This is a genomic window from Pseudomonas sp. GM41(2012) (assembly GCF_000282315.2).
In the GTDB taxonomy this organism is placed as follows: domain Bacteria; phylum Pseudomonadota; class Gammaproteobacteria; order Pseudomonadales; family Pseudomonadaceae; genus Aquipseudomonas.
In genome coordinates this window covers 1-115,343 of sequence record NZ_AKJN02000009.1, presented here as the reverse complement: position 1 = coordinate 115,343, position 115,343 = coordinate 1, and the positions used below count along the sequence as shown (strand labels likewise).

At 60.0% G+C, this 115,343-nt stretch carries 97 protein-coding genes and 1 pseudogene (1 of these 98 running past the window's edge); 62 read left to right on the top strand and 36 right to left on the bottom strand.

Going from position 1 to position 115,343, the window contains the following annotated elements; genetic code table 11:
- The 3 genes from PMI27_RS03355 to PMI27_RS03365 all read left to right on the top strand — a co-directional run.
- A protein-coding gene (locus tag PMI27_RS03355) for a BMP family ABC transporter substrate-binding protein (RefSeq protein ID WP_008156513.1) crosses the window boundary here: on the top strand, nt 1–347 show its 3' end. Its footprint begins 736 nt before the window's first position; only the last 347 of its 1,083 coding nucleotides appear in the window; its start codon lies beyond the left edge, outside the window; it ends in the stop codon at nt 345–347.
- 159 nt (nt 348–506) lie between these two features.
- The gene (locus tag PMI27_RS03360) at nt 507–1,472 is read left to right on the top strand and encodes a 2-oxoglutarate and iron-dependent oxygenase domain-containing protein (RefSeq protein WP_008156515.1); all 966 of its coding nucleotides are present in this window, start codon (nt 507–509) and stop codon (nt 1,470–1,472) included.
- A gap of 82 nt (nt 1,473–1,554) precedes the next feature.
- The gene (locus PMI27_RS03365; protein WP_008156517.1) at nt 1,555–2,508 is read left to right on the top strand and encodes an adenosine deaminase; all 954 of its coding nucleotides are present in this window, start codon (nt 1,555–1,557) and stop codon (nt 2,506–2,508) included.
- Between the two features lie 132 nt (nt 2,509–2,640).
- Here PMI27_RS03365 and PMI27_RS03370 read toward each other — a convergent pair whose 3' ends face one another.
- The 3 genes from PMI27_RS03370 to PMI27_RS03380 all read right to left on the bottom strand — a co-directional run bounded on the left by PMI27_RS03370 (nt 2,641) and on the right by PMI27_RS03380 (nt 6,130).
- Entirely contained in the window at nt 2,641–4,023 is a 1,383-nt protein-coding gene (locus tag PMI27_RS03370) for an MFS transporter (protein ID WP_008156518.1), read from the bottom strand.
- A gap of 127 nt (nt 4,024–4,150) precedes the next feature.
- Entirely contained in the window at nt 4,151–4,885 is a 735-nt protein-coding gene (locus PMI27_RS03375) for an ArsR/SmtB family transcription factor (RefSeq protein ID WP_008156519.1), read from the bottom strand.
- Nucleotides 4,886–5,200: 315 nt separating this feature from the next.
- Nucleotides 5,201–6,130, bottom strand: coding sequence for a LysR family transcriptional regulator (locus PMI27_RS03380; RefSeq protein WP_008156521.1), 930 nt, complete (start codon nt 6,128–6,130; stop codon nt 5,201–5,203).
- Between the two features lie 119 nt (nt 6,131–6,249).
- On the opposite strand from PMI27_RS03380, the gene PMI27_RS03385 reads away from it, so the two are divergent.
- The 3 genes from PMI27_RS03385 to PMI27_RS31915 all read left to right on the top strand — a co-directional run bounded on the left by PMI27_RS03385 (nt 6,250) and on the right by PMI27_RS31915 (nt 7,896).
- Nucleotides 6,250–6,543, top strand: coding sequence for a putative quinol monooxygenase (locus tag PMI27_RS03385; RefSeq protein WP_008156523.1), 294 nt, complete (start codon nt 6,250–6,252; stop codon nt 6,541–6,543).
- Between the two features lie 34 nt (nt 6,544–6,577).
- Nucleotides 6,578–7,591: a zinc-binding alcohol dehydrogenase family protein gene (locus tag PMI27_RS03390; RefSeq protein ID WP_008156525.1), complete on the top strand. Its 1,014-nt coding sequence runs from the start codon at nt 6,578–6,580 to the stop codon at nt 7,589–7,591.
- 134 nt (nt 7,592–7,725) lie between these two features.
- Nucleotides 7,726–7,896, top strand: coding sequence for a hypothetical protein (locus PMI27_RS31915; protein WP_008156527.1), 171 nt, complete (start codon nt 7,726–7,728; stop codon nt 7,894–7,896).
- Nucleotides 7,897–7,904: 8 nt separating this feature from the next.
- Here PMI27_RS31915 and PMI27_RS03395 read toward each other — a convergent pair whose 3' ends face one another.
- Together PMI27_RS03395 and PMI27_RS03400 are read right to left on the bottom strand one after the other, a co-directional pair.
- A complete protein-coding gene (locus PMI27_RS03395) occupies nt 7,905–9,101 on the bottom strand; it encodes a multidrug effflux MFS transporter (RefSeq protein ID WP_008156529.1) in 1,197 nt (398 codons plus the stop codon).
- A gap of 196 nt (nt 9,102–9,297) precedes the next feature.
- Nucleotides 9,298–9,495 (bottom strand): heavy-metal-associated domain-containing protein, encoded by a 198-nt coding sequence (locus tag PMI27_RS03400; RefSeq protein WP_008156532.1) that lies wholly within the window; start codon nt 9,493–9,495, stop codon nt 9,298–9,300.
- A gap of 147 nt (nt 9,496–9,642) precedes the next feature.
- Here PMI27_RS03400 and PMI27_RS03405 point away from each other — a divergent pair, with 147 nt between their 5' ends.
- The 3 genes from PMI27_RS03405 (at nt 9,643) to cueR (ending at nt 13,020) form a co-directional block, all read left to right on the top strand.
- Nucleotides 9,643–10,026: a hypothetical protein gene (locus PMI27_RS03405; protein WP_008156534.1), complete on the top strand. Its 384-nt coding sequence runs from the start codon at nt 9,643–9,645 to the stop codon at nt 10,024–10,026.
- A 190-nt stretch (nt 10,027–10,216) separates the two neighbouring features.
- Nucleotides 10,217–12,610, top strand: a complete 2,394-nt coding sequence (locus tag PMI27_RS03410; RefSeq protein ID WP_008156536.1) for a heavy metal translocating P-type ATPase — start codon at nt 10,217–10,219, stop codon at nt 12,608–12,610.
- Nucleotides 12,607–13,020, top strand: coding sequence for a Cu(I)-responsive transcriptional regulator (gene cueR / locus PMI27_RS03415; protein ID WP_008156539.1), 414 nt, complete (start codon nt 12,607–12,609; stop codon nt 13,018–13,020). Before PMI27_RS03410 ends, cueR begins: the two co-directional genes overlap by 4 nt.
- Here the strand turns inward: cueR and PMI27_RS03420 are convergent.
- Nucleotides 12,974–14,188 carry an MFS transporter gene (locus PMI27_RS03420; RefSeq protein WP_008156541.1) on the bottom strand — a complete coding sequence of 405 codons (1,215 nt, stop codon included), beginning with the start codon at nt 14,186–14,188 and terminating at the stop codon, nt 12,974–12,976. The genes cueR and PMI27_RS03420 overlap by 47 nt on opposite strands.
- Nucleotides 14,189–14,497: 309 nt before the next feature.
- Entirely contained in the window at nt 14,498–15,391 is an 894-nt protein-coding gene (locus PMI27_RS03425) for a PA4780 family RIO1-like protein kinase (protein WP_008156543.1), read from the bottom strand.
- Nucleotides 15,392–15,850: 459 nt separating this feature from the next.
- Between PMI27_RS03425 and PMI27_RS32570 the strand changes: the two are divergent.
- Nucleotides 15,851–16,939 (top strand): annotated as a pseudogene (locus PMI27_RS32570) (cache domain-containing protein); the annotation flags it as partial.
- Nucleotides 16,940–17,029: 90 nt separating this feature from the next.
- On the top strand, nt 17,030–17,797 hold the full coding sequence (locus PMI27_RS32565; RefSeq protein WP_371916927.1) for a methyl-accepting chemotaxis protein: 768 nt from the start codon (nt 17,030–17,032) through the stop codon (nt 17,795–17,797).
- 193 nt (nt 17,798–17,990) lie between these two features.
- Here PMI27_RS32565 and PMI27_RS03435 read toward each other — a convergent pair whose 3' ends face one another.
- Nucleotides 17,991–18,782: an AraC family transcriptional regulator gene (locus PMI27_RS03435; protein WP_008156547.1), complete on the bottom strand. Its 792-nt coding sequence runs from the start codon at nt 18,780–18,782 to the stop codon at nt 17,991–17,993.
- An 84-nt stretch (nt 18,783–18,866) separates the two neighbouring features.
- On the opposite strand from PMI27_RS03435, the gene PMI27_RS03440 reads away from it, so the two are divergent.
- Nucleotides 18,867–19,895, top strand: a complete 1,029-nt coding sequence (locus PMI27_RS03440; protein ID WP_008156549.1) for a bile acid:sodium symporter family protein — start codon at nt 18,867–18,869, stop codon at nt 19,893–19,895.
- Here the strand turns inward: PMI27_RS03440 and PMI27_RS03445 are convergent.
- Entirely contained in the window at nt 19,882–21,159 is a 1,278-nt protein-coding gene (locus PMI27_RS03445; protein ID WP_008156551.1) for an acetyl-CoA C-acetyltransferase, read from the bottom strand. The genes PMI27_RS03440 and PMI27_RS03445 overlap by 14 nt on opposite strands.
- 250 nt (nt 21,160–21,409) lie before the next feature.
- On the opposite strand from PMI27_RS03445, the gene PMI27_RS03450 reads away from it, so the two are divergent.
- On the top strand, nt 21,410–22,762 hold the full coding sequence (locus tag PMI27_RS03450; protein WP_008156553.1) for a 3-oxoacyl-ACP reductase: 1,353 nt from the start codon (nt 21,410–21,412) through the stop codon (nt 22,760–22,762).
- A gap of 2 nt (nt 22,763–22,764) precedes the next feature.
- Entirely contained in the window at nt 22,765–23,619 is an 855-nt protein-coding gene (locus tag PMI27_RS03455; RefSeq protein WP_008156555.1) for a MaoC family dehydratase, read from the top strand.
- Nucleotides 23,620–23,678: 59 nt separating this feature from the next.
- On the opposite strand, the gene PMI27_RS03460 is transcribed toward PMI27_RS03455, so the two are convergent.
- Nucleotides 23,679–24,092: a response regulator gene (locus tag PMI27_RS03460; protein ID WP_008156557.1), complete on the bottom strand. Its 414-nt coding sequence runs from the start codon at nt 24,090–24,092 to the stop codon at nt 23,679–23,681.
- Nucleotides 24,093–24,176: 84 nt separating this feature from the next.
- A complete protein-coding gene (locus PMI27_RS03465; RefSeq protein WP_008156559.1) occupies nt 24,177–24,374 on the bottom strand; it encodes a Flp family type IVb pilin in 198 nt (65 codons plus the stop codon).
- Between the two features lie 324 nt (nt 24,375–24,698).
- Here PMI27_RS03465 and cpaB point away from each other — a divergent pair, with 324 nt between their 5' ends.
- From cpaB to PMI27_RS03490, 5 genes are all read left to right on the top strand, one after another.
- The gene (gene cpaB / locus PMI27_RS03470; protein ID WP_008156563.1) at nt 24,699–25,646 is read left to right on the top strand and encodes a Flp pilus assembly protein CpaB; all 948 of its coding nucleotides are present in this window, start codon (nt 24,699–24,701) and stop codon (nt 25,644–25,646) included.
- A gap of 129 nt (nt 25,647–25,775) precedes the next feature.
- Nucleotides 25,776–26,966: an AAA family ATPase gene (locus PMI27_RS03475; RefSeq protein WP_008156565.1), complete on the top strand. Its 1,191-nt coding sequence runs from the start codon at nt 25,776–25,778 to the stop codon at nt 26,964–26,966.
- A complete protein-coding gene (locus tag PMI27_RS03480; protein WP_008156567.1) occupies nt 26,963–28,243 on the top strand; it encodes a CpaF family protein in 1,281 nt (426 codons plus the stop codon). The genes PMI27_RS03475 and PMI27_RS03480 overlap by 4 nt, the downstream gene beginning before the upstream one ends.
- Before the next feature lie 10 nt (nt 28,244–28,253).
- Nucleotides 28,254–29,138: a type II secretion system F family protein gene (locus PMI27_RS03485; protein ID WP_008156569.1), complete on the top strand. Its 885-nt coding sequence runs from the start codon at nt 28,254–28,256 to the stop codon at nt 29,136–29,138.
- Nucleotides 29,135–30,025 (top strand): type II secretion system F family protein, encoded by an 891-nt coding sequence (locus PMI27_RS03490; protein WP_008156571.1) that lies wholly within the window; start codon nt 29,135–29,137, stop codon nt 30,023–30,025. The genes PMI27_RS03485 and PMI27_RS03490 overlap by 4 nt, the downstream gene beginning before the upstream one ends.
- A 98-nt stretch (nt 30,026–30,123) precedes the next feature.
- Here PMI27_RS03490 and PMI27_RS03495 read toward each other — a convergent pair whose 3' ends face one another.
- Nucleotides 30,124–30,903 (bottom strand): response regulator transcription factor, encoded by a 780-nt coding sequence (locus PMI27_RS03495; protein ID WP_008156573.1) that lies wholly within the window; start codon nt 30,901–30,903, stop codon nt 30,124–30,126.
- 113 nt (nt 30,904–31,016) lie between these two features.
- Nucleotides 31,017–31,487, bottom strand: a complete 471-nt coding sequence (locus tag PMI27_RS03500) for a prepilin peptidase (RefSeq protein WP_008156575.1) — start codon at nt 31,485–31,487, stop codon at nt 31,017–31,019.
- A 75-nt stretch (nt 31,488–31,562) separates the two neighbouring features.
- Here PMI27_RS03500 and PMI27_RS03505 point away from each other — a divergent pair, with 75 nt between their 5' ends.
- Complete coding sequence (locus PMI27_RS03505) at nt 31,563–32,003, top strand: TadE/TadG family type IV pilus assembly protein (RefSeq protein WP_008156577.1); 441 nt, start codon at nt 31,563–31,565, stop codon at nt 32,001–32,003.
- Nucleotides 32,000–34,753: a PAS domain-containing sensor histidine kinase gene (locus tag PMI27_RS03510; RefSeq protein ID WP_008156579.1), complete on the top strand. Its 2,754-nt coding sequence runs from the start codon at nt 32,000–32,002 to the stop codon at nt 34,751–34,753. Before PMI27_RS03505 ends, PMI27_RS03510 begins: the two co-directional genes overlap by 4 nt.
- On the opposite strand, the gene PMI27_RS03515 is transcribed toward PMI27_RS03510, so the two are convergent.
- The 5 genes from PMI27_RS03515 to PMI27_RS03535 form a co-directional block, all read right to left on the bottom strand.
- Nucleotides 34,723–36,705: a pilus assembly protein TadG-related protein gene (locus PMI27_RS03515; protein WP_008156581.1), complete on the bottom strand. Its 1,983-nt coding sequence runs from the start codon at nt 36,703–36,705 to the stop codon at nt 34,723–34,725. The genes PMI27_RS03510 and PMI27_RS03515 overlap by 31 nt on opposite strands.
- Before the next feature lie 706 nt (nt 36,706–37,411).
- Nucleotides 37,412–37,969: a DUF4136 domain-containing protein gene (locus PMI27_RS03520; RefSeq protein ID WP_008153733.1), complete on the bottom strand. Its 558-nt coding sequence runs from the start codon at nt 37,967–37,969 to the stop codon at nt 37,412–37,414.
- A gap of 54 nt (nt 37,970–38,023) precedes the next feature.
- Complete coding sequence (locus tag PMI27_RS03525) at nt 38,024–38,638, bottom strand: DUF4136 domain-containing protein (RefSeq protein ID WP_008153734.1); 615 nt, start codon at nt 38,636–38,638, stop codon at nt 38,024–38,026.
- A 12-nt stretch (nt 38,639–38,650) separates the two neighbouring features.
- Nucleotides 38,651–39,400, bottom strand: a complete 750-nt coding sequence (locus tag PMI27_RS03530; RefSeq protein ID WP_008153735.1) for a methyltransferase — start codon at nt 39,398–39,400, stop codon at nt 38,651–38,653.
- Nucleotides 39,400–39,702 carry a MazG-like family protein gene (locus PMI27_RS03535; RefSeq protein WP_008011269.1) on the bottom strand — a complete coding sequence of 101 codons (303 nt, stop codon included), beginning with the start codon at nt 39,700–39,702 and terminating at the stop codon, nt 39,400–39,402. Before PMI27_RS03535 ends, PMI27_RS03530 begins: the two co-directional genes overlap by 1 nt.
- 195 nt (nt 39,703–39,897) lie before the next feature.
- Between PMI27_RS03535 and PMI27_RS03540 the strand changes: the two genes are divergently transcribed.
- Together PMI27_RS03540 and PMI27_RS03545 are read left to right on the top strand one after the other, a co-directional pair.
- The gene (locus tag PMI27_RS03540) at nt 39,898–40,191 is read left to right on the top strand and encodes a hypothetical protein (protein ID WP_008153736.1); all 294 of its coding nucleotides are present in this window, start codon (nt 39,898–39,900) and stop codon (nt 40,189–40,191) included.
- Between the two features lie 333 nt (nt 40,192–40,524).
- A complete protein-coding gene (locus tag PMI27_RS03545; protein ID WP_008153738.1) occupies nt 40,525–41,874 on the top strand; it encodes an MATE family efflux transporter in 1,350 nt (449 codons plus the stop codon).
- Between the two features lie 60 nt (nt 41,875–41,934).
- Here PMI27_RS03545 and PMI27_RS03550 read toward each other — a convergent pair whose 3' ends face one another.
- From PMI27_RS03550 to PMI27_RS03595, 10 genes are all read right to left on the bottom strand, one after another.
- The gene (locus PMI27_RS03550) at nt 41,935–42,717 is read right to left on the bottom strand and encodes a DUF4123 domain-containing protein (protein WP_008153739.1); all 783 of its coding nucleotides are present in this window, start codon (nt 42,715–42,717) and stop codon (nt 41,935–41,937) included.
- The gene (locus tag PMI27_RS03555) at nt 42,714–44,042 is read right to left on the bottom strand and encodes a type VI secretion system Vgr family protein (protein WP_008153740.1); all 1,329 of its coding nucleotides are present in this window, start codon (nt 44,040–44,042) and stop codon (nt 42,714–42,716) included. Before PMI27_RS03555 ends, PMI27_RS03550 begins: the two co-directional genes overlap by 4 nt.
- A gap of 233 nt (nt 44,043–44,275) precedes the next feature.
- Nucleotides 44,276–46,189 (bottom strand): arginine decarboxylase, encoded by a 1,914-nt coding sequence (gene speA / locus PMI27_RS03560; protein WP_008153741.1) that lies wholly within the window; start codon nt 46,187–46,189, stop codon nt 44,276–44,278.
- Between the two features lie 218 nt (nt 46,190–46,407).
- Nucleotides 46,408–46,779, bottom strand: coding sequence for a translation initiation factor Sui1 (locus PMI27_RS03565; protein WP_007907444.1), 372 nt, complete (start codon nt 46,777–46,779; stop codon nt 46,408–46,410).
- Nucleotides 46,780–47,071: 292 nt separating this feature from the next.
- On the bottom strand, nt 47,072–47,629 hold the full coding sequence (locus tag PMI27_RS03570) for an NUDIX hydrolase (RefSeq protein WP_008153742.1): 558 nt from the start codon (nt 47,627–47,629) through the stop codon (nt 47,072–47,074).
- A gap of 3 nt (nt 47,630–47,632) precedes the next feature.
- The gene (locus PMI27_RS03575) at nt 47,633–48,700 is read right to left on the bottom strand and encodes a DUF2333 family protein (protein ID WP_008153744.1); all 1,068 of its coding nucleotides are present in this window, start codon (nt 48,698–48,700) and stop codon (nt 47,633–47,635) included.
- A 151-nt stretch (nt 48,701–48,851) separates the two neighbouring features.
- A complete protein-coding gene (locus tag PMI27_RS03580; RefSeq protein WP_008153745.1) occupies nt 48,852–49,328 on the bottom strand; it encodes a hypothetical protein in 477 nt (158 codons plus the stop codon).
- Nucleotides 49,325–49,831, bottom strand: coding sequence for an Hcp family type VI secretion system effector (locus PMI27_RS03585; protein ID WP_008153746.1), 507 nt, complete (start codon nt 49,829–49,831; stop codon nt 49,325–49,327). The genes PMI27_RS03580 and PMI27_RS03585 overlap by 4 nt, the downstream gene beginning before the upstream one ends.
- Nucleotides 49,810–50,520: a hypothetical protein gene (locus tag PMI27_RS03590; protein ID WP_008153747.1), complete on the bottom strand. Its 711-nt coding sequence runs from the start codon at nt 50,518–50,520 to the stop codon at nt 49,810–49,812. The genes PMI27_RS03585 and PMI27_RS03590 overlap by 22 nt, the downstream gene beginning before the upstream one ends.
- Nucleotides 50,517–51,668: a DUF2515 family protein gene (locus PMI27_RS03595; RefSeq protein WP_008153748.1), complete on the bottom strand. Its 1,152-nt coding sequence runs from the start codon at nt 51,666–51,668 to the stop codon at nt 50,517–50,519. The genes PMI27_RS03590 and PMI27_RS03595 overlap by 4 nt, the downstream gene beginning before the upstream one ends.
- A gap of 324 nt (nt 51,669–51,992) precedes the next feature.
- Between PMI27_RS03595 and gcbA the strand changes: the two genes are divergently transcribed.
- From gcbA to PMI27_RS03665, 14 genes are all read left to right on the top strand, one after another.
- On the top strand, nt 51,993–53,663 hold the full coding sequence (gene gcbA / locus PMI27_RS03600; RefSeq protein WP_008153749.1) for a diguanylate cyclase GcbA: 1,671 nt from the start codon (nt 51,993–51,995) through the stop codon (nt 53,661–53,663).
- Between the two features lie 52 nt (nt 53,664–53,715).
- The gene (locus PMI27_RS03605; RefSeq protein WP_008153751.1) at nt 53,716–55,662 is read left to right on the top strand and encodes a methyl-accepting chemotaxis protein; all 1,947 of its coding nucleotides are present in this window, start codon (nt 53,716–53,718) and stop codon (nt 55,660–55,662) included.
- Between the two features lie 177 nt (nt 55,663–55,839).
- Nucleotides 55,840–57,579, top strand: a complete 1,740-nt coding sequence (locus PMI27_RS03610; protein WP_008153752.1) for a protein-disulfide reductase DsbD — start codon at nt 55,840–55,842, stop codon at nt 57,577–57,579.
- Between the two features lie 131 nt (nt 57,580–57,710).
- The gene (gene aroQ / locus PMI27_RS03615) at nt 57,711–58,166 is read left to right on the top strand and encodes a type II 3-dehydroquinate dehydratase (RefSeq protein WP_008031265.1); all 456 of its coding nucleotides are present in this window, start codon (nt 57,711–57,713) and stop codon (nt 58,164–58,166) included.
- Nucleotides 58,167–58,190: 24 nt separating this feature from the next.
- Nucleotides 58,191–58,652 (top strand): acetyl-CoA carboxylase biotin carboxyl carrier protein, encoded by a 462-nt coding sequence (gene accB / locus PMI27_RS03620; protein ID WP_008153753.1) that lies wholly within the window; start codon nt 58,191–58,193, stop codon nt 58,650–58,652.
- Between the two features lie 17 nt (nt 58,653–58,669).
- Nucleotides 58,670–60,028, top strand: a complete 1,359-nt coding sequence (accC, locus tag PMI27_RS03625; RefSeq protein WP_008153754.1) for an acetyl-CoA carboxylase biotin carboxylase subunit — start codon at nt 58,670–58,672, stop codon at nt 60,026–60,028.
- A gap of 255 nt (nt 60,029–60,283) precedes the next feature.
- Nucleotides 60,284–61,162: a 50S ribosomal protein L11 methyltransferase gene (gene prmA / locus PMI27_RS03630; RefSeq protein WP_008153755.1), complete on the top strand. Its 879-nt coding sequence runs from the start codon at nt 60,284–60,286 to the stop codon at nt 61,160–61,162.
- 30 nt (nt 61,163–61,192) lie between these two features.
- The gene (locus tag PMI27_RS03635; protein ID WP_008153756.1) at nt 61,193–62,401 is read left to right on the top strand and encodes a DUF3426 domain-containing protein; all 1,209 of its coding nucleotides are present in this window, start codon (nt 61,193–61,195) and stop codon (nt 62,399–62,401) included.
- A gap of 185 nt (nt 62,402–62,586) precedes the next feature.
- Nucleotides 62,587–63,597 (top strand): tRNA dihydrouridine synthase DusB, encoded by a 1,011-nt coding sequence (gene dusB, locus PMI27_RS03640; protein ID WP_008153758.1) that lies wholly within the window; start codon nt 62,587–62,589, stop codon nt 63,595–63,597.
- Entirely contained in the window at nt 63,594–63,914 is a 321-nt protein-coding gene (fis, locus tag PMI27_RS03645; RefSeq protein ID WP_007907419.1) for a DNA-binding transcriptional regulator Fis, read from the top strand. The genes dusB and fis overlap by 4 nt, the downstream gene beginning before the upstream one ends.
- A gap of 81 nt (nt 63,915–63,995) precedes the next feature.
- Complete coding sequence (purH, locus tag PMI27_RS03650; RefSeq protein ID WP_008153759.1) at nt 63,996–65,603, top strand: bifunctional phosphoribosylaminoimidazolecarboxamide formyltransferase/IMP cyclohydrolase; 1,608 nt, start codon at nt 63,996–63,998, stop codon at nt 65,601–65,603.
- Nucleotides 65,604–65,713: 110 nt separating this feature from the next.
- Entirely contained in the window at nt 65,714–67,009 is a 1,296-nt protein-coding gene (gene purD, locus PMI27_RS03655) for a phosphoribosylamine--glycine ligase (RefSeq protein ID WP_008153760.1), read from the top strand.
- 99 nt (nt 67,010–67,108) lie between these two features.
- Nucleotides 67,109–69,886, top strand: a complete 2,778-nt coding sequence (locus PMI27_RS03660; RefSeq protein ID WP_008153761.1) for a hybrid sensor histidine kinase/response regulator — start codon at nt 67,109–67,111, stop codon at nt 69,884–69,886.
- 64 nt (nt 69,887–69,950) lie between these two features.
- Nucleotides 69,951–70,547 carry a MarC family protein gene (locus tag PMI27_RS03665; RefSeq protein WP_008153762.1) on the top strand — a complete coding sequence of 199 codons (597 nt, stop codon included), beginning with the start codon at nt 69,951–69,953 and terminating at the stop codon, nt 70,545–70,547.
- A gap of 59 nt (nt 70,548–70,606) precedes the next feature.
- On the opposite strand, the gene PMI27_RS03670 is transcribed toward PMI27_RS03665, so the two are convergent.
- Complete coding sequence (locus PMI27_RS03670) at nt 70,607–71,428, bottom strand: hypothetical protein (protein ID WP_008153763.1); 822 nt, start codon at nt 71,426–71,428, stop codon at nt 70,607–70,609.
- Between the two features lie 244 nt (nt 71,429–71,672).
- Here PMI27_RS03670 and PMI27_RS03675 point away from each other — a divergent pair, with 244 nt between their 5' ends.
- Nucleotides 71,673–72,323 carry a hypothetical protein gene (locus tag PMI27_RS03675; protein WP_008153764.1) on the top strand — a complete coding sequence of 217 codons (651 nt, stop codon included), beginning with the start codon at nt 71,673–71,675 and terminating at the stop codon, nt 72,321–72,323.
- A gap of 155 nt (nt 72,324–72,478) precedes the next feature.
- Here the strand turns inward: PMI27_RS03675 and PMI27_RS03680 are convergent, their stop codons facing one another.
- From PMI27_RS03680 to cobG, 5 genes are all read right to left on the bottom strand, one after another.
- Nucleotides 72,479–79,567 (bottom strand): TcdA/TcdB pore-forming domain-containing protein, encoded by a 7,089-nt coding sequence (locus PMI27_RS03680; protein ID WP_008153765.1) that lies wholly within the window; start codon nt 79,565–79,567, stop codon nt 72,479–72,481.
- Nucleotides 79,568–80,073: 506 nt separating this feature from the next.
- On the bottom strand, nt 80,074–81,777 hold the full coding sequence (gene cobJ / locus PMI27_RS03685) for a precorrin-3B C(17)-methyltransferase (RefSeq protein WP_008153766.1): 1,704 nt from the start codon (nt 81,775–81,777) through the stop codon (nt 80,074–80,076).
- Nucleotides 81,777–82,508 (bottom strand): precorrin-2 C(20)-methyltransferase, encoded by a 732-nt coding sequence (locus tag PMI27_RS03690; protein ID WP_033053597.1) that lies wholly within the window; start codon nt 82,506–82,508, stop codon nt 81,777–81,779. The genes cobJ and PMI27_RS03690 overlap by 1 nt, the downstream gene beginning before the upstream one ends.
- The gene (locus PMI27_RS03695; RefSeq protein WP_008153772.1) at nt 82,508–83,134 is read right to left on the bottom strand and encodes a precorrin-8X methylmutase; all 627 of its coding nucleotides are present in this window, start codon (nt 83,132–83,134) and stop codon (nt 82,508–82,510) included. The genes PMI27_RS03690 and PMI27_RS03695 overlap by 1 nt, the downstream gene beginning before the upstream one ends.
- Entirely contained in the window at nt 83,127–84,434 is a 1,308-nt protein-coding gene (gene cobG, locus PMI27_RS03700; RefSeq protein WP_033053594.1) for a precorrin-3B synthase, read from the bottom strand. The genes PMI27_RS03695 and cobG overlap by 8 nt, the downstream gene beginning before the upstream one ends.
- A gap of 144 nt (nt 84,435–84,578) precedes the next feature.
- On the opposite strand from cobG, the gene PMI27_RS03705 reads away from it, so the two are divergent.
- The 13 genes from PMI27_RS03705 (at nt 84,579) to PMI27_RS03765 (ending at nt 96,608) form a co-directional block, all read left to right on the top strand.
- On the top strand, nt 84,579–85,790 hold the full coding sequence (locus tag PMI27_RS03705) for a bifunctional cobalt-precorrin-7 (C(5))-methyltransferase/cobalt-precorrin-6B (C(15))-methyltransferase (protein ID WP_008153775.1): 1,212 nt from the start codon (nt 84,579–84,581) through the stop codon (nt 85,788–85,790).
- On the top strand, nt 85,783–86,880 hold the full coding sequence (locus PMI27_RS03710; protein WP_008153776.1) for a cobalt-precorrin-5B (C(1))-methyltransferase: 1,098 nt from the start codon (nt 85,783–85,785) through the stop codon (nt 86,878–86,880). The genes PMI27_RS03705 and PMI27_RS03710 overlap by 8 nt, the downstream gene beginning before the upstream one ends.
- Complete coding sequence (locus PMI27_RS03715; RefSeq protein ID WP_008153777.1) at nt 86,877–87,602, top strand: cobalt-precorrin-6A reductase; 726 nt, start codon at nt 86,877–86,879, stop codon at nt 87,600–87,602. Before PMI27_RS03710 ends, PMI27_RS03715 begins: the two co-directional genes overlap by 4 nt.
- Before the next feature lie 56 nt (nt 87,603–87,658).
- Nucleotides 87,659–87,994 (top strand): type II toxin-antitoxin system RelE/ParE family toxin, encoded by a 336-nt coding sequence (locus PMI27_RS03720; RefSeq protein WP_008153778.1) that lies wholly within the window; start codon nt 87,659–87,661, stop codon nt 87,992–87,994.
- A gap of 4 nt (nt 87,995–87,998) precedes the next feature.
- Complete coding sequence (locus PMI27_RS03725) at nt 87,999–88,322, top strand: helix-turn-helix domain-containing transcriptional regulator (protein WP_008153779.1); 324 nt, start codon at nt 87,999–88,001, stop codon at nt 88,320–88,322.
- A gap of 117 nt (nt 88,323–88,439) precedes the next feature.
- Nucleotides 88,440–88,838, top strand: a complete 399-nt coding sequence (locus PMI27_RS03730) for a DUF2946 domain-containing protein (protein WP_008153780.1) — start codon at nt 88,440–88,442, stop codon at nt 88,836–88,838.
- 48 nt (nt 88,839–88,886) lie between these two features.
- Nucleotides 88,887–89,366: a copper chaperone PCu(A)C gene (locus tag PMI27_RS03735; RefSeq protein WP_008153782.1), complete on the top strand. Its 480-nt coding sequence runs from the start codon at nt 88,887–88,889 to the stop codon at nt 89,364–89,366.
- Nucleotides 89,367–89,386: 20 nt separating this feature from the next.
- Nucleotides 89,387–89,857: a DUF2946 domain-containing protein gene (locus tag PMI27_RS03740; protein ID WP_008153783.1), complete on the top strand. Its 471-nt coding sequence runs from the start codon at nt 89,387–89,389 to the stop codon at nt 89,855–89,857.
- Between the two features lie 187 nt (nt 89,858–90,044).
- On the top strand, nt 90,045–92,162 hold the full coding sequence (locus tag PMI27_RS03745; RefSeq protein WP_008153784.1) for a TonB-dependent copper receptor: 2,118 nt from the start codon (nt 90,045–90,047) through the stop codon (nt 92,160–92,162).
- 129 nt (nt 92,163–92,291) lie between these two features.
- Nucleotides 92,292–93,668, top strand: coding sequence for a PepSY-associated TM helix domain-containing protein (locus PMI27_RS03750; RefSeq protein WP_008153785.1), 1,377 nt, complete (start codon nt 92,292–92,294; stop codon nt 93,666–93,668).
- A 200-nt stretch (nt 93,669–93,868) separates the two neighbouring features.
- Nucleotides 93,869–94,657, top strand: a complete 789-nt coding sequence (locus PMI27_RS03755; protein ID WP_008153786.1) for an ABC transporter ATP-binding protein — start codon at nt 93,869–93,871, stop codon at nt 94,655–94,657.
- Complete coding sequence (locus tag PMI27_RS03760; RefSeq protein ID WP_008153788.1) at nt 94,654–95,601, top strand: ABC transporter substrate-binding protein; 948 nt, start codon at nt 94,654–94,656, stop codon at nt 95,599–95,601. The genes PMI27_RS03755 and PMI27_RS03760 overlap by 4 nt, the downstream gene beginning before the upstream one ends.
- Nucleotides 95,598–96,608, top strand: coding sequence for a FecCD family ABC transporter permease (locus tag PMI27_RS03765; RefSeq protein WP_008153790.1), 1,011 nt, complete (start codon nt 95,598–95,600; stop codon nt 96,606–96,608). Before PMI27_RS03760 ends, PMI27_RS03765 begins: the two co-directional genes overlap by 4 nt.
- A 32-nt stretch (nt 96,609–96,640) precedes the next feature.
- Here PMI27_RS03765 and PMI27_RS03770 read toward each other — a convergent pair whose 3' ends face one another.
- The gene (locus PMI27_RS03770) at nt 96,641–99,991 is read right to left on the bottom strand and encodes a hypothetical protein (RefSeq protein ID WP_008153791.1); all 3,351 of its coding nucleotides are present in this window, start codon (nt 99,989–99,991) and stop codon (nt 96,641–96,643) included.
- A gap of 286 nt (nt 99,992–100,277) precedes the next feature.
- On the opposite strand from PMI27_RS03770, the gene urtA reads away from it, so the two are divergent.
- The 11 genes from urtA to ureC all read left to right on the top strand — a co-directional run bounded on the left by urtA (nt 100,278) and on the right by ureC (nt 110,865).
- Complete coding sequence (gene urtA / locus PMI27_RS03775) at nt 100,278–101,543, top strand: urea ABC transporter substrate-binding protein (protein ID WP_008153792.1); 1,266 nt, start codon at nt 100,278–100,280, stop codon at nt 101,541–101,543.
- A 366-nt stretch (nt 101,544–101,909) separates the two neighbouring features.
- Nucleotides 101,910–103,412: an urea ABC transporter permease subunit UrtB gene (gene urtB / locus PMI27_RS03780; RefSeq protein ID WP_008146475.1), complete on the top strand. Its 1,503-nt coding sequence runs from the start codon at nt 101,910–101,912 to the stop codon at nt 103,410–103,412.
- On the top strand, nt 103,412–104,491 hold the full coding sequence (gene urtC, locus PMI27_RS03785; RefSeq protein WP_008146477.1) for an urea ABC transporter permease subunit UrtC: 1,080 nt from the start codon (nt 103,412–103,414) through the stop codon (nt 104,489–104,491). The genes urtB and urtC overlap by 1 nt, the downstream gene beginning before the upstream one ends.
- Nucleotides 104,488–105,360: an urea ABC transporter ATP-binding protein UrtD gene (urtD, locus tag PMI27_RS03790; protein WP_008146480.1), complete on the top strand. Its 873-nt coding sequence runs from the start codon at nt 104,488–104,490 to the stop codon at nt 105,358–105,360. Before urtC ends, urtD begins: the two co-directional genes overlap by 4 nt.
- Before the next feature lie 176 nt (nt 105,361–105,536).
- Nucleotides 105,537–106,235: an urea ABC transporter ATP-binding subunit UrtE gene (gene urtE / locus PMI27_RS03795; protein WP_008146485.1), complete on the top strand. Its 699-nt coding sequence runs from the start codon at nt 105,537–105,539 to the stop codon at nt 106,233–106,235.
- Between the two features lie 30 nt (nt 106,236–106,265).
- A complete protein-coding gene (locus PMI27_RS03800; protein WP_008146487.1) occupies nt 106,266–107,105 on the top strand; it encodes an urease accessory protein UreD in 840 nt (279 codons plus the stop codon).
- A gap of 229 nt (nt 107,106–107,334) precedes the next feature.
- Nucleotides 107,335–107,637 (top strand): urease subunit gamma, encoded by a 303-nt coding sequence (ureA, locus tag PMI27_RS03805; RefSeq protein ID WP_007907366.1) that lies wholly within the window; start codon nt 107,335–107,337, stop codon nt 107,635–107,637.
- Nucleotides 107,638–107,646: 9 nt separating this feature from the next.
- Nucleotides 107,647–108,180: a GNAT family N-acetyltransferase gene (locus tag PMI27_RS03810; protein WP_008146490.1), complete on the top strand. Its 534-nt coding sequence runs from the start codon at nt 107,647–107,649 to the stop codon at nt 108,178–108,180.
- Between the two features lie 6 nt (nt 108,181–108,186).
- Nucleotides 108,187–108,720 carry a GNAT family N-acetyltransferase gene (locus PMI27_RS03815; RefSeq protein ID WP_008146492.1) on the top strand — a complete coding sequence of 178 codons (534 nt, stop codon included), beginning with the start codon at nt 108,187–108,189 and terminating at the stop codon, nt 108,718–108,720.
- Complete coding sequence (locus PMI27_RS03820; RefSeq protein WP_008146494.1) at nt 108,720–109,025, top strand: urease subunit beta; 306 nt, start codon at nt 108,720–108,722, stop codon at nt 109,023–109,025. The genes PMI27_RS03815 and PMI27_RS03820 overlap by 1 nt, the downstream gene beginning before the upstream one ends.
- Before the next feature lie 139 nt (nt 109,026–109,164).
- A complete protein-coding gene (gene ureC / locus PMI27_RS03825) occupies nt 109,165–110,865 on the top strand; it encodes an urease subunit alpha (protein WP_008146496.1) in 1,701 nt (566 codons plus the stop codon).
- A 128-nt stretch (nt 110,866–110,993) separates the two neighbouring features.
- Here ureC and PMI27_RS03830 read toward each other — a convergent pair whose 3' ends face one another.
- Nucleotides 110,994–115,310, bottom strand: a complete 4,317-nt coding sequence (locus PMI27_RS03830; protein WP_238545919.1) for an NEL-type E3 ubiquitin ligase domain-containing protein — start codon at nt 115,308–115,310, stop codon at nt 110,994–110,996.
- Nucleotides 115,311–115,343: the final 33 nt, after the last annotated feature.

Genomic DNA, 115,343 nt, shown 5'->3' with positions numbered 1-115,343 from the left:
TCGGGCCGAAAGCGGTGCTGACGTCCATCGTCAACGACTGGGGGCCGCACTACATTCAGGCGACCCAAAGCGTGCTCGACCACCTGTGGAAATCGCAGGATTACTGGGGTGGCTTGAAGGAAGGTACGGTTGAGTTGCCGATCAGCGATCTGGTGCCAGCGCCGGTGAAAGCCGAGGCAGAGCAGATCATTGCCGACATCAAAAGCGGTGCTTTCCACCCGTTCACCGGACCGATCAAGGATCAGGCAGGCGTCGAAAAGATTGCGGCGGGCGCGACGGCGAGCAATGCGGAGCTGGCATCGATGAACTACTACGTTGAAGGCATGAAGGCTGACATTCCGAAGTAACTCCCGAGCCAAACACAAAACCCCTTGTGGGAGCGAGCCGGCTCCGGGCGGCGTTCCGACGATAGCGAACTGACATTCAACATTGATGCTGAATGTAATGGCCCCATCGCGAGCAGGCTCGCTCCCACAATGGATTTTCAGCGTTCTTAAGGACTGCGCATGAACCAGCTCCCGATCATCGACATCGCCCCGCTCTACACCGATGACCCATCCGCATGGCAATCAATCGCCACACAAATCGACCACGCCTGCCGCGAGTGGGGCTTCTTCTACATCAAGGGGCACCCGATCAGCGCCTGGCGCATTAACGCCGTGCTCGACAGCGCCCAACGTTTCTTCGCCCTGCCCGCCGCCGAAAAACTCAAGATAGACATCACCCAAACCCGCCACCACCGCGGTTACGGCGCCATCGCCACCGAACAACTCGACCCGAGCAAACCCAGCGACCTGAAAGAAACCTTCGACATGGGCCTGCACCTGCCAGCCGATCACCCTGACGTGCTGGCGGAAAAACCGCTGCGCGGCCCCAACCGTCATCCGTCGATATCCGGCTGGGAGTCGCTGATGGAGCAGCACTACGTCGACATGCAGGCCTTGGCCCTAACCCTGTTACGGGCCATAACCGTGACGTTGGGCATCGAGCGCGACTTTTTCGACACCCGTTTCGTTGAACCGGTCAGCGTGCTGCGGATGATTCATTACCCACCGCGCCACACCGCCAGTTCCGAAGAGCAACAAGGCGCCGGAGCCCACACCGATTACGGCTGCATCACCCTGCTGTATCAGGATGCCGCCGGCGGCTTGCAAGTGCGAAACGTTAAAGGCGAGTGGATCGACGCGCCACCGATCGACGGCACGTTCGTGGTCAACCTCGGCGACATGATGGCGCGCTGGAGCAACGACCGTTACCTGTCGACGCCGCACCGGGTGATCAGCCCGCTGGGCGTGGACCGTTACTCGATGCCGTTCTTCGCCGAGCCGCACCCCGACACGGTCATCGAATGCCTGCCCGGCTGTCAGGATGAGCGGCACCCGACAAAGTATCCGGCCACCACCTGCGCCGAATTCCTGCTCTCGCGCTTCGCCGATACCTACGCCTATCGACGGGAACAGGAAGCGCTGTGATGAACCGGCTGGTCAGGTTTTGCTAATTGTTTCCACGGGCATCTGTAGAATGCTCGCCATCTGCACCTGATGAGAAAAGACTATGTACGACTGGCTGAACGCCCTGCCCAAGGCAGAACTGCACCTGCACCTTGAGGGTTCGCTGGAGCCTGAGTTGCTGTTTGCCCTGGCCGAACGCAACAAGATCGCCCTGCCGTGGAGCGACGTCGAAACCCTGCGCAAGGCCTACGCCTTCAACAACCTGCAAGAGTTTCTCGACCTGTATTACCAGGGCGCCGACGTGTTGCGCACCTCTCAGGATTTCTACGACCTGACCTGGGCTTACCTGTTGCGCTGCAAGGCGCAGAACGTGATTCACACCGAACCGTTCTTCGACCCGCAGACCCACACCGACCGTGGCGTGCCGTTCGAAGTGGTGCTCAATGGCATCGCCGCCGCGTTGAAGGATGGCGAGCAGCAACTGGGCATCACCAGCGGTTTGATCCTGAGTTTCCTGCGCCATTTGAGCGAAGAAGAAGCCGAGAAAACCCTCGACCAGGCGCTGCCGTTCCGTGATGCGTTTGTGGCGGTCGGTCTGGACAGTTCGGAAATGGGTCACCCGCCGAGCAAGTTCCAGCGCGTGTTTGATCGTGCCCGCCACGAAGGCTTCCTGACCGTCGCCCACGCCGGTGAAGAAGGCCCGCCCGAGTACATCTGGGAAGCCCTTGATCTGCTGAAAGTCCAGCGCATCGACCATGGCGTGCGCGCCATCGAAGACGAGCGTTTGATGCAGCGGATCATCGACGAGCAAATCCCGTTGACCGTGTGCCCGTTGTCTAACACCAAGCTCTGCGTGTTCGATCACATGTCTCAGCACAACATTCTCGACATGCTCGAACGTGGCGTGAAAGTGACCGTGAACTCGGATGACCCGGCGTACTTCGGCGGTTATGTCACCGAGAACTTCCATGCGCTGTATACCCATTTGGGCATGACCCAGGATCAGGCCAAGCGTCTGGCGCAGAACAGCCTGGATGCACGGCTGATCAAGCCATAAGCAACACCGCATGACCAATGTGGGAGCGAGCCGGCTCCGGGCGGCGTTCCGACGATGAGGCCATCACATTCAACATCGATGTTGAATGTGATGGCCTCATCGCGAGCAGGCTCACTCCCACAGATTCGGTGATTAATTGACGATCACCGCCTCGCTTAATTCTTCCAGCGTCTTGCCCCGGGTCTCCATCCCGAACACCCAAACCACCCCTGCCGCAATCGCAAAGCACATCGCCCCCAGCGCAAACACCCCGCCCTGACCGGTCATCGGGAACACCAGCCCGGTCACCATTGGCCCGAGCAACGAACCCACGCGACCAATCGCCGACGCAAACCCCGAGCCCGTGGCCCGCGCCGATGTCGGGTACAACTCCGGCGTGTAGGTGTAAAGCACCGCCCACATGCCGAACAGGAAAAACTGCATCAGCAGCCCCGACGTAATCAACAGGCTGACGTTGCCGCCAAACACCGCGCTCTGACCATACAGAAACGCCATCACCCCGCCGCCGAGCAACGTCACCACGCACACCGGTTTACGTCCCCAACGCTCCACCAGCCAGGCGGCCATCAGGAAACCGGGAATCCCGCCGAGGGAAATCAAAACCGTGTAATACACCGACTGAGTCACGGCAAAACCCGACTGCTGCAGCAAGGCACTGAGCCAGGACGTCAGGCCATAGAAACCCAGCAACGCAAAGAACCAGACGCTCCAGATCATCATCGTGCGCTGGCGGTACAGCGGCGACCAGATCTGCCGCAACGCGGAAAAGAAATGGCCCGGCGTACTCGCCACTCTCGGCAGGCGGATCGGCTCAGGCAGCTCCGAACGTCCCAGAGATGTCCGGACCCGATCTTCGATGCGCAGCAAGACCTTGTCTGCCACCTCATGATGTCCGGCCTGTTCCAGCCAGCGCGGTGATTCGGGAATGAAAAAGCGAATCGCCAGGACAAACACCGCCGGCACCGCCAACACCAGGAAGATGTCCCGCCAGCCAATCACCGGCAGCAGGAAGTACGACAGTACGCCGGCGGCGACGAAACCCAGCGGCCAGAAACCGTCCATCAACGCAATGTAGCGCCCACGCCGTTTGGCAGGAATCAGCTCTGAGAGCATCGACTGAGCGATGGGAAACTCCATGCCCATGCCGATCCCCAACAGGATTCTAAACAACGTCAGCGTTTCGACGTTCTGCGCCGTGGAGCACAGATAACTGGCGATCCCCCACAGCACGATGCTCCACTGAAACACCGGTTTGCGCCCGAAACGGTCGGCCAGCATGCCGGACAGTGACGCCCCCACGACCATGCCGAAAAAGCTCGAACTGGCCAGCAACCCGGCCTGCGCCGTGCTCAGGCCAAACTCGGTTTTGATCGAGCCGAGCAGGAAGGTCATCATCGCCAGGTCCATGGAGTCGAAGAAAAACGCCAGGGCAATGATGATGAAAATGATCCGGTGATAACCGCTGATGGGCAGCCGTTCCAGTCGTTCTGCCGCGCTGAAGCCTCGTGTTTCCATGCCACATTCCCCCAATCCGAAAGTCCCCGGACGAGTGTGCGCCATAGCTGCTGGGGGTTACTGCTGGATGCGACCTGTTCGCAGCTCTGAGCGACGCCCGAAGCTTCGGACGTCGATCTCGATGCGTCTACAACGCCATTTCCAGCTCGGTCTCTTTGGCGAACCGATGGATTTCACGCTGCCCCGCGGCGGTGATCTGCAAGGCTCGCGAATCGTTGGGCAGGCTCAGCCAACCTGACTGCATGAACAATTGCAGCAACGCCGCACCCAGTGATCCGCCCATGTGCGGGCGTCTTTCGCTCCAGTCCGGGCAAGCACAGGCGACTCGGCTGTTGCGATGAGCCAGCGCCTGGATGAACACACCCCGCGTCGCCAATTGCGTGGCGCCCTTGTGAGTGATCATGACCCGCTGATCGAACTGTTCGATCCAGCCAGCATCCAGCAGGCGCTGGTAAAGATCGGCGGCAAGGGTGCCGCCCAAATGGTCGTCGCAAAGCCTGGCGCGCAAGAGTGACGAAGGCGCCGCCTGAGGTTTGGCGATGGGTGTCGTGCGCTTGAAAACATCCGGGATTTCCCGAGGAGTGCTGGCCAGGGTGGCGCTGGCCAGTGCCTCTATCGCGGCCCCCACTTCGGGTGCGGCAAGGCGGAAGAACCGCTTGCGGCCGCGGATTTCGACTTTCAACAGACCTCCGCCGGACAAACGCCCCAGATGCGCACTGGCCGAAGACGGTGACAGACCGGCCAACAAGGCCAGCTCTTCGGTTTGCCGCGCCGAGCCGTCCATCAAGGCCCACATCATTGCGCTGCGCTTTGGGTCAGCCAGCAACGTGGCGATCTGGCTGATGCAAGGTGCATGTTCCATGTATTCACTCCCTGTTGAATCGTTTCGTCTACTGCTCAGAGACATCTTGACCAGTAATGTGTCGTCGGCCAAGGCGTGGAAACCGCCATAAACCGGGCAAAGCCGGCCAATCGCACAGGCCATTGCTTGCAGGTTTCGCAAAGCCGCGCGATTGACCATAGGGCCTGGCTGACTCGGATGTGGACTCGCCATTGCGAGATCGACGGTGCGTACATGAGGCGAGCGCTAGTATATGCGGGTTAACCGCCGGTTCCTGCCCTTGGGAAACCGTTGCTGGTGATAGTTCCTGAGTGAAATTTCGCTATTTGCCTGCGACTAATGATCGGCGCCCGATAACGTCGGAAATTGGCTACTCAAGCGGGCGCATCGGCTGGCAAGCATTTCCCGCAAAAGGTTCACAGGCTTACTCAATTGTGCGCGATGGGCGCACAGCAAATTCAGCGGTGCGCGCTCACAGAGCAGTTCTGGCATGAGCACTTTCAACCGACCGGCCAGCACATCCGCCGCGACATCGAGCCAGGATTTGTAGGCAATCCCGGCACCTGCCACGGCCCACAGCCGCACGACATCGGCATCATCGCTGAAACGATCGCCGCTGACGGTCAGGCTGACCTCGCGTTTGCCGTCGTGGAAACTCCAATGGTCGTGGACCCGGCTGCCGAGCATGAACAGCAGGCAGTTGTGCTGAGCCAGTTGCTCCAGTTGCCGCGGCTCGCCATGCCGGGCCAGGTAACTCGGGGCGGCACAGAGCACGCGGCGGTTCTGCGGGGCGATGGGCAGCGCCACCAGGCTTGAGTCTTCCGGCTCGCCGTACCGCAGGGCGATGTCCACCGGTTGGCGGAACAGGTCGGCGATGCGGTCGCCCAACAGCAAACGCACCGTAAGCTTCGGATGCTCTCGCTGAAACTCGTCCAGCCAGGGCAGCAGCAGGTTGCGGCCAAAGTCCGAAGGCGCCGACAGCTGCAAAATCCCGCTGACCTGATCCTGACCGCTGGCCAACAAACGACGGCCCTCATCGAGATTGCTCAAGGCGGCCCGAGCGTATTCGAGAAACCCCTCGCCTTCAGCGGTCAGGCGCAGGCTGCGGGTAGAACGTGCGAGCAACCGGGCGCCGAGCTGCTGTTCGATGCGTTTCAACGCCGCACTGGCTACCGCGGCCGACATGTCCATCCCACGCGCCGCCGCTGACAGACTGCCCAGGTCCGCCGCCCGGACAAACAACTGCAAGTCATCGAAACGCAGCATCGTTCAGCCTCGATTATCAAAAAAATATTGAAAGAGACTGCTCTTTTAGCGGGTTTTATCTTGCAGAGAAATAGCCAATCATCCGTCCCATCGAATTCATCCCGTTCCCGGAGCCGAACATGTCCCAGCCTTTTACCGCCATCGCCACTCTCATCGCCAAAGCCGGTCAGCAGGACGCCCTCGAACAGCATCTGCGTGCGCTGCTGGAACCGACCCGCGCCGAGGCCGGTTGCGGTCAATACGACTTGCACCAGGACCTCGCCAATCCTCACGCCTTCTACATGATCGAAAAATGGAGCAGTGACGAAGCCCTGCAGGCCCATGACGACAGCGCGCATATCCAGAACTTCCGCGCCAAGGCTGGCGACTTTCTCGAACACTTCGACCTCAAGCGCCTGCGCTCAATCGTCTGATTGCGTCCTTCTTTATTACTTTTCAGGAGCCCCTATGAAAGCCATTGCTTACTACGCCTCGTTGCCAATCAGCGACTCAAACGCTCTGCAAGACATCGAACTGCCAGAACCGGTTGCCGGCCCGCGTGACCTGTTGGTGGAAGTCAAAGCTATCTCGGTCAACCCGGTGGACACCAAGGTCCGCCAAAACGTCCAGCCTGAAGCGGGCACGCCGAAAGTGCTGGGCTGGGACGTGGCCGGTGTGGTCAAGGCCGTCGGCAGTGAAGTCACGCTGTTCAAGGCCGGCGACAAAGTCTTCTACGCCGGCTCCATCGCCCGCGCTGGCGGCAACAGCGAACTGCACGTGGTCGATGAGCGGATCGTCGGCCATATGCCGAAAACCCTTGGTTTCGCCGAAGCCGCCGCGCTACCGCTGACCGCTATCACCGCGTGGGAATTGCTCTTCGAACGCCTGCAAGTGCGTGAAGGCAAAACAGATGAAGGCCAGAGCCTATTGATCGTCGGTGCCGCTGGCGGTGTGGGGTCGATCCTCACGCAGCTGGCCAGCCAACTCACCGGGTTGAAAGTCATCGGCACCGCTTCCCGCCCGCAAACCCAGAGCTGGGTTCGTGAGCTGGGTGCCGACCTGGTGATCGATCACAGCCAGCCGTTGAGTGAAGAACTCAAACGCGCGGGCGTCGATCAGGTGACCCACGTCGCCAGCCTGACGCAGACCGATCATCACTTGGATCAATTGGTTGAGGCACTGGCGCCGCAAGGCAAACTGGCCCTGATCGATGATCCGAAGGCGCTGGACGTGACCAAACTCAAGCGCAAGAGCCTGTCGCTGCACTGGGAGTTCATGTACACCCGCTCGCTGTTCGAAACCGCGGACATGATCGAGCAGCACAAATTGCTCAACCGCGTGGCTGAGCTGATCGACGCCGGGACGCTGAAGACCACGGTCGGCGAGCATTTCGGGACCATTAACGCGGCGAACCTGCGTCGCGCCCATGAGCTGCTGGAAAGCGGCAAGTCCAAGGGCAAGATTGTGCTCGAAGGGTTCTGAAACAAACTGACACGGTTGTCGCCCAGATGGGCGACACCGTCAGTCAGAGAGTTGGCCGTTGTCACAATTGCGATCGTATTCGGGTCTACAATCGAAACCTCTGCGGCACAATCTTTTAAGTGAGGAGGTCAGCAATGAAGATCCTGATAAAAGAATTGTCAAAATCCCAGTGGCAAGTCCGTCTCGACCAACACACCGTGACATTCCGCAGCGAAGCCGAAGCCCGCGCCTTCACCCGCACCCTTGAAGCGCGACTACAAGCACCTCATCAAATTATTGACCGCCAGCAGCGAGCCGCTGGCTGAGTCCGTCCTCAGACCTGGGCTTGCGCCAGCGCCCGGGCATTTTGCAAACGCAGGGTGAGCATCGCCACGCTCACCACCAGAATTCCGCACAGGCTGATGACCATGGCCATCGGCATGGCGCTGCCGTCGTGTAAAACACCCACCAATGCTGCGGCCCCGGCGGCGACGCTGAATTGCAGGCAACCGAGCATCGCCGATGCACTGCCGGCCCGCGCGCCCTGCCCGTTCATGGCGCAGGCCGAGGCGTTGGGGAGGATGCAACCGAGGCTGGCGATGCAGATAAACAACGGAATCAGCAACGGCCATAGCTGCGCGGTGTGCAATAAACTGACGGCCAGCAGCGCCAGACCGGCGCCAACGTAGATCCACACGGTGCGCGCCAGCAGAAATGCCGGGCCACGCTTGGCCAGCAATCGCGCGTTGAGCTGCGCGACCAGAATGAAACCCGCCGCGTTGGTACCGAACAGCCAGCCGAAATGCTCGGCTGGCACGCCATACAGTTTGATGAAGACGAACGGTGAACCGGCGATGTAGGCAAACATCCCGGCGATGGCGATACCACCGGTCAGGGCGTGGCCGAGGAACACCCGGTCCGACAACAGTCGACCGTACTGACGCAACGCCCCGGACAATGGTTGACGCGGCACATGGGCCGGCAGACTTTCCGGCAACCCGAGCGCCACGGCCAACCCTGCCAGGGCACTGAAACCGGTCAACACGAGAAAGATCGACTGCCAGCCCGTGGTGTTGACCAACAGCCCGCCCAGCATCGGCGCAAGGATCGGCGCCAGGCCCATCACCAGCATCAGCTGCGAAAACACCTTCGCCGAACCCACTGCATCGCATTTATCGCTGACAATCGCGCGGGAGATCACCATCCCCGCACACCCGCCCAACGCCTGAACGAAACGTGCGCCCATCAACCATTCGAGGTTCGGCGCATAGGCGCAGGCCAGGGAGGCGGCGGTGAATAAGCCGACGCCGGTCAGCAACGGAATGCGGCGCCCAAATCGATCCGCCACCGGGCCGTAAGCCAGTTGACCGATGGACAAACCGAGGAAATATGCGGCCAAGGTCAGCTGAACGTGTTTTTCATCGGTGCCGAAAGCGAGCGCCATCGCCGGGAAGGCCGGCAGATAGAAATCGATCGCCAGCGGACCGAAGGCGCTCAAGGCGCCAAGAATCAAAATGGTACGGAGGTTCATCAGGCATCCAGTTGGGCATGAGTCGGCAGGCCGACAGTCTAGCCGCGCATGGACGCCTTGAACATTCCGTTAGGTCGCTAACTATTAAAAACTCTGTAGGAGCTGAGCTTGCTCGCGATAGCGGTTGAACCTTCAACATTGATGTCGTCTGACACTACGCTATCGCGAGCAAGCTCGGCTCCTACAAAGATGGGGCTCAGGCGACTTTGGCGGGGTAGCCTTCTTCGGTGATCACCGCGATCACCTGATCCGCCGACAAAGCGCTCTCGACGCCGACTTCTTTCGCGGCCAGATCGATACGCACGCTGGCTGCAGGATCCTTGGCTTGCAGCGCCTGGGTGATGGCTTTGACGCAGTGACCGCAGGACATGCCTTGAACGTTGAACACTTGCATGGGATGACTCCTTTCGTGAAGTTGCGTGCAGTCTTGAGCTTGCCACCATGGCAAGGTCAAGTTCTGAAGTGCGCTGCCGGGCTGGCAATCAGCGCCGCGCTCGGCCAAGCTGCGTCCATCAATGACTCGACATCAGGAGATTCAGCCATGCGCTGGTCAGCTCTCAGCCTGTTTGGCTTTCTCAGCCTATTTGCCGCGACACCTTCGGTTCAAGCCGCCGGGGAGGACTATGGCGTACTGATCATTTCCCGCGAGCGCCTGGAAGTTGCGACCTCCTGCGAGATTGGCGTGTACATCCACGATCAGCTGTCGGCGCGGTTGTTCCAGGAGCAAAGCACCTCGTTCAACCTGCCGCCGGGCAATGTGTCCTTGCGCCTGAAGTTGCTGCCGGGCCAGGCGTCGGGTTGCAACCCGGGCATGCTCGCACCGGGTTCGCAGAACATCACGCTCAAGGCCGGTGACGTGTTGAAGTTCCGGATTGCGATGACGCAGGAAGGGATGTACCTGAAACCCACTGCCCTCGACTATTGATTCGCCGGTAAAAAAAAAGATCAAAAGATCGCAGCCTCGTTGCACTCGACAGCTCCTACAGGGGATACGAAACCTTGTAGGAGCTGTCGAGTGCAACGAGGCTGCGATCTTTTGATCTGAGACATGGCGCTTGACCTTGCCAGCATGGCAAGGTTGATCCTGTAGGTATCTTCTACAGGGAGCGTGACCGATGTCCGAATCCACCACTTTCGATCTGCCGATTGCCGGCATGACCTGCGCCAGTTGCGCCGGGCGTGTCGAGCGTGCCTTGAGCAAAGTCATCGGCGCCTCTGCCGTCAGCGTCAACCTGGCCACCGAACAGGCCCGGGTTCAAGCGCCCAGCGACAGCCTGCCGGCCTTGATGGACGCGGTGCAGCAGGCGGGTTACAGAGTGCCGCAGCAGAGTCTGGAATTGAGCATCGACGGCATGACCTGCGCCTCCTGCGTCGGCCGGGTCGAACGTGCGCTGGCCAAGGTGCCGGGGGTCAAAAGTGTCAGCGTCAACCTGGCCAATGAACGCGCCCACCTTGAGCTGCTCGGCCAGATCGATCCGCAAACCTTGATCGCTGCCGTGACCAAGGCTGGCTACAGCGCCAGTGTCTGGGAAGTCGAACACCCGCAAACCGATAATCAACAACAACGCCTGCGCCGCGAGCGTTGGGCGTTGATCATGGCGATCGTCCTCGCTTCGCCGTTGGTGCTACCGATGTTGCTGCAACCGTTCGGCGTGCACTGGATGCTCCCGGCCTGGGTGCAATTCGCGTTGGCCACGCCAGTGCAATTCATCTTCGGTGCACGCTTTTACGTCGCAGCCTGGAAAGCCGTGCGCGCCGGTGCCGGCAACATGGATTTGCTGGTCGCGTTGGGCACCAGCGCCGGTTATGGCTTGAGTCTTTATGAATGGGCCACCGCCGCCGGGCGCATGCCGCACCTGTATTTCGAAGCCTCGGCGGTGGTAATTGCCCTGGTGCTGCTGGGCAAATACCTGGAAAGCCGCGCCAAGCGCCAGACCGCCAGCGCCATTCGCGCCCTCGAAGCCTTGCGCCCGGAGCGGGCGATTCAGGTGATCGATGGCCGCGAGCAGGACGTCGCCATCAGCGCCTTGCGCCTCAATGATCTGGTCATGGTCAAGCCCGGCGAACGCTTCCCGGTGGACGGTGAAGTGGTCGAAGGCCAGAGCCACGCCGACGAAGCGCTGATCAGCGGCGAAAGCCTGCCGGTGCCCAAACAACTCGGCGACAAGGTCACTGGCGGCGCGATCAATGGCGAAGGCCGGTTGCTCGTTCGTACCCTGGCCTTGGGCGCGGAAACCGTGCTCGCCCGCATCATCCGCCTGGTCGAAGACGCTCAAGCGGCGAAGGCACCGATCCAGAAACTGGTGGATAAAGTCAGTCAGGTGTTCGTGCCAACGGTCCTGCTGATTGCGCTGGCAACCTTGATCGGTTGGTGGTTGTCCGGCGCGCCGATGGAAACGGCGCTGATCAATGCCGTGGCGGTATTGGTGATCGCTTGCCCGTGCGCCTTGGGGTTAGCCACACCAACGGCAATCATGGCCGGGACTGGGGTGGCGGCGCGCCACGGAATTCTGATCAAGGACGCCGAAGCGCTGGAGCGTGCCCATGAAGTCAGTGCGGTGGTCTTCGACAAAACTGGCACGCTGACGTCGGGTACTCCGCGCATCGCTCATTTGAGCGCAATCAACCATGACGAAGCGGCCCTGCTGCAAATGGCCGGCGCCCTGCAACGCGGCAGCGAACACCCATTGGCCAAGGCGGTTCTGGACGCTTGCGCCGAACGCGGCTTGACCGTGGCCGATGTCAGCGACAGCCAATCCCTGACCGGCCGTGGCATCGCGGGCACTCTGGACGGTCGTCGATTGGCGCTGGGCAATCGTCGTCTCCTCGAAGAGAGCGGCTTGAGCGCCGGTGAATGGGCGAGCTCTGCTGCCGCTTGGGAGACCGAAGGCCGGACCCTGTCCTGGCTGATCGAGCAAAGCCCCGAGCCGCGAGTATTGGGCCTCTTCGCATTCGGCGACACCCTCAAACCCGGCGCGCTGCAAGCCGTGCAACAACTCAACGCACGCAACATCAGCAGCCACCTGCTGACCGGCGACAATCGCGGCAGTGCCAAAGTGGTTGCCGAGGCGCTGGGCATCACGGATGTCTACGCCGAAGTACTGCCCGCCGACAAAGCTGCCACCGTCGCCGAACTGAAAAAAACCGGCGTGGTAGCGATGGTCGGCGACGGCATCAACGACGCACCCGCCCTGGCCGCCGCCGACATCGGTATCGCCATGGGCGGCGGCACCGACGTTGCGATGCACGCGGCCGGGATCACCCTGATGCACGGCGACCCACGGCTGGTGCCGGCGGCGCTGGAGATCAGCCGCAAGACCTACGCGAAGATCCGTCAGAACCTGTTCTGGGCCTTCGTCTACAACCTGATCGGCATTCCGCTGGCAGCGTTCGGCTTCCTCAACCCGGTGCTGGCCGGTGCGGCCATGGCGTTGTCGAGCGTCAGTGTGGTGAGCAATGCGTTACTGTTGAAAACCTGGAAACCCAAGGATCTGGAGGACAACCGATGAACATCGGCCAAGCGGCCCGCCAAAGCGGCCTGAGCGCGAAGATGATCCGGTATTACGAATCCATCGGTTTGCTCAAGGCCGCCCATCGTACCGACAGTGGCTATCGGGTGTACGGCGACGACGACCTGCATACCCTGGCGTTCATCAAGCGCTCCCGGGACCTGGGGTTCTCACTGGAAGAGGTCGGCAAACTGCTGACCCTCTGGCAGGACCGCCAAAGAGCCAGCGCCGATGTGAAGGCCCTGGCCCGTCAGCACATCGACGAGCTGAACCAGAAAATCCGCGAACTCGGCCAACTGCGCGACACCCTGCAGGACCTGGTCGAACACTGCCACGGCGATCACCGTCCCGACTGCCCGATCCTCAAGAACCTGGAGTCGGGCTGTTGCGCACAACCCGCTCGCCCCTGATCGCCAGCCCCTTCACCACTAACAAGGTGGTGAGGGGAATCCCGTGGAACAACAGCACCACGGCACCCGGCGTCCACCACGAATAGAACGGCGCGGCGATCAGCATGCCAACGCCGAACCCGGTCATTTGCAACAGCGTCAGGAAGCTGAAAATCGGCAGGCGCAGGCTGTCCGGTTCACGTTGCAGACGTGACATCAGGCCGACTTCCGAGAAACCGTCGCCGAGGCCCGCCGGCAACGAGAACAACAGCAAACCGTAGAGCGTTTGCTGCTGAAACATCAGGATGAAGCCGCAGGACATCAGCAACACACCCAAGAAGAATCGCCGCTCCAGGTTCACGTTATCCGAGCCTTTCAACCGGCTGGCGATGCGTGCACCGATGAGTTTTCCGCTGGCCCAGACCGCCAGCATCAGGCCCAGCGTGGTGCTGGCCGACTCGGGCGTCAGCAGTTTGGAAATGATCGGAAACCCCACGTTGTGCGCGGCACTGCCAAGGGTGTCAGCCATGGCCACCGCGAGCATCGCCGCCACCACCGGCGTACTGCGCAGCCCCTGAAGCAGGGTCGCCCATTCACCACGTTCGTGAATCGGTTCGTCACTGGGCGCAGGGTGTGAAAAGCGCAGCGGCAAGATGAACAGCGCGGCCAACAGATAAGTGACCACGTTCAATGCAAACACTGTTTCAAAGCCGAATGCCGCCACCAACAGCCCTGACACCAGACTTCCGCCGACCATGGCTGCCGACGACGCCGAGGTGATCCAGGCGTTAGTCTTGAGCAAATGCTCAGCCTTGATCAAGTGCGGCAACTGACTGTTGAGGCCGATGGCGAACATCGAGTTGCCGAATCCCAGACCGAAAGCGATCACCGGTAACAACAGCACCTGCTGGGCGACAGGTAGCACCAGCAGCAGGCCCAGCAGTCCGGCGCGCAACAGGTCAAAGGCAATCAGCGGCAGGCGCCCGACCCAGCGGCGATAAAACGTCGTGCCGATGAGACTGGCGAATATCCCGCCGGCCACGCGGCTGGCGAGGAAGATGCCGACGCTCATGGCGCTGTTGCTGAGCAGGTAGACGTAGGTGGCCAGGGCGACCATGTTGAGGAAGGCGCCGAAGTCAGAGATCAGGCGGGCGGTGATGATCAGTTGGGCGTTGCGGGGGGAGTTCACATTCAGTCCTTGAGTGTGGGTTTGGGCGGTGGATAGTAGACGTGATTTTGGGGTGAATCTGAAAGCTACCCCTCACCCTAACCCTCTCCCCACAGGGGCGAGGGGACTAATTGGGGATATCTGGAGAAAATCTGCGACCTGAAATATCGAGTCGAACTCAGGACTTGAAAAGCACTGAGATCTGCTCCCTTTCCCCCTCTCCCCCCTGGGGAGAGGGCTGGGGTGAGGGGTGGATCCATCTGGCACCACAACGTCAGAACCTTTAACCCATAAAAAACCCGGCCAACAGCCGGGTTTTTCGTTAGCCGATCACTGCATCCAGGGCGGAGGCGGTTCTTCGGCTTTGCTCGGTGGCGCGTCGTCAGCAGCGCGGATCGCTTGCTTGCGCTCTTCATCAAGGCGTGCAGCCTCGATCTCGCGCATGATCCCGCCAACATCGGCCAACTCTTCCGGCTCATCGAACTCGCCGGTCAAGATGCTGGCCGGGTGCAAGGTGCCGGCTTCGAACAGGGCCCACATTTCCTTGGCGTACTTGGTCTTTTTCAACTCCGGCGCAAACCGCCCGAAGTAGGACGCCATGTTGCCCACATCCCGCTCCAGCATGCTGAACGCGTGGTTGTTGCCCGCCGCGTCGACCGCTTGCGGCAGGTCGATGATCACCGGGCCGGTTGGGGTCAACAGTACGTTGAACTCCGACAGGTCACCGTGCACCAGACCGGTACACAACATCAGCACGATCTGCGAAATCAGGAACGCGTGATACTCGCGCGCCTGATCCGGTTCCAGCACCACGTCGTTCAGACGCGGCGCGGCATCACCGTACTCGTCGGCCACCAGTTCCATCAACAGCACGCCTTCAAGGAAGTCGTACGGCTGAGGAACCCGGACGCCAGCACCGGCCAGACGGAACAACGCCGCCACTTCGGCATTCTGCCAGGCATCTTCGGTTTCTTTCTTGCCGAACTTGGAGCCCTTGGCCATCGCTCGAGCCTGACGGCTGTTGCGCACCTTGCGGCCTTCCTGATACTCGGCCGCCTGACGGAAACTGCGTTTATTCGCCTCCTTGTAGACCTTCGCGCAACGTAACTCGTTGCCGCAGCGCACCACATAAACAGCTGCTTCTTTACCACTCATGAGTGGGCGCAGCACCTCGTCGACCAGACCGTCCTCGATCAGGGGTTCAATGCGTTTTGGAGTCTTCATCAGCTTTTATTGGGGGTCCTTTATTACCAAACACGCGAAAGTCATTCGTTATACGGCAATCCACTCATTCGGGGGAGGGGTTGCCGACCTATGAACCTTCCAGTAACCGTCAACAAGCACACAATGTGCCGGATTAATCGGTCAACAACCGCCGGTCGTCATCGGCCGCCACAGATCATAGCTGACCCTGCGTCACTTGTTGCTGAAGGGCTGAGCGGGTATTTGCGACAGAAGCTGACATCTCGATTCATACCCTTCGTAGGATTTTTCTTAACAGGCCTCAATTTCCGCCTCTATCAGCCGAAGTCATCATAGACAAAGTGATTTGTCCGACAATCGTTTCGACTACAACAACGATGGCGCACTCACGGAACCGGGTCGATCAAGAACGTTTACGGCTGCCAATAATCCGCGAGTCATCTGCACTGCGTGGGCCTACAAGAAAAATCTGGAGCGCGGATGAACATCAAACAGAAGTTGACCTGGGCGTTTGCAATCATCGCCTGCTTGCCGGTGGTGCTGGTCGCTACCCTGGTTGTGCTGAACTTGCGCAGTGATGCCAAGGACAGTTTCGTTGACGGCAGTGGCCGCGAGATTCGTCAGGTCAGCAACGCCATGCAACTGTTCTTTGACGGCATCAGCCAGAACGTGGATTACCTGGCGACCCAACCGCTGATCAAGAACTCCGACGACAGCCTCAAGACGTACATGAGCGCCAACGCCGAGAGCATTCCTCAAGGTGAGATGGACAAGAAGGTCTTCGGCCTCCTTCAGGACCTGGGTAACAGTCACCCGTCCTACGCCTACGCCATTCTCGGCACCGCGGCGGGCGGTTATGTGTCCTGGCCGGACGATGCCAAGCTGAGCAATTACGACCCGCGCCAGCGCCCCTGGTACAAGGCTGCCCAGGCCAAACCGGGCAAACCGTTCCGCACTGAGGCCTATTACTGGGCCCAGGACGACGCGACGTACGTCAGTACCGTGCGCACCATCGATAACAAGTTGGGCACCAATGGCGGCGTGGTCAGCATCGACGTGACGCTCAAACAGCTCACCGAAATCGTCAAACAGATCAAGCTCGGTGAAACCGGCTACCTGATGCTGCTGGAAAACACCGGCACCGTGCTGGTCGATCCGAAGCAACCGGAACACAACTTCAAAGCGCTGAGCAGCCTCGGCGACGGCTACGCGCAACTGGCCAAGGCCGGCAAAGGGCTGGTGGAAGTTGAGCTGAACGGCGAACGCTACATGGCCAACGTCTGGCCGTCGGAGCAGCTGGGCTGGACCTTTATCGGCCTGATCAAGCAGACCGACGTGATGAGTTCGGCTACCCAACTGACCTGGCTGATCGCGATCATCGCCGCCGTGCTGGCTGTGTTCTTCGCCATCGTCGGCGCCAGTTTCGCCAGCCTTATCGTGCGGCCGATCCGCAGCGTGGCCAGCGGTCTGGAAGGCATCGCCCAAGGTGAAGGCGACCTGACCAAGAACCTGCAAATCCGTGGCAGCGACGAAACCGCGCAACTGGCCAACTGGTTCAACCAGTTTTTGGCGGCGATTCGCAACCTGATCCAGAGCATTGGCGGCGCTGCGACCAAGATCCTCGCCACCTCCAAGAGTTCGACCCAGGTCTCCAGCGACATGGCCGAAGCGGCCGGGCGTCAGCGTGAAGCGGTGGACATGGTGTCCACGGCGTTCCACGAAATGGTCGCCACCGCCAACGAAGTCGCGCGTTCTTGCAGCCAGGCGGCGGAATCAGCCGACAGCGGCCAGCGTCAGGCGCGTGAAGGTCAGCAGCAGATTGATGCGGCCGTGACCAGCGTTGATCGCTTGAGCCAGGAAATCGAACAGTCGGCCCAGTCGATGCAACAGCTTGAGCGCGACAGCAACGACATTCAGTCAATCCTCGGGACCATTCGCTCGATTGCCGAACAGACCAACCTGCTGGCGCTGAACGCGGCCATTGAAGCGGCGCGGGCCGGTGAACAGGGTCGTGGGTTTGCGGTGGTGGCCGATGAAGTTCGGGCGCTGGCCAAACGCACGGCGGATTCCACGGCGGAAATCGACGGTTTGCTGGGCAACCTTGCCAAACGGACGAGCCAGGTGACTCAGCAAATGCATGCGAGCCTGGAAGTGTCCCAGCAATCGGTGACGCGAATCGGTGAAGCACGCAGCAGCTTCGGGCTGATTCGGGAGTCGGTCGACGTGATCCGCGACATGAACACCCAGATCGCTACTGCGGCAGAAGAACAGCATCAGGTGGCTGAAGACATCAATCGGCACATCAGCCAGATTCATGGTGATGCGCAATTGGTGGCGGAACTGGCGAATTCGGCGCGGCTGGATTCGCAGAGTCTGGCTGGGTTGTCGAATGAGCTGGATGGGTTGGTTCGGCGCTTTAGGACTTGAGAATGGGGTGGTCTTGAGATCCACCCCTCACCCTAACCCTCTCCCCAAGGGGTAGAGGGGACTGACCGAGTTGTTTGGTCGACATTCTGCGACCTGAAATTTCCGAGTCGAACTCAGGTGTTGAAGAGCATAGAGATCGGCCCCCTTTCCCCCTCTCCCCCGTGGGGAGAGGGCTGGGGTGAGGGGCTGGATTTCACTGCCGAAACAATTCTCCCGGTGTAAACCCAAACAACCCCTTGAACGCCGCAATAAACGCCGAAGTCGAGTCATACCCGCAAGACAGCGCGGCATTCGTCACGCTGTCCCCCTCCTCCAGCAAACTCAACGACGACAGCAACCGCATCCGCTGGCGCCAACCTCGAAAGCTCAACCCGGTTTCCCGCTGGAACAACCGCATCAAGGTCTTCTCCGAGGTGCCCAACCGCTCGGCCCACGCCTGCAACGTCACATTGCACTCAGGACTTTCGATCAGCTCATTGCACAACCCCAACAACCGCTCATGGCGCGGTAACGGTAGCGAGAAGCCGACCTCCGGCAGATGCGCCAACTGATCCAGCAGCACACTCACCAGCCTTGCTTCCTGGCTGTTGCCCTGTGGATATTCAACCGGCAGCAAACAAAAGCTCTTGATCAGTTCCCGGGCCAATGGCGTCACTTCCAGCACCCGGCAACGCCCGTCCGCCCATTCACAATCCTCGCGGCGCACATAGAGGCTGCGCATCTCCGCGCGCATCGAAGTCACCACCTGGTGTTCGAGATCCGCCGGAATCCAGATGCCCCACTGCGGCGGCGCAAAGAAACTGCCTTCGGCGGTGTGCACGCCGAGAACGCCGCTGATCGCATAGGAAAACTGCACCCAATCGTGCCGATGCGGCGGCGTCCATGAACCGGCGTTAAGACTTTCCGCACGGGCATACAGCGGACGCGGCAGCGCCGTCAGTGTCGGAATCGTCCGCTCGAGAGAAAGTTGTCCGTTAGTCGGCATTGATTGGCCTTATGTCGCAAGACGGCTGATGGAGCCGACGTTAGGCTAAGTCACCAATTCTTACAAATGTATTCGGTGCCTGTTATGCATGCCTTCAAACACCTCAAACGCGTGGTCACCGACTGGTTCTTGTGTGGCATGTTGATCGCCACGCTGCTGGCGTATTTCTTCCCGACCTTCGGCGCCACCGGCGGCGGAATGCATGCTGAATACGTGATCAACATCGGCGTGTTCCTGGTGTTCTTCCTGCACGGGGTCAACCTGTCCAGCGAGCAGATCACTCACGGTCTGAAAAACTGGAAGCTGCACGTGATGGTTCAGGGATTCACCTTCGCGGTGTTTCCGCTGATCTGGCTGCTGAGCGACAAGCTGTTGGGTTCGCACTTCCCTTCGCTGCTGATGCTGGGCTTCCTGTACCTCTGTGCCCTGCCCTCGACCATCTCCTCGTCCGTGGCCCTGACCGGCAGCGCGGGCGGCAACGTACCGGCGGCGATTCTCAACGCGAGCCTGTCCAGCGTGCTGGGGATTTTCCTGACGCCGCTGCTGGTGAGTTTCGTGGTCGGCAGCGGTGCTGGCGGCATCGATCTGGGCTCAACCCTGCTCGACCTCTGCGCCATGTTGCTATTGCCACTGGTACTCGGCCAATTGGTGCGGCCATTTCTGGGCAAGTTCTTCGCCCGCCACAAGCGCTACACCAATATCGCCGACAAACTGGTGATTCTGTTACTGGTCTACGCGGCGTTCTGCAATTCGATGGTCTCGGGGATGTGGCAAAAGCAGGGCAACAGCGTGATCCTCACGGCGCTGATCGGCAGTGCGATTCTGCTGGCGATCATCCTGTGGATGACCACCCGCACCGCTCGCGCGTTGAAATTCAGCCCGGCCGATGAAATCGCCGCGGTCTTTTGCGCCAGCAAGAAATCCCTGGCCGCCGGTGCGCCGATGGCAGCGCTGATCTTTGGCGCCAACCCGGGGCTAGGGCTGATCCTGCTGCCGATCATGATCTACCACCCGTTGCAACTGATCGTCTGCTCAGTGATGGCCGAGAGTTACGCCAACCGCAATCGGCAGTTGGCCCAACAGCAAAGCGCCCCAGCCCTCAGCGCTCGATAATCGCTGTCACACCCTGGCCACCGGCGGCGCAGATCGAGATCAACCCTCGGCCCTTGCCCGCCGCATCCAGCAACTTCGCCAGGCTCGCGACGATGCGTGCGCCAGTTGCGGCAAACGGATGCCCCACCGCCAGTGAACTGCCTTTGACGTTGAGGCGGCTGCGGTCGATCGAGCCCAGTGGCGCATCGAGACCGAGGCGGGTTTTGCAGTATTCCGGATCCTCCCAGGCCTTCAGCGTGCAGAGCACCTGCGCGGCGAAGGCTTCGTGGATTTCGTAGTAATCGAAGTCCTGCAAGGTCAGGCCGTTGCGCGCCAGCAAACGCGGCACCGCATACACCGGCGCCATCAACAATCCTTCCGCGCCGTTGACGAAATCCACCGCCGCCGTCTCGCCGTCACGCCAATAGGCGAGGATCGGCAGGCCGCGCTCTTTCGCCCATTCCTCACTGCCCATCAGCACCACCGACGCACCATCGGTGAGTGGCGTGGAGTTACCTGCGGTCAGGGTGCCTTTGGCGCTTTTCTCGAAGGCCGGTTTCAGTGAGGCCAGTTTTTCCAGGGTCAGATCCGGGCGCAGGTTGTTGTCCCGGGTCAGGCCGAGGAACGGTGTCATCAAATCGTTGTGCCAGCCTTCGGCGTAGGACGCGGCCAGTTTCTGATGACTCTCCTGGGTCAGTTGATCCTGTTCGTCACGCGGGATGCTCCAGGTCTGGGCCATCAGTTCACAGTGTTCGCCCATCGACCGGCCGGTGCGCGGCTCGCCGATGCTTGGAAAGTAGGGCACCAAATGACGGGGACGCAGTTGCAGGAAGGTTTTCAGTTTATCGGCGGTGCTTCGGGCGCGGTTGGCTTGCAGGAGGATCTTGCGCAGGCCTTCGTTAACACCGATCGGCACGTCCGAGGCGGTGTCGACGCCACCGGCAATGCCACATTCGATCTGACCCAGGGCGATTTTATTCGCCACCAACAATGTTGCCTCCAGCCCCGTGCCGCAGGCTTGCTGGACGTCGAAGGCCGGCGTCATCGGCGACAACCGCGAGCCCAGCACGCATTCGCGGATCAGGCCGGAATCGCGCAAATACTTGACCAGCGCACCCGCTGCCACTTCGCCCATGCGCACACCGTGAAGGTTATAGCGCTCGATCAGGCCTTCCAGCGCTGCGGTGAACATCGCCTGGTTACTGGCAGTGGCGTACGGCCCGTTGGACCGGGCAAAGGGGATACGGTTACCACCAATAATTGCAACGCGGCGCAGTTGAGTCATGAAAAACTCCTGATTAAATATCCAAATTGAGAACCACCCCCTGTAGGAGCTGAGCTGGCTCCGGGCGGCGTTCCGACGATGGCGGTGGGTCAGCTACATTGATGTCGACTGACACACCGCCATCGTCGGAACGCCGCCCGGAGCAAGCTCAGCTCCTACAATGATCTAGCGTAGGCCTTATCTCGTGGATCGAACGACTGATTGCCATTCATGGTCCACACTTCGAACCCCAGCTGCTGGAGCGCGTTCCATGTCTGACCGTTATATCGACTTCGCCAATTCGTCCATCGGCCATCGTGTGGTCGGTGCCCTGGGTCTGCCGTCGCCGGTTCGGCTGGAGCGCTGGCAAGCCGGCCGGCTGCGGCCTGTCGAGGGGGCGCTGTTGTTAGGCGGTGGCCCGTTGACGGAGAAGATCAGCACCTTTTCCAACCGCCTCACCGATGCGATTTACAGCTACGGCACCGAGCCTTCGCTGGCCACCGCATGGATTCCCGGCCACGGCCCCAAACTCAAAGCCGTGGTGTTCGACGCCAGTGACCTGGTGCAGACCGATCAACTCAAACAGCTGCGCGAGTTCTTCCAGCCACTGATAAAAAACCTCGATCACAGCGCGCACCTGGTGATTTTAGGGCGCGCGCCGGAGACCTTGAGCGATCCGTTCGCCGCCAGCGCCCAGCGAGCGCTGGAAGGCTTCAGCCGTTCGCTGGCCAAGGAGCTGCGCAGCGGCGGCACCTTGCAGCTGATTTATGTCGGCGAAGGTGCAGAGGATCAACTGGAAGGCCCCCTGAGGTTTTTTCTCTCGCCCAAAAGTGCATTCGTTTCCGGGCAAGTGATTCGCTTGAATGCCTGCGACGCGCAGGTGACGGACTGGACTCGCCCATTGTCTGGCCGTAAGGCGCTGGTCACTGGCGCGGCACGCGGCATCGGCGCCTCCATCGCCGAAACCCTGGCCCGCGACGGGGCCGACGTGATCCTGCTCGACGTGGCACTGGCCAAGACTGACCTCGAAGCCCTCGCCGCACGCCTCGGCGGGCGCAGCATTACCCTGGATATTTGCGCCGAAGACGCCGCCGCGCAGTTGATCGAGCAACTGCCCGACGGCATCGACATCGTGGTCCACAACGCCGGCATCACCCGGGATAAAACCCTGGCCAACATGACCCCGGAGTTCTGGGACGCGGTGCTGGCGGTCAACCTCAATGCCCCGCAAGTGCTGACCAAGGCACTGCTCGACAGCGGCACCCTGCACGACAACGGCCGGGTGATCCTGCTGGCGTCCATCAGCGGCATCGCCGGCAATCGCGGGCAAACCAATTACGCCACGAGCAAGGCCGGGCTGATCGGTCTGGCCCAGGCCTGGGCGCCGACGCTCAATGAACGCGGCATCAGCATCAATGCGGTAGCACCCGGTTTCATCGAAACCCAGATGACCGCGCATCTTCCGTTCGGTGTGCGTGAGGCCGGGCGGCGCATGAGTTCGCTGGGCCAGGGCGGCCTGCCGCAAGACGTCGCCGAAGCGGTGGCGTGGCTGGCTCAACCGGGCACCGGCGCGTTCACCGGGCAAGCGCTGCGAGTGTGCGGACAAAGTGTTTTGGGGGCTTAGGCATGATCATCGATTGGCACACACTCAACCGCGAACCAAGCCTGTCGGGACTGTACGTGCGGGCTGCGACGCGGCGCAAAATCACCGGCACCACCCTGCCCGATTCGGGTTTGCGCTGCTGGATCAATGTCGACCCGGAGCACCTGGCGGACTATCGCAAAGTCTGCGGTTTTGCCGAGAACGGTTTGTTGCCGCCCACCTACCCACACATCCTCGCGTTCGCCTTGCAGATGCAATTGCTGACGGCCAAGGAGTTTCCGTTCCCGCTGCTGGGGTTGATTCACCTGAGCAACCGCATTCGCATCTTTCGCCCAATGGGCGGCGTGAATCGTGTGCGGGTCAGCGTTCAGGTGCAAAACCTCCAGCCCCATGAAAAAGGCGCGACGTTCGACCTGGTGACGACACTCGACGATCAGTTGGGGGTGTTGTGGGAAGCTGAAAGCCAGATGTTGTGCCGCGGGGTCAAACTCGCAGGCGAACCCGTCGAAGAAGTGTTGGCATCGACACTGGAAATGTCGGAAGTGGCCCGCTGGAAAGCGCCGTCGGACATTGGGCGGCAGTACGCCAAAGTGTCCGGCGACTACAACCCGATTCACCTGAGTGCCGTCAGCGCCAAACTCTTCGGTTTCCCGAGGGCCATCGCCCATGGCTTGTGGAACAAGGCGCGAACCCTGGCGGCGCTTGCCGATCATCTGCCAGCGGCGAATGTCGAGATTGCCGTGCAATTCCGCAAACCGGTGCGGTTGCCCAGTGAGGTGACATTGCTGGCCAGCGCGGCGGGGTCGAGCGGGGATTTGCTATTGGTGGGTGCGGGGGATCTTGAGCATATGGCGGGGCATTGGCGGCCGGTTGCCTGACCTGAACCGTCCCACGCTCTGCGTCCGGCTCTTGGGACGCAGAGCGTGGGAGCGATCAATCACGGACTCACTAAATCCATGCGAGGCTGCGGAAACAGATTATTCAACGTCTCCAACAACCGCACGTGATATATCGGCTTGCGAAACAGGTCGAGTACCTGCAACCGCAACATGTCGCTGACATCCTCCATGTCCGCATGCCCCGACGTCACAATCACCGGCAAATGCTGGCGAGACGTGTGCTCGCGCAATCGCTTGATCAACGACATGCCGCTCTCCTCCGGCATCCGCAGATCAGTGATCACCAACGCAATATCAGGGTGGCGCGTCAGATGTTGCAACGCGAGTTTGACCGAGGTGGCGGTAAAGCAATTGAAGCCCTCGCCCTCCAGCAACTCCGCCAATTCCAGTAAGGCATCCTCCTCATCATCGACCAGAAGAAGCTGTTGGCGTGGAAGAGAGGGAGCGTTCATGGGCAACACCTGCAATGGACTAAGCGCTGAAGTTAGAAGCCCTTTGCGGGATTGGCAAGTAGCTGACCATTGACAGCAGGCAGGTCAAAGCGCGTTTTGGATAGTGGTAAACATGGTGGTGACAGCGGCGGAGATCGGCGTCACAAACGCCGCTAGAGCGACTGCCACCATGCCCGCAATAATGGCGTATTCGATACCCGAAGCCCCCTCGGTATCTTTGGCCAGGCCCTTGTAAAAAGCGATTTCGGATTTGATCTTCTGAGCAATCTTGGTGAAGGACATGGCAGTTCTCCTGAAAGACGACGGGTGTTGCACGGTCGCAACATGATTCCCCTTTGCCAGCATCAGCATTGTCGGCATTCCCCATACCCACAACTGTAAGAACGAATTATCACTAAAGTATTAGTTGCTTCGTTGACGCCAAAAAAGTCACGTTTTCGCCCTAGCTACTTACTTTTGTTAGTTATTTTCAGTCCCTTCATGGCTTTTTGCTCTAGCTGAGCTACGGTCAAATAGCGAAATAGTTCCATGTTCATAGCTGCCTGATTGCGAAGTTTTCTCGTTGGGTGCGACGAGGTCTCAAGCAGCAGGAAAGGGAGAGCCGTCATGAACAGTCGTGTCACTCTGGGCTTGGCCTGCTTGTTTCTGGTGGGCGCCATTATTGCCGGTTACTGGGGCCTCACGCTGAGCCGCCAACCCGTTCCCGAGCCTGTCGTGCAAGCCGGGATTGTTACGCCTGCCCCCAGCGCCCAGACACCTGCCCCCGTGGACGACCCCACCCGCCAACCGGTGGTGGTGCTGCTGCATGATGTGCCACCGTTCGTACCGATCAGCGCCGCCGACGTGACCCTGGAAAAACTCCGTACCGCCCCGGCCGGCAGCCTGAGCCGCCTCGATCAAGCCATTGGCCGAACACCCTGGCGCGCCCTCAGTGCCGGCACCTGGCTCAATGAAGAAAGTTTCGAAGCCGGCGGCAGACTGGCGCGGATGATTCGTCCCGATGAACGCGCCCTCGCCGTCGCGGTGGATGAAGTGATCAATGCCGGCGGGCAACTGACACCGGGGGACTACGTCGATGTGCTGCTGTTTCTGCGCATGGACAGCAACAACCTTCAGCCGTCGGCTCAACTGGTAGTGCCGGCCTTGCGGGTGCTCGGGGTGGGCGAACAGATGGGGTTGACCAACGACGGCCAACCCGCAAGCCCGGCCCGCAGTAACGAAGAAAAACTCAGGCAGGAGCAAACGCGCACCAGCGCCCACAGCGTTTTGCTTGCCGTCCCCGAACAACTGCTGAGTCGGTTGATGCTCGCAGCCCAGGCCGGCGTGTTGCGCCTGGCCGTACGCAGCGCCGATGAAAAACGTCTGGCTCGTTACTGGGCCGGCGAAAGCTATTCATCGGCCAACCTTGCCAGTACCAACCGCGACTTGATCCAGTTCAGCCAACTGGCCATGACGCCCCCACCCAAACCTGTCGTCACCCACGGCGGCACAGCACCGCGCAAGCCGAGCGTGGAAGTCATCCGCGGCATCGAAATCACCCAACAAACCCCCTGAATCGAGCAAGGACGCCTCTCAATGCGCAGTCGCTCCATGCCCCTGTTTCAAGCGCAACGATGACCCGAACTGGTATCACCTGTACTTCCTCGAAAACTGCAACTTCGATAAACGCAGCGGATTATCGCAATGAGCCAGAACCTGAGCCAGACCTTCCTCGCGATCACGCGCAACAGCACCGACCTTGAGTGGCTGCAAGGTGCCCTCGCCCCGTTGGGCCAAGTGGTCAGCGCCGGCAGTGGCAGCCTCGACGAATTGCTGGCGCTGGTGGACGTGACCTTCGCCAGCCTGGTGTTCATCGGCCTGGACCGCGAACACGTGGTGGCCCAAAGCGCACTGATCGAAGGTGCCCTGGAAGCCAAACCGATGCTGGCGATCGTCGCGCTGGGCGATGGCATGGACAACCAACTCGTGCTCAATGCCATGCGCGCAGGGGCACGGGATTTCGTTGCCTATGGTTCGCGTTCAAGTGAAGTCGCGGGGTTGGTGCGACGGCTGGGCAAACGTCTGCCGCCCGTGGCCCCGAACACCCAACTGGGTAGCCTGACGGTGCTCTATGGTGTGCAGATCAACGCCGACGGTGCGCTGCTCGCCACGCACCTGGCGCAAGTGGTGCAAAAGAGCGGGCAGCAAACGCTGTTGCTGGACCTGGGCCTGCCACGCGGTGACAGCCTGGCCTTGCTCGGGCTGGAGAGTTCGTTCCACTTCGGCGATGCACTCAGGCACTTGCGGCGCCTCGACGCGACGCTGATCGACAGCGCGTTCACCAACTGCGCCGCCGGGTTGCGGATCCTCGCCTACGCCAACCACGATGAGCCGCTGGAACACACCAGCACCGCCGAGTTGTACATGTTGCTCAGCGCCCTGCGCCAACACTTCCAGCACATCGTGGTGAACCTGACTGGTCAGCCGGACAGCGAAGCGCTACGCACCTTCGTCACCCATTGCGACAAGTTGCTGTGGTACACCGATCAGAACGTACTCGACTGCCGCCGTAACCTGGCGGTACTCAACCTGTGGCGTGAAAAAGGCATGAAGCTCGATCACGCCAGACTGCTGGTGGATCGCTACCTGCGCAACGTCGCACCGGACTCCGAGACCCTGAGCAAAAGCTTCGGCATGGAGATCATCGCGACCCTCGTCTACAGCCCGGAAGTGCGGCTCAACGCCAAGAACCAAGGTGTGACGCTGTTTGAACTGGCCCCCCGCGAAGGCCTGACTCAAAGCCTGCGCGCCCTCGGCGATCAATTGGCCAAGCGTTCCGAGGGCCTGGCCAAGCCCAAGTCTGGCTGGTTCAACCGGTTGAGGGGTGCGCAATGAGCGGTGAAAAACTCTTCGGTGCCCCTGTACGCACCACCACTGGCAACACCGACCACGAAGGTCTGAAACTGGTGCTGCACCGCTACATCATCGACGCCATCGAGGAGTCCGGCAAAAACCTGCTGGAGGGTTCACGGCAGGTGCTCTCACAGTTCGTCATCGACAAGGTTGCCGAGTACATCGCCCGGCTGCACCTGGCGATTTCCCGCTATGAAATGGAGCGTCTGGCCGAAGAAATCGTCGACGAACTCACCGGTTTCGGCCCCTTGGAAGTGCTGCTGCGGGACCCGGCGGTGACGGAGATTCTGGTCAATGGCCCGCACCGGGTGTTCATTGAACGCGACGGCATACTGCATCTAAGCGACCTGCGCTTCATCGATGCGCATCACGTCGAACGGGTTATGCAACGGATCCTCGCGCCCCTCGGCCGACGGCTCGACGAGTCGTCGCCAATGGTCGACGCACGACTGCCCGACGGTAGCCGGGTCAACGCGATCATTCCACCGATTGCGCTCGATGGCCCTTGCCTGTCGATACGTAAATTTCGCAAGGACATGCTCAAAAGCTCGGACTTGATGGCGATGCAAACCATCGATCAGGCGATCTTCGACTTTATTCAGGAGGCCGTGGGCAAGCGCTGCAACATCTTGATCAGCGGCGGCACCGGCACCGGCAAAACCACGCTGCTGAACATTCTCAGCCAGTTGATCAACCCTCACGAGCGAATCGTCACCATCGAAGACGTCGCCGAACTGCAACTGGGCCACCCTCACGTTGTGCGCCTGGAGACCCGACCGCCAAATGCCGAAGGCCACGGCGAAGTGAAGCCCAGTGACCTGATTCGCAACGCCCTGCGGATGCGCCCGGACCGAATCATCCTCGGCGAGATTCGTGGCGTCGAAGTGCTGGACGTACTCACCGCAATGAACACTGGCCACGACGGCTCCATGAGTACCGTGCACGCCAACAACGCCCAGGATGCGCTGTTGCGCCTGGAGACATTGGTGGGCCTGACGGGCCGCACCATCGCCGAACGGACCTTGCGGCAAATGATCTGCGCTGCACTGGACGTCGTGATCCAGCTGACGCGCCTGCCCGACGGTCGCCGCTGCATCAGCGAAGTAGTGGAGGTGATTGGCTTGCGTGATGACGTGTATGTCACCAACACGTTGTTCCGCTTCGATCGGCGCAGCGGCTTCGGATTCATGCGTGAGGCGGTCAACCCCGCCGGCGAAAAACTGCGCCGTGAGTTGGCGCTCTCTCCCTCTGCATACTGAAGGCCACAGCATGCTCAAACCGGTGCTGCTCATCCTCGTTTGCCTGGTCTTGCTCGGACTGTCGATCCGCCTGTTTTATCGCGGCTTGCGCCAGACCGGCACCGAGCGGGTACTGGGACGCCTGACCCAGGGGCAACTGCAGCCGGTGCCGACGAAAACCTCCTGGGTCGGTCTGGATCGGGCCTTTCTGCGGGCCGGCCTTGGGCGTCCCTCCAAGCGTCTGGGTGGGTGGCTGCTGCTCTGGGCCTTTGGCATCTTGCTCGGATTTGCTACCGGTGGCTGGTTCGGCTTGCTGGTTCTGTTACTGCTGCCGCCGCTGATTTTGCGTCTGTATGTCAATTGGCGTTATCAGCGCCGACTCCAGCGCATGATTGAACAACTGCCACAAATGCTCGATCACACCGTGCGCAGTCTGAAGTCCGGCCGCACCCTGGCCGATGCGGTGCTGGGCGCCATCGACTCTGCTGAAGACCCGCTGAAAAACGCCATGGGGCGGATTCAGCGCAACGTGCATCTGGGGGTCAGCCTGCCGGATGCCACGGCTGACCTTGCCGAGCTGTATGAGAAAGACGAACTTCGCCTGTTAGCGCTCGGGTTGAAGGTCAATCATCGCTATGGCGGCAATGCCAGCGAATTGCTGGAAAACCTGATCAAGATGATCCGCGAACGCGAGCAGGCTGCGCGCCAGCTCAGGGCCATGACCGGTGAAACCCGGGTGACCGCGTGGGTCCTGGGCTGTTTGCCGATTGGCCTGGCCGGCTATTTCCTCGCGACCAACCCTCATTACTTGCTCGCCATGTGGCACGACCCTTCGGGGCAAATCATGCTCGCGTCCGCGTTCGGCTTGCAGGTGGTCGGCAGCCTGGCGCTCTGGCATATGTTGCGCAGCGTATGAAAGTGCCTTTGCTGATCTGCGCATTGCTGTTTCTGGGGGCAACGTTGTTGCTGCTCAGCGGTTTGCTGGAACACCGTCGGCGGGTTCGCCAGGTGGCGCAACGACTCGACGGCAAGCTGGCGAGCGACAACCGGGTAAATCAGTGGCTTGAGCTGCTGGGCAGTAGCCGGATCGGTCAGCGCTCGGTCAACCTGGATAACGAAACCCAGGCGTTGCTTAACCGTCTCGGCTGGCGCAGTGCCCGGCGACGTTCACTGTTCGCGGCGTTCCAGGTAGGCGCTCCGGTGCTGGCGCTGGCCCTGACCTTGCTGATCCAGGGCGTGTTCTTCCCTCACACAAACAATCACTGGATGGCCCCGGTGTTCGCCACCTGCCTCGGCTATCTATTGCCTAAACGGTTGCTGGCCTTTGCCGCGCAGCGTCGGCAAAAACAACTGGCGATCGAGATTTCCACCTTCATTCCGCTGCTGCGCATCCTGTTCGAATCGGGCATGGCGGTGGAGCAGTCGCTGCGAGTGTTGAGCAATGAAGGCAAACAATTATTGCCGGCCCTGACCCATGAATTGCGTCTGGTATTGGCCCGGGTCGATTCCGGCCTGGAACTGGGCGAAGAACTGCACAAAACCACCCAATTGCTGGCCGTCGACGAGTTCACCGACACCTGCGTCATTCTTGAGCAGTTGATCCATCAGGGGGGCGGTGCGATGAAATCCCTGCTGAACCTCAAGCAATTGCTCGATGACCGGCGCCTGACGCACCTGCAGGAATACATCTCCAAGCTGTCCGCCAAAATGTCTGTCGTGATGATGCTGTTTCTCTTCCCGGCGTTATTGATCGTACTGGCCGGCCCGGGCTTCACCGCCCTGTCCCGTGCCTTTGGTTCTTAGAGGGATCGTGATGAAAGCAACAATTGCCGGTTTGAGTCGGCTGTTGTCAGGCGGTTGCGCGAGCAACGGTGTGGGCACTTAGTAAAAAAGACAAAAACCTAATGCGCCGTCACCCCCTGACGCAATCCATGACCGGGTAACAACGCCAACGCCAACTGCGTCCGGTTATGCATATGCGTCAACCGCAAAACCTGCGACACATAAAGCTTCACCGTGTTCTCGGTAATCCCCAACTCACAGGCAATCTGATAATTCGTCTGCCCCTTCCCCACCAACCGCGCCACTTCCAACTGCCTTGGCGACAGGTGACTGAAAATCGCCGGAATCTCAACCCGATCCACAGCGATGACAGCCTCATCAGTGGAAACCGATAACCGCGGCCCACGCCGAACCTTATCCAGATCCTGATACAGATCATCGATCGACTCGGCAAGGTACTGCAGCTTCTGATCCAGATGTCCCAGTTGCAGACTCTTCTGCCGTTCCTGCAAAACCACTGCCTGACGCGCAATCCCTTCGAGCAACTCACCCGGATTAATCGGCTTCTGGTAGTAATCGGCAAACCCGGCCCGCAAAGCCTTGATCACATCCTGCTTGTCCGCACGCCCAGTGAGCATGATTGCTTCAAACACACGGTGCTTGCCGGATAACCGTTGCAGCTCCTGAACCAGTTGAATCCCGTCCAGACCGGTCATGTGCAAATCGCAAAGCACCAGGCTGATCGCTTCGTCTTCATTGAAACGCTCGACGGCTTGATGGCCAGTCTCGCAAGAAACGCAACGGTAACCGCGGCCGTCAAGAAGCTCGCAGAGCTCTGCGGCAATCAACGGCTGGTCATCGACCACAAGGATTTTTACTGCCGATGAAAGCTTGTTCACGTGCGACTCCCTGCAAGGTCAAAGTTGACCGTTCCTCTACAAACAGCCACAGACAGTACAATTGCTGAGTTGAAAGTAGACGTACTTTCCGACTCTGTACATAGAACGGGCGACTAGTGAAACCAGGCGAGTGTGAGCAACAGTCCCACCAATACGAAGGGTGCAAAGGGCTGTTTCTTTGACATTCCAGGTCCCAGATATCGAAGATGATTTCTAAGCCCTTGGCCCATATGAAGCCAGACTCTTGGCGCCAGCAGCAGCCACAGCACACTGGCCAATCCGGCACCGATGAACACGCCGAGCAGGTGCATGCCGTCCGTCGCCAGCCCCAGGCCGGTCATCAATTTCACATCGCCTGCGCCCAAGCGTCTCAGCGCATAACCGGGCAAGGTAAAGGCCAGCGCCAGCAAAAAAGCCCAGCCGCCCTGCACCGCCTCGGCCCCCAGCCAGGTAGTGCCCGTCCACAGGAGATACGCCAGCGCCAACACCGCTGCGCCAAGGGTCAAGCCATTGGCGATGTGTCGTTCTCGAGCATCCTGCGCTGCGCATAGCGTCAGCCAGATCAGTAATACAAAGCTCTGCATCCGGTAAAAAACGTCCGTTTTGGCTGAATGATTCTATGCTGATATCACTTGGTGAATATCAGGGTAGACGCAGTCATGAAAATAGGCCTCCCCCGTAAGCAAAAAGGCGCTGTAGCGATTGAATTCGCGTTGGTGTTTCTCATCTTTTTCGCCGTGTTCTATGGAATAGTCACGTACAGCTTGCCGCTGTTGCTGATGCAATCGTTCACCCAGTCGACCGCCGAAGCGGTGCGCCGAAGCGTGGCGCTGGACCCGAGCACCCCCGGATACGCCACCGCGGTAAAAACCGTTGCCACGACAGAACTGAGCCGACAGTTGGCCTGGATTCCTGCCGCACTGAATTTCAATATCGCCACTGACGCCAGCGCCACCTACGTGGGCGGGGTGTTGAAGGTCAGCATCAACTACCCCACCAGCAAGCTGCAGCAGGTCATCCCGTTTCTGAACGTGCCGGGAATTGGCCAAGTGCCCAATCTGCCGGCAAACCTCTCCGCCAGTTCGAGCCTGCAATTTTGAGTTCCGCAGACAAACTCTTCGGGCGCCTGCTCAATCGCCATCCGCCTCCGCCAGTGGACATGCCAGACACCCTGAGCGTGCAAAGTGTCGGTTTGCAGATGCACCTGGATGCCGAAGGTCGAGTGACTCACCTGACCGGCCCGCTGCGGCATGTGCTGGCCCAGCAGACGCCCGCGGCGCAAGCACCGCACCTGCTCGATTTCATCATGCCCCACAGCGGCCTCGCCGTTGAAGGCTCGCCCGTCGACTGGCAGGGACAGAATCTGGATCTGGACTTTTACAGCCTCAACGGACAACCCCTGCACTTGCGTGGCTGGGTCCAGCCATTGGCCGAAGCCTGGTTGTTGCAGTTGCTGGACATCGGCGACTTGTTGCTCGATCGCCGGCAATCACGCAGTCGCGAGCAATGCCAGTTACTCGCCGCGCAGATCGGCGAACAGTTGCGCCGGTGCAACCTGACGCGCCTGCCCGAGGTGTTGGAGGAACAACTGCAAGGCCTGGCCCAGCGTTTCCACATGCCCTGCATTGCGGTGGCGTTACTCGATGAACAGGAAGAAGGCTGGCAGATTCACCAGCATTACACGGCCTCCGATGCGCCCCACCTGTGGCAAAACGCTCAGCGCCTGGGCACCGGGCTCGACAGCCTGAACGGCTCTGCGCCGCAATGCCTGACGCCCGCTGAACATCCCCGTTTGCAAGGCATCTTCGGCAATGCCGAAGGGTTCGCGGTGCCATATCACGATGCTCAGGGTGTGGTCGCCTGGTTGCTGTGCGGCCTTTATCCGGTGCAGCAACAGGCGCCCGACCTGAATGATCGTGACTGGTTACAACTGACCGCCGCGCTGGCAGGTCCGTTGCTTGAGCGCTTGCGCGAGCACCGGCACCATCTGCAACTGGAACGGCTGGAGTCGCTGCAAGCCTTGCTCGGCACCGGATGGTGGGAGGTGTTCAGCGACAGTCGCGAGGTGCAATTGGCGCCGTCATTGGCCAGCAACCTGAACCTTACGATCGATCGTTTGCCGCTGCACGACTGGCTGGATCGGGTGCACCCCGCCGACCGTGAAGAGCTAAGCAGTCGTCTGCAAGACTTGCAAGACGACGGCACCCCGCTGCTGCTGTGCGTGCGTTTGGCACAAACGCCGAACTGGTATCGCCTGCAAGGCCAGGTCCTGGGCATCGGTAAAAACCGGCGGTTGGTGGGCTTCATGCTCGACATCAGCGACATCAAAAACCAGGAGCAAAACGCCGCGGCGGCACATGCCCGGCTGGACAATCTGATCGCCAGCTCGCCGGCGGTGATCTACGTGCAGCGCTATGTCGAAGGTGCGCTGCAACCGACTTTTTTCAGTGACAGCCTGATGCCGCTGCTCGGCTGGACACTGGCTGATTGCGCAACGGGGGCCTTGGTTGAAAAGGTCCACCCGGATGACCGCGATGGGTATTTCGAACGTACCCGACATTTGCTGCGTGAAGGTTCGGTACGCGCCCGCTATCGTTTGCGCGACAGTCGCGGCGAATACCACTGGCTACTCGATGAAGCCAAGCTCCTGCGCGACGACCTTGGTTTGCCGGTGGAAGCTGTCGGCCTGTGGCTGGACGTCACCGAAGCAACCCTGGCAGCCGAACAAGTGAAACAGAGTGAAGAACGCTACCGGATCCTGGTGGAAGACTCTCCGGCGATGATCTGCCGCTACCGCCCGGACCTGACCCTGACCTTCGGCAACCGCCCGCTCGCGACTTACCTGGAGTGCCAGCCCGAGCAACTGCCCGGGGTGAATCTGGGCAGCTGGATGTCGCAGGAACAGCGCGAAGCGTTTCTCCAGCGGCTCAGCCGACTCAGCCCGGAGTTCCCGGTCAGCACCGCGGAAATCAACCTGCAACTGCCGGGACGGGAACATGCCTGGTGGGTGTGGTCGGATCGCGGGGTGTTCGATGAGCACGGCCAATTGCTGGAGATTCAGGCCGTGGGGCGCGACAACACCGAGGTCCGCCGCGCCCAGCAGCAGCTCACCCAAAGTGCAAAAATGGCCACCCTTGGTGAAATGGCCACAGGGCTGGCCCATGAAATCAATCAGCCGTTGAATGTGATGCGCATGGCCATCGTCAACGTGCTCAAGCGTCTGAGCAACGGCGATGCGCAAATCGACTACCTGACCGACAAGCTCAACCGCATCGATGCCCAGGTCCAGCGCGCCGCGCGGGTGGTGGATCACATGCGGGTGTTTGGCCGCCGCTCGGAGATCGAGCAGCATCCGTTTAATCCGGCGCAAGCCATCGAAGGCACGCTGTCGCTGCTGGCCGAAGGGATGCGCGGTAAAGGGGTCGATCTGCGGGTCAACGAGACCGGGTTTGAAGTGCAAGTGCGCGGTTACGTCGATCAGCTCGAACAGGTGTTGATCAATTTGATGGTCAACGCCCGGGATGCGTTGCTCGGCAAACGCGAGGCCGATCGTGAGTTCAAACCGTGGATTTCGGTGTACGCCGAACGTGATGCGTATTCGGTGCGGCTGTGGGTCGAGGACAACGGCGGCGGTATCGATCCGCGGTTGCTGGAGCGGATCTTCGAGCCGTTCTTCACCACCAAACCCGTGGGCGTCGGCACCGGGCTCGGGTTGTCGGTGAGTTACGGCATCGTCGAAAACATGGGCGGAAAACTGAGCGTTAGAAACTCGGTCGAGGGCGCACGGTTTTGTATCGAACTGCCGATTGTTGCCGACGATCAGATCACCAGCGTCGCTCGTCCTGAGTGACAACTGAGGTTGGCGCCGACATCGACTTTGTTCAGATCGATTCCCAGGCTGAGCAGCAGTGTGTTGATCAAGGTGTCGAGTAACGGGCTGAGCACGCTGTTGATCGCGTTGACCAGCAATGTCGTGACAGTGCTGAGGATCGCTCCCAGACCACCGACCAGACTGCCCGTCGGGCCGTACATGTTGACCTGGATATTGGTCAGCGTGTCGGTAAGGCTGCTGACGATATTGCTGGTGGAATAGGAATAGTAGAACGGTGGCTGGTTGATCTCCGGCAGGCTGGTGGCCGGCGGTGCGGAATAGACATGCGGCATGTTGGCGCTGGGTGCCACGGTGGTGTCGGCCATGATATCGATGCCGCCGCCGACGCCTGGAATCCGCGGGTCGCAACTGACAGGAAGGATCAGGAACCGGCGACAGGTTTTCACCCCGATATCGATCACCTTCAACGGCTGCACTACCACGGCGGGCGGCGTGGTGTTGTTGCCGAACGCCGTGCTCGAATCGATCTTGCCGATTTTCAGCGTCACCAGTGAAGTGCTGGTATTGGTGGTCAGGGATTTGTTGGTAGTGCTGACGCAACTGTAGGCGGTGACGTAACTGGAGGCGCTCGCAACGTCCAGTGCGACATCGAGGCTCACGGTACTGGAAAGCGGCACGATCGAGGGTGTTTCACAGGCCGCCCCCAGCGCGCAGGTCAGTGAGTTAATGACACCGACCAGATTGAGATGCAGCAAGGCGTTCAAGGTATTGGTCAACGGTCCGGCAAGATCAGCCGCCGCATCGACCAAAGGTTGAATCGCACTCAGAATGGGCAAGTCGATCGACAGCAATGTACGCACCTGAGCGGTTTTCACAAAGATCCGATTGGGCCCCAAAGGCGCGAGCGCGGCGTTTTTCGGATTGCCGATGGCCGAGAGTTGTGGCGGCTCCAATATCTGTATCCGAGCGGTGATTTGCGCGAGCCCTGCGAGGTTGATCGGCACGGTCGCCACCAGGCCGTTTTTCTTGTTGGCCAGTTGCACGATGGCTTCGATCAGGTCGAACACTTTCAGGTTGGTCCCCAGCGCGGTCACGGTGCTGCCAGTCTCGACGTGCAACACGTTGCCGAGTACGACGGTGGTTGCGCCTGCCGCGACCTTCAGCGCTTGAAGACTCGCAATGGTTGCGGTCGCGCCGAGTGTGCCGCCGGGGTCCAGTACATTGACGGCGGTCTGAATCAGCTGGCTGACGGCAATCGTATTGCCCAATACCTGGTCATACCCGGCAGCGCTGAGGTTAAGGTCAACCTTCAATCGATCGAGGTAGCCGAGCAGGCTGATGTCGGTGTTCACCAGTCCATTCCAGCCCGCCACGTTGATGTTCAGATTGCCCCCGAGCAAACCACCGAACAGCGCGTTGAGCGTGGCCGATTTGCTGGTGTCGACGCTCAATGTCGTGCTGCGCAGGGTCAGCGAAGCCAGCGGTGGCGGTAATGCGGCGACAGCGCTGGCCGTCAGGTTGATGGTTGCCGCGCGTGGAGCGCCACCGAACAGGGCGCCGAGACCGCCGGCGAAACTCTGCGGGACCCAATGGCTGGCGATCACCCGAATGGCTTCGCTCTGGCTCGGGTCGGCGCCAAATACTCGAAGGTTATTGGCATCCAGGGTCAAGGCACCGCAAGCGACCAACAGATTGCGATTGGGGTCAGGAAGGGTAAAGCCGTTACGGTTTGCGCTGGCGGTGGCATAGACGGTGGCGGTGTTGCCAGCGGCGCAATCACCACTTCGGGTGGAGGCTTCAAGTGCGGCCATGTCCGCCACGCGCTGCAGGTCACGTTTTTCCAGGTACAAACGACCGCTGTCGACCACGACCAGCAAGAACACCAGGGCCATGCCCAATGTCAGCGCCGCCATCAAACCGATCGCCCCCCGTTGCCGGGACGGGCTGCGAAACTGCAAACGGGGAGACATCGCACACTCCTTTGCCGGTGCACAACCGAGGGCTACCTCCTTGGGTGAACAGCAGTGTAGACAAGACTTGGCTGGACTGCTGGCAACATGCCAGTGCAGACACCAAAAACCCTGTAGGGGCGGCGCTCCGACGTTGGCGGCGGTACATCCAATGTAGATGTGACTGACGGACCGCTATCGTCGGAGCGCCGCCCGGAGCAAGCTCAGCTCCTACAGGACTGCCGGCGAGACAACAAAAACCCTGTAGGAGCACGGCTTGCCGGCGATGGCGGCGGTACATCCAATGCAGATGTGACTGACAGACCGCTATCGCGAGCAAGCTCAGCTCCTACGGGACTGCCAGCGCAGACAACAAAAACCCTGTAGAAGCCCGGTTTGCCGGCGATGGCGGCGGTACATTCAATGGAGATGTGACTGACAGACCGCTATCGTCGGAGCGCCGCCCGGAGCAAGCTCAGCTCCTACAGGACTGCCGGCGAGCAACAAAAACCCTGTAGGAGCACGGCTTGCCGGCGATGGCGGCGGTACATCCAATGCAGATGTGACTGACAGACCGCTATCGTCGGAGCGCCGCCCGGAGCAAGCTCAGCTCCTACAGGACTGCCGGCGAGACAACAAAAACCCTGTAGGAGCACGGCTTGCCGGCGATGGCGTCCTTGAGATCGCCATCGCCGGCAAGCCGTGCTCCTACAGGGTTTGGTGGTGTTTATTTGGGTGGGTAGTTGGCGAGAATTCGCCCGACCGTTTCGCGTATTGCCGTGCTGCGATCCGACGGGTTCGGTGTGCGGCTGAGTATCTGCTCGTCACTGCCGCGCCACACCAGTTTGCCGTCCTTGCCGTCGAGCAGGTCGATCTGGATGATCGCCACTTTGTAGCTGACGTTACGAGTTTCGTTGTACATCGGCCCGCCCCAGTAGCCGTTCCATGGATTACCCCAAGCGCCGCCGTAGTTGGTGGTTACTTGTTGCTGGCGCTGTTCGACGATCAGATAGGTCTGCACGCTCAAATCGCCCTTTTGGCCACCGGCAGCCGGACGCAGGCCTCGTTGATCCAGCTGATCGCTCACCGATTGGCGGATGCGTTGTTCAGTCAGGTCGCTCTTGATCCGTGGGTCATCGGGCCGATATTGCAGAGCGGGTTCTTTCCAGCTCCAGCTGCGATAGGCGGCGAAGTCGCGGCTGGCATCGAAGTCATGATTGACCTGGTTGCCGGCGCAGGCACTGAGCAGCACGGCCACAGCCAGTAAAGCGAGACGGCGGAACATGATAGTTCTCCGGTTGAAGACATGAACCTGCGTACTGCTTCTTGACTACAGAAGCTAACTAGGAGGATACGCCGACATCGCCTTTTCTACAGCTTCCCGTATCGCATCGGCACGCTCGCGCTCGCTGACGCGATTGCTGGTTTCGGCGCTGGCACTCCATACCGGTTGACCGCTCTGAGCGTCAAACAAATCAACCCGCACCACCACAACCTGTTCCTGATAAGTCCGCACGATCGGCACGGTGTTGTACATGCCGTAACCGCTGCCGTAGCGGTTGTAACCGCCATAGCCGCCACCGTAATAACCATAGTCATCCCGAACCTGGCGCAGGCGGGTTTCCAGGTGCAGTTCGGCGCTGACAAACAGGTCGGCCGGGCGGTTATCGTGCAGCGGGCGCAAGCCACGTTGATCGAGCGCACTGCTGACGGCTTCGGCGACCTGCGCCGAATCCGCCCAGGCGGTGCCCGGCGGCAGTTGCCCGTTGAGCCAGGCCCAACTGCGGTAACGCCCGTAGTCGCGCGGCGCTGCCGGGTAGGCGCTGCGGTCGAAGGTGTTGGCCGCCTGAGGCGGCGCGGGTGGCAAGGGGTTGGATGACGCCACATAAGGGTTGCTGCCCTGACAGGCCGCCAACCCGAGACAGATCACCAGTAACCCCGAACGACTGTTCATTTCGTGCTCCGATCAGACCGGCCGACAGATCCAGTGCAAGTAGCGACCAAGCCCGGCAAAGCTTGGGTGACGACGGTGGGCCAGTTCCATTTCCAGCAAGTCCACCAGTTCGGCGCGGGCCTGGAATTCCACTGGCATGTAGTCGTGAAAAACCCGCACCCCGCTCTGGGTTTCGACCTGCCACATTCCCTCAAGTTGCGCCGCCAGTTCCCGTGGATCAAGCGGCTGCTGCGGGGTCAGGCTTTGCTTTTCGCCGGCCATGTCGTTCTTGCGCATCTTGCGGAAGTGGCCTTTGAGCAGGTTGCGATAGATCAACGCATCGCGGTTGTAGAAGGCCAGGGATAACCAGCCATCTGGCTTGGTCAATTGATGCAGCACCGGCAGGATCGCGTGGGGCTCGGCCAGCCATTCCAGCACGGCGTGGCACAGCACCAGGTCGTAGGGCTCGGTGAGTTGGCCGAGCAGATCCTGCCACGGCGCCTGAATGAACGTCGCTGTTTGCCCGGCGTCGGCAAAGCGCTGACGGGCGCCTTCGAGCATCGGCTCGGCGGGCTCGGCCAGCGTGACCTCATGACCACGCTGGGCCAGCCACAACGACATATGACCCAGGCCGGCACCGATGTCCAGTACGCGCAAAGGTCGGTCCGGCAGGGTTTCGGCCAGGTCGGCCTGAAGCACCGCCAGACGGATCGCGCCTTTGGCACCGCCGTAGATTTTTTCGGCGAAGCGGGTCGCCAGTTGATCGAAATGACGGTCGCTCATCAGCTGAACCTCCGTTCGCTGTCCGCGAGTTTGCTGCGCACCACTTCATTCATGTCCAACCCCAACTCGCTGCACAGCAGTAGTAGATAGAGCACGATGTCGCCGATTTCCTGCCCGGCATGGGCGAGCTTGTCCGCCGGCAACTGGCGCGACTGGTCTTCGGTCAGCCACTGGAAAATTTCCACCAGCTCGGACATTTCCACGCTCGCGGCCATGGCCAGGTTTTTCGGGCTGTGAAATTGCCGCCAGTCATTGCGGTCACGGATGGCGTGCAGGCGTTCGGTCAGTTCAACAAGGTTCATCGGGCTCTCCTGAAGGCGTATAGCTTCGGGGGGATGACGGGGGAAGGCAAGTGTCTCGGTGCGGCGCGGATCTTTACACCATAATCAAAAGATCGCAGCCTGCGGCAGCTCCTACGGGAACTCGGCACCCTGCTCGATAGCCCAAGGCTCAAGTCCGGCAACCACGCCACCACTTTCATCAAGGACGCTCACGACATGCAGGTAGAAAGTTTTTTCGAATGGCTCGGCCAGGCACTCGGTTCGGTTATCCGTTTCATCGTTGACAGCCTCAGCGGCTTGTTCAATCTGCTGAGCCACGCGGGCAGCAACTTTGTCGAAGGGCTGTCCCGTGCGCTGGGCATGGACGCGTCGATCATCAGCATCATTGCGCTGATTCTGGGGTTGATGCTGTTGTGGTCGGCGATTCGGGCGTTCATGAATGCGTCGATCATCATGGGGATTATCTGGTTGCTGCTGGGGTTGTGGTTGTTGAGCTGGATAATCCATTGATCCGTAAATCCCCCTCACCCTAACCCTCTCCCCGAGGGAGAGGGGACTGACCGAGTTGTACTCTCGAGCTACATCGACCTGAAAGACTGAGACGAACTCAGGTCTTGAACAGCATGAAGATCGGCTCCCTTTCGGGAGAGGGGACTGACCGAGTTGTACTCTCGAGCTACATCGACCTGAAAGACTGAGTCGAACTCAGGTCTTGAACAGCATGAAGATCGGCTCCCTTTCCCCCTCTCCCCGTGGGGAGAGGGCTCGGGTGAGGGGTCGATTTCTGATTCACAGCAAATCCCGAATCAACCGCTACAATGCCCGCTCCCCCAAGGAGCCTGCATGTCCAACCTGATCGCCGACTGGCGCGACCGCCCTACCCATCGTCGAGTCTGGGCGCTCGCCGCGCCGATGATTCTCTCGAACATTTCCGTACCGCTGGTGGCGCTGGTCGACAGTACTGTCATCGGCCACTTGCCCCACGCCCATCAGTTGGGCGCCGTCGCGGTCGGGGCCAGCCTGTATACCTTTCTCGCCTGGGCCATGGGATTTCTGCGCATGGGCACCACCGGGTTCGCCGCACAGGCCGCCGGGCGTGGGGACGGCGCGGCCTTGCGGCAGATCTTGCTGCAGGGTTTGTTGTTGGCGATGGGCCTGGCCATTGTCCTGGGAGCATTGGGCGTGCCGTTGAGTGGCGTCGCGCTGCACTTCATGCAGCCGTCGGCGGAGCTGGATCAGTTGACCCGCGAGTTTTTCCACACGCGCCTGTTCGGTCTGCCGGCAGCACTGGCCAGTTATGCGCTGGTCGGCTGGTTCCTCGGCACTCAGAACGCCCGGGCACCGCTGGCCATTCTGCTGAGCACCAACCTGGTGAACATCGCGCTGAACCTGTGGTTCGTTCTCGGGCTGGAATGGGGCGTGGTCGGTGCGGCCCGCGCGTCGGTGATCGCCGAATGGACCGGTGCGCTGATCGGCCTGCTGATGACCCGCAACGCCCTGCGCGCCTATCCCGGCCACATCGCCTGGGCCGCGCTGGCGCTGTGGCAGAGCTGGCGGCCGCTATTGGCGGTCAACCGCGACATTTTCATCCGCAGCCTGGCGCTGCAATCGGTGTTTTTCCTGATCACCGTGCAAGGCGCGCGACTGGGTGATGCCACCGTCGCCGCCAACGCGCTGCTGCTCAACGGCTTGCTGCTGACCGCCCATGCGCTGGACGGCCTGGCCCACGCGGTGGAAGCCCTTTGTGGCCACGCCATTGGTGCTCGTGATCGAGAGGCCCTGCGCCGCTCATTGGTGGTGGCCTGCGGTTGGTCGTTGCTGGCGAGCCTGGGCTTTGCCGTGCTGTTCCTGTTCGCCGGGCATCTGTTTATCGAGATGCAGACCAACATTCAGAGCGTGCGCGACACGGCGTTCATTTACCTGCCCTACCTCGCCGCGCTGCCGCTGATTGCAGTCGGGAGCTACCTGCTCGACGGGTTGTTTATCGGCGCCACCCGCGCCCGGGAAATGCGCAACGGCATGCTGCTGACGGTGATGTTGTTGCTGCCGTTCGCTTGGGCGCTGCAAGGTTTTGGCAACCATGGACTGTGGATAACCTTTCTATTGTTCATGTTGCTGCGCAGCCTGACCCTCGGCGCGTTTGCCTGGTATCTGCACAAAAACGACGGCTGGTTCGCCGGCAAAGCTCACTGAGTCGGCGTGGCGGGTGCGCGAGAACAGGTCCTGCACCGGCACGCCAGACCACCGGTGTGTTCAGGGTTGATCGCTCTGCCACCAGTTGCGCAAGCTATCGAGGCGCTCCTGCTGGGTGAGTCCCGGCAATGCGTGCCCAGGCAAAGCGCCGGGGTACTGCAAGCGTAGCCATAACCAGTCATCGAGTACCGGGCGCTCGGTAAAATCCAGCGCCAACCCCTCCTGCACGTGGGACCACAGCGTGTTGTAGTCAGTCCCGGTGGATCGACTCCAGTGCCAGGCATGCTGCTCCAGCAGGCAGGTTTGCAGTTTTTCCTGCTGACGAGGAGTGAGGTTTTCTTCAACCGCCAAAGGGCTGACGGCAAGCCCCGGATTGACCAACTGCTGCCAGCCCTGACTGCCGATCGCGCGGTCGGCCCACGTCCCGCCGAACCAGCGCAAATGGCTGATCGGACCCAGCCAGCGACTCAGCTCCTGCGCATCGCAGGCATCGAACAAATAACTGGCCGTTTGCGGGTTGTAGTAACTCAACAAGGCTCGGTGATGCAGACCGAACGTGACCGTGAGCATGCGGCGCAAATGCTCCAGCAACTGCGTCGACGACACCTCGCTGGCTATCAGCAAGCCGCGCCAGAGGCCCACTTCGCTGTGGCACAACCCGGCCAGCGCTGGGCATGTCCGAAGGTCGATCAGAGCCGGGCCGTGTTCACGCAACGCATGCCACTCAGTGCCTTCGAACAACCAGAACCACCGGGCATGCGCAAATTGCTGCTGCAGCATCGCCCCCGCCTGTGGCGCACCCGGCACATCCAGCAATAGCCATTGCGGGGTCGCGACGATCATGCCGAACCGCTCTGGCCAAACCGCTGCACCGCCCGGCACGTGCAGAGGGCCTGCGTGCAATGGTTGAAACTGCCGCCACCGGGCAGCAGACATAGCAACATCAATGGTTCGCTCGATTGCAGAAGCGCCAGCAAGCCCTCGACATCATCTGTCGCGGATGTGCGCGGCGGGCCAACCTCCTCAGCCTCTTCAACGGACGAAGGGAGGTGAAGAAATCCGGTAATCAGCGGCTGATCCGGATCCCCCTCGATAAAGCTCACCACCACCTCGGCCCCCTCACTCAACTGCGTGACTGCCGCGTCGCCCAGTTCAGCGGCCACCGGCAGCCAACTGTGGCTGGGCACCGCGCCCTCGCCCTGATAGAGCCAGTCAAATTGCACGGCAACCGGTCTGGACGGATCGGGGCATGCCTCATCAATGTTGACCACCCAGGCCCGTTGCAGGCTGTGCATCCTGGGTTTCACTGCGCAATGAGGCGCTACAAAAGGCGACTGCCAGTGAATCGCGCGGATCTGATTGCTGTAGGACGCCGTTGAATCCTGGCTGCCCTGATGCTCCACATGGGTCAGCAGCCAGGGATGATTGCAGTCGGCGATCGGATGACCGGACAGCGGCATCAGCTGACCGCTGCGCAGCGCCGTCAGGTCCGTCCGCCCTTCGGCAATCGGCGCGGTTCGTTGCCCAGCGCATCCCAGAAGCTTGAACTGACGCACGGCCGATTGCTCGCTCTCGACCTGGAAGACCGCGCTCTCGCCGAAACGAAAGGGCTCCTGACCATCACCGAAAACCACGCAATGCCCGCGCTCGTCGTGTTCGAAATGGTAGTGAAGCCGTTCCTGGGCACACAGACGCTGGATAAATTGCAGGTCTGATTCCCGGTACTGCGTACAGAATTCACGGACCGGGTAATCGCCACTCAGCTCAAAGCGCCGACTCTTGCCGGCAATGCCGTGCTCCTTGAGCACCTGACTGAGGATTTGCGGCACCGAGCGCGCGCTGAAAATACGCTGACTGAAGCGCAGGGAAAGGCACGCCAGCTTCGGCTCCAGACGTACGCGACAGAGCCTGACAGCCAAGTCATGGTCACGCTGGACAAGTTCATGCAATTGTCCGTGGAAGCCGTTTCCCGCAGGCCCGACATGCAAAAAGGCCGGACGGTACAGCAGGCTTGCAAGGTCGAGTGTCGGGTCATCGATCAGCAGATCCACGTCGAACACAAAAGGCTCGCTGATGGCTTCTCTACCGGTAAAGGCCAAGACCTCAAAGGGGTCGGGCAGACCCTCTACATCCAGACGAAATGACGGCTCGTTGACTGGATCGAACATCGGCGATTCTCTACAGGAGGGGCGGTCGGGGATTCTCTCCGAGAGAGTTGGCCGAGTAGAGTGCCGAAGTACAACTTAGGAAATGACCTACGCGAAAAGAAGACCACATCGCTTGGATGGCCAGGAATGTAAGTCATTTCGCTTGAAATCAGAGAGGCATCTCACCAAGTCATCTGAAACTTCCGCTACGTGCGGAACATTTTCAGACAACTTGATGAGAGCGGTGCCTTACCTCAAGAAGACAGGTAAGAGGAACGGGTCAGACCCAGACGCAAAGCGTCGAGGAACTGGGTACGCTCGGCGGCGGTGATGCGGGCACTGGCGCATTTGTCGCGGTAGTGGGTCATCAACTCTTCCGGCGACAAGTGCACGTAACGCAGCATGTCTTCGATTGTGTCGTGGGTTTCGATACCCGCGTGGTACACGCTACCGTCAGCGTTCTGATAGATGTTCACCGAGTCGGTGTCACCGAACAGGTTGTGCATGTCGCCGAGAATTTCCTGGTAGGCGCCGACCAGGAAGATACCCAGCAGGTAGTCTTCACCGTCGTTCAAACCGTGAACCGGCAAGCTGGTTTCGATGCTCTGCTCGTCGACGTATTGCTTGATCTTGCCGTCGGAGTCGCAGGTCAGATCTTGCAGCACCGCACGGCGCAGCGGCTCTTCGTCGAGACGGTGCAGCGGCAGGATCGGCAGTACCTGGCCGATGGCCCAGGTGTCCGGCAGGCTCTGGAATACCGAGAAGTTGCAGATGTACTTGTCGGCCAGCTTGTCGTTGAGTTCGTCGAGCACCTGACGGTGCGAACGCTGACGAGCCTTCAACGAGTTGTGCAGGCGACGGCACACCGCGAAGTAGCATTGCTCGGCCAGGGCTTTCTCGGCCAGGGTCAGTTTGCCATCGGCGTACTGGGTCGCGATGTCGCTCATGTAGTGAGTCGCGCGCCAGTAGGTTTCGGTGACCATCTCGATGTCGGTCGGGCCCAGCAGGTCAACCAGCCACTGCACGGTTTCCGGCAGTTCTTCCTTGTTGTCGATCTGCGGCACGTCGTCGTTGTGCTTCTCGACGTCGGTCACTTGCACCACCAGCATGGCGTGGTGAGCGGTCAGGGAACGGCCGCTTTCGGAGAAAATGTTCGGGTGCGGCAGGTTCTGCGCGTCGCAGAACTCCTTGAGCATCCCGACCACGACACCGGCGTAATCGTCCATGTCGTAGTTGATCGAGCTGGCGTTACGCGAGTGCGTACCGTCGTAGTCCACGCCCAGACCGCCACCGACGTCGATGTGATCTACCGGCAGGCCAAGGTTGCGCAGTTCGCCGTAGTAACGAATCGCTTCCTTGAAGCCGTGCTGGTAGTCCGCCAGGTTGGCGATCTGCGAGCCCATGTGGAAGTGCAACAGGCGAATGCCCTGATCCAGGCCCGCCGCGCGGAAACGCTCGACCACCGACAGCAGTTGCGCCGCCGACAGACCGAACTTGGATTTCTCGCCACCGGTGTCGGCCCACTTGCTGGACGCCAGGGACGACAGACGCACGCGCAGGCCAACCTGAGGCTTGACCTTGAGCGAGGCGGCTTCTTCGATCACCAGCCCGACTTCGGATTCTTTCTCGATCACGATGAACACGTTGTGGCCGAGCTTCTGGCCCATCAGCGCCAGACGAATGAATTCGCGATCCTTGTAGCCGTTGCAGACGATGGTGCCGCCCTTCGGCGCCAGGGCCAGCACGGCCAGCAGCTCAGGCTTGGAGCCGGCTTCAAGACCAATGGACACGTCTTGGGTCGCAATGATGTTCTCGATCACCGCTTCTTGCTGGTTAACCTTGATCGGGTACAGCGCGGTGTACTTGCTCTGGTACTCCAGACGCTCGATGTTGGCGTCGAACGCGCCGGTCAGCTGACGCACGCGGTCTTGCAGAATGTCAGGGAAACGCACCAGCAACGGCAAGGACAGGCCGCTTTTACGCAGCTGGTCGACTTGCTCGAACAGGTCGATAGGCGAACTGGTCGGACCGTTCGGACGAACTTCGACGCGACCGGCGTCATTGATCGCGAAGTACCCGGCCCCCCAATGGCGAATCCCGTAAACACTGCGGCTGTCCGCAACTGTCCATTGGCTGCCATCGTCTTTGCGTGTGCGTCGTACGGACATTGAAGTCCCCTATAAAGAAGTCATAGAGCGTCGCCTGGGTTCAGGCCGGCGCAGTCTAAAGAATGAAAATGACGGTTCGTCAACGAGGGGATAGACCTCGCTGACCGCAGTGAGTTTAGAAACCGGTCAGAACAGGCTCTGTGAAAACCATGTAGACGACGCCAAACCTGAATCGGATCAGGACTGGATCAAGCCGAGGGTGGTTTTCACAGAGGCTGCTAGCCGCCGGACTTCTTCGCTTTGAAACCGTGTTTGATCAGCTCGGCCAAGAGTAGCTCGACATGATCGCCCTGGATTTCAATGATTCCGTCTTTCAACGCACCACCGGTCCCGCAACGTTTCTTCAACGTGGTCGCCAGGTCCTTGAGTGCGTCTTCGGCCAACGGCACGCCGGTGATGGTGGTCACCGTCTTGCCGCCACGGCCCTTGCTTTCGCGACGCACGCGAGCGATGCCGTCGCCGGCCGGGATAACGGTCTGTTTGCAGATGCAGGCATCCACCGGTTGACTGCAATCCGGGCAATGACGACCTGCGTCGGTGGAAAATACCAGGCCACCAAGGGCGGCGAAGGATGCGGCTTTTTTGGCCACCGGCAATCCTCTTGGGAGGACAAAGACTGGTCGCGGCAACCTGGACAGTTGCCATCGACCGCGAAGCCCCACTCAGGCAGGGGCAGCGCTACTGAAACGGTACAACCTTGTAGGAGCCGAGCTTGCTCGCGATGGACGTCAACGATAACGCGAGCGTTCTGAATGTACGCGTCGTCCTTGCGCTCTTCGCGAGCAAGCTCTGCTCCTACAACAAGCAATGCCGGTTCAGCTTAAAAAGGTCGCGCAGTGTAACGGCAAAAAGCCGACTTGCTAAGAGCCAATCGGCGCCAATTTATGCCTCTTTTGCGACGTCCGACCCACGGGCTCGAAGATAGCGCTTCAATGCGGCCAGAGAGTCCGGGCAATAAGGCTTTTGCTGGATTTCCAGCAGGACCTGATCAACGGGAATAAAGCGCGCTTCAAGGACTTCTTCGGGTTGCAGGATCAATGGACCGTCCCACACCGCCGAAAACGCCGAACACCAGAGCCGATTGCCGGTGTCTTCGAAGAAAAAGTGATCATGGGCGGTCAGTTCCACGCCGCTCACGCCCAGCTCTTCTTCCAGCTCGCGGGCAGCCGATTCGGCGTAGGTTTCGGTCGCTAGCACCATGCCCCCCGCCGCCACGTCCCAGAAACCTGGATAAATGGCTTTGCTCAGCGTGCGTCGATGCACGCAGAGTTCACCGGCGGAATTGAACAGCATGATGTAAGTGCCGCGCCCGATCAGCCCGCGTTCACGCAGGTCGGAGCGGACCAGGGCGCCGAGCAGGTTGTCCTGCTCGTCAACCCAGGCGATCTGTTCGGCATCCGAGGCCGCGCGGTGCGCGACCTCTCTGGCGCTATCGACCATGACTCAGCCCTGATTGAGCAATTGACGCAAATCGATCACTGCGGCGTTGGCCCGGGAGATGTAGTTGGCCATGACCAGCGAGTGGTTGGCCAGCACCCCGAAGCCGCTGCCATTAAGGATCATAGGACTCCAGACCGGTTCCTGCGAGGCTTCCAGTTCACGAATGATCTGACGCACGCTGACCGTGGCGTTCTTCTTGGCCAGCACATCGGCGAAGTCGACTTCGATGGCGCGCAGCAGATGGGACAAGGCCCAGGCCTGACCACGAGCTTCGTAGAACACGTTGTCGATCTGCATCCACGGGGTTTCAACGATTTCTTCGTCAACCTGCGGCACCTGACCCGGGGCGACGACTTCGGTTTTCAGCGCCGTGTTGAGCTTGACCCGGCCAACGCTGGCCGACAGCCGTTGCGACAGCGAACCCAAACGGGTACCGACATCGCCCAGCCAGTTGTTCAGGTTGTCGGCACGGGCATAGAACAGTGCGCTTTTCTGACTCGGGTCGGACAGGCGCGCCTGATAACGGCTCAGGGAGTTGATGCCTTCCTGGTACTCGGACTCACTGGAGGGCAGCACCCAGCTCTTGTTGTCGAAGTTGAAGCGCGGCTCGGCCTTGGCCAGATCAGCGTCTTCGGTGGACTGCGACTGGGAACGAGCGAAGTCTTTACGCAGTGCACGACTCAGGTCGCGGACCTGGACCAGCACGCCATATTCCCAGCTCGGCGTGTTATCCATCCACAGGCCCGGCGGGAAACGGTCGTTGGAAATATAGCCACCCGGTTTGCTCAGCAAAGTACCGGCGACGGTCTTGAGGGTTTCGACCGTGGTGTAGCCGATGACCATTTGCTTGCCTTCTTTCTCGGCGGCCATCTGGGCATTCTGCTGAACCGGGAACAGCGCAGGTTCCTGGCTCCAGTACCAGCCCAGTGCAATCGTCACCAGCAAGTAAATGGCAATCAGAGTGGCCAGCGCCCGACTGAACAACAGGCCACCCAAGTAACTGCGGGTGGCCGATTTCGGTTCAGCGGCACGTTCAGGCGCGCTGCCCGCGCGGTTCTTCCAGTCCAGCATGGCGATATCCTTTCAATCACTTGAGTTCATCGGTTCGACCACAACCATACAACAACGTGCCTTTGGCCGGCACCCGCCGTTGGGTTAATCCAAAAAAAACACGGCCGAACCTGCGGTAATCGTTGCTGATACTCAAGCGTCCATACGTGCGCTATACGCCGATAACCTCCATTGAAATCTGCCGCACCTCGGCCGGCGTAAAAAGATGGGCGATGCCTTCGCCGTCGGTTCTTCTCTGGTCAGCCTGCCCGTCTACGGTTGCGATGTAACGCTGCTGCACCAGTGGCTCAGCCGTCATGCTGTCAACGAGGCGGAAAATCCTTGGCGATCGTGAGGCCTGGGCTGGCGGATTTCTCATCAATTCGATGACCTTCTGATCGAAGGTCCGAACCGGTATCGGCCAGTCGCCGTAGTCGGCCTCAGCCCGGATCAACCACCACGATCCACGTTCAAGCTGTTCCAGCACCTCGCTGTCGATATCGATCAGCAGGCCCCCACGCAACTCGTCAAGGCCGTCGATGGGTTGCCGATCAAGCAACGCCTGGCGCACGCGATCCAGCGCTTGCTCACTGGAATAAGCATGTTCGCGCTCCCACGCAGACAGATGAAGTTCATTGACCAGCCTCATACCTGCTCCTCGGCACACCATTCATCTGAGCCCATGGTCCGGCTGATCTCATGCCGCCAATAGATCCGTCGGTAACTGAAATGGACCTTTTCCAACTGAGTCAGGTGAGCAGTGCCGGGGTCCTGACAATGCGGCATGAGTACTTCAGCGCCGATGATCACCGCGTCTTCCAGCTCCATCGTGTAGAAATGTTCCTGCGTTCCGTGAGCCGAGGTGCGATACCACTCGACGCGGCACTGGCTGAGCAACTCCCCGGAACACAGAGCGATGTTGATCAGCGGTGATGCCTTGTCGATTGCCTTGGTGATGACCAAGGGTTTGTGCATCCGACGCCCGGCTCCCGACCCTTTCGGTACGAAGATGCCATGGCTCAGGGCTTGAATCATGATCTGGTCCTCACGACCCAGTTGGTAGACGTTGCCGACTGACGCCTCGGTGAAGGCGCCGGCGCTGATCAAGCCTTGTCGTTCACCGTGGAGGGTCATGAAGGCGGGAGTTGGCATGGTGGGGCTCCGTCAGATTTGGATGGGAATACGGGAGTGATCGAATGGTCTTTAATCCGCGCATGCTCGGCGTATTCGAAAGGTAACCAGGGTTCAGCAAGAGTGACGAAGATCAAATAGCGCTGGTCAGTTCGATGACGAGAACGATTGAACGGCTCGAGGTCCAGCATTAGCTGATACCTGTCACCAGCCAACCAGAAAGACATTGCGTACCCTGTCCCGTCCCGAAGCCAAGCTCGCCATTCAGGCGTATCGGCTATCACAGGATCATCAAGAACTTTCGCCGCAACCCAGCCTTTTTTGCGCCATTGATCATGCAAGCCCAGTACGACTTTAAGAGCGTCATCAAGCGGTAGTGGCTCGATTTGTGGGGATAAACGCACCGCTCCAACCCGTCCGTTCTTGGACGTGATTGTGAAATAGCGGGCCAGTGGCGTGACAAAACCATAATCAGGGTCATTGAAACGCAGGCATACACCGGATCTGGATTTGTTGGACCATACCTTTCCCGATGGTATGGGGCCGATGGCAGCGTTTGAACGCTGAAGCATATCCTCCCAAGGCTCATTGATATTCAGTGAGATTTCGAAGTCGTCCAGCGTAGAGTCAATACACCAGCGCAGTAACGTCACCGCCAGCACTATCAGCAGTATGAAGCGCCAACCATCGATCCATCGTCGGAAATTCATGGCGGTGCACCACCGGCTGCGATTTCCCGGATCGACTGTTCTAGAGCAGAACGGTTGTCGTCGCGCAACAGATCATCGAAACGTTCGGCAGCCCTGAGTACAAATACCATGCGCTGTTCAACATCGGAGAGGTTGGCCAGAGGATTGTTGCCAAAACCAATAGTGCGCCCATCATCAAGTCGCTGACATTGACTGGTAAGCGTCAGCTCGATTGCTTGGGCTACGCCTGAAGGGAAACCCGTAACAAAAGACGCATGATTGCCCTGCAGCAAAGCGGTGAGATGCGAGTCCTCATAAATAGTCGGCTGCAGGATATTTCGCTGTTCATGCTCTGCCAAATGCTCCACGCTCAATGCCATATCGCCTATTTCAATAGCGTCGAAAGCTTTCAAGATTTCGTCGTATTGCAACCCGAATTGGAGCTTTTCCTGCCCTACCGGCCAAATCACTGGAAATTCCGGATGCCCAAAAATCCCAACCCGCGCTTTCAGGCACGTTTTCAATTCCTTGAGGCCTCGCTTCGCGTAAAACGCATGTAGAGGAAAAATATCCAGAAACAGCGTGGTGTTACCCAATGCCATCATCTCGTGCACATATCGAAATTGCTGCTGCACCAGAGACAAGTCCTCCCCCGTTAAATGCAGGTCAACAAAGGGAACAGGATTGCGCGAGTCTGCTTCTTTATAGTCACGCAAGGCGTCTGCCTGTTCCGCCATTCGGTCGGGCCTCAACAATCCGAACTCTCGGCGGCTATCTCGCAATCGCTGCCTGGTTTCCCGCTCATCACGGATTCGCTCCACACTGTGCGCCGCATGCAAAAGTCCGCAGCCGACCTGCTTAGAGGCAAACGCAGCCAGCCCAGCCCACTGAAACCGCGAGTCGTGTAACCACAGTCGGGCATACGCAGCGTTGATCGCGCGATTCCGCTCCACTGGATCAACGATCAAAACTCCATCAGGAGCGATGATGTCTTCGGCCTCGCGCTGGTAGATGCGCCATAGGCCTGCGCAAGTCAGAATCGGCACATCGGTAACAAGCGTCTTGCTGCCATAAAGCCGCTCCTCTTTACACTCACAGTCAGCAACGGGTGTGCTGTTGTGGTTCAGGCGCTGCTCATCGCTGGGGTGTTCGTCGAAACACTGGGTCATGGTTTGCGGACGGCTTCTAGGGGAATCCCTGAACCCTATCAGCCGCAATTCCCGACCGGATCGTTTGGCCGGAAAATCAGAAACACCTGACAGACGAGGCTCGCCAAGACATGGGAAGTTGCCTTGAAATGACCAGGAGTCGTCCTGAAACACCTGATTCATCGGCTCTATCGGCCAGTCATGCCCCGCCCGAGACTCATCGGTCAGAAACTGAATAAGGTCGCTTTGCAGTTAATTGACGTACGACACTCATGCGATGGAAAAGAGGTGCTAGCATAGAGCCACCAGTCGATCTCAGCATGCACCCTAACTAGTAGTCAGGATATGACCGAGCCAGAAGACCCCAGCCGTGAGCGCCTCAAGCACCACTTTGCCCAGCGGGTAATTCATCAGGCACGTCAAATTCTTGAGATATGGCAACGCCTGCAACGCAGCGAGTGGTCCACCACCGACTTATCGGAACTGAGCGAGGCCAACCTGCGCCTGCTGCGTTTCGCCGAGCGCTTTGAACAACCTGAACACACCCAACTGGCACGCCACATCGGTCAGTCGCTGGAGGCTGTCGACGCCAATCGCGGACGCCTGAGCAGCGGACTGATCACTGACCTCAATCGTTTGATGCAGCGCCTGTCACGCACCGGCCTGCGCCATGGCGATCAGTTGGACCAAACCTTTCTGCCGCCGCTGCGCAAGCCGATTTACGTGATGCTGCAGGATCATGACCGTGGCGAGCGCCTGGCCAAACAACTGGAATTCTTCGGGCTCAGCGCGCAAGCCCTCGACAGCGTTGCAGCGTTCCGCTCTTCGATGATCGAGCGCTTGCCTGCGGCGATCGTCATGGACGTGGACTTCAGTGGCGCCGGCATCGGCCTGAAACTGGCTGCCGAAGCCCAGGAAGGCCTCGATCATCAATTGCCGCTGTTGTTCTTCAGCCTGCACGAAACCGATACCCCGACGCGCCTCGCCGCCGTGCGTGCCGGTGGCCAGGAATTCCTGACCGGCACCCTCGAAGCCTCGAGCCTGCTGGAGAAAATCGAAGTCCTGACCTGCGTCGCCCAGTACGAACCTTATAAAGTGCTGATCATCGACGATTCCCGCGCCCAGGCCTTGCATACCGAGCGCCTGCTCAACAGCGCCGGGATCGTCACGCGGACCTTGATCGAGCCGATCCAGGCCATGGCCGAGCTCGCGGACTTCCAGCCAGACCTGATCATCCTCGACATGTACATGCCGGCCTGCACCGGTACTGAATTGGCCAAAGTGATCCGCCACAACGACCGTTACGTCAGCGTGCCGATCATTTACCTGTCGGCCGAAGACGATCTGGACAAACAGCTCGACGCCATGAGCGAGGGCGGCGACGACTTCCTGACCAAACCGATCAAGCCCCGGCACCTGATCACCACCGTGCGCAACCGCGCGGCGCGGGCACGCAATCTGAAAGCGCGGATGGTCCGCGACAGCCTCACCGGGCTTTACAACCACACGCATATTCTGCAATTGCTCGAAGACTGCAGCTTCCGCGCCCGCCGCGAAAACAAGCCGCTGAGCTTTGCGATGCTCGATATCGACCATTTCAAACGAGTCAACGACAGCCACGGTCACCCCATGGGCGATCGGGTGATCAAGAGCCTGGCGCTGTTTCTCAAGCAACGCTTGCGCAAGACCGATTTCATCGGCCGTTACGGCGGTGAAGAGTTCGCGATCGTGATGCCGGACACCGATCTCGAATCGGCCCACAAAGTGCTCGACGAAATCCGTCGACGTTTTGCCGAGATTCACTACCCGGCTCAACCGCAGGACCTCTGGTGCACGTTCAGCGCCGGCGTGGTGGAACTGTGTGAACACTCCGACAGCCTGATGATGGCCAGCCAGGCCGACGAAGCGCTGTACCGCGCGAAGGACGCCGGACGCAACCGCGTGCAGGCTGCGCGGACGTCAAAGCAAAGTGCCACTTTTTCATCGGAATCGATCCATTCGGTCATAACCCTGTAACACAAACGCAATAAATTCAGGCGCTTACCATTCTGCCGCTGGTAGACCCGCAATGCGCCTGAAGCTGCTGACCAATCTCAACACCCTCCTTTTAGTCGCCGTGTGCGTGGCCCTTGGCGCCACACTGTGGTGGTCGCAAAAAGCCCTGGAGCGCCCCTATCTTTTGATGGAGCGTTACCTGGGTTTGTCCCAGCAATTTCAAAATGAAGTCGAGCGCAATGTCGACGACTACCTCGCCAGCGGCGATGCCCTGCGCCTGAGCAGTGCCGGCCAGGCCATCGACAGCCTGCAAAAGGAGCTCGGCGAGTTGCCGCCGGCCTTGGCCGACACCTTGCGCCCGAGCCTGTCGAACCTCGAGGAATTCAGCAAAACCGACCTGCTGGCCGCGGGCAAACTCGCGGGCGATCCACAAGCACTGCTGTTACAGGCCGAACGCGAACTCGGCGCCAGCCTCGATCAGCTCAGCCAATATGCCAGCGCTAACGCGGCGTATCTGACACCGTTGCTCGCCGCCTCCCAGCACTTGGGCAAGTTGTCTCTGGCCCGGGACAAACTGGTCAGCAGCGGCCGAAGCGAATTGGCCGCCGATGTCGAGCGTGAAGTCGCCAACATCCGCACCCAGGCTGAGCTTCTGGACGCCTTGCCGCTGCTGGGTGTGACGAGCAAAAGTGAATCGGGCACGGATGATTTCGCGGCGATGATGGGTCTGGAGAACACCGAAAAAGCTGTTGCCGAGGATGCTGGCGTCGGCCTCAAACGCGAACTCAACAGCCTGCTGACGCGCTACCCCGCCGAGCTGGCGCGCACTCGCGACCAGATCCAGAAACGCGCCGACCTCAGCGCCGCCACTCACCTGAAAATCGCCGCCGTGCAGCAGGCCATTGCCGGACTGGAGCCGGTGGTTCGCGCCCAGCATGGACAGATCCAGGGCGAAGTGCGGCTGATGCAAGGCGTGATGATCGGCCTGATCCTGCTGATTGCTTTGCTGATCGACACCTTGCAACGGAAACTGGCCCGGACGCTGACCAACCTCGCCCCGGCCCTCTCGACCTGGGCCGAGGGCGACTTCAGCCGGGACATTCAACTGGGTAAAACCAATCGCGAACTGCATGACATTCAAGCGTCACTCAATCGCTTGCGCGCCTATCTGGTCGACCTGGTCGGAACCATTCGCCTCAACGCCGAACAAGTCGCCGGCAGTAGCCGAACGCTGGCCGAGCTGAGCAATGACCTGCACAGCGGCGCCGAACATCAGGCCGGTGACACGGCGTTGATACGTGATTCCCTCGGCGAGCTGGAAGCGACCATTCAACAGGTTGCCGGCGATGCCAGCCAGGCCGCCGACGCCAGCCGCCATGCCGGGCTGGCGGTGGAGCACGGCCAGAAAGTCATCGGCTTGAGCCTCACCGGGCTGCACGCGCTGGTCGACGAAGTGCAAGGCAACGCGCAAATGATCGAACACCTGGCCGAAGAGTCGGCAACCATTGGCGGCGTGCTGACGGTCATCCGCGCGATTGCCGACCAGACCAACCTGTTGGCCCTGAACGCCGCCATCGAAGCGGCCCGAGCCGGGGAAATGGGTCGAGGGTTTGCGGTGGTGGCCGAAGAAGTTCGCTCTCTGGCGCAACGCACAGCTGGCGCCACGGCAGAGATCCAGACGTTAATCGCCGGGTTGCAAACCGCTGCGCGACAATCAGTGGAAGGCATGCGCGCCCAGGTCGAACACGCCGAAGCCACTGCCAATCAGGCCCAGGCCGCCGACGGTGCGCTGGATAAAATCGTCGGCGCGATCCAGACCATTTCCGACACTGCCGTACGCATTGCCGATGTCACCGCCCAGCAGAGCGGCGCCGTCAGCGAAATCCGCGATCACAGTGAGCGGATTCACCAACTGGGTGGGGATAACTTGCTGCGCATCGGCGAAGGGCGCGTGCAGGGGGAGAATTTGCTGGTGCTGGGTGGACGGTTGCATACCGCCGTCCAGGCTTTCCGCGTCTGATAGACCGCCATCGCGAGCAGGCTCGCTCCCACAGGGGTACGCATTCCATTGTGGGAGCGAGCCTGCTCCGGGCGGCGATCCGACGATGGCGCCAGAACACTCACCGCAAAACTCCCGGCCCTGCACACCCGACCGCCGTCCGCTATCATGCCCTCACTTTCGATACGCGAGATTGTCATGCGCCGTTTGCTCTGCCTGTTGTTTTTAGTGTTCGCCCTGCCGGCCACCGCCGCCGGTTTGCTGGACAGTCGGCCCAGTTCGACGTTGGGCTCGATCAACAACAGCGCCGACTTTCTGCCGGTGCGTGAAGCCTTTCAGCTGAGCCTGGTAGAAAGCACACCGCAATCGATCAAACTGCGTTTCGTCGCCACCGAGGGCTACTACCTCTACCGGCACCGCTTTCAGTTTCGCGCCGACCCGCCCGATGCAGGCCTCGGGGCCGCGCAACTGCCCAAGGGCGAACAGAAGCACGATGAGTATTTCGGCGATGTCGAGGTCTACCACGGGGTTCTCGATGTAGAGTTGCCGCGCACCGATCAACGCGCCTTCACCTTGGTGGTTACGTATCAGGGTTGCGCCGATAAAGGCTTGTGCTATCCACCCGAAACCGAGCGCCTGAGTATTGATGGCAGCGCAGGCACGACTCCGGCCTGGAGCTGGCGCGAACTGGCGCTGTTCTTCCTCGCCGGCATAGGCCTGACGTTCACACCGTGCGTGCTGCCGATGCTGCCGATCCTGTCCGGCGTGGTGTTGCGCGGTCAGGTGGGTGGTTGGCGCGGCTTCAATCTATCTCTGGCCTACGTGCTGCCAATGGCCGTCTGCTTCGCCCTGCTCGGGGCATTGATGGGGATGTTCGGCGCACAGCTCAATCTTCAGGCGCGGCTGCAATCGGCGTGGGTGCTGGTGCCGTTCGCGACGTTTTTTGCGTTGTTTGCCTTGGCGATGTTTGGCGTCTTCGAACTCAAGCTGCCTTACGCGATCAGCAGTCGGCTGGATCGGATCGCCGGTCGCACCGAAGGGGGTTCGTTGTGGGGCGCTGCCGTACTGGGCGTGGTTTCCAGCCTGTTGGTGTCGCCCTGCGTCTCGGCACCGCTGGCCGGCGCGCTGCTGTACATCAGCGCCAGCGGCGATGCAGTGGGCGGTGGTCTGAAATTGTTCATGCTCGGCCTGGGCATGGGCGCCCCGCTGTTGCTGGTCGCCACCGGTGGCGCCGCCTGGCTGCCGAAAAGCGGCCCCTGGCTGATCTATGTGAAAAACGCGATTGGCGTTTTGTTGCTGGGGCTGGCGATCGGTCTGCTCAGTCGAGTACTGCCAGGCCAGATCACGTTACTGCTGATCGGCTTGCTGGCCGGTGGCGTCGGGTTGTTCATGGGTGCGCTGGAGTTCGTCTACAAACCGCCGAGAAAACGCCTGGGCCAGTTGCTGGGGATGTTCCTGCTGTTTTATGCGCTGGCGTGTTGGTATGGAGCGTTCAGCGGCCAGACCGACCCGTTCAATCCGATTGGCCAGCCGCGCACAGTTGCCGGCAATGAGCGGCCGCAAAACACCAGCACCTGGCAAACCGTCAGCACTCCGGCCGACCTGGATCTCGCCCTCGCCGAAGCCAAATCGTCAGGCACCCCGCTGCTGCTCGACTGGTACGCCGACTGGTGCATCAGTTGCAAAGTCATCGAACATAAGGTGCTCAACGACGCCAGGGTCGTCGAACTTCTCAAAGGCTATCGACTGATCCGCTTCGACATCACCGCCAGCAACGCCGAGCAACGCGCCCTGCTTGACCGCTACAAACTGTTTGGCCCGCCAGCGCTGATGTTTTTCGGCAAGGACGGCGTCGAACACGCCGATGTGCGAGTGATCGGCGAGATCAACGCCACCGACTTCGCCGAACGTGTTGCGAAAGCAAATGACCGGATTTAATAACCCGGTCACATATTTCGCGCAAACATCGGCCATTGTGCTGGCTATTGCATAGAACTGGACAGTCACAAAGGCTTTGCGGCATAGTCGCCGGGTTCTGACAATTGCACACAGATAACAAGGAACAGCAGATGGCGACGCTACTGGTTCTGCACGGACCCAACCTGAACATGCTCGGCACCCGTGAACCGGGCACCTATGGCGCTACGACACTGGCGCAGATCAACCAGGACCTGGAACGCCGTGCCCGTGAAGCCGGCCACCATTTGCTGCACCTGCAAAGCAACGCCGAGTACGAATTGATCGACCGCATCCACGCTGCCCGCAGCGAAGGTGTGGACTTCATTCTGATCAACCCAGCAGCTTTTACGCACACAAGTGTCGCATTACGTGACGCGCTGCTGGCGGTGAGCATCCCATTCATCGAAGTGCATTTGTCTAACGTGCACAAACGCGAACCTTTCCGCCATCACTCTTACTTCTCCGACGTAGCGGTGGGAGTGATCTGCGGCCTTGGCGCCAGCGGTTATCGACTGGCCCTGGAGGCCGCCCTGGAACAGCTTGAACAACAAGCTATACGCCCCTGACCGACCCTTGGGAGTTGATGATTCATGGATATCCGTAAAGTTAAGAAACTGATCGAACTGCTGGAAGAGTCCGGCATCGACGAGCTCGAGATCAAGGAAGGCGAAGAGTCCGTACGCATCAGCCGTCACAGCAAGACCCCGGCTCAGCAGTACTACGCACCGGCTCCAATGCATGCTCCGGCGCCTGCGCCTGTTGCTGCTGCCCCGGTTGCTGCCGCCGCACCTGCTGCTCCGGCCGCGCCAGTTCTGAACGGCAACGTTGCCCGTTCGCCTATGGTCGGTACCTTCTATCGCAAGTCTTCGCCATCCTCGCCGTCCTTCGTTGAAGTTGGCCAGACCGTGAAGAAAGGCGACACCCTGTGCATCGTCGAAGCCATGAAGATGATGAACCACATCGAAGCTGAATCCAGCGGTGTGATCGAATCTATCCTCGTCGAAGACGGCCAGCCGGTTGAGTACGACCAACCGCTGTTCACCATCGTTTGAACCGCGGAGAGACTTTGATGACTGCGAAGTTGGAAAAAGTTCTGATCGCCAACCGCGGTGAGATCGCCCTGCGGATCCTGCGTGCCTGCAAAGAGATGGGCATCAAGACTGTCGCCGTTTACTCCAAGGCCGACAAAGAGCTGATGCACCTGGGTCTGGCAGACGAATCCGTCTGCATCGGCCCGGCCTCGGCCGCGCACTCTTACCTGCACATCCCGGCAATCATCGCCGCGGCTGAAGTGACTGGCGCTACCGCCATTCACCCAGGCTACGGTTTCCTTGCGGAAAACGCTGATTTCGCTGAACAGGTCGAGAACTCCGGCTTCGCCTTCATTGGCCCGAAAGCCGACACCATTCGCCTGATGGGCGACAAGGTATCGGCCAAGCACGCCATGATCGCGGCTGGCGTTCCAACCGTTCCGGGTTCCGACGGCCCGCTGCCTGAAGACGAAGAAACCGCTCTGCGCATCGGTCGCGAAGTCGGTTACCCGGTGATCATCAAAGCCGCTGGCGGCGGTGGTGGTCGCGGCATGCGCGTTGTGCATAAAGAAGAAGACCTGATCTCCTTCGCCAAACTGACCCGCACCGAAGCAGGCGCGGCGTTCGGCAACCCGATGGTCTATCTGGAAAAATTCCTGACCAACCCACGTCACGTGGAAGTTCAGGTACTTTCCGACGGCCAGGGCCACGCCATCCATCTCGGCGACCGCGATTGCTCGCTGCAACGTCGTCACCAGAAGGTTCTTGAAGAAGCGCCGGCACCGGGCATCGACGAGAAGGCACGGGCTGAAGTCCTCGCACGCTGCGTCAAGGCTTGCATCGACATCAACTACCGTGGCGCGGGCACTTTCGAGTTCCTGTACGAGAACGGCGCGTTCTATTTCATCGAAATGAACACCCGCGTTCAGGTTGAGCACCCGGTTTCGGAAATGGTCACCGGCATCGACATCGTCAAGGAGATGCTCAGCATCGCCGCTGGCAACAAGCTGTCGTACACCCAGGAAGACGTGGTTATCCGCGGTCATGCACTGGAATGCCGAATCAACGCCGAAGACCCGAAAACCTTCATGCCTAGCCCAGGCACGGTCAAGCATTTCCACGCACCAGGCGGCAACGGCGTTCGCGTCGATTCGCACCTGTACAGTGGCTATGCCGTTCCGCCGAACTACGATTCGTTGATCGGCAAGCTGATCACCTACGGCGCAACCCGTGACGAAGCCCTGGCGCGCATGCGCAATGCGCTGGACGAAATCGTTGTCGACGGGATCAAGACCAACATCCCGCTGCACCGCGACCTGGTCCGCGATGAAGGCTTCTGCAAAGGTGGAATCAACATCCACTACCTGGAACACAAGCTGGCTGGCGAAAAGCATTAAGCTTTAGCCCGATCAACAAAGCCGCCCTCGGGCGGCTTTGTTGTTTCTGTGCTCTTTGTAGGAGCGAGGCTTGCCCGCGAACCAGACGCCGCGGTGCTTCAGACTTACCGCGTCATCGTTCTTCGCGGGCAAGCCTCGCTCCTACGAAGAGCACGCATGTATCGGTCTTGTCGTCTTCTGCCTCGCGCTCGCGTAAACTTGCGCGCTTCTCGCAGCCCGCTAGGCTGCAATCAATATTTTTCAAAGGTGCCCGCCATGCCTTGGCTGCAAGTCCGTCTCGCCATCAGCCCAGAACAAGCCGAAACCTACGAAGACGCTTTCCTTGAAGTGGGCGCCGTATCGGTGACGTTCATGGACGCCGAAGATCAGCCGATCTTCGAACCTGAACTCAACACCACGCCGCTGTGGTCGCACACGCACCTGCTGGCCCTGTTCGAAGGTGGCACCGAAGCCGCCACCGTACTGGCCCACCTAGAGTTGCTGACCGGCAGCCCGCTGCCCGAGCATCACAGCGAAGTCATCGAAGACCAGGACTGGGAACGTAGCTGGATGGACGGTTTCCAGCCGATGCGTTTCGGCCAGCGCCTGTGGATCGTTCCGAGCTGGCACGCTGCTCCTGAACCAGACGCGGTGAATTTGCTGCTGGATCCGGGCCTGGCGTTCGGCACCGGTACTCACCCGACTACTGCGCTGTGCCTGGAATGGCTCGACGGCCAGGACCTGAAAGACTGCAACGTCCTGGACTTCGGCTGCGGCTCGGGGATTCTGGCGATTGCTGCCCTGCTGCTGGGCGCCAAGGAAGCCGTCGGTACCGATATCGACGTGCAAGCCCTGGAAGCGTCCCGCGACAACGCCGGGCGCAACAACATCGCCGAAGAGCTCTTCCCGCTGTATCTGCCGCAAGATTTGCCGCAGGTTCAGGCCGACGTATTGGTCGCCAACATTCTTGCCGGCCCGCTGGTTTCCCTGGCGCCGCAATTGTCCAGCCTGGTCAAGCCCGGTGGTCGTCTGGCGCTGTCGGGCATCCTCGCCGAGCAAGGTGAAGAAGTCGCCAAGGCTTACGCCCAGGACTTCGATCTGGACCCGATTGCCAATCGCGATGGCTGGGTGCGCATCACTGGCCGTCGGCGCTAGAATGAACGTCTGCATAAACCGGATTGCCGCATGACCGACAGCTTCGTCACCCAGTGCCCGCATTGCCAAACCAGCTTCCGCGTCAGCCATGCTCAATTGAGCGTTGCCCGCGGAGTGGTTCGTTGCGGCTCGTGCTTGCAGGTGTTCAACGCTGCCAAGCAGCTGCTTGAACAACAGGCCGGCAAAGACGCGATCACACCGGTTACACCGGCCATCGTCGAACCGCCGGAGCCGCGAGCCATCAGCCAAAAGCAATGGTCCGCGGCCGAGCTGGATCTGGACAGTCTGGACCTGGACGAAGAGCTCGCCCGCCTCGAACAGCGGGAAATCCAGCCGACCACGGAATTCGGCCGACAGCGCGAAGACAACCTGAGTGCCAGCCGAGATACCGTCGAGCACGAAGAAGCGCCGTGGCCCGACAGCCTGTTCAGCGAATCGGCCGCCGATCGTGCGCTGACCACTGAAGCCGACTTGCCAGAGCTGGAACTCGATCCGGGCAAATACTCGCGCACCGAACCTTCGCTGTCCCTCGAGCCGGTGGAGCTGGACGACGAACATCTGCCGCCACAGCTGCGCCTGCACGACCCACTCGACGCACCGATGCATCACGAACGCCTGTCGGCGACCGATGACATCGACGACGATCTGCCCTCGATCGAACCTGTGCGCAAAAAGCGTGAGCCGGCTGTCCGCGCTGATGCCCTGCAAGACCTGACCGATGACCCGCTGCAACTGGATTGGCAAAAACGCCGCTCACCCTGGGGCCGCCGATTTTTCTGGCTGTTGCTGATCCTGCTCGGCGCTGCTGCGCTCGCCGGTCAGTACATCGCCTACCATTTCGAAGAACTGGCGCGCCAGGACCAATACCGTCCGTGGTTCCAGCAACTGTGTCCGCAAATCGGCTGCACCGTGCCATCCAAAGTCGACATCGCCAAAATCAAGAGCAGCAACCTGGTGGTCCGCAGTCACCCGGACTTCAACGGTGCACTGGTGGTCGACGCGATCATCTACAACCGCGCGCCCTTCTCCCAGCCTTTCCCGCTGCTGGAGTTGCGTTTTGCCGACCTCAACGGCCACCTGATCGCCAGCCGGCGCTTCAAGCCCGGTGAGTACCTCAACGGCGATCTCGAAGGGATGGCGGAAATGCCTCCGCAAACGCCGATCCACATCGCACTGGATATCCTCGATCCAGGCTCCAAGGCGGTGAATTACAGCCTGAGCTTCCATTCGCCCGAGTGAAACGGCTCAGTGTTACGGCTTTGACGGCATATTTCTGACTTTGACCGCTCACACCAAACCGCTGGCGATAACAGAATAACTGTTCAGATTTTGTTCAATTCAGCCTTTATCCAGTCATCGAGAGCGGGTATCATGCCAACCCTTTTTCGAACTCTCATGATCCGACCCCACAACAGGGAAGTCCTATGTCGGCGGTACGCATCGGTCCTTACACATTGCACAACGGCTTGATTCTCGCCCCGATGGCGGGGGTCACAGACCAACCCTTTCGTCAGCTGTGCAAGCGACTGGGCGCAGGACTTGTAGTCTCGGAAATGGTCACCAGCGACATGAGCTTGTGGAACACCCGCAAATCGCGGATGCGCATGATCCACGAAGGTGATCCCGAGCCCCGCTCGGTACAGATCGCCGGTGGTGATGCACAGATGCTGGCGGATGCAGCCCGGGCCAACGTTGAACTGGGCGCACAGATTATTGATATCAACATGGGCTGTCCGGCGAAAAAGGTCTGCAACAAGGCCGCCGGGTCCGCGCTGTTGAAGGATGAAGCACTGGTGACCGAGATCCTGCAGGCCGTAGTGGCTGCGGTTGATGTGCCGGTCACCCTGAAGATCCGCACCGGCTGGGACCGGGACAACAAGAACGGCCTGACCGTGGCGAAGATCGCCGAGCAGGCAGGCATTACGGCGTTGGCGGTTCATGGCCGCACCCGTGCCGATCTCTACACCGGCGAAGCCGAGTACGACACCATCGCCGCGATCAAGCAGGCCGTGTCGATTCCGGTGTTTGCCAATGGCGATATCGATTCGCCAGAGAAGGCCCGGTACGTGCTCGATGCGACCGGTGCCGATGGCCTGCTGGTAGGCCGGGCCGCCCAGGGGCGGCCATGGATTTTTCGTGAGATCGATCATTTTCTGCGTACCGGCGAGAAACTCCCGGCACTGGAACTGATCGAGGTGGAACGCATTCTGCTAGAGCATCTGGCTGCGCTGCACGTCTTCTATGGAGACGTCATGGGCGTACGCATTGCTCGAAAGCATGTGGGCTGGTATCTCGCAACCTTGCCGGGCGCCAGGGAATTTCGCGCCCACTTCAATCGTTTGGAAGATACGGAAGCACAATGCGCCAACGTTCAGGGCTTCTTCGCCGAACGTTACAAGAGCCTGACAGGGGACGGAGACGAGGTGGCCGCATGACGATGATGACCGAGACTTTAGTGAGTGGAACAACACCCGTGAGCGACAACGTGAATTTGAAACAGCACCTCAATACGCCGAGCGAAGAAGGTCAGACCCTTCGCGGGAGTGTCGAGAAGGCGCTGCACAATTATTTCGCCCACCTTGAGGGCGCTGCCGTCACGGATGTGTACAACCTGGTGCTCTCCGAAGTCGAGGCTCCCCTGCTCGAGTGCGTGATGAACTACGTCAAGGGCAACCAGACCAAGGCCAGCGAGCTGCTCGGACTGAACCGAGGCACGCTGCGCAAGAAACTCAAGCAGTACGATTTGCTGTAAGCATTCAATCAAACCAGAAAGGCGCCCGCGTAAAAACGGTCGCCTTTTTTGCTGACTCCTTTGCTTTTGATGGAAATTGAAATGACCGACCAGACTACCCGCCTGCCGATCCGCCGCGCCTTGATCAGCGTTTCCGACAAGACCGGGATCCTTGAATTCGCCAAAGAGCTTGAAGCCCTGGGCGTCGAGATCCTCTCCACCGGCGGAACGTTCAAGCTGCTGCGCGACAACGGTGTTGCCGCAGTGGAAGTCGCGGATTACACCGGTTTCGCAGAAATGATGGACGGCCGGGTAAAAACCCTGCACCCGAAAATCCACGGCGGGATCCTCGGTCGTCGCGGTATCGACGACGCCATCATGAACGAGCACGGCATCAAGCCGATCGACCTGGTAGCGGTCAACCTGTACCCGTTCGAAGCCACCATCAACAAACCAGGCTGCGACCTGCCGACCGCGATCGAGAACATCGACATCGGCGGCCCGACCATGGTCCGCTCGGCTGCCAAAAACCACAAAGACGTGGCCATCGTGGTGAATGCCAGCGACTACGCCAGCGTCCTCGAAAGCCTCAAGGCCGGCGGCCTGACCTACGCTCAGCGTTTCGACCTGATGCTCAAGGCCTTCGAACACACCGCAGCCTATGACGGCATGATCGCCAACTACATGGGCACCGTGAACCAGGCGGCTGACACCCTCAGCACTGAAGGTCGCAGCGAGTTCCCGCGCACCTTCAACAGCCAGTTCGTCAAGGCTCAGGAAATGCGCTACGGCGAGAACCCGCACCAGAGCGCGGCGTTCTACGTTGAAGCCAAACCTGCGGAAGTCGGTATCGCCACCGCAACCCAGCTGCAAGGCAAAGAGCTTTCGTACAACAACGTGGCCGACACCGACGCCGCGCTGGAATGCGTGAAGAGCTTCGTCAAACCGGCCTGCGTGATCGTCAAGCACGCCAACCCGTGCGGCGTGGCCGTGAGCCCGGACGCCGAAGGCGGTATCCGCCAGGCTTACGAACTGGCCTACGCCACCGACACCGAGTCGGCGTTCGGCGGCATCATCGCGTTCAACCGCGAGCTGGATGCTGAAACCGCCAAAGCCATCGTCGAGCGTCAGTTCGTCGAAGTGATCATCGCCCCGTCCGTCAGCGAAGAAGCTCGCGCCATCGTGGCTGCCAAAGCCAACGTGCGCCTGCTGGCCTGCGGCGAGTGGTCGGCTGATCGCGCCGCTGCGTGGGACTACAAACGCGTCAACGGTGGTCTGCTGGTGCAGAGCCGCGACATCGGCATGATCAGTGCCGACGACTTGAAAGTCGTGACCAAGCGCGCCCCGACCGAACAAGAGATCCACGACCTGATCTTCGCCTGGAAAGTCGCCAAATACGTTAAGTCCAACGCCATCGTCTACGCCAAGAACCGTCAGACCATCGGTGTCGGCGCTGGCCAGATGAGCCGCGTGAACTCCGCGCGCATTGCTGCGATCAAGGCTGAGCACGCCGGTTTGCAAGTGGCAGGTTCGGTGATGGCCTCCGACGCGTTCTTCCCATTCCGCGACGGCTTGGACAACGCGGCCAAGGTCGGCATCACCGCGGTGATCCAGCCGGGTGGCTCGATGCGTGATGCGGAAGTGATTGCCGCTGCTGATGAAGCCGGCATCGCCATGGTCTTCACCGGCATGCGCCACTTCCGTCACTAATATCATCAGGCCTGCGATGCGCAGACCTGTAGGAGCAAGGCTTGCCCGCGATGGCGTCCCCGAGACCGTCATCGCGGGCAAGCCTTGCTCCCACAACCGAGGTTTTTGAAATGAATGTTTTGATCATTGGCAGCGGCGGCCGTGAACACGCCCTGGCTTGGAAAGTGGCCCAGGATCCGCGTGTGCAGAAAGTTTTCGTGGCTCCGGGCAACGCCGGTACCGCCATTGAAGCCAAGTGCGAGAACGTCGCTATCGACGTGCTGGCCCTTGAACAGCTTGCAGACTTCGCCGAGAAGAATGTTTCCCTGACCATCGTCGGCCCGGAAGTGCCGCTGGTCGCGGGCGTCGTCGATCTGTTCCGCGCCCGTGGCCTGGATTGCTTCGGTCCAACCGCTGGCGCTGCTCAGCTGGAAGGTTCGAAAGCCTTCACCAAGGATTTCCTGGCGCGCCACAAGATCCCGACGGCCGACTACCAGAACTTCACCGAGATCGAGCCTGCCCTGGCTTATCTGCGTGAAAAAGGCGCACCGATCGTGATCAAGGCCGATGGCCTGGCCGCCGGTAAAGGCGTGATCGTTGCCATGACGTTGACCGAAGCCGAAGACGCCGTGCGCGACATGCTGGCTGGCAACGCATTCGGCGACGCCGGCTCGCGCGTCGTGATCGAAGAGTTCCTGGACGGCGAAGAAGCCAGCTTCATTGTCATGGTCGACGGCAAGAACGTATTGCCGATGGCCACCAGCCAGGACCACAAACGTGTCGGCGACGGCGACACCGGTCCGAACACTGGCGGCATGGGTGCCTACTCCCCTGCCCCGGTCGTGACCGCCGAAGTGCACAAGCGCGTTATGGACCTGGTGATCTGGCCGACCGTGCGCGGCATGGCCGAGGAAGGCAATGTTTACACGGGCTTCCTGTACGCCGGTCTGATGATCGACAAGGCTGGTAACCCAAAAGTCATCGAATTCAACTGCCGTTTCGGCGACCCTGAGACCCAACCGGTGATGCTGCGTTTGCAGTCGAGCCTGGTGTTGCTGGTCGAAGCGGCGCTGGCGCAAGCCCTGGACAAGGTCGAAGCACAATGGGATCCGCGTCCAAGCGTCGGCATCGTGCTGGCGGCTGGCGGCTATCCTGGTGACTACGCTAAAGGCGTTGCCATCAACGGCCTCGATGCCGCTGCCGCACTGGAAGGCAAAGTCTTCCACGCAGGTACTGCACTCAAGGACGGTCAAGTGGTGACGGCCGGTGGTCGGGTACTCTGCGCCACGGCAATGGGTGCCAGCGTCGATGCCGCTCAGCAGCAGGCTTACAAGCTGGCGGCCAAAATTGACTGGGAAGGCTGTTTCTATCGCAAGGACATTGGCTACCGCGCCATTGCCCGCGAGCGTGGCGAAAATCAGGAATAAGAACGCCATTCGGCCAGGCAAGGGCTTCGGGCCCTTGCCGGACTATTCCGGCGCCGCGCATAGTTATATTCTGGCATTAACCTACGAAGGGATTTCGCCGTGCGCTGGCTCAGGATTGCCATAGGATTCACCGTCACTCTGCTGACCTTGCTCTGCATGCTCCCGGCCCAGGCCGCGCAAGGCAGTGGCTGGGCGGTATTGCTCGACGAACAGGGCGACCTGCAACTCAGCGACATCCGTTCCGCTCGCTACACCAATCAATTCAGCCCCATTGAACTCGACCGCCTCACCGCCGCCGAACCCGATGGAGCGTTATGGCTGCGTTTCAGACTCGCTCCCGGCAAGCATGAACAGTTGCTGCGGGTATTCGCGCCCGACCTGTCGGCCCTCAATCTGTATGTGCTGGACGGCGACACGCTGATCGAGCAACAGAACACCGGCACCGGCCAGCCCCAGGCTGAACGACCGCTGCCCAGTAGCGACTTCATGTTGCCGCTGCCGCAAAACGAAAAGCCCCTCGATGTTTACCTGCGACTGGTCTCCGACCATCAGTTGAGGCCTTACATCACCCTGCAGTCAGCGGTGATGACCGCGGCCCATCAGAATCAGACGCTGATCTACGGACTGTTGTTCGGTTGCCTCGGGATGTTGATCCTGTACAGCCTCGTCCGCTACGCCTATAGCCGCTCACGCAGCAGTCTCTGGCTAGCCGGATGCGAAGCATTGTTGATGCTCAGCCTGTTGCTGTTGCTGAATCTGGCAGGGCCCTGGCTGCCGAACTGGCACGCGGTGCAGACACCCGGCGCCTACTTCGCCTTGCTGCTGACGGCGCCGTGCGGCCTGATGTTCGCCTATCGTTTCTTCGCCCCGCTCGGCCCGCACCCACTGAACAAGCTGCTGATGGGGGACATTCTGTTCATCGTGGTCTGTAGCTTGCTGCTGTTATTCGTCAACACGCTGCCGCTGAACATCATGACCTATGCCCTGGTCGCGCTGGCAGGCCTGAGCATGTTGTTCGTCAGCGCCTATCACTGGCAAAAAGGTTATCGCCCGGCGCGCCTGTTCGTCGCGGCGATGGTGGTGTTCAACATTGGCACGCTGATCATGTTGCCGGCACTGCTGGGATTGACCCTGGTCGCACCGCAGGGCTTGATCATGACGCTGCTGGGGTTGATCTGCATCAGCGGCGTGTTGATGAGCATTGCCTTGAGTGAACGTCAGCGCAGCATCACCGAAGACCGTTTCAGCGTCAGCCGCGACCTGGCCGCCAGCAACGCCGAGATCAACGCCAAGGCCGAATTCCTGGCAAAAATCAGCCACGAAATCCGCACCCCGATGAATGGCGTGCTGGGCATGACCGAGCTGCTGCTGGGCACGCCGCTCTCGGTCAAGCAGCGCGACTATGTACAGACCATCCACAGCGCCGGCAACGAACTGCTGACACTGATCAACGAGATTCTCGACATCTCCAAGCTCGAATCCGGGCAGATCGAACTGGACGATGTGCAGTTCGACCTCAACGCACTGATCGATGATTGCCTGAGCATCTTCCGCGCCAAGGCCGAACAGCAGAACGTCGAGCTGATCAGCTTTATCCAGCCGCAAGTGCCACGCGTCATCAGCGGTGACCCGACGCGCCTGCGCCAGACCCTGCTGAGCCTGCTGGAAAACGCCCTGAAGAAAACCGACGAAGGCGAAATCCTGATCGTCGTCGCGCTCGATGAGCGCAGTGTCAAACCGCGCTTGCGCATTGCCGTGCAGGACAGCGGTGAGCCGATGGACGCCGAAGAGCGCGATGCATTGATGCACGCCGAACTGCACAGCAAGCACTTCCTCTCGGCCACCCGTCTGGGAGGCAACCTGGGGCTGGTGATCGCCCGTCAGCTGATTCGCTTGATGCACGGCGAGTTCGGGGTCAAGAGCGGCGCCAATCAGGGCAGTACCTTGTGGCTGACCTTGCCGCTGGACCCTGACCGCCTCGAACACCCGACGTCTGACCTTGATGGCCCCCTGCAGGGTGCACGGGTATTGGTGGTGGACGATAACGACACGTGTCGCAAAGTGCTGGTGCAACAGTGCAGCGCCTGGGGCCTGAATGTCAGTGCCGTAGCGTCCGGCAAGGAAGCGCTCGCGCTGTTGCGCACCAAGGCTCACTTGCGCGATTACTTCGACGTGGTCCTGCTGGACCAGAACATGCCCGGTATGACCGGCATGCAACTGGCGGCCAAGATCAAGGAAGACCCGAGCCTGAACCACGACATCCTGCTGATCATGCTCACCGGCATCAGCAATGCGCCGAGCAAGATCATCGCGCGCAACTCGGGGATCAAACGCATCCTCGCCAAACCGGTGGCCGGCTACACCCTAAAGACGACGTTGGCCGACGAGCTGAACCAGCGAAACAAGGGCCTTTCCATCTCGCAGCACCTGCCCACCGGCCCGACCTTACCGGTGAAGGTACCCAGCGATTTCCGCATCCTGGTGGCCGAAGACAACAGCATCTCGACCAAGGTGATTCGCGGCATGCTGGGCAAGCTCAACCTGCAACCGGACACCGCCAGCAATGGCGAAGAAGCTCTGACTGCGATGAAAGCCCAGCGCTACGACCTGGTGCTGATGGACTGTGAAATGCCGATCCTCGACGGTTTCTCCGCCACCCAGCAATTGCGAGCCTGGGAAGTCGGCAATCAGCGGACTCGCACGCCGGTGGTGGCGTTGACCGCACACATCCTTGCAGAGCACAAAGAGCGCGCGCGCCAGGCCGGCATGGACGGGCACATGGCCAAACCGGTCGAACTGTCGCAACTGCGTGACCTGATCGAGCATTGGGTGGCCCAGCGCGATCAGCAGATCCGGGCAGCGACTCAAACGTCCTGAGCCGACAGACCCCGCAGCGCCTGATAGACTCCCCCTCGACTTCCCTCGCCAGTGAGCTTGCACCATGCTCCACGTGTTGTTCAGCGTTTACCTGAAGATGCTGGTCCTCTACAGCCCGTTCTTCGTTTTGTCCTGCTTCATCAGTCTGACTCGCGGTTATTCGCGCAAGGAGCAACGTCGTCTGGCCTGGAAAGTGGCGACTGCCACCCTGGTCTCCAGCATCTTGCTGTACCTGTTCGGGCGAGTGATTTTCAGTGTCTTCGGCATCACCGTAGACGCGTTCCGCATCGGTGCCGGCAGTGTGTTGTTCATCTCGGCGCTGGGCATGGCTCAGGGCAAGTCGGCGGTGCAGACTGACAACGTGCAGCAGGACGTGACCATCGTCCCGCTGACCATTCCCCTGACGGTCGGCCCCGGTACCATCGGCGCATTGCTGGTGATGGGCGTGAGTCAGCCCCATTGGGACGACAAACTCACGGCCATTCTCAGTATTGCCCTGGCCAGTTTTACGGTCGGCGTGGTGCTTTATCTGTCCAACCGCATCGAGCGCATTCTCGGTGACCAGGGCTTGCAGATCGTCAGCCGGTTGATGGGGTTGTTCGTCTGCGCATTGGCGGCGCAGATCATCTTTACCGGGGTGAAGGGCTATCTGGTTCCGTGAACGCGCAAGGCCGAAGGATCCAAATCCCTCGACCCTGATTTTTGTATGGCGTTGATTATTTACTTGGCAGCATTCCTGCGGCGATTGAACCGGTTTTGCAGCAGCGGCTTGTAATACTGCCCCAAGTACTCTTCCAGCTCATTCTTGAGCGCGGCATAACGAATTGGATTAAATGTAATAAAAGCGCTACCACGAAAGATATCGCGCCCCGAAGTTCTCCAGTTAAAGAAAATAGGTGCAGTTTCGTTACTGCCGCCCACGCTGTCGATCGACACCAACGAAGTTACGATAATGCCATTGGCCAATTGATCACATGGCATCACCGCCAGCCTGACACCTTTATCACCTGTAACTTCGCGATTGAACAAGTTGATCGCTTGCGGTTCCTTCTTCAGGGCATCCAATGTCGAATCAGCAACTGCGCTGAGTATAGAAGCCCCCGGAATCGCGGCTTTCGCTGCATCCATACCGGCCTTGACGATGTCGGTAACGATGTTATCCATGGTCAATTGGCGGGAACTCTTCTGATAAACGGTGTAACCGGAATCTGCCACGAAACACCCTGCTTCATCCATGCACTTCAGGAACGCGAGATACCACGCTTGAGGGTCGTCGCCTGGAACTTCGTAACTTGCCTCCAGCTTCGAAAACTTGATCAGGTTTTCAATGATCGCCATATTTTCAAGCGTAATCTTTTCGCCATAACCCACCAGTGTATTGGCCAGCACGACCGCATCCAGCTCTTTGGTCGGGCTCGAAGCGTCTGCTGCCACAAATGATCGCATACGAATGACAGGCTGCGCAGACAGCCGCCGACTAATACGCGCCTTCACTAAAGCTGTACATTTTTCGACACCGATAGCACTTTCAATAATATCCATATTCAACATTCCATTTAATAAGTTAATAGTGCCCTGAAGAGGGCAAGGCGAATCTAACGCACCCTACCCGGACAGACAAACCACAATCAAATTCCATATGTGTACAAGAGCGATACCAAGCTCAAGAAAAAGCTTCACACATATAACAAAGCCGGCACTGACGCCCACCACTGTAAGCTGCGGACATTGCACAACGTGCAATACCCTCGCTATGTATCATTATTTCTTTTATCAGGAGTTACTTATGAGCAATACGCTACCGTCCGGTGTGGTGACGGGCCCCAATCTAATTTCAAGTGTCGGCGAGCTTACTCTGCAAGACTTTGACGACTTAACCAACTGTACGCACATTGCCACACGGTCTGCCGACCTCGCCCATAATCGTTTTGCCAACTCACAATACTGGCTGGAGGAATATGTTCGCACACTCATGTTTCTCGGCTGGTCGCTCCATGAAGGAGCCATTACGACACGAACACGTTTTGATGTTCCTGGCAACGTTGCCGATTTTCTGGTGCGCAAAGCGCAAGCCCTGAGCGACTCCCGGCAAGCAAACGCCATGATTGACACCCTCGACGCCTTGCAACACGACGCTGACGCCGTGCGTTCATTGGACGACGAGAGCCTTAAAGGACGTCGATTCCAAGTGCTTCCTGCCTGTTATGACTCAAGTAGAAATCTCCATATAGCCGTTTTCAACCTCGAGTTGGTCGCCAGTACAACGAAGAGCGGCTTCTTGTTTTGGTCCTGGGAAAATCAATCGGCAAACCTCATTCAACGCAGTGCCTTTCTCAAATTGAACAGAGCCATACTCGACACAAAAAGACCGCTTATGGAGACCAAGCTCCGTGAACAAGTCATGAAGCGATTTACCTTGAGGAAGGCAAGGCCATAAACCGCCTCGCACACATAAAAAACCCCTTCACACGTTTCAACATGTGAAGGGGCGACGCCGAACGCTGGGATTAGCCAATAGCAGTCGACCTTCGAGATACCAGGCGCACCCACTGACACATCAAACAGGTTCAATGTGTCAGTGGCTGTCAGAACTCAACCTTCTGTTTTTTCAACTATTGCGCTGGGCAAAATGCCTTTGAGTAACACACTGCTCGTGCTGCCCTTCCGGGCCAGGGCACTCACCAGTGTTGACACCGCGAAGGACTGATAGCCGCTCATCGTCAGAAATACGTTCCGTTGCAAAACGACATCGGCCGAGAACACGTCGCGAAAGATCAAACTGTGTCCGCTGTCCGTATCCACAATCACCAAGTGCTCATCGACCCGGCTCGCCCACAACTGATCCGCAACCACGATATCCCAGATCAGTTTTCCCGGAACCGAGGGCGCGCGGTCGAGCGAATGCCGGCAATCGACAATGACCGATTCAAGTTTCAACCACGCGGCTCTGGTAAGCCGACAGGTCGTTGAGCCTTGACCCAGTTTGAGCACCAGGATGCTGACATCATCGGCAATCAACGGGAGCAGGTCCGTATGCGTTTTCGCCCCCTCGATCACCAGTACTTCGGCGTTTCGCTGGACATAGTCGAGCGGCCCGACCCTGTTGTTTTGCGGGTAGGTGTGCAAAAAACCATCCCTGCTGTCATGCATCATCACATTGGTTTGGTGCTGGGTGCCGACGAGCGTGAATGGCGCAGCAATGGCGATCTTCGGAATGCGCAGCAACCGTCCGGTCCGGACCACGTACCATTGTTGGTAGTCAGGGTCTTCGACGGACAGAAAATCGGCGCATCGATGTTCGTTCGCCAGCGCCGCCAGCGCCGCCAGCCCCTCACTCAACTCACCTTCCAGTGCCGCGACCCAATGGCGGTTAACGCCCGTAATCCGCACCGGTTCTTTGTACTGTAAATCCAGCTCCACACCGTCAAGCGTCGTGGCCCTCAGGCCAGAGCCTTCCACTGTTACGTCGCTGAAGGTCCAGCTCGCCCATTCCTGCGTCGGGGCTGGCAATGCCTCAGCCAGTAGCAGTTTCGTTCCGTCGGCCAATGCCGTGCTCAAATGGTCTGGATTGATAAAACCTTGACGGACAATCTTGCCGGTTGAAAGATCGAACAGCCAGGTGGCCTGATTGTCTGGAGTAATACTCAGCAACCGTACTTCCTTGCCGTGCCCCATTTCAGCGAGCAGCAGCCGTCTCCCCAAGTACCAGGCGCACAAGGCATCTCCTTTGAAACCGGTCAAACCCAGGATGGCAAAACTCGGCACCGGGTATTGCAATGCAACCGTTTCCAGCACCAACCACCATTGGGTTTTTTCCTTGAGCCAGTGCTCGGTCAGCCCGCCGAGTCTCAGATGCCCGTCCGGCTTAATGTCAAAGAACAGACCGGAATCGGTCAGGACGAGATAGTCCTGCTCAACGGCGATAACATTTTTCAGCCCAGGGGGAGAGATGTCGCTGGACGACCATTGTGCGCGCCCCCCCACCATCGACCTTTGCTGACACATGAGGCGTTGGTGAAGTTTGTCGTAGGTAATGAACACTTCGCCCTCGACACCGGCGGGAGCAATGAGCACAAGATCATTCAAGGCCTTGATCGAGTCTGCCCATCCCCGCGAACGGTGACGCCTGGTTGGCGCTCGAATAATCAACCCGTCACTGCTGCGCACCCAGACCAGATCCCGCAACTCGGCATCGATCTGCCAACAAATCGAAACCAGTGCACCGGGACGCCAGCTCACAGTATTGGAGGACTCTGCCGGCAAGTGATAGTAGCCCAGGACCTGCTTCCAGTCCGTCAGCGTGTCAGCCTTCAAAAGCGTCCGCAGCGCAGGATCCTGACCGCAGGTGATCGAACTGAGCATCACGGCCCGGTCATGGATCACATAGGTCAGCTCATCGCGCTGGCCATCCTTTCCAGGGAGCTGCTGCACGATCTGAATGCCACCATTGGTCACAACCTCAAAGTGGACAATCGCCACGCCATCTCTCATCAGCAAACGATAGCGCTGAATCAGGGTTCCGGTGATCGCATCGACCTGCCAGACATAGAAATCATCGGGGTGATAGAAGTAAGCCGAACCCTCCACCACCGCCCCCAGTACGGCCTCATCGGCCAACAGCACCTGTGGGTCGCGGATGTATAGAAAACGATCCTGAGCCGAGTCGTAATACGCGGTGACCGTCCTGGGCTCGTCCGGTTTTTCGAACGGCACCACGAAATTGCGAACAGGGGTGTAAGACGTGGCCAGGCGATGTTCATGGGTCAGTGTCTTGAAGTGATCCAGCAACGCTTGTTCCCCGAGGGCAGGACTGGCCTCTTCTTCGACCACTTCAAACTGGCGGGCAACAAGATCAACGAGCACGATTTTGTTATTCGACAGCTTGAGCAACACATGGTGAACGCCAGTGCCACTGAATGTCACATCCAATGTCCCCGAGACAAGGCGCCCTCCGGCTTCTATCCGGATGTCCGTCTCCGCCAGCCATGGCGTCAGCAGCACCCATTGCATAGCAATGTGACCGGGGGCGGCGAGTTCGAGGCTAACCCCGGGATTGAGCAGCACGAAACATTGAGCTCCTGCGCCTTCTAACCGGTAGGACACCAGCCCGTGCCACATCTTCGGTAGCGCAGGTACTGCCAGTGAACGTTCGACGTTATCGAGACGAACATTGAATACCGTTGGCTGGTAGACCGGGTTCAGCCGGTTGACCACGTACTCGCCGGGAAACGAATAGAACGAAAACAGAAACTGCCATTCCCCCTGTTCGTTCTTTTTCTCCAGTCGACGTGCCGTGTCGAACCCATTGGCATGACGATACGTGACAAACGGCAGCAACTTGTAGCCGTAGCCGTACCAGGTCTTGGGTGTGCAAGGCAGCACGATCGTCTGCCCGGCCTGCGGTGAGAAACGCGCCGAGTCCGGCAACCCAAGGCCCTGGCGAATATCGGTGGCGCGGTTGTAATCCACATCGAAATCCGGCACCCCGAAATGGTTCCGAAGCGGGAACAGTTTCGGGCTGTCGAAATGGACGGTGGATGCGCGCAAATCCAGATCGGCAAACACCAGCAAGGGATGCGTAATCCAGGCATTCGACGCCCTGTCCAGGTGATAGCCGCCTTGTAAATACGCCTTTTCCAGCCCGTCAAAAAACAACGCGACCTCCTTGGCTTCCTCCGCAATGGTCGCAAAGCCTTCGGCCAGTGCCGTAACGCCCACTGCCAACCCGCCAAGAATCACCCCGGCGCCCCCCAGCACCGCGGCCACCGTACCCGCGCCAGCCAGGGCGGCCCCCAGTCCCGCGGCGCCCAACACCGCACTCGCGGAGTCGAAGGCCAACTGCGTCCCGAACTGCGCCTTTTCAATCTCATTGGTGGCGTGGCTTAGCTGATAAATATCAAACCCGACATTCACCAGCCCCAGCACAGTACCGACGCCTTCATTGGCGATATGCCCCAAGGCCTTTTGCACCAACGGTGCGCTGGTGCGGGCGATCAGTTTTTCATCGTCCAGTGCCTGACGCACCAGGTTCACTACGCCGAACACATCCACTATGTTGCCATGGGCCAGCTGGGCATAGTTCACGTAGGCATGCAGGCGAATGGCGGTGGTCAGGGCTTTGTCACCACCGCTGGCCGCCCCTTCGTGATGACGCAGTGCGTTCATCAAGGCTTGTACGGTGAACCCGGCATTGAGCGTATGAACGCTGCCGGCGTCCGTCGGATCAATCGAATTGACCGGTGCACGCGGGCGAGCGGCCAATGAATGGAAGGTTTCGGAGAGGAAGTTTTTAATTCTCAGGAACCGGTGATCGCTGGTGGTGACACGCACAATGGTCTGCCCGGCATCGGCGTTGACCAGACTGATTGCGTATTCCCCTGTCGGGGTTATCTCCAGGGTCTCGAACAACGCAACAGAATCCGACGCCAGCCCGTGTTGCTCCTGCAACTGCCGTGTCGCTTGCGCGATCTGCCCACCCCACCAATGCGCATCCAGTTCCAGCAATGAACTGCCCAACGCCGCATTGTTGACCAGCGACTGTCCCCGAGCACTGGCCAGCCGTTGTCTTACCTGCGGCACCGTTTGCTCCGGCAACGCGCCTGGCTCCGAAAGGCTTGAAACCTCAGTACCGGAGGCAAGTACTACCTTGTTCAGTTTTGCACCATCGAGCTCGATCAGATCAAAGGTCGGCCGTTGCGCATCGCCAAAGGCTGCGTAATGCATGGCCATTTTTTTGCGCAGGAAAAAGTCCGCCAATGCTTCACTGAACGCCAACGACGTAACAATCTCGCAGGTCCCTAAATTCGGGTCGTAGAACAGGTAATTGCTGTGCTCGCCTTCAAAAATTTTCGCCACTAGCATCGAGTGGTTTTCCGAATTGAGCATTACGGTCGTACTGGCCGTTCTTTTTTCCAGTATCGCTACGACCTGCGCCAGATCAGAGCGACTCAGTGGCTTGCCTATGTCATTGACAGGCGCGTCACGCAGCTCCTCGATCATGCTGACAAACCCCTTTGAGTCCGCGTGCTCAGAGTCGGCGACGGCCAGATAAAAGCGTTCCCTCAAGATGTTTGCCGCCGTGTTGCCTTTGTGGAGCGCCGCCGCCATAGCCAGCGCCAGTGGGTAACAGCGTCCGGCAACCCGGTCGCCCGCGCCTTTGAGCAACAAGTCCTGTGGCGCCACTTTGAAACTGTTGTCCTTGAAGCTCTCCAGCACTTCACCGATTCGTTCGAGGACCCGGTCGCGGTACTCGTGTTCCGCTATCTGCTGAATTCTGGCGACCAACCGTCCCCACTCCCGCAGGGTCAGCGGACGTTCGAGTGCCTGTTTCTTGAGATCGACACTGGTGTCAGACGAGGCCACGGACGGATTGGCAGCCCCCTTCAACCCGGCAAGGAAAGCCGGATGACTTTGCTTGAACAGTTCCCGCTCAATGGCTCCGTAACGGTGGATGACCCCCAACTCCGACATCGTGTTGGCAAGGTTTTCAAGCGTTGCACTGGCGGCACCAAAATGCTGGTGATCCAGAGTATTGACCCCCAATAGCCCACCCAGCACTAGACGTTGCAACGGGTTCAGCTTTACGGTGAGAACTGGGTCTTTGGCGACCTGGATCAGCAGTTCATCCATTGACAGGTCTTGTGTCGTCGCGTCCGTGAGTGGAGCCGGGGGGCGGATGCTGGCATCCTGAGCGATGATCGCTTGCCGGTCATCGAAGCTCAGGGACAATGGTTTTTCAAACGTCACGCTGCCGTTGTGGCGCTGACTCATCGCCTGGCGAAATGGCTCACCGAGATCATCGGCCAGTTGCTGCAACAGATCGGTGATCAACACATGACGACCTTCGATCACCGGCCAGCCTTCTTCGAAATCAATGCTCTGGTACTTGAGCAGTTGTGTGACATCGCCGGCATAGCGGGTTTTGAACTGCCCGGCCTCCCAATGCTGCTTTTCTCTATTCAGCCATTGAGCCGTGTTGCTCTCGCTCTCCTTCCAGGAATGGTCCTGTTCCTCCTCGGTCGCCCGGTTGACAGTGTCGATGGCGGGTATGGCGACTTCAGCTCTCGAAGCTTCAGCGCCCTGTGGGGTGAAATGCATCTTCTCGTAATCCCTCAGCCCATCGCGAATCGCAGCAGGCCCGGTCAGATAAATGGTCACTTCACTCTGTGGACGGATACCGTCGCTGTAGTAAGTAGCGGCAGCTTCCATCAATAAATTAATCGCTAATTCTTCCTCACTCGGCAGTTCATTCAAGCGTCCGAACTTTTTCTCAACCACTTTCTTGGCAACCTGAATGACTGCCTGAGCGTCGATAAGCGCAATCTTTCCTTCAATGGCTAACCGGCCGGTGGCATCAACCACCTCATAGTTAAACCTGAAACGGTCAAGAACAGCCTTGAGCATTGCCGCCCCGGGATGAGCCATCATGAAGGCGTTATTCAACGAGCTTCGTTCGGCGACGGCACGCAGCCCACCCGGGCGCACCTGACGCTCTACCGGGCGCCGGAAAACACTGCTGATATCAGGGCTGCTCTTGGCAAAATTCTCCAGCGCCTTACGGTACTCCAGGGGAATTGCCTCGAAATAGTTTGTGTACTTGCTGCGTGTAAACTGCCGCCCCGGCATCCATTCAGGACTGTGGTCAAGTATCAACTGCAAAACACCCTGGCGTGCATCCGAGCCAAACCGACTGATATCCACCCCGCCCAGGTTTTCTAACAGTGGCGGCAGGTTATCCACATCTGCATAACTGCCACCGTCAGCGAACAGTGCCTCGACGCGGACAATATCGGAGGCGGCAGCAAAGTTGCCACGCAAGCTGATTTCTCGCTCGTAGATGTCCTGCAAATACAACGGTATCGCCTTGTTGGCGAGATCGCGAAGAACAATAGCGCCCTCACCCAACGACAACAAACTCTGGCGGTTTTTTCCCCTGAGTACTTGCAACCGTCCTTCATCTTGACTGTAGGCTCTGACCAACAGATCGATTCTGGCGTTGTCGGCGCTCCCACCGTTCTTTACCTCTTTATTAATGTGCGCAAACATCTGCTGCTTGAGAGCGATGACCCGCTCTTCATACTTGTCGCCCAATTCAATAGCGGTGCTACTGGCCTGCCCGCCATTAATCATGGCGTCAGCCTTGGCCGCCTCGACAATAATCCGATTGGTTTCGTAGGCCAGCAATGCGTCGCTGTCGTACCAGAGTTTGAGGGTGTAACCCTGCCCAGCCAGTGTCTGTTTCCAGATATTGATGTAGTCGCGCTGGATATCGCCGATACCACCGCCGAGCCAGACGAAGTGCAAATTGTCAGGAACGTTGGTTTTGGGCGCTTGCAACTGCTGCGCACCGTTCGACAAACGAGCCTCGAAACCTTCGAGCCGTTCGTAGATGTCTGCCACATCGGGGGTAGGGCGCGGGGTCGGAAGCGACTCAGTCGTTCGTCGTGGTCGACCCACAGGCCCTACTAAAGAGGCCAAAGCTTGCTTCAACAGGTTCAGTGGCTCCAGCATCCTGGGCGAATCGAGCAAGTCGATGCAACCTGAGTAATACCTGAAGATGGCGTCGTATTCAGGGTTACCCTTGTACGAAATTAACGCTTGCTCAAGATCTTTAAGATTAAAAAGTTTTGCGAATTTTACATATTCACCGACATACGGAACATCCTGATGACTTTTAGACAAGACACTCTCCAACTTCAATACATGCAATTAAATTCTAAAAGTCAGACGCGCAAATACCGCTCGACGACAACGTCAGCTCTTTCGTATTTTTGAACGAGACCAGATAAATACGCGAAGCAACTACTTCACACGAGATAAAGCTAAATCGTAAAAGCGGGCACTTCAAACCAGAAGAAATTCAATTAATTTCAATACAATCAAATTTTAAAAATATAAAACCTTATATTGCCGACTTAAATAACCGCACTTAGACAAACAAAATCTCTGAAACCAACAGCAAACAGGCGGCGCTGTGACTCATGCGTAACGCCGAAGTTTTCGACTACAAAAAATGCACTGAATAAAGAAAGAAAGCGGCGACAGAAAACAGTATTAATTCTTCGTGACGAGGATCATAAATCCCACAACGACTGGTGAAATAAATGACGCATCAACGCCAAGTGAAAGTGCCGACCAGCAGACAGGATGTAATAAGTGAAAAGCGGCCCACGCGGGGCCGCTGTGGTTCAGGAAGCAGGCTTGATGCCATACCAACGAGGCGTATACACCCACTCGCCACCCTCGGCACGAGGGAACACGCAGGTGGTGGAAGAACCGATCAGCACCATGGTGCGCATGTCGACCTGATCGGGGGTCAGTTCGCCGAGCGTGGTGACCCGCAACGTCTGGCCAGGGCGGCCAATGTCGCGACCCAGTACCACCACTGTTTCCGGTGTGCGATGCCGGCCGACGATTTCCAGCGCCTGGCCCAGTTGCCACGGCCGTGCACGGGAGATCGGGTTGTAGAACGCCAGCGCCAGATCGGCTTCGGCGGCCAGGTCCAGGCGCTTCTCGATGATCGCCCAAGGCTTGAGGTTGTCCGACAGCGACATCACGCAGAAGTCGTGGCCCAACGGCGCACCGGCCTGCGCGGCGGTCGCCAGCGAAGCGGAGACACCCGGGAGAATCTCCAGATCGACGCTGTGCCAGCTTGGCTCACTCGACTCATGCAACGCTTCAAGCACCGCCGCCGCCATGGCGAACACACCGGGGTCACCGGATGAAACCACAATCACCGAACGGCCTTGCGCCGCCAGCTCGAAGGCGTGGCGGGCACGCTGCATCTCTTCGCGGTTGTCAGTGCAATGCAGCACTTGGTCTTCGCGGAACGGCCCGGCCATGCGCACGTAGGTTTCGTAACCGAGTACGTCGGTGGCCCTGGCCAGTTCGGCCTTGACCGCTGGCACCATCAGTTCGGCGGCGCCAGGGCCCAGACCGATGACCGCCAAACGACCGCGTGCACGGCCGATCTGCGCAGCGTCCAGCGGCTGAGTGGCTACCGCGATGGCAATGCTGGTATCCGCTGACACGATGGTAGCGCTCGGCACGGTGTGGCGGGACAACTCGCTAACGCCGCCGCTGACCGACGCAAACCGCAGCGGCACGCCCAGTTCTAGTGCCGCTTCGCGCAATGCCGTGCTGGCCATGTTCAGATCGCTGGCCAACAGGCACGCCACCGATTGCACGGCGATGTTCGCCTGATGCAAGGCTGAACGAATGGCGCCTGACAGATCCGCGACCTCAGCGCTCACCGCCACCAACACATTGCGCGGGTAGATCATCAATTCATTGGCTGCTGGCGCACGCTCAGCATGGCCGACATGGATCGACAGCTGCGCGTGAGGATCTTGCGGCAACTGCGCCTGCGCCAGCCACGGCGCAGCCCCTTCGACGCGTACACTTTGGCCGGCGAGCAAATCCGAGACGAAGCGCTTGCCCAGTTCCAGATCGCCGAGGGCGTAACCGCTAGGTGGATTGAGCAGGCAGGTGCCGAAGCGCAATTCACCACTGGTGGTGATCGCCGCAGCGACCTCGAGACCGGCAGCAATCTCGCGCGCCATGACGTTCACGCCACCGAGGCCGCCGAGCAGCGGCACCACGGCGCTGCCGTCTTCAGCCACGGCCAGCACCGGCGGCTCGGCGCCTTTTTCCAGCAGCAACGGCGCCAGGGTCCGGATCACGATGCCGGCCGCACACAAGGCGATAATCGGCGTGTCCTGCTGATAGAACTCACGCAAGGTGGCGCCGAATTCGTGATAGACGCGGTCCGCGCCTTCCACCCGTTCGGCCAGACCATGGATCAATGCGCCAGGGTATAACTGCGCAATCTTACGCGCGGTCGCGAGGCTGCCATTGCCCAGAATGACAATCGCCGGAACTGGACGGGCCATCAGCCTTGCCACCGTTCGCCGGGCACAATGATCAGCGAGAAGTACGGCGAGGACATCGGCTCGACCTGGTCCAGCGGGACGATTTTCTGGTTGGCCATGGTTGCGCGCTCGACGTACAGCGCACGCTCCGCCAGCCCGAGTTCTTCGAGCACCTGACGGACCTTGGGAAAGTTGCGCCCCAGCTTCATGATCACGGCGGCATCGGCATCGGCCAGACGACGTTTGAGATCGTCGGCAGGCAGTACGCCCGACAGCACCGACAAACTTTGATTGCGATACACCAGCGGCGCGCCCAGTACCGAGGCACCGCCGAGCATCGAGCAAACACCTGGCACAACTTCAGCTTCGTAACGCTCGGCCAGTCGATCGTGCAGGTACATGTAGGAGCCGTAGAAGAACGGATCGCCTTCGCAGATCACCGCCACGTCACGGCCAGCGTCCAGGTGTGCGGCCAGTTCTTCGCCGGCCGCATCGTAGAAATCGCTGATCACTTGTTCGTACGACAGCGGCGCCGGAAGCGCCTCGGTAGTCACCGGATACACCAGCGGCAGCAGCGTTTGCGCGTCCTGCAAATGCGCCTCGATGATGCCGAACGCGTTGCCCTTTTTGCCCTTGGCGACGAAGTACGCCACCACCGGCGATTCGCGCAGCAGGCGCAGGGCTTTGACAGTAATCAGCTCCGGATCACCGGGGCCGACGCCCAGGCCAATCAAACGTCCAGGTTGCTGCATCATTCGATCTCCGTGGCGAGGGCATTGACGGCGGCGGCGGCCATGGCGCTACCGCCCAGCCGACCTTGCATGATGACGAAAGGCACGCCACGGCTGTCTGCCGCAAGCGCTGCCTTGGATTCGGCGGCGCCGACGAAGCCTACAGGGAAGCCGAGGATCAGTGCCGGTTTTGGCGCGCCGGCGTCGAGCATTTCCAACAGATAAAACAGCGCGGTCGGCGCGTTGCCGATCACCACCACACTGCCTTCAAGGTGCGGGCGCCATAGCTCCAGCGCAGCGGCGGAGCGAGTGTTGCCCAACTCACGAGCAAGCTCCGGAACGCTGTCATCGCGCAGGGTGCAGATGACTTCGTTGTTCGCAGGCAAACGCGTACGGGTCACGCCTTCGCTGACCATCCGCGCATCACACAGGATCGGTGCACCGGCGGCCAGCGCATCACGCCCGGCCTTGCCCGCGCCTTCGGAAAATTGCAGGCCGTCGATGGCGTCGACCATGCCGCAGGCGTGGATCACACGGACCGCGAGTTTCTCCAGATCGGGCGGAATACGCGCAAGGTTGGCCTCGGCACGAATGATCGCGAAGGAGTTGCGATAGATCTCCTGACCGTCGCGGATGTAATCAAGCATCAAGGGGGCTCCGTGAGCGGGCGTCGAGCAAGGCTGCGACCGCTTCAATAGTAAGGTTGCGTGCGTGCAGCGCGCCGAAACCCGGCTGCGCTGCATCGCGAAAATAGAGGTCGTAATGACCGGGAGAAATCGCCAGCAACGTGACCGGCGCACTGTGCGCGGCCGCGCAGGAACGCTGGCAACCGGACAGGTGCACGTTCAGGGTTTGGCCGTGACGTTGCAGCAGCGCCGCCAATTGCAAGGCGTCGCTCTTGGTATCGGCCAGGCCTTTGCCGCAGCCAGCGGAACCCGTGCAGGCGATCAGATGCGCCAAGGCATCGTCGGCCGAGCAACGCAGGCCGAACTGTTCGAGACTGTGGATAACTTGAGCCGCAGTGTCGACATGAACACCGGGCAATAACAGGCTTTGCCAGGGTGTGAAACGCAAGCTGCCGTCACCCTGATCACGTGCCAGTTGTGCGACGCCTCTGAGCATCGCGGGATTGAGGCGACCCAGCGGCGGCACCGCGCCGATATACACACGTTCGGCCTCACGCTGTGGATGAACGCCGATGTGCAAGACACCCGGACTTACCTTGCGCTGCCAACCCGTGATGGGCATCAACGGCACACGTTCGGCCAGACGAGCGAGAAATTCGTCGAGCGAGCATTCAGCGAGCAAATGCCGCATGCGTGTCTGCTCGGGACGCGCCAGCTCAAGAAACAACTCCAGCACCGCGACCACCAGCGCATGACCCTGCTCCAATGACACCGCGCCCACAGGCGGGTCCACAGGGCAACCCGCCAGACCGAATGCAAAAACCAGCTCGCCGTCTCGCTCAGTGGCGCACAACCAAAGATCATGAGGATGCTCGAGCATCGCCAAACCTTCGCCGCCATCCAGTTGCACGGCAAACTTGGCGCTGAGGTCGTGAAAGCGTTCATGGCTTTGCAGCGTGGCGAGGATCTGTTCGGCCAACGGGCGCGTATCGAACAGCATTTGCTGATCAATCCCGGCGCTCGGGCTGAGCATCAGATTGCGCACATCGTCGCCAGCGGCCGTGCTTGGGCCCAACCCGGCAGCCATCAGGCCATCGATCATGGCGCCATGTTCACTGCCAATCCCGCGAATTTGCAGATTGGCGCGGTTGGTCGCCTCGATCACACCGCCAGCGAACCTTTCGGCAGCACTGGCCACCGCGTCGGCCTGAGCCGCACTGATCGAACCGCCATTCAACTTGATCCGGCAGATACCGCCATCCAGTGCCTGGACGATACGCAGCAACCCCGGGCAGGCCGAGGGGCGTAAGGCTAAGGACATCGGGCGTTTGTTCAAGGAGGCGACCGGCTGTGTGGGAAAGGCGCTTCGCGGGCGAAGGCGCGGTATTATGCCTGCTTTGTTCGACGGCATGAAAAGCCTGCCCGTCGGAACAGTCCGTTTGAGGACTATATTTGAGGGCTGTAGATGTCACCGTGGCTGACAGTAGTGGGAATCGGCGAAGACGGCTTCAAGGGCCTGGGCAAAAACGCCCGGCACGCTCTGCTGCGCGCTTCGCGGATCATTGGCGGTCAGCGGCAACTGGATTTGCTGCCGGTGTGCATCCGTGGCGAGCGGCAGTTGTGGCCCAGCCCTTTCTCCCTTGAACCGGTTTTGGCGCTACGCGGCGAGCCGGTCTGCGTGCTGGCCAGCGGCGATCCGATGTTCTTTGGCGTGGGCGCAAGCCTTGCCCGAAAACTGCCCAACGATGAAATGCTGATACTGCCGGCGCCCTCCTCCTGCTCGCTGGCGGCGGCGCGAATGGGCTGGCCGTTGCAGGATGTGGTCACGCTTTCGGTGGTTGCCCGTCCCATCGCCGCACTCAATGCGCAGTTGTTCAGCGGTGTTCGCTTGCTGGTGTTGAGCAACGACGGCAAGAGCCCGGCCGCCATCGCGACGTTATTGCGTGAGCGCGGTTTCGGTGCGAGTCGCCTCACCGTGCTGGAACATCTGGGCGGCGAAGCCGAACGACGCATCGAGGGTGTCGCCAATGACTGGAATAATCCTGTGATCGCCGATTTGAACCTGATCGCCATCGAATGCATCGCCGAACCGAACACGCCGCGCCTGTCGCGACTGGCCGGCCTGCCAGACTCCGCCTTCCAGCACGACGGCCAACTGACCAAGCGCGATGTGCGCGCCATCACCCTTGCGCGCCTCGCCCCGGTCCCCGGGGAACTGCTGTGGGACGTCGGCGCTGGCAGCGGTTCGATCGGTATCGAGTGGATGCGCGCTCATCCGAGCTGCCGGGCGCTGGCCGTCGAAGCGGATGAAGGTCGACAGTTGTTGATCGAACACAACCGCGATGCCTTGGGCGTCCCCGGCCTGCAATTGATTCGCGGCAGTGCACCGCAAGCCCTGGACGGACTCGAACGCCCGGACGCGATTTTCATCGGCGGTGGCGTCACCCGCGAAGGCGTTCTCGACACCTGCTGGGCCGAGCTCAAACCCGGCGGCCGGTTGATCGCCAACGCAGTCACCCTGCAAAGCGAAGTGACCCTGATGGCCTGGCGCGAACGGCATGGCGGTGAACTGACCCGCATCCACGTCGCTCAGGCGCAACCGCTGGGCGAGTTCGACACCTGGCGCCAGGCGCTGCCGATTACCTTGCTAGACGTGACGAAACCCCTTGATGCGTGACGAAACCGCGGAACAACCCGCCCCACTGCGCAGCGGCCTGACCACCGGCAGCTGCGCCACGGCCACCAGCCTTGCGGCGGCACGCCTGCTGCTCAGTGGCGTGGAAGCAGACGCCGTCGAGATCATTCTGCCCAAGGGCAAACAGGTGCAGATGCGTCTGGAGTTCTGTCGTCTGATCGACAACGGCGCCGAAGCCGGAACGATCAAGGACGCCGGCGACGACCCTGACGTGACTCACGGCGCCCTGCTCTTTTCCCAGGTGCGCCTGCACTGCGAGCCAGGCATCCGCTTCAGTGCCGGCCGTGGCGTGGGCACCGTGACCCGGCCGGGGCTGGTGCTGGGCGTCGGCGAACCGGCGATCAACCCGGTGCCGCGCAAGATGATCAGCGAGCACCTGACGCTGCTGGCCGAGGAGCTTGATTACATGGGTGGTTTCGAGGTCACGGTGAACGTCGAGGACGGCGAAGCCCTGGCGCTGAAAACCATGAACCCGCGCCTGGGGATTCTCGGCGGTTTGTCGATCCTCGGCACCAGCGGCATCGTCCGGCCGTTTTCCTGCGCGGCGTACATCGCCTCGATCCACCAAGGCATCGACGTCGCCAAAACCAACGGCTACCTGCACATCGCCGCGTGCACCGGCAACGCCAGCGAAGACACCATGCGCCGGGTCTACGACTTGCCGGAAATAGCCCTGATCGAAATGGGCGACTTCGTCGGCGCAGTGCTCAAACATCTGCGCAAAGTGCCTGTGGATAAACTCAGCCTCTGCGGCGGCTTCGGCAAGATCAGTAAACTGGCGGCCGGGCACATGGATTTACACAGTCGACATTCAAGCATCGACCTGCCGCAATTGGCCGAGTGGGCGGCGGCGATTGGCGCCGATGAGGCGTTGCAGCAAGGGATTCGCGAGGCCAACACCAGCCAGCAAGCCTTGGCAATGGCCAGCGCTGCCGGGATCGCGCTGGGTGATGCGGTGTGTCAGCACGCGCTGGACTTTGCCCGCAGCGTGGTGCCAGCGCAGGTTCAGGTCGAAGTGTTCGCCATCGATCGCCAGGGCGGGATTGTTGGCCATGCGGGAGCCTTTCAATGAAGCGCGTGTTGCTGCTGGGTGGCGTGACGGAAGCCTTGGTCATCGCCCGCACCCTCGGGCCAGAACACATCTATAGCCTGGCCGGCGTGGGGCGTGTGCCGACAGATCTGACCTGTCAGGTTCGCGTTGGCGGTTACGGCGGTGCCGAAGGGCTGGCGCAGTTCATTCGGGATGAAGGGATCGACCTGCTGCTGGACGCCACCCATCCCTACGCCGCACAAATCAGCCAGAACGCCGCCACCGCTGCGCGGTTGAGCGGTATTGCCTGCTGGGCGTTAAGGCGCCCGGCCTGGCAACCACAGGCCGGGGATGACTGGCGAGATGTCAGCGACTGGGCCGAATTGATCGAGGCCCTCAAACCTTTCCGCAGACCGTTGTTCACCCTCGGCCGCGAACCATTGCAGCACCTGCATGAAATCCCGCCAGAGCAATTCTGGACCTTGCGTGCACTGGACGTTTATCCGGGCAACGAACGCTGCGAAGTCATCGGCGCGCGTGGGCCGTTTCTGATTGAAGATGAACGTGCGCTGTTTGAACGTCGGCAGATTGATGTGCTGATCAGCAAGAACAGCGGCAGCACCGCGACCGAGCCGAAGCTGGAAGTGGCACGGGAGCGTGGGGTGCCGGTGATTGTTTTGCAGCGGCCGGTGTTGCCGGGGGTTGATCGGGAGTTTGTGACGCTTGAAGAAACACTTGATGCGTTGGCGACCTTTGCTCAGTAAGGCAGGATCATCGGCTTGCATGAACAGTAACCTATTTGTTACCTTCAGGGCCGCCTGTGATCACACTCGAAGAATACTTGCAGGAAAACGATACAAGCCCCTTTGGGCGCTGGTTTTCCACCTTAAATGCTCAGGCAGCGCTTAAGGTATCCAACGCATTGGTCCGACTAGAGCTAGGCCATAGCTCCAACATCAAGTGGTTCGAAGGTCTCGGCGAATACCGAATAAATTGGGGGCCGGGCTACAGAATCTATCTTGTGCAAGAAGGGAAACGCCTGATCATCCTTTTTGCTGGAGGCGATAAGTCCACTCAGAAAGCCGACATTAAAAAGGCAAAAACACTGATAGCTGAATTTCGAACCCGCAAAAAAGCCGAACGACCCCGGAGATAAAGTCATGGCGCTCACCCGAAGCTACAAACACACCATTGCCGAGCGTGCCCAACGTGACCCCGAGTTCGCCCAGGCGTTGTTGGATGAGGCTGCTACTCTGTTTCTTAATGGTGAACCTGAAATGGCCAGGATCATTTTGCGTGACCTGGTCAACGCTACCGTAGGTTTTGAAGAATTGGCGAAAGAAACAGCAAAACCGAGCAAAAGTCTCCATCGAATGCTGTCTGCCAAGGGCAACCCAAGCATGGACAACCTGGCTGCGATATTCGCCGTCATTCGCGCTACGCTTGGAGTCGATATGGAAGTACATGTGGTACGTGCGCACTGATGGCGTAGAAACTAACGGTTTTAACTGCGACACCACACCGCACGCCGCTTTTTTACTTATCGGCCCTGATCAGGCTAAATAGCCGCGCCTGATCCCCCACCCAACCGGATTTGTCCCATGTCCCGACAACGGCTCGCATTTGCCTGGATCGCCTGCTTCGCAGTGCTGTTCAACATGCTCGCCATGCCGATGACGGGAGCGATGGCGCAGACGGCGAAATCGCCTGCCGAGCAAGTGTTGTGGGGCAGTTTCTGTTCGTCCAGCGGCACCAGGATGGTGGCGATTTCCCTGGGCGATATCGAACAGAAAACCCCGCAGAACGACGATCACTCCAACATGCAACATTGCTGGTGCTGTTCAGGTTCCGCGCCACTGGTGGCGTTGCCCGGGCATGTGCCGCAACTGTATTTCGCGCGTTTCGAGGCCAATCGAAGCCTGCCTGATGCCTCTCTCGATACACCGACACCGCGCCAGCAATGGCCGAGCCTCAACCCCCGCGCTTCCCCTCTGGTGTGATTCCTTCTCGCAATTGACCTGCGTTTTGAATCGTTCTGGAGAACTGCCATGTTGAACAAACTCATCGTCCTGGCTGTGTTGCTGCTGCCTGCCTGTTTTGCCAATGCTCACGAATACAAGGCCGGGGAGCTGGAAATTGCTCATCCGTGGTCGCAGGAGTTGCCGCCCAACGCGCCAACGGTCGCGGCATATTTCGTGATTCACAACGGTGGCAAAACCGCTGACCGCTTGCTCAGCGTCGACTCGCCCATTGCAGGCGAAGCCCAGCTGCACGAGCACGTCATGCAGAACGATCTGATGAAAATGCAGCAGGTGCCGAGCGTCGACATTCCTGCCGGTGGCAACGTCACCTTTGCGCCGATGGCCTACCACGTGATGCTGGTAAACCTGAAAGATCGCAGCCTGCTGAGCGATGGCAAACGCTTCCCGCTGACGATGCATTTCGAGAAGTCCGGCGACGTGACGGTCGAAGTCTCGGTGCAGAAGAAGCCGCCGGAAGGCATGCAGACGCACGCCCACGCCCAGTAAGCGACTGAGCAAAAACGCCCATGCGCCCGCTTAGCGCCAGGTCATCCGCACACCGTCGTCAGCCATTAAGCCTGACGCGCGGCAGCTGGATCAGCCTGTTCGCCATGTTGATGATCTTTATCGGCCCGCTGATTTCTCAGTCGATGCCGATGGATCAACGCGCCTCGATGTCCATGAACATGTCCATGAACATGTCCATGAACATGTCGATGGACATGAGCATGGACATGTCGGCGATGGAGCACGCCGACCACGGCGCGCAACCCGCTGCCGAGCACTGCCCGCCCAAGGCCGAACATCACGCGCTCTGGGAAAAATGCGGCTATTGCAGCCTGCTGTTCAATTGCCCGGCGCTGACCGGCGGCCAGTCCTTCGTCGCGTTCGACACGCCAACAGCCACCACCTTCACCACCCCTTCCCCTCGCTTGGGCCACGCCCGGCAAACCTTCTTCCCCGGCGCCCGCACCCGCGCCCCGCCCATCGCCGCGTAAACACACCCCGATCTCACACGGTTCGAAGACAGCCACAGCAACCTGTGGGAGCGAGCCTGCTCGCGAAGAGGGAGTGTCAGTCAACATTCATGTCGTCTGACACACCGCTTTCGCGAGCAGGCTCGCTCCCACAAGGAATGCGCAAACTGCCGGCCGTGTCGTTTACGACTGTTCGATGGAAATTGTCATGTCCAGGTTTTCTGCTGACACACGCTTGTGCGCTGCCCAAGCTTCTTTTGCCCCGAACGAATCCAGCATTCGTTTCAGGCACGCCACCGCCTTCCTTTGCGGTGCACTGCTGACACCAATGGTGCTTGCCGATGAACACGCCGGTCACAGTGAAGAACTGAGCCCGACGGTGATCACCGCCATCGCGCCGAGTTCGCCCCTGACCATCGTCACCAATCCCAAGGACCCGCGCCAACCGGTGCCGGCCAGCGACGGTGCCGATTACCTGAAGACCATCCCCGGCTTCGCCCTGGTGCGCAATGGCGGCACCAACGGTGACCCGGTGCTGCGCGGCATGTTCGGCTCGCGGTTGAACATCCTCACCAACGGCGGCCAGTTGCTCGGCGCCTGCCCCGGCCGAATGGACGCACCGACCTCCTACATCTCGCCGGAAACCTACGACAAACTCACCGTGATCAAAGGCCCGCAAACCGTGCTCTGGGGACCAGGCGCATCGGCCGGGACCATCCTCTTCGACCGTGAGCCGGAAAGCTTCGGCGAACTCGGCACTCGGGTAAACGCCAGCGTGCTGGCGGGCTCCAACGGCCGTTTCGACAAAGTGGTGGACGCTGCTGCCGGCGGGCCATTGGGTTACGTGCGAGTGATCGGCAACACCGCGCAGGCCGACGACTACCGGGACGGCAACAACGACACCGTGCCGTCGCGCTACGACAAGTGGAATGGCGACGTCGCAGTGGGCTGGACCCCGGACGCCGACACCCTGCTGGAACTCACCGCCGGCAAGGGCGATGGCGAAGCGCGTTATGCCGGTCGCGGCATGGACGGTTCGCAGTTCAAGCGCGAAAGCCTGGGCCTGCGTTTCGAGAAGTCGAACATCGGCGATGTGCTGGACAAGGTCGAGGCGCAGATCTACTACAACTACGCCGACCACGTGATGGACAACTACACCCTGCGCACGCCGTCAGGCACCGGCATGATGGCAGGCCCGATGGCCTCCAACGTCGACCGTCGAACCCTCGGCGCACGGATCAAAGCCACCTGGCGCTGGGCCGATGTGCAGTTGATCAGCGGCATCGATGCGCAGACCAGCGAACATCGCCAGCGCAGCGCCATGGGCATCGACGTCTACAAGGACTTGCCGCGCAACAAGGACGCCGACTTCCACAACTACGGTGTGTTCAGCGAATTGACCTGGTACGCCGCCGACCGCGACCGGCTGATTACCGGCGCGCGCCTGGACCGTGCTTCGGCCAAGGATTTGCGGCAGACCACTGGGTCCGGGATGATGGCGCGCCCTAACCCGACCGCCGACGACACCCGCGCCGACACACTGCCAAGCGGCTTCGTCCGTTACGAGCATGACCTGGCCGACAGCCCGACCACGCTGTATGCCGGCCTCGGTCACACCCAGCGTTTCCCGGATTACTGGGAGCTGTTTTCACCCAAGTCCGGCCCCGCCGGCTCGGTGAATGCCTTCGACTCGATCAAGCCTGAAAAAACCACCCAGCTCGACTTCGGCCTGCAATACAAGACCGAAGACCTCGAAGCCTGGGCCTCGGGTTACGTCGGACAGGTGCGCGACTACATCCTGTTCAACTACACCCCAACAATGATGGGCATGACCTCGCAAGCACAGAACATCGACGCGCGGATCATGGGCGGCGAATTGGGTGCGGCCTACAAGCTGACCAGTCACTGGAAAGCCGATGCGACCCTGGCCTACGCCTGGGGCAAAAACAGCAGCGACGGCAACGCACTGCCGCAGATGCCGCCGCTGGACGCACGTTTCGGCCTGACCTACAGCGAAGACAACTGGAGCGCAGGGGCCTTGTGGCGAGTGGTCGCGGCGCAAAACCGCATCGACCAGAACAAGGGAAACGTGGTCGGCAAGGACTTCGGCAAGACCCCGGGGTTTGGCGTGTTCTCACTCAATGGCGCGTACCGGATCAACAAAAACTGGAAGGTCAGCACCGGCGTCGACAACCTGTTCGGCAAGGCGTACGCCGAGCACTTGAACCTGGCCGGCAACGCCGGTTTCGGCTACCCGGCCAATGACCCGCAAGCCATTAAAGAACCGGGGCGCACGCTCTGGACCAAGGTGGACATGAGCTTCTAAAAGCATCGCGAGCAGGCTCGCTCCCACATGGACAGTGTTGAACCTGTGGGAGCGAGCCTGCTCGCGATCGGTTGCGCAGCAACCGCAAACAAACAACTAAAAGATCCATGCCAAAGCGGAGCACACGTGATGAAACAGCCCAAACCGAATTTCTACAACCTGGCCTGGCGTTGGCATTTCTATGCCGGTCTGTTCGTCGCGCCTTTCATGGTGATGCTGGCCCTGACCGGCATCATTTACCTGTTCAAGCCGCAGCTCGACCCGTTGATGTATGGCAGCCTGCTGAACGTCCCGGCCGGGCATCACAGCGTCCCGGCCGATGACCTGCTCAAGCGGGTGAAAGAGGCTTATCCACAAGCCACGATCAAGCAGTATTTGCCACCGGTCAACGCCGAGCGCAGCGCGCAATTTGTCGTGCTCGATGGCGGTAACGAGCTCAACGTTTTCGTCGATCCCTACCACGGCGATGTCCTCGGCGAGCAAGACGCGAAAAAGAATCTGCAAGCCGTTGCGCGAGCGATTCATGGCGAATTGATGATCGGCACCGTCGGTGATCGACTGATCGAACTGGCCGCCGGTTGGGGCGTGGTGTTGGTGGTCTCCGGCGTCTTTCTGTGGTGGCCACGCGGCCAGGCGGCCGGCATCCTGTGGCCACGCTTGAGCAGTCGCGGTCGAGTGCTCTGGCGTGACCTGCACGCGGTGACCGGATTCTGGGGCGCGTCGTTGTTGCTGGTGATGCTGCTCAGCGGCATGACCTGGACCGGGTTCTGGGGCAAGCAATACGCGCAAGTGTGGAACGTCTTTCCGGCCGCGATGTGGGACAACGTGCCCAAGTCCGATGTCGAGGCTCGCAGCCTCAACACCGCCACCCGCCAGACCGTGCCTTGGGCCATGGAAAACACACCGATGCCAATGTCCGGCGACCACGCCGAACACATGGCCCACAGCGGCACGCAAGCCGGCCCTGCGGCGCCGACCATCAGCCTGCAGGACGTGCAGAACATCGCAGTGCAACGCAAGGTCGAACCGGGTTACAGCATCACCTTGCCGACCACGGCAACTGGCGTGTTCACCATCGCAGTGTTCGCCGACGACCCGCGCAACGACGCCACGCTCCACGTCGATCAGTACACCGGCGACGTCCTCGCCGACGTGCGTTTCGAGCAGTACGGCGCCGTCGCCCGCGCGACGGAAATCGGCGTGATGTTGCACGAAGGCAAAATGTTCGGCCCGCTAAATCAGATCATCATCCTGCTGATCTGCCTGATGATTCTGCTCAGCGCCGTCAGCGGTGTGGTGATCTGGTGGAAGCGCCGTCCACAGGGAAAATTCGGTGTTCCGCCGCTGCGCCACGATTTGCCGAAATGGAAAACCGCGATGGTCATCATGTTTGCATTGGCGGTGGTGTTTCCGTTGGTGGGGGCTTCGCTGGTAGTTGTTTGGCTGCTGGATCGGGTGCTGCTGTCGCGATTCAATCGGCAAACTGAATCGGCCTCACCTTCATAATGAAACAGGCGAGCTGCTTGTTTTTTAGCGTTACTGTATAACTCAAACACCTCGTTCTGATCCGAAGGCCTCATCGTCGGAACGCCGCCCGGAGCAAGCTCGGCTCCTACAGGAATTGTGTCGATCACACAATTTACTGTAGGAGCCGAGCTTGCTCGCGAAGGCGTCATCAGCACCGCCGAAAATCTCAGAGTTAACGCATGACCTCGCTGAACCTCACAAACCTCGCCTGGACACCCTTGGGCCACGGCCATTGCCATCATCAGTTCCAGCTGCGTGATGCAACCTTGCACGTGCTCCCCGGTGAGTTCGTCGGTCTGATCGGCCCCAACGGCAGCGGCAAAACCAGCCTGCTGCGTTGTGCCTGGCGCTTCAGCAAACCCGAGCGCGGTGAGGTCAAGCTCGACCACCACAACGTCTGGACGCAATCCTCACGCTGGTGCGCACAACGCATCGCCGTGGTCCTGCAGGAATTCCCCGACGCCTTCGGCCTCACCGTCGACGAAGTCGTCGCCATGGGCCGCACACCGCACAAAGGTCTGTTCGACGGCGACACCCTGGAGGACCGAAAACTAGCATCCCAGGCCCTCGAGTCAGTCGGTCTGAAAGGCTTCGAGGATCATGCCTTCGCCACCCTTTCCGGTGGTGAAAAACAGCGCGTGATCCTCGCTCGCGCCCTGGCTCAGCAACCGCAAATGCTGATCCTCGACGAGCCAACCAATCACCTCGACCCGCGTTATCAGCTCGAACTGCTGCAACTGGTCAAACGCCTGAAGATCGGCACCCTGGCGAGCATTCACGACCTCAACCTCGCAGCCGCTTTCTGTGATCGGCTGTACGTGATCAATCACGGCCGCATCGTCGCCAGCGGCACACCGAAAGAAGTCCTGACCGCCACACTGCTGCGCGACGTGTTCGGCGTCGAAGCGCTGATCGATGAACACCCCTTGCACGGCTACCCACGAATTACCTGGATCACCCAACCATGACTTTGCGTTCCCTGTTTTGCCTCGCTCTGTTACTGGGCAGTGCCCAAGCAATGGCCGAGGCCACGAAATACCCGTTGACCATCCAGAGCTGCAACCGCGAAGTCACCTTCAAGGCAGCGCCGAAACATGCGGTCAGCCACGACATCAACATGACCCAGATGATGCTCGCCCTCGGCCTGAAACCCAGCATGGCCGGGTATAGCGGTGTGACCGGCTGGAAGTCGGTCACGCCCGAGATGCAAACCATCCTCGACGGCTTGCCGGAACTGGCGGCCAAGTACCCGTCGGTGGAAACCCTGCTCAACGCCAACGTCGACTTCTTCTTCGCCGGTTGGGATTACGGCATGCGCGTCGGCGGTGACCTCACGCCGCAAACGTTGCAGCCGCTGGGCATCGATGTCTACGAGCTGACCGAGTCCTGCGCGTTCGTGATGAAGCGTCCGCCGGCCAGTCTGGAAGACACCTACAACGACCTGCGCAACCTCGGAAAAATCTTCGACGTGCAGGATCGCGCCAATGCCTTGATCACCGAGATGCAGACGCAAGTCGCCGAGGTGCGCAAGGATCTGCCGACGGACAAACCTCGGGTGTTTCTCTACGACAGCGGTGAGGATCGGGCCATGACGTCCGGGCGACTCGGCATGCCACAGGCGCTGATCGACGCTGCCGGCGGGCGCAACATTCTCGATGACGTCGAGGCGAGCTGGACCCGGGTCAATTGGGAGAACGTGGTCGAGCGCAATCCGCAGGTGATCGTCATCGTCGACTACGGCGAAGTCACCGCCGAGCAGAAGGAACAGTTCCTGCTCAACAACCAGGCCCTGCAATCGGTGGACGCGATCAAGAACCAGCGCTTCATCGTGATTCCGTATGTGCAGGCCACGCCGGGTATCGACAATGTGCTGGCAGTCGAAACCCTGGCCAAGGGTTTCCACGGCGAATGATCAATCGTCGCTACGCCTTGTTGCTGATTGCTCTCGGCGCGTTGTTGCTGGTGTCGTGCGTGGTGTCGCTGGGCTTCGGCCCGGCGCGGGTGCCGGTGGAGGTCGTGTGGCGGATTCTGTTGCACAAGATGTTCGGTGTCGGCGTGCCGGACTGGGCCGCCGGGCAGGAACACATCGTCTGGCTGATTCGCGTGCCGCGCATGCTATTGGGTGCGTTGGTGGGCGCCGGGCTCGCACTGATCGGTGCGGTGCTGCAAGCGGTGACGCGCAATCCGCTGGCCGACCCGCACCTGCTTGGAGTCACCTCCGGCGCGACCCTCGGTGCCGTGATCGTGGTGCTGCATGTCGGGGAAATCGTCGGCCTGCTGACCTTGCCCATCGCCGCGTTTATCGGCGCGTTGCTGAGCATGCTGATCGTGCTGATGATCGCCAACCGCAATGGCCGACTCGACAGTGATCGGCTGCTGTTATGCGGCGTGGCGGTGTCCTTTGTGATGATGGCGATCGCCAATCTGCTGCTGTTTCTTGGCGATCATCGCGCGAGTTCGGCGGTGATGTTCTGGATGCTCGGCGGGCTCGGGTTGGCACGGTGGGAGTTGCTGGCGGTGCCAGCGGCCAGCGTGTTGCTCGGGTTGGTTTTGTTGCTGGGCATGGCTCGACCATTGAATGCGTTGATGGCGGGGGAACAGACGGCCGTGACCCTCGGGCTCAATGCTCGCACCGTGCGGTTGCGGGTGTTTTTGATTGCGTCGCTGATGACCGGGGTGCTGGTGTCGATCAGCGGGTCTATCGGATTTGTCGGGTTGATGGTGCCGCACATTGCGCGGCGGTTGGTGGGGGCTGAGCATCGGCGGTTGCTGCCGGCGTGCGTCCTGCTCGGCAGCCTCTTTCTGGTCTGGGTCGATGTCGCCGCCCGCACCCTGATCGCCCCCGAGGATTTGCCGATCGGCATAGCCACGGCGGCGATTGGCGGGTTGTTTTTCATCGGCCTGATGCGCAGGCGCTGATGCCAACGGTTGTGACCGGTACCCCGCCCCCCTTACAACTCATCCCGCGTGGGGTGGGGGGAGACATCCGGAATCTGTTGGCGTCTGAGGCTCCAGTCTGAGCCGAGGCGCCTGGCCTGATTCCAGAAATAAGCAGGCTTGAGCACCTGCAATTTGCCGATATCCGCCAGACGGGTAATAAACAGATCGGTCGACAGCACGGTGGCCCACTTTCCTTCGACGAGCTGAACGGGCTGGGTCAGCAGCAATGTTCGCTCCGAGGCCGAATAGGTGGGTGTGTATTTAAGCAATGCCCCATAACGCGTCGAATAGTAGTAGGCGTTGATATCAAACCCTTTGGCTTTCAAGGCATGGGTGTGCGCATGCACCTGGGCTGCAGAGGCGAAGTTTGCGTCAGTTGCATCGGACCGTTCGGCCGGTGTCGTGCCTGCCGCCAGCAAGAGCTGATGGCTGGCCACCAATGTATAGCCGTCAGGAAATCGTGGCAGTCTGTTTCGGGGTGAGGTCGAGGCATCGCTCGCAATACGGAAAATTCGCTTGATGGCTTCATTGGGAGACCCAGGATCTGCAATGGGCTCCAATGCAACAAAGGAGTAACTGCCGGGACTGCTCAAAATCGCGCTGGCGTGCACCGTCGTCTGACTCTCGTGACTGCGCAGCCGCGACTGCGCATAAAGGGCAGCGTCGTCAGGATGATGGAATATCGGCCCCAAGGCTGGAGCAGGGTTGTTTGCCCACTGTTCATCGACGGAAACAGAAGGCATGCGGGGCTGCCAGCTCTGGCCCACTTTGCCTTTTCGTGACCAATAGGCGCTGGTCACCAGGACCTCCAGCTCTCCGGACTTGGCCATTCGCTGGATGTAACTGCTCAGCCTGAACCTGCCCTCGCCGATGTCCCTCCAGTCACGCTGTGCGCGCTCAAGCGTGGCAAACGGATTGTCCTTGAATTCGTACTGGCCGAATTTGTCCAGCGAGAGGTCCGGGTCGAAGGGACTGAGCGACAATCGCAACAAGGCACCATCGGCGCAGGAGACGTAAATCGGTTTGTAGCCCTGGGGCGTTCGCGCAGCGTCACGGGCCAGACTCACGTCCATGGGGGAAAGGAAATGCCGGTAATCATCGTCCGACAGATTTTGCGGCGCTTGCCCCGCGCACAGGAGAATCGCGCTGGTGACGTGGGAGGAAGGGAGTACACCGGGAAAGATTCGGTCATACGCCAACCATGCGCCTTGCATGTCAATGGGCAGGGTCGCAATGAAGGCTCCGGTACGCGCATTTTTCAGAATGAATCCAAACCCCGTCGCTGAACGATTGCGTGCCCGTTCATGAGCGAAACAGGCCGCATCCTGTTCTCGAATGTACATAGGGCTGCAGGCCGGCTCGGCAACCGCTCGTGCATAGCCGGAAGTTACCGCGACGGCCGGGGGATAGGCTGCGAATTCTGTCACTGTACGAGCCGAGCCCCATAGCGGGCTCCCTGAAACCACTTGCAGGTAACCGGACTTTGCCAGGCTTTTTACCCAGTCTGTCGGTGACAGCAGCCCCAGATAGATTTGTTCCTTGATTGACGCGGCATCCAGCTCTCGCCCCGGCTTGCCCGAAGTGCCCAGGGCAATGGCCAGGTCGGCTTTGAATCGTGCCCATAACCCGGCCCGATAGCGAATGGTCGCACCGTCCGGCGCCAGAAAATATTCATCGAGCATTAGCCCTTCACGGATGAATGCTGTGCATACGACATCGACGGAGAGCATGTTGAGATACACCTCCTTGTCGACTGTCGACAGCAGCACCGGCAACTCGCGAGGTACTCGGGAGCGATAGCGCGCAATGATCAAACACCCCGCCGGAAACTGGCCAAGCGTCACGGCTTCGTCCGGGAAGACCCACGGGATATCAAAGTCTTCTCGCAGGATAGCGATCGGATCGGTGGCCACAAAAAAACCATCGGCGCGTTTCAGAATCACACCGCCAAACGCCTTGGCGCTACCGCTCGGTAGTTGCGAACGCACATGCAGAGCCGCATCATCAGCCGTCAGAAATACCGGGCCGAGGGTTCGTCGTTGCAGGTTCATGCTCGACTGCCAGTACTTGTCGACCCCCCCTCTACTGTCCCAGCAGACATTGGTGCGCATCACCTGCAACACACCGCTGTTGGCGACCACTCTGACAAAACCCGTCGGGGTCAGCACACCACTGGCCAGGTTTTTCTGGATATCCTCCAGCCCCATGCCGGGAGTGTCGTTGTCGAACAGCTTGGTGCCCTTGCGCGGGACGTATTTGAGCAGGGCTCCGTCCTGAGTCGAAATGTAGAGAGGAATGACCCTGTCCGGATCCAGCACCGGACGTTTGTTCGAGTCATAAACCACCACAAACAGATCTCTGGGCACAATGAAGTGGTGCGCCAGCCAGCGTCTGGCCGGGTCACGGGCATGCTTGACCCGTTGGCGCGAATAGTAAAAAGCGTGGAGCTTGAATGACTCGGGATAGTGATAGTCCCCGGTCTTTCGGGAAATGCCAAACAGGCTGCGCAACGAGTAAAGTTTGTCTCTCCCATCGCTGACCGGGACCCGTTCAGTGGCAATGTACTCTTCCTTGCCTTGTTGTTTGAGGATGAATCCGAACCAGGTCCGTTCTTCGTCATACAGCTCGGTGTCTTTGGCGTAGCGATCGAGTGCCGCCTCATCGGCTGACTGGAAAACCGCACCGAACGACACCCGCTCCGGCACGCTACGCGCCCACGGACCGGCGACGACAGGGCCGGTTATTCTTCCTCGGGGCCGCCAGCGACCGTTGCTGACGAGGACTTGCAAATCGCCGGCCGCCGCCGCTTCCTCGACGAATTGTTCCGGTTTGATGGTCCCCTTCTTCAGTCCCAGGGCAAACACGCCAGGTGCTGCCTCGGTGCCCAGTTGCGCCAGCAGGCTCAACGCACGAGGCCTGTCGGGAGTGAAACCGATCAGGCTGTTTTCGGCCCCCGAAAGATAAGCCGGCAGACCGCTCTGCAGGCTGTTGCGCAGTTCGTCAACGCTGAACATCAACAAGCTGGTCGCGGCATCTTCGACAGTCCATTTCAGCTGCGTAACCTTGGCTACATCGAGCGTCGAAAGCGCAGGGTGCGAATAGAAACGACTGTGCAAGACATGGTTATCGGGGATCACCTCGTGATGGGAGGTCATGCTGACCGGATGCCCGGTCAGGTCGGTGATCACAAACCGTTGATCGTTTCGCTGAAGGATATAGCCGTAATACCCGCGGTTACGATGCCGCCCGATTTGCTCATGGGCAAAGCGGGCGGCATCGTCCGCCGAAAGAAACGCCCTTTCCAATAGGTTCAGTGCTGAGCCCGACTGGGTCGGGGCGAGTTGTTGTAGTTGTTCGTCCATGCAGTGGAACTCCATTGAGTCATTCAAGGGTGGACCCCCACTCTCGCACCGCAAAGCATTGCGAAGGCGGTACATAGTTACTACCTCACGCGCTCGGCACCACTTGGACGCATCGCCATGCCCGCGAGCGTTTTTATGCCCGTTCACGGTGCAACAAGTACCTGCGCCGAACGTTCTCGCCCCTCCGGCAAAGCACTTTCGGTCTTAGGCACAGCCCTTGCTAACGACCCTTCAGTAGTCCGCATCTGCCAACCAAGAAAACTCATAAGTTCATGGAGATCGCACAATGAAGCGTCGCAGTTTGATCAAGGCTTTCACACTCTCGGCAAGCATTGCCGCGATGGGCATGACCTGGAGCCTCCAGGCCGCCGAGACCATCAAGGTCGGTATTCTGCATTCGTTGTCCGGCACCATGGCGATCTCTGAAACGTCCTTGAAAGACATGGCGTTGATGACCATCGACGAGATCAACGCCAAGGGCGGCGTGAACGGCAAGATGCTGGAGCCGGTGGTGGTCGACCCGGCGTCGAACTGGCCGCTGTTCGCTGAAAAGGGCCGTCAACTGCTGACCCAGGACAAGGTGGCGGTGGTGTTCGGTTGCTGGACGTCGGTGTCGCGTAAATCGGTGTTGCCGGTGTTCGAAGAGCTCAACGGCCTGCTGTTCTACCCGGTGCAGTACGAAGGTGAAGAGATGTCGCCGAACGTGTTCTACACCGGCGCCGCGCCGAACCAGCAAGCGATCCCGGCGGTGGAATACCTGATGAGCGAAGAAGGCGGCAGCGCCAAGCGTTACTTCCTGTTGGGCACCGACTACGTCTACCCGCGCACCACCAACAAAATCCTGCGCTCGTTCCTGCACTCCAAAGGTGTGGCGGACAAGGACATCGAAGAGGTCTACACCCCGTTCGGTCATAGCGATTACCAAACCATCGTGGCCAACATCAAAAAATTCTCGGCGGGCGGCAAGACTGCGGTCATCTCCACTGTCAACGGCGACTCCAATGTGCCGTTCTATAAAGAACTGGCCAACCAGGGTTTGAAAGCCACCGACGTTCCGGTCGTGGCATTCTCGGTCGGCGAAGAAGAACTGCGCGGCATCGACACCAAACCGCTGGTGGGCAACCTCGCGGCCTGGAACTACTTCGAGTCGGTCGAAAACCCGGCGAACAAGAAGTTCGTCGCCGACTGGAAAGCCTACGCCAAGAAACACAACCTGCCGGGCGCCGACAAAGCGGTGACCAACGACCCGATGGAAGCCACGTACGTGGGCATCCACATGTGGGCGCAAGCGGCTGAGAAAGCCAAATCCACCGACGTCGACAAAGTCCGCGTAGCACTCGCCGGCCAGACTTTTGCCGCGCCGTCGGGTTACACCCTGACCATGGACAAGACCAACCACCACCTGCACAAACCGGTGATGATCGGCGAGATTCAGGCGGACGGTCAGTTCAACGTGGTGTGGCAGACCGAAGGGCCGATCCGTGCCGAGCCGTGGAGCCCGTTCATCTCGGGTAACGACAAGAAGCCGGATTATGCGGTGAAGAGCAACTGAGGCGGAGCTGAAGTTTGGGGTGGGTCTGAGATCCACCCCTCACCCCAGCCCTCTCCCCACGGGGGAGAGGGGGAAAGGGAGCCGAGCTTCATGCTTTTCAAAGTCTGAGTTCAGCTCGAATTTGCAAGTCGCAGCAAGTCAACCAAACACCTCGGTCAGTCCCCTCTACCCTCTGGGGAGAGGGGGAAAGGGAGCTGATCTTCATGCTTTTCAAAGCCTGAGTTCGGCTCGAATTTGCAAGTCGCAGCAAGTCGACCAAACACCTCGGTCAGTCCCCTCTACCCTCTGGGGAGAGGGTTAGGGTGAGGGGTCGATCCAAAGCCGAACACCGCTCCATCGGCCGTAGCTAGACAGGGAACACCACCAATGCCCACTGCCCTTTACCGCTTCATCCTCGCCCTCGCGCTGCTATTGCCGATGGCCGCGCATTCTGGCGACGCCGAAGACTTCGTCGCGGCCAATCCCGTGCAGCAAGCCAGGCTTCTGGAAGCCTGGGCCGCGCAGCCCGATCCGGCCCGTATCGAGCTGATCAACGCCCTGCAACAAGGCGAGTTGACCGTCGACGGCCAACCGAAAACCCTGCGCCTGAACAACCGCCTGCGCGGTCTTATCGACACCGCGCTGGCCAGCCACCAATTGCTCGCGACCGACGCCAAAACCCGTCTGGCCGCCGCGCAGCAATTGCAGAAAAGCGCCAAACCGGCGCAGTTGAAATTCCTCGACCAGCAGTTGGCTGGCGAAAAAGATGAAAGCGTTCACGCCGCTTTGAGCCTGGCGCTGGCCAATCTGCAACTGGTCGATGCTGACCCGGCCGTACGCCTCGCCGCTGTGCGTCTGCTCGGTGAAACCGGTGATCCGCTGGCTCGCACCCGCCTCGAAAGTCTGCTGCAACCCGGTGTCGAAGCCGACGCCGGCGTACGCACCGCTGCCGAAACCAGCCTCGCCCAGGTCAAACGCAAATTGCTGATCGGCGAGATCCTCGGCCAGGCCTTCAGTGGCATGTCGCTGGGTTCGATCCTGTTGCTTGCCGCACTCGGTCTGGCGATTACTTTCGGCTTGCTCGGCGTGATCAACATGGCCCACGGCGAGATGCTGATGCTCGGCGCGTACTCGACGTACGTGGTGCAGCTGATGTTCCAGCGCTTCGCTCCGCAAGCCATCGAGTTCTACCCGCTGATCGCGTTGCCGGTGGCGTTTTTCGTCACCGCCGCCATTGGCATGGCGCTGGAGCGTACGGTGATTCGCCATCTCTACGGCCGCCCGCTGGAAACCCTGCTCGCCACGTGGGGCATCAGCCTGATGCTGATTCAGCTTGTTCGGTTGGTGTTCGGCGCGCAGAACGTCGAAGTGGCCAACCCGGCGTGGCTGTCGGGCGGGATTCAAGTGCTGCCGAATCTGGTGCTGCCGTACAACCGCATCGTGATCATCGCGTTCGCGCTGTTTGTGGTGGTGCTGACCTGGTTGCTGCTGAACAAGACACGCCTCGGTTTGAACGTGCGTGCCGTCACCCAGAACCGCAACATGGCCGCTTGCTGCGGCGTACCCACCGGGCGCGTGGACATGCTCGCCTTCGGCCTCGGTTCGGGCATTGCCGGACTCGGTGGCGTAGCCCTCAGCCAGATCGGCAACGTCGGCCCGGACCTCGGCCAGAGCTACATCATCGACTCGTTCCTGGTGGTGGTGCTCGGTGGCGTTGGCCAATTGGCCGGTAGTGTGCTGGCAGCGTTCGGCCTCGGCATCGCCAACAAGATTCTCGAACCGCAGATCGGTGCCGTGCTCGGCAAGATCCTGATCCTCGCGCTGATCATTCTGTTCATCCAGAAACGTCCGCAAGGCCTCTTCGCACTGAAAGGACGGGTGATCGACTGATGAATCAGCCCCTGCTCGTTACCGCAACACAAAAAGCCGGTCCCAAAGTCACGATCGCCGTTGGCGCGGTGATCCTCGTTCTGTTGCTGGCGTTGCCGCTGCTGTCGTTGTTGTCGCCGGACAGCTCGTTTCACGTCTCGGCTTACACGCTGACGCTGGTGGGCAAGATTCTCTGCTATGCGATTGTCGCGCTGGCCCTCGATCTGGTCTGGGGTTACGCCGGTCTGTTGTCCCTTGGTCACGGTTTGTTCTTTGCCCTCGGCGGCTATGCGATGGGCATGTACCTGATGCGCCAGGCTTCCGGTGATGGTTTACCGGCATTCATGACCTTCCTGTCGTGGACTGAGTTGCCGTGGTACTGGACCGGCACCAGCAGCTTCCTCTGGTCGATGTGTCTGGTGGTGCTGGCGCCGGGGTTGCTGGCGCTGGTGTTCGGGTTCTTCGCCTTCCGCTCGCGGATCAAGGGCGTGTATTTCTCGATCATGACCCAGGCCCTGACCTTCGCCGGGATGCTGCTGTTCTTCCGCAACGAAACCGGGTTTGGCGGTAATAACGGCTTCACCAATTTCCGCACCATTCTCGGGTTTGGCATCACTGAACCGGGGACTCGCGCGGTGCTGTTTTTCGCCACCGTGGTGTTGCTGGTGGCGAGCCTGTTCATCGGCTGGCGTCTGGCGCAGAGCAAGTTTGGCCGGGTGTTGACCGCCCTTCGCGATGCGGAAAACCGCCTGATGTTCTGCGGTTACGATCCGCGCGGTTTCAAGTTGTTTGTCTGGGTGTTGAGCGCGGTTTTGTGCGGCCTGGCGGGCGCGTTGTATGTGCCGCAAGTCGGGATCATTAACCCGAGTGAAATGTCGCCGACCAACTCCATCGAGGCCGCCGTTTGGGTGGCGCTGGGCGGTCGCGGCACGCTGATCGGCCCGCTGCTGGGTGCCGGTGTGGTCAACGGCATGAAGAGCTGGTTCACCGTGGCTTTCCCGGAATACTGGCTGTTCTTCCTCGGCGCGTTGTTCATCGTCGTGACCCTGTACCTGCCCAAAGGCGTGATCGGTTTGCTGAAAAAAAGGGGTGAACAATGAGAGTCACAGCGACGGCTGAATTCATGCTCGAACCGGCGTTTTTTCCACCATTGGAACCGAACAGGGACGCCGGCAGCAGCCGTGACGCCATCGGCCTCGGCCAGCGCGTCGGCCCCGGCCTGAACACTCGCCATGGCACGATCCTGACCCTGGAAGACATCAGCGTCAGCTTCGATGGTTTCAAGGCGCTGAACGATCTGAACCTGTACATCGGCGTCGGCGAATTGCGCTGCATCATCGGCCCCAACGGCGCAGGTAAGACCACGCTGATGGACGTGATCACCGGCAAGACTCGTCCGAGTCACGGCAAAGCCTGGTTCGGTGAAACCCTCGACCTGACGCAGATGAGCGAAGTGCAAATCGCCCAGGCCGGCATTGGTCGCAAGTTCCAGAAGCCGACAGTGTTCGAAGCCTTGAGCGTTTTTGAAAACCTGGAACTGGCGCAGAAAACCGACAAATCGGTGTGGGCCAGCCTGCGGGCGCGCCTGAGTGGCGAACAGAAGGATCGCATCAGCGAAGTGCTGGATACCATCCGCCTGACCACGTCAGTCAATCGCCCGGCGGGCTTGTTGTCCCACGGTCAGAAGCAGTTTCTGGAAATCGGTATGTTGCTGATGCAGGACCCGCAACTGCTGCTGCTCGACGAGCCGGTGGCGGGCATGACCGACGCCGAAACCGAATTCACCGCCGAACTGTTCAAGAGCCTCGCGGGCAAGCATTCGCTGATGGTGGTGGAACACGACATGGGCTTCGTCGGCTCCATCGCCGACCACGTCACCGTGTTGCACCAGGGCAGCGTGCTGGCCGAAGGGTCGCTGGAGCAGGTGCAGGACAACGAGCGCGTGATCGAGGTGTACCTCGGCCGCTAGAACTGCGAACACATACCAATGTGGGAGCTAACTGTGGTGAGGGGATTTATCCCCGCTGGACTGCGAAGCAGGCCCAAGATTTTGGGGCGGCTACGCCACCCAACGGGGCGGTGCGACGTTTCGCTAAATCCCCTCGCCACAGTTCGCTCCCACAGGGGATTGGGGAGAATTTGAAAATGCTGCAAGTTCAGAAGCTGCACCAGTATTACGGCGGTAGCCACATCCTGCGGGGCCTGACGTTTGACGTGAAAGTCGGTGAAGTCACCTGCCTGCTCGGGCGTAACGGTGTGGGCAAAACTACCCTGCTCAAGTGCCTGATGGGTTTGTTGCCGGCCAAAGAAGGCGCGGTGAACTGGGAAGGCAAAACGATCACCGCGTTCAAGCCACACCAGCGGGTTCACGCCGGAATCGCTTACGTGCCTCAGGGGCGGGAAATTTTCGGTCGGCTGACCGTGGAAGAAAACCTGTTGATGGGCCTGTCGCGATTTCCCGGCGCTGAAGCCAAGGAAGTCCCGGCGTTCATCTACGAGCTGTTTCCGGTGCTGCTGCAGATGAAGCAACGCCGCGGCGGTGACTTGTCCGGTGGCCAGCAGCAGCAATTGGCGATTGGCCGTGCGTTGGCCAGCCGTCCACGCCTGCTGATTCTCGACGAGCCCACCGAAGGCATCCAGCCCTCGGTGATCAAGGAAATCGGCGCGGTGATCAAGAAGCTTGCGGCCCGTGGTGATATGGCGATTTTGCTGGTGGAGCAGTTCTACGATTTCGCCGCCGAGTTGGCCGATCAGTACCTGGTGATGTCCCGGGGCGAAATCGTGCAACAGGGTCGCGGAGAAAATATGGAGGCCGAGGGTGTTCGCGGTCTGGTTACGATCTAATCTGCAGCGTCCTAACGATAATTAGACATCATGAATTTACCCGTCCTCACTGCCCTGTTTACCCCGAGCTGGCATGCCGAGCTGGAACTCGGCTACGCCCGATTCGGCGACAGCACCCGCCCGGTTCAGCGCCGGCACAAAGGCCCGCTGCGGGTGCAGAAGCATCTGTATGCCGAAGGGCCGGAGGTTTGCCAGCACATCATCGTGCACCCGCCGGGCGGGATTGCCGGCGGCGATCGGCTGGACATCTCGGCCAGTGTCGGCCGCGATGCCTGGGCGCAAATCACCAGCCCCGGCGCGGCCAAATGGTATCGCGCGGCGGGCCCCGCTTATCAGCAGCTGGATTTGAAAGTGGCGACCGGTGCGACACTTGAATGGTTGCCACAAGAGACGATCATTTTCAGTGCCGCCCAGGCTGAACTCAGCACGTGCATCGACCTTGAAGGCGATGCCCGGGTGTTCTACTGGGACGTGGTGGCGCTGGGACGGCCGGCCAGCGGCGAGCGATTTGATCGCGGGCATTTTCAGGCGCAACTGGACATCCGCCGCGACGGTCAGTTGCTCTGGCATGAACGCCAGCGCATTGTCGGAGGCGATGGTTTACTTGATTCGCCGATTGGGCTGGATGGGCAACCGGTGTTTGCGACCCTGTTGGTGACTGGCGACATCGATAGCGACTTGTTGGAGAAATGCCGTTCGCTGCCCCATGACGTGCGCGGAGACCTGACCCAGTTGCCGGGGCTTTTGGTTGCACGTTGCCTGGCCAGTGAAGCGCTGCTGGCGAGGGGTTGGCTGATTGATTTGTGGCGATTGCTCAGGCCTGCGTTGCTTGGCCGGGAAGCTTTGCCGCCGAGGATTTGGAGTACTTGAGGGCCACCCCTCACCCCCCGCCCTCTCCCCAAGGGGGAGAGGGAGCCTGACCGATGTGATTTGCAGAAATATTCCAGACACAAGAATGCTACTGACTGATCCGGCCCCAACATCCAACCGAGATCAGTCCCCTCTCCCCTCTGGGGAGAGGGTTAGGGTGAGGGGTGGTTTTCATTGACACCCCCAAACCGCAAGAACCTCACAAAACTGCCCAGATGGATTCCAAACGATGGACCTGACCCCACGCGAAAAAGACAAGCTGTTGATCTTCACCGCCGGCCTCGTGGCCGAGCGGCGTTTGGCGCGCGGCGTGAAACTCAACTACCCGGAAGCCATGGCCTACATTTCCGCCGCGCTGCTCGAAGGCGCGCGCGACGGCCAGACCGTGGCCGAGTTGATGCACTTCGGCACCACCCTGCTCAGCCGCGAACAAGTGATGGAAGGCATCCCGGAAATGATCCCGGAGATCCAGGTCGAAGCGACCTTTCCCGACGGCACCAAACTGGTCACCGTTCACCAACCGATCGCCTGAGGCCGCGCCATGACTTACCACATCCGCGATGCAGCGCACGCCGACTTGCCGGCGATCCGCGACATCTACAACGACGCCGTGCTCAACACCACGGCCATCTGGAACGAACAGGCCGTGGATTTGGGTAACCGCCAGACCTGGTTCAGCGCCCGCCAATCCCAGGGCTACCCGATTCTGGTGATTGTCGACGGCGACAACACGGTGCTGGGCTACGCTTCATTCGGTGACTGGCGGCCGTTCGACGGGTTCCGCCACACCGTGGAGCATTCGGTTTACGTGCGCAGCGATCAGCGTGGCAATGGCCTCGGCCCGAAATTGATGACCGCGTTGATCGAGCGCGCCAAAGGCTGCGACAAACATGTAATGGTCGCCGCCATCGAAAGCGGTAACGCCGCGTCTATTCACCTGCATGAACGAGCCGGTTTCGTGACGACCGGCCAAATGCCCCAGGTGGGCACCAAGTTCGGTCGCTGGCTGGACCTGACTTTTATGCAACTGACCCTCAATCCTGGCGCGGAGCCGCCGACCGCCAACAAGGAGTAATTTGCCATGAACGCCGCCCAACTGCGCCGCGTCAATGTTGAAAGCTTTGCGCACTATCGTCAGGGTTTGATTGATCTGCTGCTCGACGCCGTCGGCTATGGCGCCAGCGTCGGGTTCATGGCCGATCTGGACGCCACCCAGGCCCGAGCCTATTTCGATGATGTCCAGGAGAACCTGAACAAGGGCAACGTGTTGCTGTGGGTGGTGGTCAAGGACGAGCAAGTGCAGGCCAGTGTGCAACTGACTCTGTGCCAGAAAGCCAATGGCCTGAACCGCGCCGAAGTGCAAAAACTGCTGGTACGTGAACATGCGCGTCGCCGGGGTCTGGGCCAACAGTTGATGAGTGCGCTGGAAACGGCCGCCCTCCAGCACAAGCGCGGCATGCTCTACCTCGACACCGAGGCCGGCTCCCCTGCCGAAGACTTCTACAAAGCCTTGGGTTACACCCGCGCCGGTGAAATCCCTGACTATGCCTGCGACCCGAGCGGCCGCTACAAACCGACTGCCCTCTACTACAAGATTCTCCAAGGAGCCCATTGATGATTCCCGGTGAATACCAGATCCAGCCCGGTGACATCGAACTCAACGTTGGCCGCCGCACCGTCAGCCTGAAGGTGGCCAACAGCGGCGACCGGCCGATCCAGGTCGGCTCGCATTACCACTTCTTCGAAACCAACGATGCGCTGACGTTCGACCGCGCCGCCAGCCGCGGCATGCGCCTGAACATCCCCGCCGGCACCGCCGTGCGCTTCGAACCTGGGCAGAGCCGCGAGGTCGAGTTGGTAGACCTGGCCGGGCATCGCCGGGTGTTCGGGTTTGCCGGGCGGATCATGGGTGACCTGTAAATAATGCGGTGTCTGCACCGGCCCCATCGCGGGCAAGCCTTGCTCCTACAGGTGACCACGCCCCCGTAGGAGCAAAGCTTGCTCGCGATAGCGAGCTACGCGAGCGGTCTAAAATTCAATTGAATCTCAAGGCGAACGAATGAAGATTTCCCGTCAGGCCTACGCCGACATGTTCGGCCCCACCGTCGGTGACAAGGTCCGTCTGGCCGACACCGAGCTGTGGATCGAAGTCGAGAAAGACTTCACCACCTACGGTGAAGAAGTGAAATTCGGCGGCGGCAAAGTCATCCGCGACGGCCAGGGTCAAAGCCAATTGCTCGCCGCTGAGGTCGTCGACACGTTGATCACCAACGCGCTGATCATCGACCACTGGGGCATCGTCAAGGCCGATGTCGGCCTCAAGGACGGGCGCATCGCCGCTATCGGCAAGGCCGGCAACCCGGACATCCAGCCGAACGTGAGCATCGCAGTCGGCGCCAGCACCGAAGTCATCGCCGGTGAAGGCATGATCCTCACCGCGGGCGGCATCGACACGCACATCCATTTCATCTGCCCGCAGCAGATCGAAGAAGCATTGATGAGCGGCGTCACCACCATGATCGGCGGCGGCACCGGCCCGGCCACGGGCACCAATGCAACCACCTGCACGTCCGGCCCGTGGCACCTGGCGCGCATGCTCCAGGCCGCCGATGCGTTCCCGATGAACATCGGCTTCACCGGCAAGGGCAACGCCAGCCTGCCGGAACCGTTGATCGAGCAGGTCAAGGCCGGCGCCATCGGCCTGAAGTTGCACGAAGACTGGGGCACCACCCCGGCGAGCATCGACAACTGCCTGAACGTCGCCGACCAGTACGACGTACAAGTGGCGATCCACACCGACACCCTCAACGAATCCGGTTTCGTCGAGACCACCCTCGCCGCTTTCAAAGGCCGGACCATCCACACCTATCACACCGAAGGTGCGGGCGGCGGTCATGCCCCGGACATCATCAAGGCCTGCGGCTTTGCCAACGTGCTGCCGAGTTCCACCAACCCGACCCGGCCGTTCACCCGCAACACCATCGACGAACACCTCGACATGCTGATGGTCTGCCATCACCTCGACCCAAGCATTGCCGAAGACGTGGCCTTCGCCGAAAGCCGCATTCGCCGCGAAACCATCGCCGCCGAAGACATCCTCCACGACCTCGGCGCGTTCTCGATGATCAGCTCCGACAGCCAGGCCATGGGCCGCGTTGGCGAAGTGATCACCCGCACCTGGCAGACCGCCGACAAGATGAAAAAACAGCGCGGCCCGTTGCCCGGTGATGGCGAAGGCAACGACAACTTCCGCGCCAAACGCTACATTGCCAAGTACACCATCAACCCCGCAATCACCCACGGCATCAGCCATGAAGTGGGCTCGGTCGAAGTGGGCAAATGGGCCGACCTGGTGCTCTGGCGTCCGGCGTTTTTCGGGGTGAAACCGACGTTGATTCTAAAAGGCGGTGCCATTGCGGCCAGCCTGATGGGGGATGCCAACGCGTCGATTCCAACACCGCAACCGGTGCACTACCGCCCGATGTTCGCCAGCTACGGCGGCTCATTGCACGCCACCAGCCTGACCTTCATCAGCCAGGCGGCACAAGACGCCGGATTGCCCGAAGCGCTGGGTTTGAAAAAGAAAATCGCCGTGGTCAAAGGCTGCCGCGACGTGCAGAAAACCGACCTGATCCACAACGATTACCTGCCGAACATCGATGTCGACCCACAGACTTATCAGGTCAAGGCCGACGGCGTGTTGCTTTGGTGTGAACCGGCGGATGTGCTGCCGATGGCGCAGCGCTATTTTCTGTTCTGAAGATTCAAAGCAAGAAAAACCCTGAGTGCGCCCACACTCAGGGTTTTAAAGGCATCTATCGATACCATTTTTTCAGCACCCTCGATGCGCAGGATTGCGCCTTCACATCGAGGCAAAAACAACCGGGGTCAGCTAGAGGTGTCCACCGTAAAAAGAGGAGGTTCAACCCGGCGCAGTTTTGCCCGGTCCATGGCTTGCTGCGTCAGTTGCTTGATAAGGGTTTCACGCTCCTCCCTGATCAGGTCAAGCTCTGCGACAAACGCTTCATCGGTCACGACTTGACCCGGCGCAAAGGCGCTTTCAGGTTTACCGAGTTCGGCGGCAAGTACCCTGATTTCTTCCTTCAATTCCTCTCTTTCCTTCAGTGTCAGGTCCGTGCGGGAGGCGCGTTCATCCAGAGCAACCTTGAACTCGGTGGTCGCTACCGTCTTGCTATCGAACGCCCTGAAACGTGCCCGATTCGAACGCTGCACATAGCTCCGCCAGAATGGTTGTTCGGCAATCGAATCACGCAGCAGATCGCCTTCCTCCAGCCCCAAAACTCGTTGGTAGGCGCCCTCGATCATTTCGCTGGTAACGCCTGCGATTCGCCGAAACATCATGCCGCGCGCCTGCCATGGCAGCTCAAGCCGTTCTGCCAGGTCCGTCATGAACGCCAGGTGAACCTCGACCTCGTCAATGGTTCCGGTGACAGTGCCTCCGGCGTCGATGCGTCGAAAGCGTTCGCCCGCGGCCTCGCGCTCGATGATATGGCGACGGGCGATTCGCTCGATTTCATCCAGGCGACTCTTCCCCCTGGCCAACTCGACCAACTGCGCTTCGATCAAACTGGCGTTGCCCAGTTCAAGGGCTTCCTGGACCAGCACTTCAACCCCCAGAACGTTGAATAGCTGGGTCGCGGCATCCACGCATTGGGTGCGCATCGCGGCCTCGGTAAAAAATTTCGTGCGCAGCTCAGGGTCCCTGGCCATCAGCTCGATCATTCGCCACACCTTGGCTGTCAAGTCGGTTCGATAGGCGCCACCCGCGGTGAAGTCCGCCGATTGGGTCAGGCGCCGGATCTCATTGAAGAAACTGAACGAGTTGAGTTCATCCTCAAGTGCATCCCAGATCTCTTGCTTCTGTATCCACTCCCTCTGGGTCATGCCTTGCTTCCAATCCAGGCTGTCGCGCACACCTCTAGGGGGATAAGGGCGGTCAGGGTCCAGCCCTGCTGTCCTGATGTATTCCTTAAGCAACTCCAGGTTTTCAGGTGACATAAAGGGCGGTTGGCGGCTGAGCAACGTGCGCGCCAGCAACTCCCCATCTACCGAACCTGGCGACACTTCGGGTATGCGCGTGAGCAGATTATTCTGCAGGTCCAACCAGATATGCCGGGGGCGCGGAAGGTCGAACAGCCCGGCTGGCCAGGTGGTCGCTCCGGTATCGTACAGAAGCAGTGTGTGCAGGTCGGGCATGCGACCGATGTTGGGTAGCCGACCCAACGGATTGCGAGACAGCCCCAGCGTTTGCAACTTGGTGCAGCCGGCAAGCCTTTCGACGTCGGCGGGTGTCAGCACAATCCGGTTTCCCGTGAGTTCGAGGAAATTGAGGTGCGGCATCCCGTCGATATGTCGCGGCAACGTTGTCAGCTTATTGCTCCCAAGGTCCAAGGCACGCAACTTGCGAAACGGCTTAAGAAAAGACTGTTCCGCATTGGAAATACCGGTGTTACGCATTTTCAAATACGTGACATGGTCGAAATTGGCTTCCAGCGCCGGCATTTTTTCGAAATGCAGGTCCAGCGGAAAATTGCTCAGGTCCAGATGCTCCCCAATCACATCGCCGAATGCGTCACGCTGTTTTGGCCCGGTACGCTGCCAGCACTGCCTGATTTTTCGGGCGAATTGATTCCTGGCTTTCCATTCCCCGACGCCACTGGCACTGAAACGTAAATCCCGGGTCGGCGAATTCACCCACCGCTTCAAGCTCAAGCTCAACCGTTCGAATTCGAGTTCAAGTGCCTCGATCTGCATGTCAACCGGTATCCCTTCCCGGTTAAAACCGTCCAGCATTGCGACCGTCTCGTCTGACGTCAATGAGGGGTAGAGCCGCCTGATCCGCGCTTCCGGGCTCTGCCCCCAACGCCTGTCAGCGAGTTCGCGAAAATATCCCAGCATCCCGCCCCCTGGCAAACGCATCGTTTGTGGGTCGTACCCCGGTTTGCGGATCGGGTGCTCAAGCAGGATCGGTTCCAGTTGCGCATGGCTCAGCGGTGAGCTCTGCACGGCATCCTTCAACCGGGCACCTTCGTGAATGTCATAACCCAGTGCGTTGCGTTCGGTATCCGGCAGGGCATGCAACACCGAGGCGTAGAGATCGTCGGTACCGTGCAGATGCTGATCCTGCGCGTCTCGCGCTTGATAACGACCGTTCTCATCCAGCACCAGTACTTTGCGGATCGGCGCTTCCGCCGGCCCCACACTGGCGAGCAGGTCCCCGGAAAATCCCAGGTGATGAATTTCGATCCGAACATCCGCCGACCATCCCGGCAAGTTGGCCAGCGAGGCCAACTCGAGGCGACGGGTGTCGGCGTTTTCCAGCTCTTCGAGGTAAAGCCCCTCGTATGCCCGATTCACCCGCACCTGCTCCTGCGCCCGGCGTGCCTGCTGGCGCAAACGCAGCGGCAGGCGCTGTTTCTCGGCCAGGTGTTGCAGGTCGGCAGGCTCGGCACTGTCCAGTAATTCTTGCGCAACGCTGCCGGGCAGTTGCGGGGAATTGTCCACCAGCAAGCGCACCTGCGGGCTGCCGGATACATCGCGGCTTTTGTACAGCGCATCGAACAGACGCTTGTGTTGTTTCTTCGCCTGCATGGCCAATCGGCTGCGTAGCGCGTCGACCCGTGAGGGTGTGTCATTGGCGACCTGTGTACCCAGCATCTCGCGAAGTTCGGTCGTGTTCAGGGATTCAATCACCCGCTCGGGCAATTTCCCGGCCACCAACTCCGAGCGGCTGATTTTGATCGTTTGTGGCTCGGTGGCCATGGTGTTGCCATGTTTGAAGGACGTCCCGGTGCGATCATCGCCTTCAAATACCTCCAGGGCCCGGGACTCCGGCCAGCGCGGTAGTTCGACAAGAGTCGTCGGCAGAAAACCGGCCATCTCCTCCGGGACCTGGTTCGACAGGATTTGCTCGGGATAGCGTTGCGCGTCGGCGTAAGTATTGAAACGCGTGATCGTGTCGCGTAACAACGCCGGCGGAGTTTCATGCTCGACATGCAGTCGGCGCAACAGCCCCTCTTCAACGCCGCTCACTTGCTGGATTTTGGCCAGGGTGGCTGCCGAGTAATGCTCCAGAGAGTTGTCCAGCCTGCGCATCAGGCGAGTCGCGTCCCAGGTCAGCGGTTGCTCGGTTTCAGCTTTCCAGGCGCCGACGTCGTTATGCTCCACCACCGGTTGGTAGGCGCCTGGCCGGTCTGGATGTTGCAGACGATGCTCGCCCGTCACCGGGTCCTGGCTCACCTGGTAATGCTTTTGTTCCATCCGCAGCCACTGCTGCTCGCCGTGCTGATACAGCCCCAGATCATCGGGTTTGGCCTCGGCTGGCAGCGCCACCGAGTGCTCGTAAGGTGTCAGGTCCGGTTTCCACAGGCGGCTCTTGCCCGTGGGCAGCTTCACCGGTTTGAGACGGTCGATCAGCGGACTGGGGGTGACCGGCACCCGACTGCCTTGGGGCAATACGTGCCCGGCAGCCATCAAGGCCAGTTGCGCAAAGTTGATGATGACCCCGTTGATGTGCGCCGACGCCTCGTCGCGATCGCCCTTGCTCCAGTCTTCGATGCCTTCCAGCAACTCTTCGGCCATCTGCGCCACCATCAGCGCCAGCACGGCTTCGCCCAGCCCCGGCACCAGCATTGCGGCAAAGTTGAACACGTTCCAGCCGATGTCCAGGTAGCTGCTCAGGCGCTTCCAGCGCGTGGCGGCGTCTTCATCGTCGGTGGGCACGGCGATCGCCCGCGCGTCGCTGATCGCCTTGTCGCGCTTGAGGCGATACAGCTGCGGCCACAGTTCGCCCGACAGTCGGTTGGTGATCGGCTCGGCATTCGGGTTCTCGACCGCGGTTTCCCGCCACCAGGGCCCCATGTCCAGCGGTTCACGCTGCTGCCAGGTGATCTGGCTCAGACGCTCGCGGACCCGGGCAAAGAACCGGCCCTGGTCCTTCTGTGCCACGAAACGGCTGAAGAACGCCTGGTAGTCCGGCTCGCGCAGTTGGCTGATCAGCGCTTTCATGAAGTCCGCCAGCGAGGCGTACTCTTTCAGCGGGTGCAGCGGGTCGTCCGGCACATAGGCAATCACCGGGCCGCTCAAGCGGCTTTGTTTATAGATGTCCTGCTGGCGCAGCATCTCTTCGCTGATCCCGGCGGGACCATTGGCGAAAAACGCCTGCAGCAATTTGAACTTGTCCATGTCGTTGCCCGGAGACATCAGCGACAACATGCC

Bases quoted from the DNA above. Each gene is read 5' to 3' on its own strand.
- PMI27_RS03550 (WP_008153739.1), bottom strand. From the start codon at position 42,717: ATGATCGTCGCGACCCCGCAATGGCTATTGCTGGATGTGCCGGGTGCG.
- cueR (WP_008156539.1), top strand. From the start codon at position 12,607: ATGAACATCGGCCAAGCGGCCCGCCAAAGCGGCCTGAGCGCGAAGATG.
- PMI27_RS03590 (WP_008153747.1), bottom strand. From the start codon at position 50,520: ATGAATTTCCGACGATGGATCGATGGTTGGCGCTTCATACTGCTGATA.
- speA (WP_008153741.1), bottom strand. From the start codon at position 46,189: ATGTCCGTACGACGCACACGCAAAGACGATGGCAGCCAATGGACAGTT.
- PMI27_RS03480 (WP_008156567.1), top strand. From the start codon at position 26,963: ATGAGCGGTGAAAAACTCTTCGGTGCCCCTGTACGCACCACCACTGGC.
- PMI27_RS32565 (WP_371916927.1), top strand. From the start codon at position 17,030: ATGGCCGAAGCGGCCGGGCGTCAGCGTGAAGCGGTGGACATGGTGTCC.
- PMI27_RS03530 (WP_008153735.1), bottom strand. From the start codon at position 39,400: ATGAGCGACCGTCATTTCGATCAACTGGCGACCCGCTTCGCCGAAAAA.
- PMI27_RS03485 (WP_008156569.1), top strand. From the start codon at position 28,254: ATGCTCAAACCGGTGCTGCTCATCCTCGTTTGCCTGGTCTTGCTCGGA.
- cpaB (WP_008156563.1), top strand. From the start codon at position 24,699: ATGAACAGTCGTGTCACTCTGGGCTTGGCCTGCTTGTTTCTGGTGGGC.
- PMI27_RS03500 (WP_008156575.1), bottom strand. From the start codon at position 31,487: ATGCAGAGCTTTGTATTACTGATCTGGCTGACGCTATGCGCAGCGCAG.
- PMI27_RS03760 (WP_008153788.1), top strand. From the start codon at position 94,654: ATGACTTTGCGTTCCCTGTTTTGCCTCGCTCTGTTACTGGGCAGTGCC.
- PMI27_RS03455 (WP_008156555.1), top strand. From the start codon at position 22,765: ATGATCATCGATTGGCACACACTCAACCGCGAACCAAGCCTGTCGGGA.
- urtB (WP_008146475.1), top strand. From the start codon at position 101,910: ATGCCCACTGCCCTTTACCGCTTCATCCTCGCCCTCGCGCTGCTATTG.
- PMI27_RS03810 (WP_008146490.1), top strand. From the start codon at position 107,647: ATGACTTACCACATCCGCGATGCAGCGCACGCCGACTTGCCGGCGATC.
- ureA (WP_007907366.1), top strand. From the start codon at position 107,335: ATGGACCTGACCCCACGCGAAAAAGACAAGCTGTTGATCTTCACCGCC.
- PMI27_RS03475 (WP_008156565.1), top strand. From the start codon at position 25,776: ATGAGCCAGAACCTGAGCCAGACCTTCCTCGCGATCACGCGCAACAGC.
- PMI27_RS03745 (WP_008153784.1), top strand. From the start codon at position 90,045: ATGTCCAGGTTTTCTGCTGACACACGCTTGTGCGCTGCCCAAGCTTCT.
- PMI27_RS03540 (WP_008153736.1), top strand. From the start codon at position 39,898: ATGCAGGTAGAAAGTTTTTTCGAATGGCTCGGCCAGGCACTCGGTTCG.
- purH (WP_008153759.1), top strand. From the start codon at position 63,996: ATGACCGACCAGACTACCCGCCTGCCGATCCGCCGCGCCTTGATCAGC.
- PMI27_RS03490 (WP_008156571.1), top strand. From the start codon at position 29,135: ATGAAAGTGCCTTTGCTGATCTGCGCATTGCTGTTTCTGGGGGCAACG.
- urtA (WP_008153792.1), top strand. From the start codon at position 100,278: ATGAAGCGTCGCAGTTTGATCAAGGCTTTCACACTCTCGGCAAGCATT.
- PMI27_RS03765 (WP_008153790.1), top strand. From the start codon at position 95,598: ATGATCAATCGTCGCTACGCCTTGTTGCTGATTGCTCTCGGCGCGTTG.
- urtC (WP_008146477.1), top strand. From the start codon at position 103,412: ATGAATCAGCCCCTGCTCGTTACCGCAACACAAAAAGCCGGTCCCAAA.
- PMI27_RS03580 (WP_008153745.1), bottom strand. From the start codon at position 49,328: ATGAGGCTGGTCAATGAACTTCATCTGTCTGCGTGGGAGCGCGAACAT.
- PMI27_RS03365 (WP_008156517.1), top strand. From the start codon at position 1,555: ATGTACGACTGGCTGAACGCCCTGCCCAAGGCAGAACTGCACCTGCAC.
- PMI27_RS03395 (WP_008156529.1), bottom strand. From the start codon at position 9,101: ATGAACCTCCGTACCATTTTGATTCTTGGCGCCTTGAGCGCCTTCGGT.
- accB (WP_008153753.1), top strand. From the start codon at position 58,191: ATGGATATCCGTAAAGTTAAGAAACTGATCGAACTGCTGGAAGAGTCC.
- PMI27_RS03610 (WP_008153752.1), top strand. From the start codon at position 55,840: ATGCGCCGTTTGCTCTGCCTGTTGTTTTTAGTGTTCGCCCTGCCGGCC.
- urtD (WP_008146480.1), top strand. From the start codon at position 104,488: ATGAGAGTCACAGCGACGGCTGAATTCATGCTCGAACCGGCGTTTTTT.
- PMI27_RS03800 (WP_008146487.1), top strand. From the start codon at position 106,266: ATGAATTTACCCGTCCTCACTGCCCTGTTTACCCCGAGCTGGCATGCC.
- PMI27_RS03360 (WP_008156515.1), top strand. From the start codon at position 507: ATGAACCAGCTCCCGATCATCGACATCGCCCCGCTCTACACCGATGAC.
- PMI27_RS03465 (WP_008156559.1), bottom strand. From the start codon at position 24,374: ATGTCCTTCACCAAGATTGCTCAGAAGATCAAATCCGAAATCGCTTTT.
- dusB (WP_008153758.1), top strand. From the start codon at position 62,587: ATGTCGGCGGTACGCATCGGTCCTTACACATTGCACAACGGCTTGATT.
- PMI27_RS03635 (WP_008153756.1), top strand. From the start codon at position 61,193: ATGACCGACAGCTTCGTCACCCAGTGCCCGCATTGCCAAACCAGCTTC.
- PMI27_RS03715 (WP_008153777.1), top strand. From the start codon at position 86,877: ATGAAGCGCGTGTTGCTGCTGGGTGGCGTGACGGAAGCCTTGGTCATC.
- PMI27_RS03670 (WP_008153763.1), bottom strand. From the start codon at position 71,428: ATGGATATTATTGAAAGTGCTATCGGTGTCGAAAAATGTACAGCTTTA.
- PMI27_RS03675 (WP_008153764.1), top strand. From the start codon at position 71,673: ATGAGCAATACGCTACCGTCCGGTGTGGTGACGGGCCCCAATCTAATT.
- PMI27_RS03390 (WP_008156525.1), top strand. From the start codon at position 6,578: ATGAAAGCCATTGCTTACTACGCCTCGTTGCCAATCAGCGACTCAAAC.
- PMI27_RS03575 (WP_008153744.1), bottom strand. From the start codon at position 48,700: ATGCTGGACTGGAAGAACCGCGCGGGCAGCGCGCCTGAACGTGCCGCT.
- fis (WP_007907419.1), top strand. From the start codon at position 63,594: ATGACGATGATGACCGAGACTTTAGTGAGTGGAACAACACCCGTGAGC.
- PMI27_RS03750 (WP_008153785.1), top strand. From the start codon at position 92,292: ATGAAACAGCCCAAACCGAATTTCTACAACCTGGCCTGGCGTTGGCAT.
- PMI27_RS03730 (WP_008153780.1), top strand. From the start codon at position 88,440: ATGTCCCGACAACGGCTCGCATTTGCCTGGATCGCCTGCTTCGCAGTG.
- PMI27_RS03665 (WP_008153762.1), top strand. From the start codon at position 69,951: ATGCTCCACGTGTTGTTCAGCGTTTACCTGAAGATGCTGGTCCTCTAC.
- aroQ (WP_008031265.1), top strand. From the start codon at position 57,711: ATGGCGACGCTACTGGTTCTGCACGGACCCAACCTGAACATGCTCGGC.
- PMI27_RS03545 (WP_008153738.1), top strand. From the start codon at position 40,525: ATGTCCAACCTGATCGCCGACTGGCGCGACCGCCCTACCCATCGTCGA.
- PMI27_RS03770 (WP_008153791.1), bottom strand. From the start codon at position 99,991: ATGGACGAACAACTACAACAACTCGCCCCGACCCAGTCGGGCTCAGCA.
- PMI27_RS03690 (WP_033053597.1), bottom strand. From the start codon at position 82,508: ATGCAGCAACCTGGACGTTTGATTGGCCTGGGCGTCGGCCCCGGTGAT.
- PMI27_RS03570 (WP_008153742.1), bottom strand. From the start codon at position 47,629: ATGGTCGATAGCGCCAGAGAGGTCGCGCACCGCGCGGCCTCGGATGCC.
- PMI27_RS03695 (WP_008153772.1), bottom strand. From the start codon at position 83,134: ATGCTTGATTACATCCGCGACGGTCAGGAGATCTATCGCAACTCCTTC.
- PMI27_RS03410 (WP_008156536.1), top strand. From the start codon at position 10,217: ATGTCCGAATCCACCACTTTCGATCTGCCGATTGCCGGCATGACCTGC.
- PMI27_RS03525 (WP_008153734.1), bottom strand. From the start codon at position 38,638: ATGAACAGTCGTTCGGGGTTACTGGTGATCTGTCTCGGGTTGGCGGCC.
- PMI27_RS03710 (WP_008153776.1), top strand. From the start codon at position 85,783: ATGCGTGACGAAACCGCGGAACAACCCGCCCCACTGCGCAGCGGCCTG.
- PMI27_RS03815 (WP_008146492.1), top strand. From the start codon at position 108,187: ATGAACGCCGCCCAACTGCGCCGCGTCAATGTTGAAAGCTTTGCGCAC.
- PMI27_RS03520 (WP_008153733.1), bottom strand. From the start codon at position 37,969: ATGTTCCGCCGTCTCGCTTTACTGGCTGTGGCCGTGCTGCTCAGTGCC.
- PMI27_RS03555 (WP_008153740.1), bottom strand. From the start codon at position 44,042: ATGTTCGATCCAGTCAACGAGCCGTCATTTCGTCTGGATGTAGAGGGT.
- PMI27_RS03725 (WP_008153779.1), top strand. From the start codon at position 87,999: ATGGCGCTCACCCGAAGCTACAAACACACCATTGCCGAGCGTGCCCAA.
- PMI27_RS03380 (WP_008156521.1), bottom strand. From the start codon at position 6,130: ATGCTGCGTTTCGATGACTTGCAGTTGTTTGTCCGGGCGGCGGACCTG.
- PMI27_RS03605 (WP_008153751.1), top strand. From the start codon at position 53,716: ATGCGCCTGAAGCTGCTGACCAATCTCAACACCCTCCTTTTAGTCGCC.
- PMI27_RS03705 (WP_008153775.1), top strand. From the start codon at position 84,579: ATGTCACCGTGGCTGACAGTAGTGGGAATCGGCGAAGACGGCTTCAAG.
- gcbA (WP_008153749.1), top strand. From the start codon at position 51,993: ATGACCGAGCCAGAAGACCCCAGCCGTGAGCGCCTCAAGCACCACTTT.
- cobJ (WP_008153766.1), bottom strand. From the start codon at position 81,777: ATGGCCCGTCCAGTTCCGGCGATTGTCATTCTGGGCAATGGCAGCCTC.
- PMI27_RS03375 (WP_008156519.1), bottom strand. From the start codon at position 4,885: ATGGAACATGCACCTTGCATCAGCCAGATCGCCACGTTGCTGGCTGAC.
- PMI27_RS03405 (WP_008156534.1), top strand. From the start codon at position 9,643: ATGCGCTGGTCAGCTCTCAGCCTGTTTGGCTTTCTCAGCCTATTTGCC.
- PMI27_RS03830 (WP_238545919.1), bottom strand. From the start codon at position 115,310: ATGGACAAGTTCAAATTGCTGCAGGCGTTTTTCGCCAATGGTCCCGCC.
- PMI27_RS03460 (WP_008156557.1), bottom strand. From the start codon at position 24,092: ATGAACGCTCCCTCTCTTCCACGCCAACAGCTTCTTCTGGTCGATGAT.
- PMI27_RS31915 (WP_008156527.1), top strand. From the start codon at position 7,726: ATGAAGATCCTGATAAAAGAATTGTCAAAATCCCAGTGGCAAGTCCGT.
- ureC (WP_008146496.1), top strand. From the start codon at position 109,165: ATGAAGATTTCCCGTCAGGCCTACGCCGACATGTTCGGCCCCACCGTC.
- PMI27_RS03820 (WP_008146494.1), top strand. From the start codon at position 108,720: ATGATTCCCGGTGAATACCAGATCCAGCCCGGTGACATCGAACTCAAC.
- PMI27_RS03740 (WP_008153783.1), top strand. From the start codon at position 89,387: ATGCGCCCGCTTAGCGCCAGGTCATCCGCACACCGTCGTCAGCCATTA.
- PMI27_RS03595 (WP_008153748.1), bottom strand. From the start codon at position 51,668: ATGACCCAGTGTTTCGACGAACACCCCAGCGATGAGCAGCGCCTGAAC.
- PMI27_RS03370 (WP_008156518.1), bottom strand. From the start codon at position 4,023: ATGGAAACACGAGGCTTCAGCGCGGCAGAACGACTGGAACGGCTGCCC.
- PMI27_RS03435 (WP_008156547.1), bottom strand. From the start codon at position 18,782: ATGCCGACTAACGGACAACTTTCTCTCGAGCGGACGATTCCGACACTG.
- PMI27_RS03535 (WP_008011269.1), bottom strand. From the start codon at position 39,702: ATGAACCTTGTTGAACTGACCGAACGCCTGCACGCCATCCGTGACCGC.
- PMI27_RS03445 (WP_008156551.1), bottom strand. From the start codon at position 21,159: ATGACTCAACTGCGCCGCGTTGCAATTATTGGTGGTAACCGTATCCCC.
- PMI27_RS03425 (WP_008156543.1), bottom strand. From the start codon at position 15,391: ATGAAGACTCCAAAACGCATTGAACCCCTGATCGAGGACGGTCTGGTC.
- PMI27_RS03515 (WP_008156581.1), bottom strand. From the start codon at position 36,705: ATGTCTCCCCGTTTGCAGTTTCGCAGCCCGTCCCGGCAACGGGGGGCG.
- PMI27_RS03440 (WP_008156549.1), top strand. From the start codon at position 18,867: ATGCATGCCTTCAAACACCTCAAACGCGTGGTCACCGACTGGTTCTTG.
- prmA (WP_008153755.1), top strand. From the start codon at position 60,284: ATGCCTTGGCTGCAAGTCCGTCTCGCCATCAGCCCAGAACAAGCCGAA.
- urtE (WP_008146485.1), top strand. From the start codon at position 105,537: ATGCTGCAAGTTCAGAAGCTGCACCAGTATTACGGCGGTAGCCACATC.
- PMI27_RS03505 (WP_008156577.1), top strand. From the start codon at position 31,563: ATGAAAATAGGCCTCCCCCGTAAGCAAAAAGGCGCTGTAGCGATTGAA.
- purD (WP_008153760.1), top strand. From the start codon at position 65,714: ATGAATGTTTTGATCATTGGCAGCGGCGGCCGTGAACACGCCCTGGCT.
- PMI27_RS03450 (WP_008156553.1), top strand. From the start codon at position 21,410: ATGTCTGACCGTTATATCGACTTCGCCAATTCGTCCATCGGCCATCGT.
- PMI27_RS03755 (WP_008153786.1), top strand. From the start codon at position 93,869: ATGACCTCGCTGAACCTCACAAACCTCGCCTGGACACCCTTGGGCCAC.
- PMI27_RS03735 (WP_008153782.1), top strand. From the start codon at position 88,887: ATGTTGAACAAACTCATCGTCCTGGCTGTGTTGCTGCTGCCTGCCTGT.
- PMI27_RS03400 (WP_008156532.1), bottom strand. From the start codon at position 9,495: ATGCAAGTGTTCAACGTTCAAGGCATGTCCTGCGGTCACTGCGTCAAA.
- PMI27_RS03385 (WP_008156523.1), top strand. From the start codon at position 6,250: ATGTCCCAGCCTTTTACCGCCATCGCCACTCTCATCGCCAAAGCCGGT.
- cobG (WP_033053594.1), bottom strand. From the start codon at position 84,434: ATGTCCTTAGCCTTACGCCCCTCGGCCTGCCCGGGGTTGCTGCGTATC.
- PMI27_RS03585 (WP_008153746.1), bottom strand. From the start codon at position 49,831: ATGCCAACTCCCGCCTTCATGACCCTCCACGGTGAACGACAAGGCTTG.
- accC (WP_008153754.1), top strand. From the start codon at position 58,670: ATGACTGCGAAGTTGGAAAAAGTTCTGATCGCCAACCGCGGTGAGATC.